The sequence below is a fragment of the Shewanella corallii genome, assembly GCF_023349125.1.
GTDB lineage: Bacteria > Pseudomonadota > Gammaproteobacteria > Enterobacterales > Shewanellaceae > Shewanella > Shewanella corallii.
On sequence record NZ_JAKIKT010000001.1, the window covers coordinates 922,744 to 1,038,086 of the forward strand.

100 protein-coding genes, 1 pseudogene and 1 riboswitch (2 of these 102 only partly in view) are annotated in these 115,343 nt (G+C 50.2%); of the genes and pseudogenes, 65 read left to right on the forward strand and 36 right to left on the reverse strand.

The window, feature by feature from the left end:
• Nucleotides 1–1,047 carry the 3' portion of a hypothetical protein gene (locus L2725_RS04025; protein WP_249247750.1) on the forward strand. It extends 792 nt beyond the left edge of the window, so only the last 1,047 of its 1,839 coding nucleotides appear in the window; its start codon lies beyond the left edge, outside the window; its stop codon occupies nucleotides 1,045–1,047.
• A gap of 61 nt (nucleotides 1,048–1,108) precedes the next feature.
• Here L2725_RS04025 and L2725_RS04030 read toward each other — a convergent pair whose 3' ends face one another.
• Nucleotides 1,109–2,293: a hypothetical protein gene (locus L2725_RS04030; protein ID WP_249247752.1), complete on the reverse strand. Its 1,185-nt coding sequence runs from the start codon at nucleotides 2,291–2,293 to the stop codon at nucleotides 1,109–1,111.
• Nucleotides 2,294–2,585: 292 nt separating this feature from the next.
• Between L2725_RS04030 and L2725_RS04035 the strand changes: the two genes are divergently transcribed.
• Nucleotides 2,586–3,416 carry a pirin family protein gene (locus L2725_RS04035; protein WP_249247753.1) on the forward strand — a complete coding sequence of 277 codons (831 nt, stop codon included), beginning with the start codon at nucleotides 2,586–2,588 and terminating at the stop codon, nucleotides 3,414–3,416.
• Nucleotides 3,417–3,474: 58 nt separating this feature from the next.
• Here the strand turns inward: L2725_RS04035 and L2725_RS04040 are convergent, their stop codons facing one another.
• Both L2725_RS04040 and L2725_RS04045 read right to left on the reverse strand, forming a co-directional pair.
• Complete coding sequence (locus L2725_RS04040) at nucleotides 3,475–4,248, reverse strand: Zn-ribbon-containing protein (RefSeq protein WP_249247754.1); 774 nt, start codon at nucleotides 4,246–4,248, stop codon at nucleotides 3,475–3,477.
• Nucleotides 4,248–4,565 (reverse strand): hypothetical protein, encoded by a 318-nt coding sequence (locus L2725_RS04045; RefSeq protein WP_249247755.1) that lies wholly within the window; start codon nucleotides 4,563–4,565, stop codon nucleotides 4,248–4,250. The genes L2725_RS04040 and L2725_RS04045 overlap by 1 nt, the downstream gene beginning before the upstream one ends.
• 129 nt (nucleotides 4,566–4,694) lie before the next feature.
• Here L2725_RS04045 and L2725_RS04050 point away from each other — a divergent pair, with 129 nt between their 5' ends.
• Both L2725_RS04050 and L2725_RS04055 read left to right on the forward strand, forming a co-directional pair.
• Complete coding sequence (locus tag L2725_RS04050) at nucleotides 4,695–5,069, forward strand: DUF3192 domain-containing protein (RefSeq protein WP_249247756.1); 375 nt, start codon at nucleotides 4,695–4,697, stop codon at nucleotides 5,067–5,069.
• A gap of 17 nt (nucleotides 5,070–5,086) precedes the next feature.
• Entirely contained in the window at nucleotides 5,087–5,473 is a 387-nt protein-coding gene (locus L2725_RS04055; protein WP_249247757.1) for a DUF3192 domain-containing protein, read from the forward strand.
• Between the two features lie 55 nt (nucleotides 5,474–5,528).
• Here the strand turns inward: L2725_RS04055 and L2725_RS04060 are convergent, their stop codons facing one another.
• The gene (locus tag L2725_RS04060; protein ID WP_249247758.1) at nucleotides 5,529–5,762 is read right to left on the reverse strand and encodes a DUF2789 family protein; all 234 of its coding nucleotides are present in this window, start codon (nucleotides 5,760–5,762) and stop codon (nucleotides 5,529–5,531) included.
• A gap of 127 nt (nucleotides 5,763–5,889) precedes the next feature.
• Between L2725_RS04060 and L2725_RS04065 the strand changes: the two genes are divergently transcribed.
• Both L2725_RS04065 and L2725_RS04070 read left to right on the forward strand, forming a co-directional pair.
• Nucleotides 5,890–6,528 (forward strand): GNAT family N-acetyltransferase, encoded by a 639-nt coding sequence (locus L2725_RS04065; protein WP_115135187.1) that lies wholly within the window; start codon nucleotides 5,890–5,892, stop codon nucleotides 6,526–6,528.
• Entirely contained in the window at nucleotides 6,521–6,841 is a 321-nt protein-coding gene (locus L2725_RS04070; RefSeq protein WP_249247759.1) for an Mpo1-like protein, read from the forward strand. The genes L2725_RS04065 and L2725_RS04070 overlap by 8 nt, the downstream gene beginning before the upstream one ends.
• 1,553 nt (nucleotides 6,842–8,394) lie before the next feature.
• On the opposite strand, the gene L2725_RS04075 is transcribed toward L2725_RS04070, so the two are convergent.
• Nucleotides 8,395–8,784 carry a DUF3301 domain-containing protein gene (locus L2725_RS04075; protein ID WP_249247760.1) on the reverse strand — a complete coding sequence of 130 codons (390 nt, stop codon included), beginning with the start codon at nucleotides 8,782–8,784 and terminating at the stop codon, nucleotides 8,395–8,397.
• The gene (locus L2725_RS04080) at nucleotides 8,781–9,791 is read right to left on the reverse strand and encodes a DUF3549 family protein (RefSeq protein ID WP_249247761.1); all 1,011 of its coding nucleotides are present in this window, start codon (nucleotides 9,789–9,791) and stop codon (nucleotides 8,781–8,783) included. The genes L2725_RS04075 and L2725_RS04080 overlap by 4 nt, the downstream gene beginning before the upstream one ends.
• 178 nt (nucleotides 9,792–9,969) lie before the next feature.
• On the opposite strand from L2725_RS04080, the gene L2725_RS04085 reads away from it, so the two are divergent.
• The 4 genes from L2725_RS04085 (at nucleotide 9,970) to L2725_RS04100 (ending at nucleotide 13,633) form a co-directional block, all read left to right on the forward strand.
• A complete protein-coding gene (locus L2725_RS04085) occupies nucleotides 9,970–10,290 on the forward strand; it encodes a YqcC family protein (RefSeq protein ID WP_248934551.1) in 321 nt (106 codons plus the stop codon).
• Nucleotides 10,277–11,071 carry a tRNA pseudouridine(65) synthase TruC gene (truC, locus tag L2725_RS04090; RefSeq protein WP_249247762.1) on the forward strand — a complete coding sequence of 265 codons (795 nt, stop codon included), beginning with the start codon at nucleotides 10,277–10,279 and terminating at the stop codon, nucleotides 11,069–11,071. Before L2725_RS04085 ends, truC begins: the two co-directional genes overlap by 14 nt.
• Before the next feature lie 248 nt (nucleotides 11,072–11,319).
• Nucleotides 11,320–11,769: a flavodoxin gene (locus tag L2725_RS04095; RefSeq protein ID WP_249247764.1), complete on the forward strand. Its 450-nt coding sequence runs from the start codon at nucleotides 11,320–11,322 to the stop codon at nucleotides 11,767–11,769.
• A 100-nt stretch (nucleotides 11,770–11,869) separates the two neighbouring features.
• The gene (locus L2725_RS04100; protein ID WP_249247765.1) at nucleotides 11,870–13,633 is read left to right on the forward strand and encodes an HD domain-containing phosphohydrolase; all 1,764 of its coding nucleotides are present in this window, start codon (nucleotides 11,870–11,872) and stop codon (nucleotides 13,631–13,633) included.
• Between the two features lie 54 nt (nucleotides 13,634–13,687).
• Here the strand turns inward: L2725_RS04100 and dapD are convergent, their stop codons facing one another.
• From dapD to map, 3 genes and pseudogenes are all read right to left on the reverse strand, one after another.
• Nucleotides 13,688–14,512, reverse strand: coding sequence for a 2,3,4,5-tetrahydropyridine-2,6-dicarboxylate N-succinyltransferase (gene dapD / locus L2725_RS04105; RefSeq protein ID WP_248934555.1), 825 nt, complete (start codon nucleotides 14,510–14,512; stop codon nucleotides 13,688–13,690).
• Between the two features lie 77 nt (nucleotides 14,513–14,589).
• A pseudogene (gene glnD / locus L2725_RS04110) lies at nucleotides 14,590–17,160 on the reverse strand (bifunctional uridylyltransferase/uridylyl-removing protein GlnD); the annotation flags it as partial.
• A gap of 54 nt (nucleotides 17,161–17,214) precedes the next feature.
• On the reverse strand, nucleotides 17,215–18,012 hold the full coding sequence (gene map / locus L2725_RS04115) for a type I methionyl aminopeptidase (protein WP_248934557.1): 798 nt from the start codon (nucleotides 18,010–18,012) through the stop codon (nucleotides 17,215–17,217).
• Between the two features lie 320 nt (nucleotides 18,013–18,332).
• Between map and rpsB the strand changes: the two genes are divergently transcribed.
• From rpsB to tilS, 17 genes are all read left to right on the forward strand, one after another.
• A complete protein-coding gene (rpsB, locus tag L2725_RS04120; RefSeq protein WP_115135167.1) occupies nucleotides 18,333–19,061 on the forward strand; it encodes a 30S ribosomal protein S2 in 729 nt (242 codons plus the stop codon).
• 134 nt (nucleotides 19,062–19,195) lie between these two features.
• Nucleotides 19,196–20,068 (forward strand): translation elongation factor Ts, encoded by an 873-nt coding sequence (gene tsf / locus L2725_RS04125; protein ID WP_249247767.1) that lies wholly within the window; start codon nucleotides 19,196–19,198, stop codon nucleotides 20,066–20,068.
• A 194-nt stretch (nucleotides 20,069–20,262) separates the two neighbouring features.
• Nucleotides 20,263–20,991, forward strand: a complete 729-nt coding sequence (gene pyrH, locus L2725_RS04130; RefSeq protein WP_115135162.1) for a UMP kinase — start codon at nucleotides 20,263–20,265, stop codon at nucleotides 20,989–20,991.
• A 74-nt stretch (nucleotides 20,992–21,065) separates the two neighbouring features.
• Nucleotides 21,066–21,587 (forward strand): ribosome recycling factor, encoded by a 522-nt coding sequence (gene frr / locus L2725_RS04135; RefSeq protein WP_283106357.1) that lies wholly within the window; start codon nucleotides 21,066–21,068, stop codon nucleotides 21,585–21,587.
• A gap of 83 nt (nucleotides 21,588–21,670) precedes the next feature.
• On the forward strand, nucleotides 21,671–22,498 hold the full coding sequence (gene uppS, locus L2725_RS04140; protein ID WP_248934561.1) for a polyprenyl diphosphate synthase: 828 nt from the start codon (nucleotides 21,671–21,673) through the stop codon (nucleotides 22,496–22,498).
• Between the two features lie 22 nt (nucleotides 22,499–22,520).
• Entirely contained in the window at nucleotides 22,521–23,381 is an 861-nt protein-coding gene (locus L2725_RS04145) for a phosphatidate cytidylyltransferase (RefSeq protein ID WP_248934562.1), read from the forward strand.
• Nucleotides 23,382–23,386: 5 nt separating this feature from the next.
• Nucleotides 23,387–24,577, forward strand: a complete 1,191-nt coding sequence (ispC, locus tag L2725_RS04150; protein WP_249247769.1) for a 1-deoxy-D-xylulose-5-phosphate reductoisomerase — start codon at nucleotides 23,387–23,389, stop codon at nucleotides 24,575–24,577.
• A 14-nt stretch (nucleotides 24,578–24,591) separates the two neighbouring features.
• Nucleotides 24,592–25,962: a sigma E protease regulator RseP gene (gene rseP, locus L2725_RS04155; RefSeq protein ID WP_249247770.1), complete on the forward strand. Its 1,371-nt coding sequence runs from the start codon at nucleotides 24,592–24,594 to the stop codon at nucleotides 25,960–25,962.
• A gap of 31 nt (nucleotides 25,963–25,993) precedes the next feature.
• A complete protein-coding gene (gene bamA, locus L2725_RS04160) occupies nucleotides 25,994–28,471 on the forward strand; it encodes an outer membrane protein assembly factor BamA (RefSeq protein ID WP_248934565.1) in 2,478 nt (825 codons plus the stop codon).
• A 55-nt stretch (nucleotides 28,472–28,526) separates the two neighbouring features.
• Nucleotides 28,527–29,033, forward strand: coding sequence for an OmpH/Skp family outer membrane protein (locus L2725_RS04165; protein ID WP_240316969.1), 507 nt, complete (start codon nucleotides 28,527–28,529; stop codon nucleotides 29,031–29,033).
• A 4-nt stretch (nucleotides 29,034–29,037) separates the two neighbouring features.
• Nucleotides 29,038–30,063, forward strand: coding sequence for a UDP-3-O-(3-hydroxymyristoyl)glucosamine N-acyltransferase (gene lpxD / locus L2725_RS04170; RefSeq protein WP_249247771.1), 1,026 nt, complete (start codon nucleotides 29,038–29,040; stop codon nucleotides 30,061–30,063).
• Between the two features lie 30 nt (nucleotides 30,064–30,093).
• Complete coding sequence (gene fabZ / locus L2725_RS04175) at nucleotides 30,094–30,555, forward strand: 3-hydroxyacyl-ACP dehydratase FabZ (RefSeq protein ID WP_115135143.1); 462 nt, start codon at nucleotides 30,094–30,096, stop codon at nucleotides 30,553–30,555.
• Nucleotides 30,552–31,322: an acyl-ACP--UDP-N-acetylglucosamine O-acyltransferase gene (gene lpxA / locus L2725_RS04180; RefSeq protein ID WP_115135141.1), complete on the forward strand. Its 771-nt coding sequence runs from the start codon at nucleotides 30,552–30,554 to the stop codon at nucleotides 31,320–31,322. The genes fabZ and lpxA overlap by 4 nt, the downstream gene beginning before the upstream one ends.
• 1 nt (nucleotide 31,323) lies before the next feature.
• Nucleotides 31,324–32,472 (forward strand): lipid-A-disaccharide synthase, encoded by a 1,149-nt coding sequence (gene lpxB / locus L2725_RS04185; RefSeq protein ID WP_249247772.1) that lies wholly within the window; start codon nucleotides 31,324–31,326, stop codon nucleotides 32,470–32,472.
• 18 nt (nucleotides 32,473–32,490) lie between these two features.
• A complete protein-coding gene (gene rnhB / locus L2725_RS04190; protein ID WP_249247773.1) occupies nucleotides 32,491–33,117 on the forward strand; it encodes a ribonuclease HII in 627 nt (208 codons plus the stop codon).
• Nucleotides 33,118–33,292: 175 nt separating this feature from the next.
• Nucleotides 33,293–36,766 carry a DNA polymerase III subunit alpha gene (gene dnaE / locus L2725_RS04195; RefSeq protein WP_249247774.1) on the forward strand — a complete coding sequence of 1,158 codons (3,474 nt, stop codon included), beginning with the start codon at nucleotides 33,293–33,295 and terminating at the stop codon, nucleotides 36,764–36,766.
• The gene (tilS, locus tag L2725_RS04200) at nucleotides 36,766–38,109 is read left to right on the forward strand and encodes a tRNA lysidine(34) synthetase TilS (RefSeq protein ID WP_249247775.1); all 1,344 of its coding nucleotides are present in this window, start codon (nucleotides 36,766–36,768) and stop codon (nucleotides 38,107–38,109) included. The genes dnaE and tilS overlap by 1 nt, the downstream gene beginning before the upstream one ends.
• Nucleotides 38,110–38,111: 2 nt before the next feature.
• On the opposite strand, the gene L2725_RS04205 is transcribed toward tilS, so the two are convergent.
• Nucleotides 38,112–39,002, reverse strand: a complete 891-nt coding sequence (locus L2725_RS04205; RefSeq protein WP_249247776.1) for a GGDEF domain-containing protein — start codon at nucleotides 39,000–39,002, stop codon at nucleotides 38,112–38,114.
• A 176-nt stretch (nucleotides 39,003–39,178) separates the two neighbouring features.
• Here L2725_RS04205 and L2725_RS04210 point away from each other — a divergent pair, with 176 nt between their 5' ends.
• Nucleotides 39,179–41,125 carry a monovalent cation:proton antiporter family protein gene (locus L2725_RS04210; protein WP_249247777.1) on the forward strand — a complete coding sequence of 649 codons (1,947 nt, stop codon included), beginning with the start codon at nucleotides 39,179–39,181 and terminating at the stop codon, nucleotides 41,123–41,125.
• 4 nt (nucleotides 41,126–41,129) lie between these two features.
• Here the strand turns inward: L2725_RS04210 and L2725_RS04215 are convergent, their stop codons facing one another.
• Nucleotides 41,130–41,735, reverse strand: a complete 606-nt coding sequence (locus tag L2725_RS04215) for a TetR/AcrR family transcriptional regulator (RefSeq protein ID WP_249247778.1) — start codon at nucleotides 41,733–41,735, stop codon at nucleotides 41,130–41,132.
• Between the two features lie 124 nt (nucleotides 41,736–41,859).
• Here L2725_RS04215 and L2725_RS04220 point away from each other — a divergent pair, with 124 nt between their 5' ends.
• Genes L2725_RS04220 through L2725_RS04230 form a run of 3 tightly spaced genes read left to right on the forward strand, consistent with a single transcriptional unit; the run spans nucleotide 41,860 to nucleotide 44,944 of the window.
• Nucleotides 41,860–42,723: a virulence protein gene (locus L2725_RS04220; protein WP_249247779.1), complete on the forward strand. Its 864-nt coding sequence runs from the start codon at nucleotides 41,860–41,862 to the stop codon at nucleotides 42,721–42,723.
• The gene (locus L2725_RS04225; protein WP_249247780.1) at nucleotides 42,723–43,883 is read left to right on the forward strand and encodes a BamA/TamA family outer membrane protein; all 1,161 of its coding nucleotides are present in this window, start codon (nucleotides 42,723–42,725) and stop codon (nucleotides 43,881–43,883) included. The genes L2725_RS04220 and L2725_RS04225 overlap by 1 nt, the downstream gene beginning before the upstream one ends.
• Nucleotides 43,883–44,944, forward strand: a complete 1,062-nt coding sequence (locus L2725_RS04230; RefSeq protein ID WP_249247781.1) for a DUF4056 domain-containing protein — start codon at nucleotides 43,883–43,885, stop codon at nucleotides 44,942–44,944. Before L2725_RS04225 ends, L2725_RS04230 begins: the two co-directional genes overlap by 1 nt.
• Before the next feature lie 4 nt (nucleotides 44,945–44,948).
• Here the strand turns inward: L2725_RS04230 and L2725_RS04235 are convergent, their stop codons facing one another.
• The gene (locus L2725_RS04235) at nucleotides 44,949–45,359 is read right to left on the reverse strand and encodes a winged helix-turn-helix transcriptional regulator (protein ID WP_249247782.1); all 411 of its coding nucleotides are present in this window, start codon (nucleotides 45,357–45,359) and stop codon (nucleotides 44,949–44,951) included.
• 119 nt (nucleotides 45,360–45,478) lie between these two features.
• Here L2725_RS04235 and L2725_RS04240 point away from each other — a divergent pair, with 119 nt between their 5' ends.
• Together L2725_RS04240 and L2725_RS04245 are read left to right on the forward strand one after the other, a co-directional pair.
• The gene (locus tag L2725_RS04240; RefSeq protein ID WP_249247783.1) at nucleotides 45,479–46,069 is read left to right on the forward strand and encodes an NAD(P)H-dependent oxidoreductase; all 591 of its coding nucleotides are present in this window, start codon (nucleotides 45,479–45,481) and stop codon (nucleotides 46,067–46,069) included.
• Between the two features lies 1 nt (nucleotide 46,070).
• On the forward strand, nucleotides 46,071–46,613 hold the full coding sequence (locus tag L2725_RS04245; RefSeq protein ID WP_248934578.1) for a redoxin domain-containing protein: 543 nt from the start codon (nucleotides 46,071–46,073) through the stop codon (nucleotides 46,611–46,613).
• 18 nt (nucleotides 46,614–46,631) lie between these two features.
• Here L2725_RS04245 and L2725_RS04250 read toward each other — a convergent pair whose 3' ends face one another.
• The 12 genes from L2725_RS04250 to L2725_RS04305 form a co-directional block, all read right to left on the reverse strand.
• Nucleotides 46,632–47,801: a patatin-like phospholipase family protein gene (locus L2725_RS04250; RefSeq protein WP_249247784.1), complete on the reverse strand. Its 1,170-nt coding sequence runs from the start codon at nucleotides 47,799–47,801 to the stop codon at nucleotides 46,632–46,634.
• 159 nt (nucleotides 47,802–47,960) lie between these two features.
• Entirely contained in the window at nucleotides 47,961–48,413 is a 453-nt protein-coding gene (azu, locus tag L2725_RS04255) for an azurin (RefSeq protein WP_249247785.1), read from the reverse strand.
• Between the two features lie 195 nt (nucleotides 48,414–48,608).
• Nucleotides 48,609–49,358, reverse strand: coding sequence for a DUF2076 domain-containing protein (locus tag L2725_RS04260; RefSeq protein WP_249247786.1), 750 nt, complete (start codon nucleotides 49,356–49,358; stop codon nucleotides 48,609–48,611).
• Nucleotides 49,359–49,603: 245 nt separating this feature from the next.
• Nucleotides 49,604–50,065: an FKBP-type peptidyl-prolyl cis-trans isomerase gene (locus L2725_RS04265; RefSeq protein WP_115135108.1), complete on the reverse strand. Its 462-nt coding sequence runs from the start codon at nucleotides 50,063–50,065 to the stop codon at nucleotides 49,604–49,606.
• A 233-nt stretch (nucleotides 50,066–50,298) separates the two neighbouring features.
• Nucleotides 50,299–52,008, reverse strand: coding sequence for a proline--tRNA ligase (locus L2725_RS04270; RefSeq protein WP_249247787.1), 1,710 nt, complete (start codon nucleotides 52,006–52,008; stop codon nucleotides 50,299–50,301).
• A 124-nt stretch (nucleotides 52,009–52,132) separates the two neighbouring features.
• The gene (locus tag L2725_RS04275; RefSeq protein ID WP_249247788.1) at nucleotides 52,133–52,774 is read right to left on the reverse strand and encodes an acyltransferase; all 642 of its coding nucleotides are present in this window, start codon (nucleotides 52,772–52,774) and stop codon (nucleotides 52,133–52,135) included.
• 96 nt (nucleotides 52,775–52,870) lie between these two features.
• A complete protein-coding gene (locus tag L2725_RS04280) occupies nucleotides 52,871–53,137 on the reverse strand; it encodes a DksA/TraR family C4-type zinc finger protein (protein WP_248934583.1) in 267 nt (88 codons plus the stop codon).
• A 125-nt stretch (nucleotides 53,138–53,262) separates the two neighbouring features.
• A complete protein-coding gene (tsaA, locus tag L2725_RS04285; RefSeq protein ID WP_249247789.1) occupies nucleotides 53,263–53,988 on the reverse strand; it encodes a tRNA (N6-threonylcarbamoyladenosine(37)-N6)-methyltransferase TrmO in 726 nt (241 codons plus the stop codon).
• A 41-nt stretch (nucleotides 53,989–54,029) separates the two neighbouring features.
• A complete protein-coding gene (rcsF, locus tag L2725_RS04290) occupies nucleotides 54,030–54,416 on the reverse strand; it encodes an Rcs stress response system protein RcsF (protein ID WP_115135100.1) in 387 nt (128 codons plus the stop codon).
• 66 nt (nucleotides 54,417–54,482) lie between these two features.
• On the reverse strand, nucleotides 54,483–55,748 hold the full coding sequence (locus tag L2725_RS04295) for an amidohydrolase family protein (protein WP_249247790.1): 1,266 nt from the start codon (nucleotides 55,746–55,748) through the stop codon (nucleotides 54,483–54,485).
• Nucleotides 55,749–55,766: 18 nt separating this feature from the next.
• Nucleotides 55,767–58,856 (reverse strand): amidohydrolase family protein, encoded by a 3,090-nt coding sequence (locus L2725_RS04300; RefSeq protein ID WP_249247791.1) that lies wholly within the window; start codon nucleotides 58,854–58,856, stop codon nucleotides 55,767–55,769.
• A gap of 155 nt (nucleotides 58,857–59,011) precedes the next feature.
• Nucleotides 59,012–59,407 carry an H-NS histone family protein gene (locus tag L2725_RS04305; protein WP_115135092.1) on the reverse strand — a complete coding sequence of 132 codons (396 nt, stop codon included), beginning with the start codon at nucleotides 59,405–59,407 and terminating at the stop codon, nucleotides 59,012–59,014.
• Between the two features lie 618 nt (nucleotides 59,408–60,025).
• Between L2725_RS04305 and L2725_RS04310 the strand changes: the two genes are divergently transcribed.
• The 5 genes from L2725_RS04310 (at nucleotide 60,026) to L2725_RS04330 (ending at nucleotide 65,882) form a co-directional block, all read left to right on the forward strand.
• Complete coding sequence (locus L2725_RS04310; protein ID WP_115135090.1) at nucleotides 60,026–60,775, forward strand: electron transfer flavoprotein subunit beta/FixA family protein; 750 nt, start codon at nucleotides 60,026–60,028, stop codon at nucleotides 60,773–60,775.
• A complete protein-coding gene (locus tag L2725_RS04315) occupies nucleotides 60,776–61,699 on the forward strand; it encodes an electron transfer flavoprotein subunit alpha/FixB family protein (protein ID WP_248934587.1) in 924 nt (307 codons plus the stop codon).
• Nucleotides 61,700–61,788: 89 nt separating this feature from the next.
• Nucleotides 61,789–61,985: riboswitch (Lysine riboswitch) on the forward strand.
• 107 nt (nucleotides 61,986–62,092) lie between these two features.
• A complete protein-coding gene (locus tag L2725_RS04320) occupies nucleotides 62,093–63,652 on the forward strand; it encodes a Na+/H+ antiporter NhaC family protein (protein WP_249247792.1) in 1,560 nt (519 codons plus the stop codon).
• A 113-nt stretch (nucleotides 63,653–63,765) separates the two neighbouring features.
• Nucleotides 63,766–64,344, forward strand: a complete 579-nt coding sequence (locus L2725_RS04325; protein ID WP_248934589.1) for a thymidine kinase — start codon at nucleotides 63,766–63,768, stop codon at nucleotides 64,342–64,344.
• Nucleotides 64,345–64,925: 581 nt separating this feature from the next.
• Nucleotides 64,926–65,882: a helix-turn-helix transcriptional regulator gene (locus tag L2725_RS04330; RefSeq protein WP_249247793.1), complete on the forward strand. Its 957-nt coding sequence runs from the start codon at nucleotides 64,926–64,928 to the stop codon at nucleotides 65,880–65,882.
• 45 nt (nucleotides 65,883–65,927) lie between these two features.
• Here the strand turns inward: L2725_RS04330 and L2725_RS04335 are convergent, their stop codons facing one another.
• Together L2725_RS04335 and xseA are read right to left on the reverse strand one after the other, a co-directional pair.
• The gene (locus L2725_RS04335; RefSeq protein ID WP_249247794.1) at nucleotides 65,928–68,849 is read right to left on the reverse strand and encodes a neutral/alkaline non-lysosomal ceramidase N-terminal domain-containing protein; all 2,922 of its coding nucleotides are present in this window, start codon (nucleotides 68,847–68,849) and stop codon (nucleotides 65,928–65,930) included.
• Nucleotides 68,850–69,019: 170 nt separating this feature from the next.
• Entirely contained in the window at nucleotides 69,020–70,357 is a 1,338-nt protein-coding gene (xseA, locus tag L2725_RS04340) for an exodeoxyribonuclease VII large subunit (RefSeq protein ID WP_249247795.1), read from the reverse strand.
• Nucleotides 70,358–70,478: 121 nt separating this feature from the next.
• Between xseA and guaB the strand changes: the two genes are divergently transcribed.
• The 3 genes from guaB (at nucleotide 70,479) to L2725_RS04355 (ending at nucleotide 75,100) form a co-directional block, all read left to right on the forward strand.
• A complete protein-coding gene (guaB, locus tag L2725_RS04345) occupies nucleotides 70,479–71,945 on the forward strand; it encodes an IMP dehydrogenase (RefSeq protein WP_248934591.1) in 1,467 nt (488 codons plus the stop codon).
• An 82-nt stretch (nucleotides 71,946–72,027) separates the two neighbouring features.
• Nucleotides 72,028–73,605: a glutamine-hydrolyzing GMP synthase gene (gene guaA, locus L2725_RS04350; RefSeq protein WP_249247796.1), complete on the forward strand. Its 1,578-nt coding sequence runs from the start codon at nucleotides 72,028–72,030 to the stop codon at nucleotides 73,603–73,605.
• A 307-nt stretch (nucleotides 73,606–73,912) separates the two neighbouring features.
• Nucleotides 73,913–75,100, forward strand: a complete 1,188-nt coding sequence (locus tag L2725_RS04355; protein WP_249247797.1) for a tyrosine-type recombinase/integrase — start codon at nucleotides 73,913–73,915, stop codon at nucleotides 75,098–75,100.
• A gap of 83 nt (nucleotides 75,101–75,183) precedes the next feature.
• Here L2725_RS04355 and dgt read toward each other — a convergent pair whose 3' ends face one another.
• Nucleotides 75,184–77,712 (reverse strand): dGTP triphosphohydrolase, encoded by a 2,529-nt coding sequence (gene dgt, locus L2725_RS04360; protein ID WP_249247799.1) that lies wholly within the window; start codon nucleotides 77,710–77,712, stop codon nucleotides 75,184–75,186.
• Between the two features lie 234 nt (nucleotides 77,713–77,946).
• Entirely contained in the window at nucleotides 77,947–78,975 is a 1,029-nt protein-coding gene (locus L2725_RS04365; RefSeq protein WP_249247800.1) for a transcriptional regulator, read from the reverse strand.
• A gap of 90 nt (nucleotides 78,976–79,065) precedes the next feature.
• Here L2725_RS04365 and L2725_RS04370 point away from each other — a divergent pair, with 90 nt between their 5' ends.
• From L2725_RS04370 to L2725_RS04425, 12 genes are all read left to right on the forward strand, one after another.
• Entirely contained in the window at nucleotides 79,066–79,293 is a 228-nt protein-coding gene (locus tag L2725_RS04370; protein WP_249247801.1) for a helix-turn-helix transcriptional regulator, read from the forward strand.
• 118 nt (nucleotides 79,294–79,411) lie between these two features.
• A complete protein-coding gene (locus L2725_RS04375) occupies nucleotides 79,412–80,314 on the forward strand; it encodes a replication protein RepA (protein WP_249247802.1) in 903 nt (300 codons plus the stop codon).
• A 597-nt stretch (nucleotides 80,315–80,911) separates the two neighbouring features.
• Nucleotides 80,912–81,304: a conjugal transfer transcriptional regulator TraJ gene (traJ, locus tag L2725_RS04380; protein WP_249247803.1), complete on the forward strand. Its 393-nt coding sequence runs from the start codon at nucleotides 80,912–80,914 to the stop codon at nucleotides 81,302–81,304.
• 6 nt (nucleotides 81,305–81,310) lie between these two features.
• Nucleotides 81,311–82,087: a P-type conjugative transfer protein TrbJ gene (gene trbJ, locus L2725_RS04385; RefSeq protein WP_249247804.1), complete on the forward strand. Its 777-nt coding sequence runs from the start codon at nucleotides 81,311–81,313 to the stop codon at nucleotides 82,085–82,087.
• Between the two features lie 205 nt (nucleotides 82,088–82,292).
• Nucleotides 82,293–83,828 carry a P-type conjugative transfer protein TrbL gene (trbL, locus tag L2725_RS04390; RefSeq protein WP_249247805.1) on the forward strand — a complete coding sequence of 512 codons (1,536 nt, stop codon included), beginning with the start codon at nucleotides 82,293–82,295 and terminating at the stop codon, nucleotides 83,826–83,828.
• Between the two features lie 340 nt (nucleotides 83,829–84,168).
• Nucleotides 84,169–84,396 carry a type I toxin-antitoxin system ptaRNA1 family toxin gene (locus tag L2725_RS04395; protein WP_249247806.1) on the forward strand — a complete coding sequence of 76 codons (228 nt, stop codon included), beginning with the start codon at nucleotides 84,169–84,171 and terminating at the stop codon, nucleotides 84,394–84,396.
• A 222-nt stretch (nucleotides 84,397–84,618) separates the two neighbouring features.
• Complete coding sequence (locus L2725_RS04400) at nucleotides 84,619–85,050, forward strand: Panacea domain-containing protein (RefSeq protein ID WP_249247807.1); 432 nt, start codon at nucleotides 84,619–84,621, stop codon at nucleotides 85,048–85,050.
• 5 nt (nucleotides 85,051–85,055) lie between these two features.
• Nucleotides 85,056–85,652, forward strand: coding sequence for a hypothetical protein (locus L2725_RS04405; protein ID WP_249247809.1), 597 nt, complete (start codon nucleotides 85,056–85,058; stop codon nucleotides 85,650–85,652).
• Between the two features lie 456 nt (nucleotides 85,653–86,108).
• Nucleotides 86,109–86,567: a J domain-containing protein gene (locus L2725_RS04410; RefSeq protein WP_249247810.1), complete on the forward strand. Its 459-nt coding sequence runs from the start codon at nucleotides 86,109–86,111 to the stop codon at nucleotides 86,565–86,567.
• A gap of 11 nt (nucleotides 86,568–86,578) precedes the next feature.
• Nucleotides 86,579–87,073 (forward strand): hypothetical protein, encoded by a 495-nt coding sequence (locus L2725_RS04415; protein WP_249247812.1) that lies wholly within the window; start codon nucleotides 86,579–86,581, stop codon nucleotides 87,071–87,073.
• On the forward strand, nucleotides 87,070–87,675 hold the full coding sequence (locus L2725_RS04420) for an HNH endonuclease signature motif containing protein (protein ID WP_249247814.1): 606 nt from the start codon (nucleotides 87,070–87,072) through the stop codon (nucleotides 87,673–87,675). Before L2725_RS04415 ends, L2725_RS04420 begins: the two co-directional genes overlap by 4 nt.
• A 649-nt stretch (nucleotides 87,676–88,324) precedes the next feature.
• Nucleotides 88,325–89,254, forward strand: coding sequence for a hypothetical protein (locus tag L2725_RS04425; RefSeq protein ID WP_249247816.1), 930 nt, complete (start codon nucleotides 88,325–88,327; stop codon nucleotides 89,252–89,254).
• 409 nt (nucleotides 89,255–89,663) lie between these two features.
• Here the strand turns inward: L2725_RS04425 and L2725_RS04430 are convergent, their stop codons facing one another.
• Nucleotides 89,664–90,626 (reverse strand): GGDEF domain-containing protein, encoded by a 963-nt coding sequence (locus L2725_RS04430; protein ID WP_249247818.1) that lies wholly within the window; start codon nucleotides 90,624–90,626, stop codon nucleotides 89,664–89,666.
• A gap of 95 nt (nucleotides 90,627–90,721) precedes the next feature.
• On the opposite strand from L2725_RS04430, the gene tadA reads away from it, so the two are divergent.
• The gene (tadA, locus tag L2725_RS04435; protein WP_248934594.1) at nucleotides 90,722–91,228 is read left to right on the forward strand and encodes a tRNA adenosine(34) deaminase TadA; all 507 of its coding nucleotides are present in this window, start codon (nucleotides 90,722–90,724) and stop codon (nucleotides 91,226–91,228) included.
• 18 nt (nucleotides 91,229–91,246) lie between these two features.
• Here tadA and L2725_RS23180 read toward each other — a convergent pair whose 3' ends face one another.
• On the reverse strand, nucleotides 91,247–91,369 hold the full coding sequence (locus L2725_RS23180; RefSeq protein ID WP_283106315.1) for a hypothetical protein: 123 nt from the start codon (nucleotides 91,367–91,369) through the stop codon (nucleotides 91,247–91,249).
• Between the two features lie 166 nt (nucleotides 91,370–91,535).
• Nucleotides 91,536–92,957 (reverse strand): membrane-bound lytic murein transglycosylase MltF, encoded by a 1,422-nt coding sequence (mltF, locus tag L2725_RS04440; RefSeq protein ID WP_249247819.1) that lies wholly within the window; start codon nucleotides 92,955–92,957, stop codon nucleotides 91,536–91,538.
• 241 nt (nucleotides 92,958–93,198) lie between these two features.
• Here mltF and purL point away from each other — a divergent pair, with 241 nt between their 5' ends.
• The 8 genes from purL (at nucleotide 93,199) to L2725_RS04480 (ending at nucleotide 104,797) form a co-directional block, all read left to right on the forward strand.
• Entirely contained in the window at nucleotides 93,199–97,077 is a 3,879-nt protein-coding gene (gene purL, locus L2725_RS04445; RefSeq protein ID WP_249247992.1) for a phosphoribosylformylglycinamidine synthase, read from the forward strand.
• 1,253 nt (nucleotides 97,078–98,330) lie between these two features.
• Nucleotides 98,331–99,887: a cytochrome ubiquinol oxidase subunit I gene (locus L2725_RS04450; protein ID WP_115135064.1), complete on the forward strand. Its 1,557-nt coding sequence runs from the start codon at nucleotides 98,331–98,333 to the stop codon at nucleotides 99,885–99,887.
• Between the two features lie 12 nt (nucleotides 99,888–99,899).
• Nucleotides 99,900–101,036, forward strand: coding sequence for a cytochrome d ubiquinol oxidase subunit II (gene cydB, locus L2725_RS04455; protein ID WP_249247820.1), 1,137 nt, complete (start codon nucleotides 99,900–99,902; stop codon nucleotides 101,034–101,036).
• A 17-nt stretch (nucleotides 101,037–101,053) separates the two neighbouring features.
• Entirely contained in the window at nucleotides 101,054–101,170 is a 117-nt protein-coding gene (cydX, locus tag L2725_RS04460) for a cytochrome bd-I oxidase subunit CydX (RefSeq protein ID WP_115135060.1), read from the forward strand.
• Nucleotides 101,171–101,494: 324 nt separating this feature from the next.
• Nucleotides 101,495–103,051: a cytochrome ubiquinol oxidase subunit I gene (locus tag L2725_RS04465; protein ID WP_249247821.1), complete on the forward strand. Its 1,557-nt coding sequence runs from the start codon at nucleotides 101,495–101,497 to the stop codon at nucleotides 103,049–103,051.
• Between the two features lie 12 nt (nucleotides 103,052–103,063).
• Nucleotides 103,064–104,200, forward strand: a complete 1,137-nt coding sequence (gene cydB, locus L2725_RS04470; protein WP_249247822.1) for a cytochrome d ubiquinol oxidase subunit II — start codon at nucleotides 103,064–103,066, stop codon at nucleotides 104,198–104,200.
• Between the two features lie 17 nt (nucleotides 104,201–104,217).
• Nucleotides 104,218–104,334 (forward strand): cytochrome bd-I oxidase subunit CydX, encoded by a 117-nt coding sequence (gene cydX, locus L2725_RS04475; protein ID WP_248934600.1) that lies wholly within the window; start codon nucleotides 104,218–104,220, stop codon nucleotides 104,332–104,334.
• Between the two features lie 217 nt (nucleotides 104,335–104,551).
• Nucleotides 104,552–104,797: an HP1242/YdcH family protein gene (locus L2725_RS04480; protein ID WP_249247823.1), complete on the forward strand. Its 246-nt coding sequence runs from the start codon at nucleotides 104,552–104,554 to the stop codon at nucleotides 104,795–104,797.
• Here L2725_RS04480 and L2725_RS04485 read toward each other — a convergent pair.
• Entirely contained in the window at nucleotides 104,794–107,859 is a 3,066-nt protein-coding gene (locus L2725_RS04485; RefSeq protein WP_249247824.1) for an efflux RND transporter permease subunit, read from the reverse strand. The two genes, L2725_RS04480 and L2725_RS04485, sit on opposite strands and share 4 nt — an antisense overlap.
• Before the next feature lie 2 nt (nucleotides 107,860–107,861).
• The gene (locus L2725_RS04490) at nucleotides 107,862–108,923 is read right to left on the reverse strand and encodes an efflux RND transporter periplasmic adaptor subunit (RefSeq protein ID WP_428985269.1); all 1,062 of its coding nucleotides are present in this window, start codon (nucleotides 108,921–108,923) and stop codon (nucleotides 107,862–107,864) included.
• Nucleotides 108,924–109,158: 235 nt separating this feature from the next.
• Between L2725_RS04490 and L2725_RS04495 the strand changes: the two genes are divergently transcribed.
• A complete protein-coding gene (locus L2725_RS04495; RefSeq protein WP_249247827.1) occupies nucleotides 109,159–109,770 on the forward strand; it encodes a TetR/AcrR family transcriptional regulator in 612 nt (203 codons plus the stop codon).
• A gap of 62 nt (nucleotides 109,771–109,832) precedes the next feature.
• Complete coding sequence (locus L2725_RS04500; RefSeq protein ID WP_249247829.1) at nucleotides 109,833–110,696, forward strand: autotransporter outer membrane beta-barrel domain-containing protein; 864 nt, start codon at nucleotides 109,833–109,835, stop codon at nucleotides 110,694–110,696.
• Between the two features lie 18 nt (nucleotides 110,697–110,714).
• Here the strand turns inward: L2725_RS04500 and L2725_RS04505 are convergent, their stop codons facing one another.
• From L2725_RS04505 to L2725_RS04515, 3 genes are all read right to left on the reverse strand, one after another.
• Entirely contained in the window at nucleotides 110,715–111,275 is a 561-nt protein-coding gene (locus tag L2725_RS04505) for a chalcone isomerase family protein (RefSeq protein WP_248934606.1), read from the reverse strand.
• A 105-nt stretch (nucleotides 111,276–111,380) separates the two neighbouring features.
• Nucleotides 111,381–111,860, reverse strand: a complete 480-nt coding sequence (locus L2725_RS04510) for a DUF2947 domain-containing protein (protein ID WP_249247831.1) — start codon at nucleotides 111,858–111,860, stop codon at nucleotides 111,381–111,383.
• Nucleotides 111,861–111,966: 106 nt separating this feature from the next.
• On the reverse strand, nucleotides 111,967–114,417 hold the full coding sequence (locus L2725_RS04515) for a motility associated factor glycosyltransferase family protein (protein ID WP_249247833.1): 2,451 nt from the start codon (nucleotides 114,415–114,417) through the stop codon (nucleotides 111,967–111,969).
• A gap of 292 nt (nucleotides 114,418–114,709) precedes the next feature.
• Between L2725_RS04515 and pseB the strand changes: the two genes are divergently transcribed.
• Nucleotides 114,710–115,343: the 5' portion of a UDP-N-acetylglucosamine 4,6-dehydratase (inverting) gene (pseB, locus tag L2725_RS04520; protein WP_115135037.1), read on the forward strand. Its footprint extends 362 nt past the window's final position; 634 of the gene's 996 nt are visible here — the first part of the coding sequence; it begins with the start codon at nucleotides 114,710–114,712; its stop codon lies off the right edge, out of view.

A 115,343-nucleotide genomic window follows, 5' to 3' on the forward strand; every position in this document is an offset into this window, starting at 1 on the left:
GCCTTGCATCATGACGCCCATTGGTTTGGTGTTGGTCGTGATGAGATGTTCGACGCTCAGCGAGAGATTATCGGTAGTGAGACCAGCAAGCTGGACAGATTTAAGGATTACCATCTGTCGGCAGCCGATATTGAGAAGGGGGAGTTCCTTCTGTCATACACTGAGCATTACGAGTCCAATGAATTTGCCACCGCCGGCCGACGTCATGCGTGGTTTAAAACCGACGTAAATGGAGACCTAAAGTTCCTGGGAGACCAGTCTCCTTCGCAAATAACCTCAGCCAATGCATTCTTGAAATATGCCAAGAACCATAAGGATTTCAATATGGGAATTCCTGAGGCACCTGCAGGCCAGTGGCGTCTGGAATTAGACATGTTTCTGTCCGGTGCGGACTGTGATGCAATCCCGGTAATTGGCCCATGGCAGTTCCCTGCTTACGATAACCCGAATGACACCAGCTTCGTGACGCAGTTGCCAAAGATTGCGGACCACTTGAGTTTCTCCCATGTTGTCGTTGAAGGCCCAGGATTGGGATACAGTGCCTTTATCGATCGTATTTACCATGAGCCGGATACTCGCGAGTGCTATTTGACTACCTCTGTTGTGCCTCAGAACGTGATGACCGAGGGGGCATATCTGACTGAACCGGCAGCAGTAACCCATGGTAGCCAGTTCACCTTTAAATTTGTGGGGTTCAACAAAGAGATTCTGGCGGAAAAAACCATAACCCTGGGTCAGGGCGTGCAATCAGATCTGGAGATGGAGACCTACAATGCTCAGCCGAAGAAACTCCATGGCGCAAAGGATGAGTTCCAATACAGCTGGAGCCGCAGTGATCTGGCTATGGTGGTTGAAGGCGATGTATGGGCCAAAGAACGGAACAAAGCGATTTCAACCCGGGTATCTATTCCTTATGGCGAAACTCAGGTTCAATCTGCTGATCTGGACGCAGTAGAAGCTTTGTTTCACACTGCGGTAGACCCATTTGGCCGAATGCTGTCCAACGATTACCTGGCCTGGGGAAGCTATCTGGGTAAAACAGAGTAAGCCAAATACTATGAAAAAAGCGCACCCTGGGTGCGCTTTTTTATTTGTTGGCTGTAAGGGATTAATCAATTTTCCAGGCACTGTTATCCGGCCAGTCCGGCAGTGCGGATTTAGCTGCTTTGAGTGAGAGCGTTTGCCATCTGGCTGAATGGTCTGCATCAGGTGTAACCACCCCGAGACTGTTTAGATAGGCAAGGCTAAGACGTTGCTGCTCAGATAAAGGCAGGTTCAAATCGGAAACCGAAATGAAATAGATATCTTCTGCCGGATTGATTGATTTGCCTGGATGTTCGGTAAGTGCTCTTAGCTCCTCTGCGGAAACATTATAGTGCTTAAGGTAATAGCCCTGCGCGAGTAGCGGGTAAACCTGGAACAGATCCTCTTTTGTAGTCATAAATGGCGAGTTTATGGTGTCCAGCAACTCTTGGATGTGCTCATCAGTGGCGGGCTTTAACACATTCACTATAAGGCTTGGAGTCTCCGAAGGTGGCAAAGCATCGCCACTGTCGCTGGGTTGGGCTGGCGGATAATAGTGTCCCAACAATAATTGTTGTTCTGAATCATTCCACTGAAGCAATAGCTTGTAACCTATATCTGAGTCTTGCCGGAGAAAAGCCCGGGTCTCGTCCACTGGATCACCCAGCAGGGGACCAACAATGTGCTGGTTACCGTAAAAGGAGGTCAGGGCGGGCAAGAGTGTGGCACTCAAGGTTTTGTCACTATTGGTGAGTATTGCAAACCCATTAGCTGATGCTGCCACTGAATCCAGCTTGCTTTGCAGCTCGCCCAGCAGGCTGCTGTTGTCGCGGGCAGTTTGTTGCTCCTGATACTGCTGGCTTATTAGGCCTTCGTTGAATTGCTCCATATCCTGTTGCCATTGATGTTGCCTCCAGATGGGCACCAGGATTGTAGTCAGGACCAACAATAGAAAAATAGTCAGTAGCCATTTTTGTCGGCGTTTTCTTTTTTCCACATACTCGATGACATCTGCTTCAGATAGCTCTTGGATGTCAAACTCATACTCTCCGTCAGGGGGAAGCAGGAACACACCGGGAGCGATAAAAGGTGCGTAGATTTCGGGCTTGCCCGGAAAACGAACTATCACATAAGCAAGTTCCAGCTGAACATGAGTGCCCCCTTCTGTCGCCAGTAATGTGTGTTCCCATTCTCCATGAATATCCGGGTTATACAGGCGGGCATCTCCCGGCATTAAACTGGTGATCAGCGGGATAAGGTGCTCATGCATAGGTGTTTGGTTCCTTGTTTTAATCATGTCTGATTGCGTCATCCATGGAGTAAAACTCCAACAAAGCTTAAACAGTCAGCCTTTTGTTTTGGGTTTGTTAACAAGCGGAGGTTACGGAAATACTCTGACAGGGGTCAAGTCACAATATGGACGTTTTAGCTGAATAGACTGTTTTTGGCGCTTGGCTCAATTTATATTCGATTTAACCGAATGCATGCGACTGATAATGCCAATAGCAACCTCTTGCCTGAGTTTTTACACTGATATCAATTACAGATTTTGGAGTTTTAGGATGAAAGTAATCAGTGAACTACTTAGTCATGCAACAAGGGATGGTGACGGAGTAAACATCTCCAGAGTCGCTGACTTCAGGGGTCGTATGTTCGATCCGTTTCTGATGATTGATGAGCTTAAGTCGGACGAGGAGTCCGATTTTATCGGTGGATTTCCGCCTCATCCCCATCGCGGAATTGAGACTTTTACCTATATCATCAAAGGTGGGTTTGAACACAAAGACCAGATGGGAAATCGTAAAGTCATCAGCGGCGGAGATGTTCAGTGGATGAGCACAGGTTTTGGTGTTATCCACTCTGAGATGCCGGTGGCTGATAACGAAGGCATGCATGGTTTTCAGATCTGGGTGAATATGGCTGCCGCGGATAAATTGAGGCCCGCAAGGTATCAGGATTCTGTGGCGACAGGTTTACCTGTGCTGGAGAATACCAGTGGCGCCAGTTTGAAGGTACTGGCTGGTAACTGGGTGCTGGCCGACCAATCCGCAGCGTCCCCTGTCGGGCCATTGGCATCCGATGCCGCTGTGGCGGATATCAGACTGAGCGCCGGAGGCACTGCTCGGATTGAGCGTACACAATATGAGAAGCTGTTTGTCTATATCCACACTGGAAGCATCAATGGTTATTCAGCCGGACAAGCTTTACTGCTGGATCCCCAACAAGCTATAGAGATGCACACCGATGTAGATAGTGGTGCCCTGATTTTCTCTGGGACACCATTGAGGGAGCCAGTGGCGCACATGGGGCCCTTTGTGATGAATACTCAGGAAGAGCTGCATCAGGCGGTGAGGGACTATCAAGCCGGGAGGTTTGGTGCGATAGACCTGTAGCTCCCAGTGAAGTTATTTTTTTGATTGGAATAAATAACCGGGCGTGAGCCCGGTTATTTCACTGATGATCCCAGGATAGGTTGGAAACGATGCGGCAGGGCTCACAGCGGAAATGAAACATATCCAGCAGAGGCTCTTCCAGTTTCCAGTCATGGCTGCCACATCTGGGGCAGGGACGATTGATTTCTGCTTCTTTATTCTCGCCACCGACACGGTACAGATAATAATAAGTAGGGATCTTGGTTAGATATTCGATACGGCCACGCAGATCCCATCCCCGTCGAAACAGGTCGCTGGATGGCGTGCTTATCTCTTCCAGTGCGGCAAATTCCGCTTTGGTGGCTGCGGCCATCTGCAATTCATCACAGGCTTGCCATTCAGTTTGCCAGCGAATGACCCGTTTGTGGTCGCCATTAAAGGTTGCTGGAATACGATATAGCGGGATAGGCAGCAGGTTATCACCACTGCGCAGAGGAGAGCACATATGCACATAGCTGGTGTAGAGCACCTGCCAGTCGCCAAATTCAGTGGCGCTGACTTCAGAGTTGATATCCTGACCGATAAGCTTTTCTCTGGGAGCCAAGATCTTGGCCTCTGTCAGCTCTTTCAGGGCGACTTTGACCCAGGGACTATTGAAGCTGTAATGCAGGCTCTCTTTTTCCGGGAGCATTAAACGTACCCTGAACTCACCTTCATTAAAGGCAACTGCAAATTCCCGTCCCAGTACCTGACCATTGGCCCGGTAGGCTTCCAGCAGATTGTTGATCGCCTTTTCTGCTGCGGTAATTGTGGTATCGGCAAAACACTCGAAACGCAGTTCAGTCACAAACATCAGTGATTACGCTCCAGCTCGGCCACTCTTTGAGCCAGCTCATTGTAGGCTGACTCCAGCTTTTTCACCTGCTCACGCAGCTGAGTCAGCTCCGATTGTTCTTCATTCTGCTCCACAGCTGCGTTTGGCTGTACAGGGACCTGAGGAATAAGTGCGGCCAACTCTTCTGCTGAAAGTGATTTAAATCTCTGTAAACCTTGAATTAACACTGGCATAGGGACTGATTTAAGTTTGGCTTTCAACAAAGCAATGCTGGGCTGCTTACCTGCAAGTTGCAAACTGCGGGCAAGGGCCAAGACTTGGTCTATTTGGCTCATGAGTGGTGATATTTCCCAAGCTGGATTGTGCTTTTTGGTAAATGTCCAATAAAAACAGTGGTTTAATTGTTGGCTCGGTTTGTGCTTATGCCTTCACTGATAATTAAACAACAGATAGAGGACGTTTAAATGAAAGCCAAGTTTATTCCATTGTTGCTTGCTGGGGTAGTGAGTCTTGGACTTAGCGGTTGTGTCATCAATGTCGGAGAAGATGGACATGATAACGATTGGGGCGGCAGCAGCTGGAAAAGTGAACAAAACCGCAACCGGGAACTGATCTCAAATCTGACTCCGGGCGTGGCCATTGAAGAGATCAAAAAACGCATGGGGACGGCCGATTTTTCAGAGGCATACAGCAAGGATAATGGACTGGTTGAAGTGTTGTTTTATCGTACCCAGCGTGTCCACGGCGATGGCAAAACCAGCAAAGATGAATGTACGGCTCTGGTATTTAAACAGGGCAAGCTGGTGGGATGGGGCGACAGGGCTTACAACAGCATCTAACAGATAGGGAAACGCATATGAGGACAAAGTTAATACTGCCTTTGGCCATGGCATCGCTGCTCACTGTAGGGCTCAGTGGTTGTATGGTTGTTGTCGATAAAGATGGAACAGATTTTTCAGTCGGTAACAGCTGGAACAGTGACTGGGAAAAAGCTGAGAAACGTAATCGCGCGCACATTGCACAGTTGCAGCCTGGTGACAGCCTGAAGCAGGTTCAATCCCGCATGGGGGTAGCGGACTTCAGTGAGGGATTCAGTCGTGATGGTGTGGAGATGGTAGTTTTGTATTACCGCACTCAACGAACTGCTGAAGATGGCAAAACCAGCCGCGACGAGTGTACGCCCCTGCTGTTTAAGCAAGGGCAACTGATCGGTTGGGGGGAGCAGTCACTTCAACAGATCTGATTGCTCTTTCAAAAGCCCTGAGTGATTCAGGGCTTTCTTGTTTACGCAGCTAGGTTCACTCTCTATGGAGTCTGGCATCCAGCTGGTCCAATAATTCGGTCCAGTTGTTATCAAGTGACATCGCTTCTTTGATAAATGCCCGCTGACTATCATTCCAAAATTTCGCATCGCTGATACAGGTATTGGGTTCAATACTGTGGGCACCAATAAATGACTCTATGGCTTCGTCGCTGTCAGCCAGCCCAAGCTGGGCAAACAGGTGGCTGAGATCTGATGGGGTTGTGTCCATACCTGACTCCCTTAGGTGATTTCTATTGCTTAAGCATCCGCCATACTCAAAAAAATGCAATGGTGCTTAACACTGATGAATTTCCCTGATAGGTTAATTTTTTGTGATCTTGAAGGGGGAATCATTAATGGAAACGCCAGCTTGTGACAACTATCGCGCTGTTTATCTGACGGCAGAAGATTTGCGAATTGCCGCATCGATTATCTACAACGCTTACCATGATGATCCCTTTTTTAAAGATGCACTGTTTAAAGGTGATATGCACCAGTATGAACAAAAACTGCGCGCTGCCATACGTGAGGAGCTGAATGATCTGTGGCAACAGGAACAAACTCTGGTCGGCCTGTTTGAAGATGACAGATTAGTTGGGGTTGTGTGCGTGTTTTCTCAGCAGGCTGGGGTTGGGGAGGGGCGTTATTGGAACTGGCGTCTTAAGATGATGTTGAGCACAGGTTGGCAATCTACTCAGGCATTAATGAATAAAGAGAGCAGCATTCTTGAACATTTGCCCGGTAAGAATTGTGCCGTCATCCAGTTTGTGTGCGTCGCCCCCTTTGAGCAGAAAAAAGGTTTAGGAGCAAAATTGCTGGATGCAGTCACCAGTTGGTGTGATGAACAGCCCGAATTGGATGGAATAGGTGTGTTTGTGTCACAGGAGTCTCACGCGCACCTGTTCAACCGTCACGGTTTTATCCCTTTAGCCAGTCTGAATATCGGCAATGTTTCCGGTGAACTGATGTTTTACGAGAGTCAAAGAGATGAATAAGCCGGTATTTGACTCCTTTTGGGACTTCTACCCCTACTATCTTAAAGAGCACAGTCACAGAGTTTGCCGCAGGCTGCACTTTGTTGGAAGTGCTCTGGTCCTGATTGAATTAGCCTGGATTGTTTTAACCGCAAACTGGGGCTGGTTGTGGCTTTTACCTCTGACAGGTTATGGTTTTGCCTGGGTTGGACACTTCTTTTTTGAAAAGAATAAACCCGCTACTTTTCAATACCCTTTATATTCTTTGATGGGCGACTGGGTGATGTTTTGGCAAATGTTGACCGGGCGCACAAATAAATTTCGTGGGGAGTGAGGTAATTTGCTTTTGGGTTTGTGAGATATCTCTTACAAGGATGTAGGAAAAGGGATTGAAAAAGCTCAAGTTACAGCTGTCTTGTAATTAAAAAGTCTTAATAAACAGCTTGATAGGTTTTGCTTCAAATATCCCCCAGTCTAACTGCTGAATTAATCGCCATCAGCAATTTGCCGGTCTGTATACACTTAAGTGGTAGCCAACAAGACAGGATGTCGCGGTCAGGGAAGGACATGGAGTCGTGTTACAGTCACAGGACAGACTGAAACATACCCAAAATCAGCAATAATTGGCCTACACACCCGCACGGATGATATGGAAAGGCACAGGATGGTGCAATCCCTTGGGATAAGGGCAAAGGATTAAAGGATAACGGGTCTGAACGGATTTTGACTCGAACGGCAGGAAGCTGAGTCGTTTCAGGAAGAAGCGATGTTACCAGGATAGGTAAGCGAATGGATTCAGTACGTAAGTACATGGACATCATGGATGCAGGGAAGATGCTAAGGACGCATTTGCAGACGCAAGGATGGTGCAGGGAGCACGAGAAATAGCTGGACGGCTTACGAGAAAGATGAGGGGGCGCGTTTTTTAACGCGCCCCTTTCTCATTTCTAGCTTCCTGATAAAGGGGCGATAGCATATTGCCTGGCCTGGCCTGGTACGGTATTGCCTGAACCCTGCGTGACCCAGCATTTTTGCCGCTCTTACGAACTTCCCAATGCCTTGTCAAAAATTTAATGGATAGTAGGGTAACTTGGGTAATCCTTACTGACTTCCAGGTTTCACACTAATCATGCCTGTTTCCGTTTCCTGCGTTGAAATACCTTACTGATTTTGTTGCCATCACAGATTTCGCGTTAAATCTCATTAACCTATGGCCGCAATTATTGTTAACCAAGGGGCTCTGCCCGGCCTTATATTTTCAATATCTCTCGCTGATTTGTAAGACATTTCCCACAAAGATGTAGGAAGTTTGGTTTAATTCTTGTTAGGTATGGCTGTCGACTGGAGGCTAATTCATTTAAAAACAAGTAGTTAATTTTTTTATTTGGTGTGGGTGCTCAGAACTTTACCGGGTATCAGGCGATGGCGGACGGCAAATCTTTTGGCGTTTACGTAAACTTAAGTCATCACAGGATGTGAGCTGCAACAGGAAGTTGTCTGGCAGGAAGCCAATAACTCACGGAGTGAGACTGAGCAGGAAGCTCAGGTAGCCAACGGACAGGCGAATCCAGGATGGATAATCACTTGCATCGGATGGCAGCAAAGGAATGTGAAGAGAGATTCCCTTCAGGATGAAGGTTGTCTTGGCAAGGATGACAGTGGACACGCTCAGGGAAGCAGCAAGCCTGGAACATGGAGTGACAGGGCCTCAGGGACGAACAGTACGAAAGTACATGGAACATCAGGGAAAGACAGGGACGACGCAAGGAGCATTGTCAGTCGCAAGGATGGAGCAGGGAGCACAAACTTAGCAGGATGGCTAACAAAAAGACATAGGGCGCAGCCTTTCGGGTTGCGCCCTTTTCTTATTCAGCAACTGATCTGTGGTTATCTACAGCGGCCAGAATTGCAATTGCCGCGACTGCCACAGCCACCACCAATACTACCTCGTGTTTGGGGCGCCTGGTGCCACTCAGGCTCAGGGAATATCGGCCATTCAATCCTGGTCACCCGATTACCATGCATATTGATATGAGCACGGTACTGATTCAGACCATCGGTACTGAATTCCAGCATGAATCTGGCCTTCCAGCATAGGCCTGTGTGGCCGCCCAAGCTGGGACGAGCCGATTCCATCGCCACGGACAGCAATTGGACTCGCTGCTTTTGGCATTCAATTTCAGCGAAACGTCGGCTTTGTTCAGCCATTTGGCGAAGTTGCCAGAAGAAGGCTGCTACTACCAGCAACCCCAGTATTATCAACAGATCTGTCATCATGTCCTTGTTGCTCTGAACAAACCGCCTATGGCGGCAGAAAGCTGAGGGCTGCGGTCAGGATTTCGGATGGTACCCAACATCTCAGTACGCAGCGCCGGAATAGAGACGATATCAGCAAATATCTGATTGAAAAAGTGCTGCTCCTGCAATGCCAGCGCTTCAAAGTAAATTGTGCGAGCCTGCTCCTGTTTCAATGCCAGCCAATTTCGGGCGGCAATCGTCAGCAGCGCATCGGCATCCAGCATACCTTGCTGCTCCAGCCAGATGATAGCCTGTGCAGATTCCTCGGGGCGGGAAGCTAATGCCCGCAGTAACATCAGCCGCAGCTCAGGTGATGATTTAAGCTTTTGCAGCACTTCTGTCGCCAGAGTGTCGGGTAAATAGACATGCTCCAGGCACTGACACATTGCCACGACAGCTTCATCAGCACCCTGTTGCAGACCCTGGCTGATAGCCTGAAGGTGGTCGAGGTCTGTGAGCCTGATACAAATATCGGCCAGACCCTGAAATCCCAGCTGTTGCCACTGCTGGGCAGGTACCTGGCCTGTGAGGTACTGCATGGCAAACTCATATTGAGAAGATGCCTGTTGTCCCAACTGTTTACGAACAAGTGCATTAAAGACCGCCAGTTTTTCCTGGCCGGGCTTAAACGCAAATGGGTGATTACCCATCTGCTGCTGTTGATCTTCGGACAAGGCCTGGGTGAGATCCTGTCCCAGCGCTTCCAATACCATTTTAATAAATTGAGTTCTGGCGGCAGGGTTTAGCAGCCCTTGTTCATCCAAAGGCAGTTTCAAGAACCACACAAACTCCTGCTTGTGCTGATTCCAGAACACAACGGCAAACTGTGCATGTCCCTGAATCGGATAGGGGTAGGGAGTCGTCATCGCCTCAATCTGATGGAATGCCATCATATCGATATGCTGAACCCGGCGTCCCAAATCATAAATCTGGAATTGACTGTTGGCGGCGCCGAGCAGATCGCCCAGAGTGTTGAGTTCTGTCATTAACTGACCTTGATTTATTAGTTTTCCAATGGTGCGGGATTATAGCGGTTTCAATGGGGTATGAAAGGGGGGTGGCCAGCTAATGACCTGAAATTGGTCATGGGCAAGAAATGCAATGGGCCAGAGGGTGTTGATGGTATGATTAGCAACATCTGTTGGTATTGGATTTAAGTTACTTATGCTGCATCAAGCTACCCGCGAGTATTTGTTGCAATTGGAGTCGGAACTGAAGCGTCAGTCTCTTTGGGCGAGTGAGGCCCCTTCGCCAGAATCTTTGGCTAGCACAGCCCCCTTTGCGGTTGACACCCTGGCATTCGAACACTGGTTACAGTTTATTTTTATTCCGCGAATGCAAGCGTTGCTGGATACTGAGGCTCAGCTGCCAGCCAATATTGCTGTGGCGCCAATGGCACATCATGTTTGGCAGGACAATGCCGAACGAATTCACCTTATCCGTATATTGAATGATTTGGACACACTGTTGAATGAACCCAGATAGTTTGTTGCCTGAAGAGTTGCCCGCACCTGAAATTACCCTGCTGTATGAAGATGAACATCTGGTGGCGATTCATAAACCAGCAGGACTTTTGGTCCATCGCACTTATCTGGCCCGTAAAGAGAAGTACTTTGCTATGCAGATGACCCGGGACCTGGTGGGTTGTCATGTTTTTCCTGTACATCGTCTGGACCGGCCTACTTCCGGCGTGCTGCTGATGGCAAAAAGCAGCGAGGTGGCCAATTCATTGTGTCAGCAATTTACTGAGCATTCGGTTCGTAAGCGCTATTTGGCCCTGGTGCGCGGTAATATGCATGAGAGTGGCGAGTTGGATTATCCGTTGCGGGAAGAGCTGGATAAGATTGCCGACAAGTTTGCTGATCAGGAGAAAGAGGCGCAGAGTGCAGTGACCTTGTATCAGCCGCTATTGAATGCCGAAATTCCTTTTAGCTCAGGTCGTTACCCCACAAGTCGACTTGCGTTAATGGCGCTTGAACCATTAACCGGCCGTAAACATCAATTACGGCGGCATATGGCGCATTTGCGTCACCCTATTATCGGCGATACCACCCATGGGGATGGTAAACAGAATAAGTTCTTCCGGGAGCACTTTGCATTAAACCGCCTGTGGCTGATCGCCAAGCAGCTTAGCTTTACCCATCCGGTAACCGGCGAGGCAATGCAAATCGAAGCCGAACTTGAGCCTGAATGGCTGACGGTATTTGAAGGTCTTGGCTGGGATGATGACGCGTTATCCCAAACTCCATCACTTCTGGTTGTCTGAAGCCTTTAATTCGGGCTGGAGCTCTTGTGTCGACTGAGTTAACTCCTGAGACATAAACTCCCGGTACCGGAAGTAACAGCTGCGTCTGTTGTGAGCGGACCTGTGCATTTGCTTAAGGTGGCGCATACGGGTAAGACGTTTGGCGTGTCGCATAGCTGTTCTCTGTTTTGGTGTGTCTTCAAGCTATTGACCTGACTGGTAAAGAATCACTACTCTGGGCAGGTCAAATTTTGGGAAGGGAGTATACCATGACACGCATCAATTTGCTCTACGGGACTGTATACGGAAGTGCTCAATCTGTTGCCGAGGAGTTGGCTGACACCCTGTCATCCAAAGGTGGCGATATTAAGCTATGGCAACCAGCCGAGTTGGATGGTTTTGTGCCTGCTCAGGATGAGCTGCTATTGGTGGTGACCTCCACCACAGGTCAGGGCGATCTGCCTGATGATATCGCTCCCTGGTATTTCGCGATAAAGGACAGTGCTCCTTACTTACCTGAGCTGCGCTACGCAGTCGTTGGATTGGGCGACTCAAGCTATGATAATTTTTGTGGTGCCGGCCGGCAGGTGGATGAATTGTTTCAGGAGTTAGGTGCTAAACCGATCGCACCTTTACTGGCAATTGATGCCATGGAAACCATGGAGCCTGAAGCGGACGCAGTTAAGTGGGTCGACAGCTGGTATCCACTAAAAGACTGACCACGGCTATCTGCGTTTTAAATCTGAAGTTAACAGTTGCTCATATCAGTCATGTAAATTAATCTACTGTTATATAAAGATTTATTGGAAATTGTCTTTCATGGATGAAGCATTGAATGCAGCTGGCTTCAGGTTGTATAAACCGGCGATCCCTGTGCCTGCTGCTGAGGGAGAAGTAGGCCCCTGCTGGTCAATAATCAAAGGCAATGCAAGGTTGGCAAGGCTACTGAATACTCCAGAGGCGCAGCTTCATCAGGCATCTTTGCTGACATTTTTCCCCGGTTTGGATCAGCGATTGAAGCAAACTCCCAATGATGCCAACTACTTCACCCTGCAATGGTCGGACAGACACCTTTTTCATTTTTGCCGTCAGGGCGAAAACCTGCATTTCCTGTTGCACAGCCATGGAGAGCCGGGTGAGAAGGAACAGTGCCGACGTTGCCGGGTGTTCACCCCCAAATTACCCGAACCTCATGATATAGAGCAGGAGTGTGTACGTCTCTTGGGGCAACTTATGTCCCGTATGGAAGTGCCGTTCAGCTACTTTCATCTGGTGGAAGAGGCTACGCTCGAATTTATCCCTACCTATTGGCTGGGGAATGGTGACGGTTTTTCCGGTGTCGATAGATGGCGGAAAGGGGAGGCGCTGAGCATAGCGGAATTCCCTTGCCTGCTAATCGATGCCGAGGCACAAAAGCATCCTTGTCCTGCCGGTGGCTGTTGCGACAGTCAGGGCGCATTCTGGTGGTTTGAGCCAGTCCGCTACAATGGTCAAACTGTTGCTGTTATCGGTGGTGCTGCATTTGAATCCATTAAGGGAGACAGGCGGGCACTGCTGCAGCGTTATGCTCTGCTGATTTGGTTAATGCGTCAGGTGCCTCAATTGGAGGCGCAATTAGCCGACAAAAACGCCCGGGTTGAGGCATTGGAAACCGGAAACCACCAGATGTTCCGGCAGCTGATTAATGTAGTGTCAGAGGCCCTTGAGCTTAAGGACGCCTATACAGCCAATCACCAAAGATCTGTCGCCGAGCTGGCCGTGGGAATCGGACGACGGTTGGGATACGATGCTCATCGTCTTGAAGGCGTTCGCCTCGGCGCTCTGGTTCACGATATAGGCAAGCTGGCAATTCCCAATCAGATACTGTCAAAGCCGGGACGTTTGACCGAGCAGGAGTATGCTTTGGTGCAGACCCATCCGGTCAGAGGCGCCAATATTATCGGCGACGTGGCTTTCCCCTGGCCGATAAAACAGATGATTTTGCAGCACCATGAGCGGCTTGATGGCTCTGGTTACCCCTATGGTCTGAAAGGAGAGCAGATCCTTGAGGAGGCTCAAATCCTCGCGGTAGCGGATATTGCCGACTCCATGTTAAGTCACCGGCCTTATCGTCCTGCATTGGGGTTATCGGCCCTGACTAAGGTGCTGATGGAGCAGCGAGGCAGCTGTCTCAGGGCTGATATTGTAGATTTGTGTCTTGATGAGTTATCCCACAGCCAAAGAAGAGTCAGTTATGTCAGCGAATTGCCGTTGCGACCTGTCATCTGCTTTTGCGTTAATGATGAGCTGCCGGTGCTCGAGCTGCTCAATATGCTGAAACAGAATGAAGAACCTTATGTTGCCCTGCACAATGGCCACTGGCTGGGGGTATGGGATGTCAGAATGTTGAGGCGTCATCTTAAACTCACATCTGAGATGGTAGCGCTGGATTACGCTCAGACAGAGCAGTTGACTCTGAGTTCAGACACTCCACTGGATGAAGGGATAAAAATTCTGAGTGAGGAAGATCACCCCATGTTGATTGTCGACAAGGACAATAACGCCATCGGGGTACTCGACTGGAAAGCGATTGCACAGCACTGATAGCTGACAGCAAAAAGGCCCATGAAGGGCCTTTTTAAATCCAGTTCGCAGGGCTTATTCAGCCATACGCAGCAGTTCGTTAATACCTACTTTACTGCGGGTCTTCTCGTCTACTTTCTTCACAATGATGGCGGCGTACAGATTGTACTGACCACACTTGGAAGGCAGAGTGCCGGATACCACAACAGAACCTGCAGGTACTCGGCCGTAATGGATTTCGCCGGTTTCGCGGTCATAAATACGGGTGCTCTGGCCGATATAAACGCCCATGGAGATCACTGAGCCTTCTTCAACCACAACGCCTTCAACCACTTCAGAGCGGGCACCGATAAAGCAGTTGTCTTCGATAATGGTTGGGCCGGCTTGCAGCGGCTCCAGTACGCCACCAATACCTACGCCACCGGACAGGTGAACGTTCTTACCAATCTGGGCACATGAGCCTACAGTTGCCCAGGTGTCTACCATGGTGCCTTCACCCACATAAGCGCCCAGGTTAACGTAAGAAGGCATAAGTACTGTGTTCTTGGCAATGAAAGAGCCTTTGCGCACTGCCGCAGGAGGTACAACGCGGATCTGCTCCTCTTTGAAGCGTGCTTCGTCGTAGTCGGCAAACTTCATAGGGACTTTATCGAAGTACTTGGTTTCAGCACCTTCAATCACTTGGTTGTCGAAAATACGGAAAGACAGCAATACCGCTTTCTTCAGCCACTGGTGCACGTGCCACTGACCGTCAATTTTCTCGGCAACGCGGGCGTGGCCTTTATCCAGCATGTCAATCACGGTTTCTACGTCAGCACGTACGCCTGGCTCAACAGTAGAAGGGGTAATAGAGTTGCGAGCTTCAAAAGCCGCCTCGATGCGTTGGCGTAAAGCCTCCATTGATATCTCCCGATAAACATTGGGGGGACTTGTGATTACGGCTCTATCAGAGCCGCTCATCAATTAAAGTCCCTTGATTAATGTGGTTGTGAAAGCGCCTGGATCAGGGCTTCACGTAAATCCTGCTGCTGCACCTCACTGAGGGCTTCGCCTTCGCGGGTCTGCAACATGAAAAAATCTTCTGCACGCTCACCTATGGTGGTGATTTTGGCGGCGACCAATACTACGCCGCAGCGATAAAAAATATCGCCAACCTTAGCCAGCAGTCCGGGTGAGTCCAATGCGATCAGTTCCATCTTACTTGTATCATGGCGGGAACCCGGCAGGAAACTCACCTGGGTGGCAACTTTAAAAGGTTTCATCTTACGTGGCAGCTTACGGAACTTTGGCAGTTTTACCGTATCAGTGGCCAACGCCTTAACCAGCGCTTTACGGATACTCTGGATCCGCGACAGCTGGGAAACCGCTTCGCCGTTCTGCTCCAGGATAATAAAGCTGTCCAGCGCATAGTTATCCTTGGAACTCATCACCATGGCATCATGCACATCGATGTTTTTGTTGTCCAGTACCGCCATGACTGTCGCGAACAGTTTGGGTTTGTCCGGACAGTAGATAAACAGTTCTGTGCCGCCCCGGGACGTTTGTTTGGACAGCAGCACCAAAGCATCATCACCACGATGCTTGAGAATGGCTTCACTGTGCCAGGCAATCTGGTTGGGCATATGGCGCAGGAAGTAGTTGGCTTTGAACCGACCCCACAGCAGGTCAATATCTTTCTCTTTGATGCCCCGTCGCAGCAGGTCCTTTCTGGCTTTGGCCTGATGCTCCCGCACCCGAGCCCGAATATCCACCGGTTTCTCTTTACCTCTGGCAAGCACCCTTTGAGTGGAGAAATAGAGATCCCGTAACAGTGTACCTTTCCAGCTGTTCCACAGGCGGTCGTTGGTAGCGCAGATATCAGCTACGGTCAGGCAGTAAAGGTAACTCAGGTGCACCGCGTCCCGCACTACATCGGCAAATTCAGCCACCACATCCGGGTCGGAAATATCCCGGCGCTGGGCGGTCACCGACATCAGCAAGTGGTGTTCTACCAGCCAGGCAACCAAACGGCCGTCATGGTCGTTCATTCCATGCTGCTTGCAGAAACTAAGCGCATCTTCCGCCCCCAGAGTGGAGTGGTCACCACCCCGGCCTTTGGCGATGTCGTGGAAAATAGCGGCCAGTACCAGCAGGCCTTTTTTGGGTAACTGATTAATCAATACCGAGCCCAGAGGGAACTCCTCTTTTTGCTCCGGTTGAGCAAAACGCTCGATATTCAGCAGTAGTCTGTGGGTGTGCTCATCGACGGTATAGGCATGGAACAGGTCAAATTGCATTTGGCCTTCAATGGCCCGCCATGCCGGAAGGTAGGCAGACAAGACTCCATGTTTGTGCATCAACGACAATGCCGGAATACCTCTGGGGTGACGCAGTATCTCAACAAATATCTCGCGGCAGGCCTCATGACTGCACAGAGGCTGCAGTTGGGCGCGGCGAGCGCACCTTAAACTGCGTAGCGTCGGCGCGAATATTCCCTGGATATTGGAGTTGCGGGCAACCAGCAGGAACAGGCGGATAATCTGTTCAGGACTGTCGAACAGCTTGTCATCCAGAGCTTCGATAAAGCGGCCACGACGCTGGAAGTCACTGTCGATTGGACTGATGGTGAGTACTTCCTCATCGGTCAGGGTGGCGCGCTTGAACAGTTGCAACAGCATCTCGTTCAGCTCCATCACCCGACGTACTGTGCGGTAGTAGCGCTTCATCATCTCTTCTACTGCCAGTACGGTACCATCCTGGTAACCCATCACTTCTGCAACCTGGGGTTGCAGATCAAACAGCAGTCGATTCTCGTCCCGGTTGGCAACTATATGCAGCGCGAATCTCAGTTCCCAGAGGAAGTGTTGAGACTCCAGCAGCTCTTCCAGTTCGTGCTGATCCAGAAAACCATGGCCCACCAGTTCTTCCAGGCAGGCTGCATTGAAGTGGCGCATCGCCACCCAGGCTACGGTTTGAATATCCCTCAGTCCACCTGGGCAGGTCTTAAGATTGGGCTCTAGGTCAAATGCGCTGGCTTTGGCGTGGCGGTTAATCTGCTCTTCGCGCTTAGCAAGAAAGAAAGCATTGGATGGCCAGAAGTCACCTTCGCGGATGGCATCATAAAGAGCATCAAACAGGGCGGGCTGTCCCGCCAGCAGTCTTGCTTCCAACAGGTTAGTGGCAATGGTGATATCGCCACGACCCTGTGACAGGGTTTCAGCCAGTGTGCGGACACTGTGACCTATTTCAAGGCCGGCATCCCACAGATAGGCAATAAACTCACTCAGCGCTTTTTCGCCTGCCGGACTCAGCTCGTCGCCGAGCAGGAACAGGATATCAACATCCGAGTGGGGGTGGAGTTCGCTGCGGCCATAACCGCCAACGGCAATAAGGGCGATGGGATATTTTGCCAGGCCCAGATCCTGCCAGGCCTGGCACAGCAAAGCATCGACAAACCGGCACCTCTGTAACACCAATTCCGTAATAGCCGTTCCGGCCTGAAATTTACTGAGCAGATCCCGGTTTTGATCTGTCAGTGCGCACTTGGCGACCTGTGCTGTGTCCATGGTGTCCTCAAAGCAGTCTTGCCTGCCTTCTTATTATGCTTTGCTGTATTGCGGTTGTTAGTGATTGATAAAGCGTGGGAAGTCTTCCTCGTCACGCAGAGTCAGCACTTCCACACCGGTTTCTGTCACCAGCAAAGTGTGTTCCCACTGAGCTGAGTTTTTACCGTCAGTCGTGGTCACTGTCCAGCCATCATCTTTGTCCAGCTTGGTTTTAAAATTTCCGGCATTGATCATCGGCTCGATGGTGAAACACATGCCCGGACGCAGTACTGCGTTGTCGTTGTTCTTGTAGTGAACTACCTGAGGCTCTTCATGGAAAGTCGCACCAATGCCGTGACCACAGTAGTCCTTAACAATGCTGTACTTGTCCAGACCGCTTTTGCTGTTCTTGATGAACTTCTCGATGGTGGTACCGATTTCACCCAGTTTCATTCCCGGACGCACTTTACGGATAGCCACATACAGGCTTTCCTGAGCGATACGGCACAGGCGACGATCTTTAGGCGAAACGTCACCAATCAGAAACATTTTTGAGGTATCACCATGGTAGCCGTCTTTGATAACGGTAATGTCGATATTCAGAATGTCGCCATCTTTCAGGGCGTAGTCACCGGGAATACCGTGGCAGATAACATCGTTGACCGAAGTACAGATGGACTTGGGAAAACCGTGGTAGTTCAGAGGCGCTGAAATAGCGCCTTGCTCTTCGGTGTACTTGGCGCAAATTGCGTCCAGTTCGTTGGTGGTGATACCCGCCTTAACATGGGGGGCGATCATTGCCAGTACTTCTGCAGCCAGCTTACCGGCTGCGCGCATTTTTTCGATTTCTTCTGCTGTCTTGATGACTATACTCATTGGGCTTTCTCTAAGGATTGGCGGAACAATTTGGCGTACTGCCGTCCGGTAAAAAAATTGTGCTCACAACGGGATTATGGTATAAAGCGCGCCGTCATGTTTGACTCTGAATTTCCGGTTTTGAGTGGCGTGTCGGTGAAAACCGATTGGCCTTGCCGGTCAGGTCACGTAAAATGTGGCGGCCATTATACATGGCAATTAACGTAAATACTAAATCACACACGTATCGACACATACTTCGGGGTGCCCCTGGAAACTCGGGTCGAAGGCATGGGATGCGTGGAGGTTTAACCCCACTTTAAATGTAAGGTAGATTTAAAATGACTACAGTTTCTATGCGCGACATGCTGCAGGCCGGTGTACACTTCGGTCACCAAACCCGTTACTGGAACCCAAAGATGAAGCCATTCATCTTCGGTGCTCGCAACGGTGTACACATCATCAACCTGGAGCACACTGTTCCAATGTTCAACGAAGCTCTGGCGTTCATCAGCAACGTAGCTTCCAAGAAGGGTAAAATCCTGTTCGTTGGTACCAAGCGTGCAGCAAGCGAAGCGATCAAAGAATCCGCTATCTCTTGTGACCAGTACTATGTAGACAACCGTTGGTTGGGCGGTATGCTGACCAACTGGAAAACCGTTCGTCAGTCAATCAAGCGTCTGAAAGAACTGGAAACTCAGTCTGTAGATGGCACTTTTGACAAGCTGACCAAGAAAGAAGCTCTGATGCGTACTCGCGAGCTGGAAAAGCTGGAAAAGTCTCTGGGCGGTATCAAGAACATGGGCGGCCTGCCTGACGTTCTGTTCGTAATCGGTGCTGACCACGAACACATCGCTATCAAAGAAGCCAACAACCTGGGTATCCCAGTTGTAGCAGTAGTTGATACCAACTCTGCTCCAGATGGTGTTAACTACATCATCCCTGGCAACGATGACGCTATGCGTGCTATCAAGCTGTACACCTCTTCTGCTGCTGCCGCTGCTAACTCTGGCCGTGGTCAGGATCTGGCTGTTCAAGCTGAGCAAGACGGTTTCGTAGAGGCCGAATAATAAGGCGTGATGCACTGCATCTCCCTTATTAACCAAGCTATTTGATTGGTTAACAGGGGCCTCTTTGGGCCCCTGTTTTATATCTACACAGATCATCGAATTTATTTCGAACCTAATTTATAGAGGACTTAACAATGGCAATTACTGCTGCCCTGGTTAAAGAACTGCGCGATCGTACTGGCGCTGGCATGATGGATTGTAAAAAAGCTCTGACCGAAACCAACGGTGACATCGAGCTGGCGATCGAAAACATGCGTAAGAGCGGTGCTGCTAAAGCTGCTAAGAAAGCGGGTAACATCGCTGCTGAAGGTACCATCCTGATCAAGGAAGGCGAAGGTTTCGCTGCTCTGATCGAAGTTAACTGTCAGACTGACTTCGTAGCTAAAGACTCTAACTTCCTGGCTTTTGCTAACGAAGTTCTGGCTGTAGCTGCTGCTTCTAAAGTAACCATCGATGACCTGAAAGCTCAGTTCGAAGAAGCTCGTGTTGCTCTGGTTGCCAAGATCGGTGAAAACATCAACGTTCGTCGCGTTGAGTACATCGACGGTTCTAACCTGGCTACTTACCGTCACGGCGACCGTATCGGTGTAGTTGTAACTGGTGAAGCTGACGAAGAGACTCTGAAGCACCTGGCTATGCACGTAGCTGCTTCTAAGCCAGAGTTCGTAACTCCAGACGACGTTCCAGCTGAAGTTGTTGCCAAAGAGCGTGAAGTTCAGGTTGAAATCGCCATGAACGAAGGCAAGCCAAAAGAAATCGCTGAGAAGATGGTTGAAGGCCGTATGAAGAAGTTCACCGGTGAAGTATCTCTGACCGGTCAGGCTTACATCATGGAGCCTAAGAAGACTGTTGGCGAATTCCTGAAAGAAAAAGGCGCCACTGTTTCTAACTTCATCCGCCTGGAAGTGGGTGAAGGTATCGAGAAGAAAGTTGAGAACTTCGCTGATGAAGTGAAGGCTCAGCAAGAAGCCGCTGCCGCTGCTGCCGCTGCTGCTAAAGGCGAATAATCGCCTTCTCGTAAGTTATCAAGACCGCGGCTTTGCTGCGGTCTTGTTATACCTGAGCTACCCCAATATCAGCTTGGCGTAAGTCGCGGTATACTTGCGAAATTGACTTTGATGCCAGGGCATCAAAGGCCGGCAATCCGGCAACAACACATGAATAGTAAACAGAGTTGGTTTGATACCAGGACTAGAAAAATATGAGCACCAATCCTAAACCTGCATTTCGACGCATTCTTTTGAAGTTAAGTGGTGAAGCTCTGATGGGCGAGGAAGGCTTCGGTATTGATCCGAAAGTACTCGACCGTATGGCTCAGGAAGTCAAAGAGTTGGTTGAACTGGGTATTCAGGTAGGCGTGGTTATCGGTGGTGGTAACCTGTTCCGTGGTGAGGGTTTGGCCAAAGCTGGTATGAATCGCGTAGTGGGTGACCACATGGGTATGTTGGCCACCGTGATGAATGGTCTGGCCATGCGTGATGCGCTGCACCGTGCATATGTGAATGCTCGCCTGATGTCTGCTATTCCTCTTAACGGTGTGTGTGACCGTTACAACTGGGCTGAAGCCATCAGCCTGCTGAAATCCGGTCGTGTGGTAATTTTTGCTGCCGGTACCGGTAACCCATTCTGTACTACTGACTCTGCCGCCTGTCTGCGTGGTATTGAGATTGAGTCAGAAGTGGTACTTAAAGGTACTAAGGTTGACGGTGTATACTCCGCTGACCCGATGAAAGACCCTGAAGCCGTCAAATATGATGTGCTGGGCTACAACGAAGTACTGGAAAAAGAATTAAAAGTCATGGATCTCGCTGCATTTACTATGGCGCGTGATCATGATATGCCTATCCTGGTTTTCAATATGAACAAGCCAGGCGCACTGCGCCGTGCCATTATGGGCGAACAGGAAGGCACACTGATTAAAGCTATCTAAACCCGTATGGGGTAATGACCTAAAAAAGGACATTTAACGTGATTGAAGATATCCAAAAAGACGCTAAAGAGCGCATGGGCAAATGTGTTGAAGCAATGAAAGGCCAGATGAGCAAGGTACGTACCGGTCGCGCTCACCCAAGCTTGCTGAACTCAATCCATGTTTCTTACTATGGCACCATGACTCCCCTGAACCAGGTGGGTAACGTTGTAGTAGAAGACTCCCGTACTCTGGCAGTAAACGTGTTTGACCGCAGCATGATCCAGGCAGTAGAGAAGGCTATCATGAGCTCTGATCTGGGCCTTAACCCGATGTCTGCAGGTGCCACTATCCGTATTCCTCTGCCTCCACTGACTGAAGAGCGTCGTCGTGACCTGGTTAAAGTGGTTCGCGCTGAAGCTGAAAACGGTCGTATCGCAGTTCGTAACGTTCGTCGTGATGCCAACTCTGACGTGAAAGGTCTGGAAAAAGCGAAAGAGTGTACCGAAGACGATGTACGTCGCAGTGAAGATGAAGTGCAGAAGCTGACTGATGCACACATCAAACAAATCGACGAAATTCTGGCTGCTAAAGAAGCAGAGTTGATGGAAGTTTAATTCCCAAGCTCAAGTAACTAGAGTTGAAGCGCCGTGTAGCGGTATACTACACGGCGTTTGTTTATTTTTAAGGGTTGTTGTACATGTCATCCAAGATGGAACTTGATTCCGGTTTGACTTCCCCGGGGGAGTCCTGCGCATCTGCAAACGAGTTGCCGTTGGCATTACCGGAGTTACTGCAGCAGTCTGTTCCCAATCATGTCGCGATTATTATGGATGGCAACGGTCGCTGGGCACAGGCCAAGGGTAAGGCCAGAGTATTAGGCCACAGAGCCGGTGTAAAAGCCGTTCGTCGCGCCGTGAGTACTGCCCGCAATCTGGGCGTAAAGTCCCTTACACTGTTTGCCTTCTCATCTGAAAACTGGCGTCGTCCCGACACAGAAGTCACCCTCCTGATGGAACTCTTTTTCACTGTACTGCAGCGTGAAATCAAGCTGTTGGACAAAAATGGGGTTCGACTTAACATTATCGGTGACACCAGTCGTTTCTCTGAGCGTCTGCAAAAGCAGATCCGCACCGCCGAAGCTCAGACGGCAAATAATGACAAGCTAATTCTTAATGTGGCTGCCAATTACGGCGGGCGCTGGGATATTATGCAGGCCGCCCGCAAACTGGCCGATAAGGTCGAATCGGGCGAAATGAAGGCAGAAGCCTTCACGGAAGAAGCTCTGAACCAGCATCTGTGTATGCAGGATCAGGGAGAAGTGGATCTGATGATCCGCACAGGTGGCGATTATCGCATCAGCAATTTTATTCTTTGGCAGGCTGCTTATGCAGAGTTGGTGTTTACCGACATCCTGTGGCCGGACTTTGATGAACAGGCGTTTCATCAAGCCGTTGCCGTGTTTGCCAGCCGTCAGCGCCGTTTTGGCCTGACCGGTTCCCAGATTGACGCGCTGCGCACTCTTTAAAATCCACTCGCGAGGAAGTCTTTTGCTAAAGCAACGAATAATAACAGCAATCTTGTTGATCCCTTTTGTGCTGGGCGGTGTCTTCTATCTGCCGGCTGACTATTTTGCCTGGGCATTGGTACCGATCTTCTTAATTGCCGCGAAAGAGTGGGGCAAATTTATAGAGCCTGAGTGCACTGTGACCCAGTGGAGCTTCACCTTCACCATGGGGATTTTGCTGATAGCCCTTAACTTCCTGGTGCCGGCTGAGGCTGTCTGGGCAGGTGGTATGGGGCTCAACCCTGTTTATCAGGGGATTATAGGTCTGGGTGCTATCTGGTGGATAGTTTCTGCCTTTTTGGTGGTGGGGTTCCCCAACAGCAGCCAGTTCTGGCAAAAAAGCCCCATGCTCAAGTCTATGTTTGGCCAGCTGACACTGGCTCCCTGCTTTGCTGCGCTTATTGCCCTCAAGAGTTTGAGCAGTATGGCTCATCCCTATTACGGCGGCTTCCTGGTATTTCTGGTGTTCTTGGTGGTGTGGGCTGCAGACACAGGTGCCTACTTCTTTGGCCGCAGCATGGGTAAACGCAAGCTGATGCCCAATGTTAGTCCTGCCAAGACCCTTGAAGGCCTGCTGGGTGGCCTGTTGACCACTATGGTGGTGGTGGCACTGGTGATGTATCTGTCTCCTGAGCAGGAGTTACCTCTGGTGATTGCCGTGACTCTGATTACCGCCGTTGCCTCGGCGCTGGGCGACCTGTCTGAAAGTATGTTCAAGCGCAGTGCAAATATTAAAGACTCAGGTAATATTTTGCCCGGACATGGAGGCGTGCTGGACCGTATTGACAGTCTGACGGCAGCACTGCCCGTATTTACCCTGATTTATGTTGCATTCTGGATGTAATTGATATGCAAAATATGGTGATTTTGGGTGCGACTGGCTCTATCGGCGCCAGCACACTCGGTGTGATTTCCCAAAACCCGGATGCCTACCGCGCCTATGCATTGGTGGCTCACTCCAACGTCGATAAAATGTTATCCCTCTGCCACCAACATAAACCTCAGTTTGTGCACATGGTGGATGAGGCCGCCGCCAAAGCGCTGAATGAAGCCTTGAGCCCGGAACTGGGTATCGAGGTGACCACAGGTGAACAGGCGCTGCTTGAGCTGGTTACTGCTGGTGACGTAGATACCGTTATGGCGGCTATTGTTGGTGCTGCTGGACTGGTACCGACATTGGCTGCAGTGAAGGCTGGCAAACGCATTTTGCTGGCAAACAAAGAGTCACTGGTGATGTCCGGCCAGCTGTTTATGGATGCCGCAAAAGCATCCGGCGCGCAGATCCTGCCGGTAGACAGCGAGCACAACGCGATTTTCCAGTGTCTGCCTGAATCGATTCAGCAAAACCTCGGCTATTGTGATCTGGGCGCAGACGGTATCTCCTATATTCTGCTCACCGGCTCAGGTGGTCCTTTCCTGAATACTCCTATCGAGCAACTTAAGTTGATGACACCGGCTCAGGCCTGTAAGCATCCAAATTGGTCGATGGGGCCAAAGATCTCTGTAGACTCGGCGTCCATGATGAACAAGGGCCTGGAGTTTATCGAGGCGCGCTGGCTGTTCAATACCAAGCAGGAACAGCTGAAAGTGGTTATTCACCCACAGAGCGTTATCCACTCCATGGTGCAGTATCGTGATGGCAGTGTGCTGGCCCAGCTGGGCAACCCTGACATGCGTACTCCAATTGCTCATTGTATGTCCTATCCCGAGAGAATTCAGTCAGGTGTGGAACCTTTGGACTTTTTCAAAGTCGGACAATTAAGCTTTTGTGAGCCGGACTACCGTCGTTACCCTTGCCTTGAGCTGGCTATTGAAGCCTGCCATCAGGGGCAGGAAGCGACCACAGTGCTCAACGCGGCCAACGAAATCGCTGTGGCGGCATTTCTGGCCGGCGGTATCGGTTTTACCGATATCGCTAAAGTCAATGCCCATGGCTTGTCTGCATTGCAAACTCAAACGCTGACCAGCATTGAAGATATTTTGGCCCTGGATACCGAGGCCCGCGCCAAGGCCAGGGAGTTTATTCGTCAGCTGACTTGATAGACAGGATTTGAATGTTCGATTTTGTTTGGAATTTAGGCTCATTTATTGTCGCGCTCGGGATCTTGATTACCGCCCATGAGTACGGCCACTTTTGGGTGGCCAGAAAATGCGGAGTTAAAGTCGAGCGCTTCTCTATCGGCTTTGGCAAGGCTATATGGCGTAAAGTCGGTAAGGATGGCACCGAGTATGTGGTCGCCATGATCCCCCTTGGCGGCTACGTCAAAATGTTGGATGAAAGGGTAGAGGATGTTCCGGAACATCTGAAAGACCAGGCATTCAACCGCAAGTCTGTTTGGCAGCGCATCGCCATTGTTGCTGCCGGCCCTGTCGCTAACTTCATTTTTGCCATCTTCGCGCTGTACATCATGTACCTGATTGGCGTCCCTTCTATTAAGCCTGTTATCGACAGCGTTAAAGCTGATACGCCTGCTGCTGTGGTGCAATTGAATGACAAGCCGGAAGAGATTCTGGCGGTTGATGGTCAGAAGGTCAGAAACTGGGAAGAGGTCAACCTGGCGTTAATGGCAGAAATTGGCTCTCCATCCATTGAGCTGACGCTGGCCCCGCTGGACAGAGTGCAGGATGCTGGCAACAGCCGCAGCTTTACACTGGACACCCGCGACTGGAAATTTGACCCGGACAAACAACTGCCTTCAACCAGTCTCGGTCTGAACGCCTATCGTCCCGCTATCACTCCTGTTATCGCTGTTGTGAGTGACGGCAGCGCCGCGGCCAAGGCCGGTATGGAGAAAGGCGATCTGATAGTGGCCGTGGACGGCAAGCCTTACCCCGGTTGGAATGCGTTTGCCAAGTCGATTCGTGGCAGTGCCGACAAAGCGATGAATATCACAGTTCGTCGGGACGGCGAACAACTGCAGCTGACAGTAACACCGGAAGCGGCTGAAGGCGCAGATGGAAAGACTGTTGGCGTTATGGGGATCGCCCCAACTGCGGAAAATTGGCCGGAAAACATGCGTCTGCAGATGCAGTATGGCATAGTAGACGCCTTTGGTGCTGCACTGGACAAAACCTGGAAGCTGATGGATGTCAGCGTTCGCATGTTTGGTAAGCTCCTGACCGGCGATGTGTCGGTGAAAAACCTGAGCGGCCCTATCTCCATTGCGCAGGGGGCCGGAAACAGTGCAGAATTCGGTCTGGTTTATTTTCTGGGCTTTCTCGCGTTGATTAGTGTCAACCTTGGCATTGTCAACCTGCTGCCGTTGCCTGTATTGGATGGTGGCCACTTGATGTATTACCTGGTGGAAGTGGTAACAGGTAAACCCGTGCCTGAAAAAATTCAGGAAATTGGATTCAGATTTGGGGCAGCGCTGCTGCTGATGTTGATGAGCGTTGCGCTGTTCAACGACTTTGCCCGACTCTGAGCAAGGACAGACAAATAATTAGAAGTGCTCTATGAGATTGAATAAACTTTTTGCCTCGATGTTATTGGTCGGCGCGACTGTATCAGGGAATGCCCACGCGGGTTTTGAGCCATTTACAGTCACTGATATTCAGGTGGATGGATTGCAACGGGTTGCCCTGGGTGCCGCCCTGCTGAGTCTGCCTATCAAGGTCGGTGACACGGTTGACCAAACAAAATTGCAGCAGGCCATCAAGAGCCTGTACGCCTCAACCAACTTTGAAGACGTCAAAGTCTCCCGGGATGGCGGTGTACTGATTGTTGAAGTGAAAGAGCGTCCGACAATCAGCACTATCACCTTTGAAGGCAATAAAGATATTAAAGACGAGCAGCTGCAGGAAAGTCTCGACGGCAGTGGTGTGAAGATAGGCGAAGCCCTGGACCGCACCATGATCTCCGGTATCGAGAAAGGTTTGCAGGATTTCTACTACGGCGTGGGTAAATATGGCGCCAAGGTGGAAGCTCAGGTGATTAATCTGCCACGTAACCGGGTTGAGTTGAAGTTCAACTTTACTGAAGGTCTGGCGGCGGAAATCAAGCAGATCAACTTTGTCGGCAATACCGTATTCAGCGACGCTGAACTACGCGGCATGATTGAGCTTAAAGACTATGTGGCCTGGTGGGATCTGTTTGGTGAGCGCCGCTATCAGAAGCAGAAGCTACAGGCTGACCTTGAAACCATCAAAAACGCATACCAGAACGATGGTTATATCCGCTTCAATGTGACCTCTACTCAGGTTGCCATGACGCCGGATCGCAAGGGCCTTTACATCACAGTTAACGTGGATGAGGGCGACCAGTACAAGGTGAAAGAGGTTAATCTGACCGGTGACCTGATGGGACGTGAAGAGCTGATGAAGGCGATTTTGCCTATTGAAGCTGGTACCACCTATGACGGCGGTGACGTTACCTTTACCGAAGAGATGTACTCCAAGTACCTGGGCCGTTTTGGCTACGCCTACCCGGAAGTAAAGACTTACCCTGAAATTGATGATGAGACCAAAGAGGTTACTCTGAATATCAATATTAAGCCGGGTAAACGGGTATATGTCCGTAACATCAACGTGACCGGTAACGAAGTCACCAAAGATGAAGTACTGCGCCGTGAAATGCGTCAGATGGAAGGTTCCTGGCTGAACTCAGCCCTGGTGGAAACCTCCAAGGCGCGTCTGAACCGTTTGGGCTTCTTTGAGACTGTCGATACCGAAACTGTGCAGGTGCCGGGCAGTGACGATTTGGTGGATGTCAACTTCACCGTGAAAGAGCAGCCATCCGGCTCCTTTAACGCGGGTGTGGGTTATGGTACCGAATCCGGTCTGAGCCTGCAGTTTGGTGTACAGCAGAGCAACTTCCTGGGGACAGGTAATCAGGCGGGTATCAACCTGTCTACCAACAAGTACTCCAAGAACGTTAACCTGTCTTACACCGACCCATACTTCACCAAAGATGGTGTAAGCCTGGGCGGCAGCATCTACTGGAACGAGTTCGACGCCAACGAGGCCAACCTTGAGCGCTATAAGAACAAGTCCTATGGTGTGGCGCTGAACACAGGTTTCCCAATTAACGAATACAACCGTATCAACGCGGGTATTGGCTATCGTCACAACACAATTTCTGAAATCTCAGCCTATGAACAGGCACTGCGTTTCTACGATATTTACCGCGAGAGTGACGACCCCAACAGTGAGCTGAGCTTCGATAACTTCGAGCTGAGTCTGGGTTGGTATCGCTCCACCCTGAACCGTGGAACCTTCCCAACCGATGGTTCGTCACAGCGTCTGTCCGGTAAGATGACAGTACCTGGTTCAGATTTGCAGTACTTTAAGACTGAGTTTGATACCAGCTTCTACTTCCCGCTGACCCGTAGTCACAGCTTCGTGCTGTTGACCCGTGCCAAAGCCGGCTACGGCAACGGTTATGGTGAGTTTAACGGTAATGACCAGATCCTGCCGTTCTGGGAAAACTACTACCTGGGTGGCACCTCACTGCGTGGCTTTAAGTCCAACACAGTTGGTCCTCGCTCCTTCTACGTGATCCGTGATAATGAGCCATGTCCGCCGGATCCAAGTGGTGGTGGCTGTAGTCTGCCAGGCGATCCAAATCGCATTGAGGTAAGTCAGGGACGCAGTATTGGTGGTAACGCCATGGCGGTTGCCAGTATGGAGCTGATTGTTCCTACGCCGTTCCTGGATGAAGCCTATAGCAATTCGGTTCGTACCAGCTTCTTCGTTGATGCCGGTAACGTGTGGGATACCGAATTTGACTATGACTCTTATCGTTCACTGCCTGCAGATGAGTTTGCCAAACTGCAGGATTTCAGTGACCCGGCCCGTATCCGTGCCTCCTGGGGTATGAGTGTACAATGGCTGTCTCCTATGGGCCCGATGGTGTTCAGCCTGGCATGGCCTATCAAGGAGTACGAGGATGATGACACTGAGATCTTCTCCTTCAATATTGGCAAAACATTCTAAAACAAATACACTCGGCACGTTTCCAATGCCAAAAGCAAGGATAAAGGAGCTTATTTTGAAAAAGACGGTAAACCGCGCACTGATGACTCTGGTAATGCTGGGTGCACCAATGATGGCCCACGCAGAGAAGATTGCGGTAGTTGATATGGCTGCAGTATTTGAGCAGCTGCCCCAGCGTGAGCAGATTGGTAAGCAACTGGAAAGCGAATTTGGCGATCGTATGGCTGCAGTTAAAAAACTGCAGGAAGACCTGCGCTCCATGGCTGAGAAAAACCAGCGTGACGCTGCATTGATGAGCGAAACCCAAAAAACTGAAGCCCTGCGTAAAATGGAGTCCATGCAGGCTGATCTTCAGTTGAAAGGAAAAGCTCTGGATGAAGACCTGCGCCGCCGTCAGGGTGAAGAGCAGAACAAACTGCTGGGTCAGGTACAGAAAGTGATCACCTCTGTTGCTGAAAAAGGCAAGTACGACATCGTTCTGCAGCGTGGCGCTGTAATCTATGTCAAGCCAGACGCAGACATCAGCAATCAGGTAGTTGAGGCCTTAAGCAAAGGCAACTAATTGAATGAAAAGTGTGACCTTGAAACAACTGGGCGAGCTTTTGAGCGCCCAGGTAAAGGGTGATGAAAACATTGAAATTTTCAGTGTTTCCACCCTGGAGCTGGCCCAACGTGGCCAGCTGACTTTTTTAGCCAACAGTAAATACCGCAACCAGCTTGAACAAACTCAGGCCAGTGCGGTGTTGTTGTCTGAAAAGGATGCAGAATCTTATCAAGGCAATGCCCTGGTGTTGAGAGACCCTTATGTGGGCTTCGCCCGGGTAGCTCAATTGCTGGATACCACCCCACGTGAAGCTGACGGTATTCATCCTTCTGCACATATTGACCCATCCGCTCAGTTGGGCGAGGGCGTTGCTATTGCGGCTAATGTGGTTATCGGTGCCAATGTGATTCTGGGTGAGAACGTCCAGATTGGTGCAGGTACCGTGATTGGTCAGGACACTATTATCGGCAGCGGTACCCGTTTGTGGGCCAATGTCACCGTTTATCACGATGTGCATATGGGACAAGACTGTCTTGTTCACTCAGGCACTGTGATTGGCTCTGATGGCTTTGGGTATGCCAACGAACGTGGTCAGTGGGTCAAAATTCCACAGACAGGTGGCGTACGAATTGGTGACCGTGTTGAGATTGGCGCAGGTGCCACAATCGACCGAGGTGCGCTGGCCCATACAGAAATTCACGATGGTGTGATTCTGGACAATCAGGTTCAGATTGCTCACAACGATATAATCGGTGCCAACACCTGTATAGCAGGTTGTACCGTGGTGGCCGGCAGCGTCACTATCGGCAAGCACTGTATTATCGGTGGTAATTGCGCCATCTCCGGCCACTTGAGCATTTGTGATGGGGTCCACATCAGTGGCAGTACCAACATCACCAACAATGTAAAAGAGCCGGGTCTGCTCTCTTCTGCGACTGTAGCCATGGACAATCGTACCTGGCGTAAGAATACAGTGCGCTTCCGCCAGCTGGATGAGTTGTTCCAGCGGGTGAAGAAGATTGAAAAAACAATGAAAACTGAAGATTGACAGTCCTGCACTGTTAGAGGAAACGAGCTCGTGTCTAATGAAATGAACACAATGGACATCAAGGAAATACTTGAGTATTTGCCACACAGATATCCATTCCTGTTGATCGACCGCGTACTGGATTTCACCCCGGGTGAAACCCTGCACGCCATTAAGAACGTTACCATCAATGAACCTTTCTTCCAGGGACACTTTCCGGTGCAGCCTGTGATGCCGGGCGTATTGATTCTGGAAGCTATGGCTCAGGCCACCGGCTTGCTGGCGTTCAAAACCATGAGCAACAAACCGTCTCCTGATGTGCTGTACTATTTTGCCGGTATCGACAATGCTCGCTTCAAGCGTGTTGTCGAGCCAGGTGATCAGCTGCACTTTAATGTGAAAATGATCAAGGAACGTCGCGGGATTGGCGTGTTCCAGGGTGAAGCCAGAGTTGATGGCGAGCTGGTTTGCTCGGCTGAAATCATGTGTGCTCGCAGAGAGATTGGCAAGTGATTGATAAATTAGCGTTTGTACATCCAGATGCGAAAATTGGCAATAACGTCACCATCGGCCCCTGGTGCTACATAGGCGAAGGCGTTGAGATAGGTGACGACTGCTGGTTGAGCTCTCATGTGGTGGTCAAAGGGCCTACCGTTATCGGTAAGGGCAACCGGATTTTCCAATTCGCGTCAGTGGGTGAAGAGTGTCAGGACAAGAAGTACGCCGGTGAGCCTACTCGTCTGATTATCGGTGATAACAATATCATCCGTGAATCAGTGACTATTCACCGCGGTACCATTCAGGACAACAGCGAAACCCGTATCGGTTCCAATAACCTGTTTATGGCTTATGTTCACATTGCTCACGACTGCGTGGTGGGCAACAACGTGATTATGGCCAACAACGCATCTATCGCAGGTCATTGCCATGTGGATGACTTCGCAATTCTTGGCGGTATGACAGGGGTTCACCAGTTCGTGCATATTGGCGCTCATGCCTTTACTGCCGGTGCGTCTTTGGTATTGCAGGATGTACCTCCGTTCGTGATGGCATCCGGTCAGGCGGCAACGCCACGGGGCCTGAACTTTGAAGGTATGAAGCGTCGTGGTTTCTCCAAGGAAACCCAGCAAGCGATGCGCCGCGCTTATAAAACCATGTACCGTTCCAGCCTGACAGTGGCAGAAGCGGTAGAAGCCATGAAGGAAGATGCTGAGCAATTCCCTGAAGTGGCGGACTTTATCGAATTCTGCACCAGTTCCAACCGGGGTATTATTCGCTGATATGACAAGCAAAGCTAAACCGCTTGTTTTTGCTATGGTCGCCGGAGAAGTCTCCGGCGATATTTTAGGTGCAGGTTTAGTCAAAGCACTTAAGCAAAGACACCCAGACGCCAGGTTTGTAGGTATTGGCGGCTCTCGTATGGAAGCCCTTGGGTTCGAATCTTTTTACGCCATGGAAGAGTTGGCTGTGATGGGGATTGTTGAAGTCCTGTCCCGGTTACCTCGTCTGCTGAGCGTCCGCAAAGGCCTGGTTAAACAAATTCTGGATATCCAACCCGACTGCTTTATCGGTATCGATGCGCCCGACTTCAACCTGGGTGTTGAGCTTAAGCTGAAGCAGGCCGGTATCAAGACAGTTCACTATGTCAGCCCATCAGTCTGGGCCTGGCGTCCAAAGCGTATTTTCAAAATCGAAAAAGCCACCAATATGGTGTTGTCTTTGTTGCCCTTTGAAAAAGCGTTTTACGATAAATATCAGGTGCCCTGTACCTTTGTTGGCCATACTCTGGCGGATGATATCCCTATGGAGAGCGACAAGGCAGAAGCCCGCGAGCAGCTGGGGCTGGATCCTCAGGCTGAGTACCTTGCGATTCTACCCGGTTCCCGTGGCGGCGAGCTGAAGATGCTGGCGGAGCCTTTTGTGAAGGCGGCGAGCCTTCTCAAGCAGGAGTTTCCCGATGTCCGCTTTATCACCCCTTTGGTGAACGAATCCCGCAGGCAGCAGTTCCTTGAAGCCCTTAAAGCCCATGCGCCGGATCTGGAAATCCATCTGGTGGAAGGCCAATCCCGTGAGGTGATGACAGCCTGTGATGCTATTTTGCTGGCTTCAGGTACTGCTACATTGGAAGCCATGCTGGTGAAGCGTCCTATGGTAGTGGCCTACCGGGTGGCGCCTATGACTTACCGGATTGCCAAGCGTCTGATGCAAATAAACAGGTATTCTCTGCCAAACTTGTTGGCCGGCCGTGATCTGGTTCCAGAGCTTATTCAGGCTGACTGTACGCCTGAAAAAATCGCCGCCTCTGTTGGCAATATGCTCAACAGCGACAACAGAGAATTGCTCGATTCCTTTACCGAGCTTCATCAACAGATCCGCTGCAATGCCAGTGAGCGTGCCGCCGATGCTGTGATGGCTTTGATTGAATCCTGATTTGGATCTGGTTTATCTATGGCTGTATTAAAAAATCTGACACCTGAGCAGGCTGCAATACTCTCATCTGGTCTGGTCGCAGGTGTTGACGAAGTGGGCCGTGGTCCACTGATTGGTGATGTGGTGACTGCTGCGGTAATTCTTGACCCGGCTAATCCCATCGCTGGTCTCAATGACTCCAAAAAGCTGAGCGAGAAGAAGCGTGATGCGCTTTATGGCGAGATTATGGAGAAGGCGCTGGCCGTTAGCGTAGGGCGTTGCAGCCCGGCGGAAATTGATGAGCTGAATATTCTGCACGCTACCATGACGGCTATGCAGCGTGCAGTGGCCGGTTTGTCTATCAGGCCGGAAAAGGTATTGGTGGACGGCAATCGTACGCCTGATTTTGGCCTTCCTGCTGACGCAGTGGTGAAGGGTGACGGTCTTGTCGCTGCTATCAGTGCTGCATCCATTATCGCCAAAGTAGTGCGTGATAAAGAGATGGAAGCGCTGGATGCCAAATACCCTCAATATGGTCTGGCCAAGCACAAGGGCTATCCGACCAAGGCGCATTTTGAAGCGCTGGCCGAACATGGCGTATTGCCTGAGCACAGGCGCAGCTTCCGCCCGGTGCGGGAGTGGCTAGAGCAGAACGGCGGAGTTTGAAAACTTTAGCTGATGAAAGTAAAGGTGCCCTCAGGGTCACCTTTTTTGTTTCCCGTCAAACACTGACTCCGATGTAATTATCTATTCGGCAGGGTAGGTTTTCCGCTTTGGGACCATGCCGCTTCATGTTATCTTTCTCTTTTGAAATTCAGATACTCAAGTCGATTTTTTCGCCATGTCCCAGCCTCGTTTTGTTCACCTCCGCTGTCACTCAGATTTCTCCATGTCCGATGGTGTGGCTAAAGTCAAACCTATCCTGGGCAAGATTGAAGAGCTGGAAATGCCGGCTTTTGCCCTGACAGATCAGAATAACCTCTGCGGTCTGGTGAAGTTCTACAGTGGCTGTCATGACAAGGGTATCAAGCCCATTATCGGTGCCGACTTCAAAATGATAGTCCCCGGCATTGAAAAGGAGTTCTGCTCCCTGACAGTGCTGGCGATGGATAACACAGGCTATCAAAACCTGACCGACCTGATCAGTCGTGCCTACTTGCGTGGTCATATCGACGACACTGTAGTGATCGATCAGGAGTGGTTGATTGAGTATGGGGAAGGCCTGTTACTGCTCAGCGGCGGTAAAGACGGTGATATCGGCAAGGCGTTGTTGAAGGGCAACAAAGGTCAGGCCGTCGCACTGGCGCAGTTTTATCAAACTCACTTCGCGGACAGATTCTATCTTGAGCTGCTGCGCACCGGCCGGGCCGATGAAGAACGTTATTTGCACGCTGCGGTAGAGCTCGCCGGTGATGTGGGCTTGCCGGTTGTCGCCACCAACCAGGTGGTGTTTTTGACCCCGGAAGATTTTGAGGCCCACGAAATCCGGGTAGCTATTCACGATGGCTATACCCTGGCCGATCCCCGTCGTCCAAAGAAATACAGTGATCAGCAGTACCTCAAAACTGAGGAAGAGATGTGTGAGCTGTTTGCCGACATCCCTGAAGCGCTGCAAAATACGGTAGAGATTGCCAAGCGTTGTAACGTTACTGTGCGTCTGGGCGAATACTTCCTGCCAAACTTCCCAACCGGTGAGATGTCCATTGAAGACTATCTGGTTCACGTCTCGGAAGTGGGTCTGGAGGAGCGTCTGGAGTTTCTGTTCCCTGACCCGGAAGTCCGGGCCGAAAAGCGCGGTGAGTATGACGAGCGTCTGGATGTGGAGCTTAAGGTTATTAACCAGATGGGCTTCCCCGGATACTTCCTTATCGTTATGGAATTTATTCAGTGGGGTAAGGACAACGGCATTCCAGTAGGCCCCGGACGGGGCTCGGGAGCAGGGTCATTGGTGGCTTATGCGCTCAAGATTACCGATCTGGATCCGCTGGAGTTCGATTTGCTGTTCGAACGATTCCTGAACCCTGAACGTGTATCCATGCCCGACTTCGACGTTGACTTCTGTATGGATCGCCGGGATGAGGTGATTGATCACGTGGCCGAGCTGTATGGCCGGGAAGCGGTATCTCAGATTATTACTTTCGGTACCATGGCGGCCAAGGCGGTAATCCGCGACGTGGGCCGCGTACTGGGCCATCCCTATGGCTTTGTAGACCGCATCTCCAAGATGGTGCCTGCCGAGCCGGGCATGACCCTTGCCAAAGCCTTTGAGGCCGAACCTGGCCTGCCTGAGGCCTATGATGCAGATGAGGAAGTTCGCGACCTGATTGATATGTGTCGCAAGCTGGAAGGCGTAACTCGAAACGCGGGTAAACACGCTGGGGGCGTGGTAATTGCGCCGACCAAGATCACCGACTTTGCCCCCTTGTACTGCGACAGTGAGGGTAAGTTCCCGGTTACCCAGTTCGACAAGAACGACGTGGAAACCGCGGGTCTGGTTAAGTTTGACTTCCTGGGTCTGCGGACCCTGACCATCATTGACTGGGCGCTGGGGATGATTAACCCGCGTCTGGAGAAGGCCGGCAAACAGCCGGTCGATATTGCCGCGATTCCCTTGGATGACAAGACGTCGTTCAAAATGCTGCAGCGCTACGAAACGACAGCGGTATTCCAGCTCGAATCCCGGGGTATGAAAGACCTGATTAAGCGTCTTCAGCCCGACTGCTTTGAAGATATGATCGCATTGGTGGCACTGTTCCGCCCAGGCCCTTTGCAGTCAGGCATGGTAGATAACTTTATTGAACGTAAGCACGGTCGTGAGGAGATCTCCTACCCGGATGCTACCTGGCAACACGAGAGCTTGAAGCCAATTCTGGATCCCACCTACGGCATTATTCTGTATCAGGAGCAGGTGATGCAGATCGCCCAGACCCTGGCAGGTTATACCCTGGGTGGTGCAGACATGCTCCGCCGGGCAATGGGTAAGAAAAAGCCGGAGGAGATGGCCAAACAGCGGGGTACCTTTGAAGCGGGCTCTGTGAAGAACGGCGTCGACGGCGAGCTGTCGATGAAGATCTTCGATTTGGTGGAAAAATTCGCAGGTTACGGTTTTAACAAATCCCACTCGGCAGCCTATGCATTGGTGTCTTATCAGACGCTTTGGCTCAAGGCACACTTCCCGGCAGAGTTTATGGCGGCAGTGATGTCCGCCGATATGGATAACACAGACAAGATTGTGACCCTGGTGGATGAGTGTGAGCGCATGGGCTTGCCGCTGCTGCCACCTGATGTGAACAAGGGCTTGTTTAAGTTCACCGTAGATGACGAACAGAATATCGTTTACGGCATTGGCGCCATTAAAGGTGTGGGTGAGGGCCCGGTAGAGTCCATTCTTCATGCCCGGGAAGATGGCCCGTTTAAAGATCTGTTCGACTTCTGTGCCCGGGTTGACCTGAAAAAACTCAACCGTCGGGTGATTGAGCGTCTTATCCGTGCTGGCGCACTGGATACTCTTGGCCCCCACAGGGCATCTATGATGGAAACCCTGCAGGAAGCGATGCGCGCAGCAGAGCAGCATGCCAAGGCAAGCGCCATCGGTCAGAGTGATATGTTTGGTTTGCTCAACAGCGAGCCGGAAGATACCAAACAGCAGTTTGTAGAGTGCGTACCCTGGCCGGACAAGGTGTGGCTTGAAGGTGAGCGTGAGACCCTGGGTCTGTACCTCACGGGCCACCCCATTAATCAATATCTGAAGGAGCTGCGTCAGTACACTTCTGGCCGTCTTAAAGATATTCACCCAACAGAGCGGGGCAAAACCGTGAAAGCCGCCGGTCTGGTGATTGCTTCCAGGGTTATGTTGACCAAGCGCGGTTCCAAAATGGGACTGGTGACTCTGGACGACAAGAGTGCCCGTCTGGAGTGCATGCTGTTTACTGAGGCGTTTGAGAAATTTGGTCATTTGCTGGAGAAGGACAGGATCCTGATCTGCGAAGGTGAGGTCAGTTATGACGACTTCTCCGGCGGTAATCGTATGACTATCCGCAATATGATCGATATCAGTGAAGCCCGCAGTCACTTTGCGCTGGCGCTGGAAGTGGATATGGATGGTACAAGGGTGTCACCTGACTGGTTGCAGCGTTTTGGTGGGGTGCTGGATCCCTGGCGCAACGGGGCGGTTCCTGTGGTGATCAACTATACCAGGAAGCAGGCTTCAGGCCAGTTCCGGCTGGGAGATGAATGGCGGGTAAATCCGAGCGATGAATTGGTGCTGGAGCTGCAGCAGATGATAGGTCCGGACAAGGTCAGGATCCTGTTCTGATGCCGGTACTGATTGCTGACAGCCTGGAAGCTTTGGCTCCCAAGCCAGGTACCCGGGTTTTGCTTGGATACAGTGGCGGCGTGGATTCAGAGGTGCTTGCCTGTTTATTGGGGCAATACGCAGCTGCTCATCCCGAAATAAACTGTACTCTGGTGCACGTACATCATGGACTCAGTCACAATGCCGAGAGCTGGGTGCAACACTGTGAAGCCCGGGCTGCCCATTATGGTCTTGAGTTCAGGCTTTGCCGGGTCACTGTTGATCAGGGGCCCAGAACCAGCCTGGAAGCTGAGGCGCGTAAAGCCAGGTATCAGGCAATCAGTCAGTTGATGAAGCCTGATGATATTTTATTGACCGGTCATCACCAGGATGACCAGTTGGAAACCCTGCTGCTGGCACTGAAGCGGGGCCAGGGACCTAGAGGGCTGGCGGCGATGGGTAAATGCCAGCCTTTCGATAAAGGCTGGCAGGTGAGGCCGTTATTGGGCTGCAGCCGCCAGCAGATCGAAGCATTTGCTGCCGCCAACCAGCTGACCCATATTCAGGATGAGAGTAACTTTGACACCCGTTTTGACCGCAATTTTCTGCGTCAGGATATTATCCCTCTGTTGAAATCCCGTTGGCCCCAGATAGCCCATACCGCCGCTCGCTCCGCTTCCCTTTGTGCCGAGCAACAATTGGCACTGGATGAGGTGGTCAGCGACAGGCTCACTGGAATGGTGCGTGATACCCCCTGGGGCAAGACGTTGGTCCTGGATGGGCTTGCCAGGCAGGCACCTCACTGGCAAAAACTGCTGCTAAGAGCCTTTATCGAACAAAGCGGTTTGGAATTGCCCTCTCAGGTGCAGCTGGAGCAGGCGCTGCAGCAACTGCTTGAGGCCAGGGAGGATGCGGGGGTTGAGCTCAAATTTGCAGGGGCAGTAATACGACGATATGCCGGTGGTATTTACGTAACCTCTAACCAGGCTCTGATGACTCCTGGCCAGCTCACGCTTGAAAAGGGATTGAAGCAGGTGAGTTACGGCGCCTTTTTGTTGACGCTGAACTCAGCCAATGAAGGGCCCAGAGTCAGGTGTGGTAAATCCGAAGAAGAGTGGCAGTTGGCCACTATGGCCGGGTTTGGGATAACCGGAGCCACGCGCTGTCACCCTCACTTCCGTGATAAAGGGCGAGAGCTGAAAAAATGCTGGCAGGAGGCGGGGGTTCCGCCCTGGGTCCGTCAGCATCTGCCGCTGCTCTTTATTGATGGGCAGTTGGCTGCTGTGCCAGGTATCTGGGTTGAGAAATCGTTTCTGGCCAAAGCGGGTGAAGCCGGGGTAAGTCTGGCGCTGAGCGTTAAATAAACTCAGCCTGCCAACCTGTAACCGTTACGCCCCGCTTTTTTCGCCTTATAGAGTGCCTTGTCAGCACTGCGATACATACTGCTTAAATCGTCATTGATCTTGTATTGAGTGCCACCGAGGCTGGCGCTGACCTGATAACCAGACAGGACTCTGTGACTTTGCAGCCTGGCCATAATGCGCTTACAGAGTAATGCACAGCCCTGTCGGTCGCCTTCCACAAGAATCACAAATTCATCCCCACCCAGCCTGAAAGCCTGATCACTGCTGCGAATTGTGGTTTGCAGCAGTTTTCCAAACTCTGTGAGTACCAGATCGCCGGTTTCATGACCATAGTTGTCATTGAGCTGCTTAAAGTTGTCCAGATCCAGAATCAGCAATGACATGGGGCTTTCAGAGCGGGCAGCCCGACAAATTGCCTGATTGACCGTACGCTCGAAATCTCTTCGATTGCCAAGGCCTGTGAGGCTGTCTACTGTGGCCTGCCTGCTAATCTCGGCGAATACCAGCGCATTGGACATAGGCTGCTGTAACAGAAACTCCAGTTGTGTCATAAATCGCATCTGCGAAGCACTGACAGGCTGATACAGGTAATACTTGAGAACGCCGGTTTGTGCTCCCCATACGAATGGACGGGGCAACACCACTGAGCCCTGCTCACCCCATTCAAGCAGGGTGTCATTAAAGCTGAGTTGCAAGCCCGAAAGCGGCAATTGTTTGCCGGCCAGAGCGGCAAAGGTATCAAATACATCTTTGGGCTCCAGGCTGGCATGCAAGTACTGCAGAGAGCTGAGCAGTTCTGCCTGTGGAGGCATGATGCCGCTGTGCATCTGGTAGATGCGCCCTTTTTTTGCTTGATTGTCAGCGTAAACTTCTGTTGTATTGCCATATGCCATTGTGAAATCCTCACTCTTTCCGGATTCTCCCGGGATATTGCCTGGATTTAAAGCAATGTCTGTGCCGATACGCTTGTTGATTAAATTTGTCTTTGTTTGTCATTAGGTTAATCTGGAAGTAATCACACCATAAATTCATTTGGTTTACTGGTGTCAGCTTTTTGACCGGAGAAATGATGGAGCACGGATACCTCACCCCACTATTATTGATGCTGCTGATCGCCATTGGCTCCATCGCCCTGTTCAGGCGCCTGGGGTTACCGGCGATATTGGCGTATTTATTGACCGGGGTGGTCAGCGGTCCCAGTGGTTTCAATTGGTTTTCTCAGGCACAAATGCACTCGGTTGCCGAGCTGGGTGTCGTGCTGCTGATGTTCAGTCTGGGGCTGGAGTTTTCCTTGCCGAGGCTATGGGCCATGCGCCGCACTGTGTTTGGTCTCGGCAGCGCTCAGGTGTTGGTAACCTCGGCAATCAGTGCCTGTATCGCTCTTTACTACGATCAGAGCGCAGCCTCCGCTATCGTTATCGGTGCTGCTATTGCCCTCTCTTCCACCGCTATTGTGCTTAAGCTGCTTAATGAACAGGACTGGCTCAGACGTCGCCATGGTGAGTTGTCGGTCAGTGTGCTGCTGTTTCAGGATATCGCTGTTGTCCCCTTGCTGATTTTGCTGCCACTGTTGGCCACCGACGGTGAAGCGCTGGCACTGCAGGATATCTTTTACGGTCTGCTTAAGGGCACTGTCGCCTTTGTGGGATTAATGGCGGCGGGCAAGTGGCTGTTGCCGAAATTGTTTGATGAAATTGCCAGGGCCAGATCCAGTGAGCTGTTTGTTCTCGCTACTCTGGTGGTTGCTCTCAGCACAGGTGCCTTTACTCAGTGGATGGGCATGTCTATGGCGCTGGGCGCCTTTATGGCGGGTATGTTGCTCGGTGAAAGCCAGTATCGTCGTCAGTTGGAAGCCGATATCCGGCCATTCAGGGATCTGCTGATGGGGCTCTTCTTTATCTCCATTGGTATGTTACTGGATTTCCAGTTGGTGATGGCTTACTGGTGGCAGATCCTGCTTTTGCTGTTTGCCGTGATTGTCGGTAAAGGCATGGTGGTCTATCTGCTGTTGCGTTTTTCCGGTGAGCCAATTCGTAACGCCGCCACGTCAGCCATGACTTTGGCTCAGGTGGGTGAGTTCTCCTTTGTGATTCTGGCATTGGCCGTTAACTATGAGTTGCTGGACAAACAGGTCAGTACCCAGTTGGTGATGGTGGCTGTGGTATCTATGGCGATTGCGCCCTGGCTGGTCAGGCACAGCGCTGAAATTGGTAAGCGTATGCAGGCCAGAGTGGACAATAATCTCGATGATGAACCTGAGTTTCCGGTTGAGGTTTCCAAGGACCTGGTGATTATTCTGGGTTACGGTCGGGTAGGGCAGACTATCGCCCGTTTTCTTAAGATTGAAGCCATTCCCTATCTGGTGCTGGATATGGACCCGGCGCGGGTGACGGAAGCAAGGAATGGCGGTGAGCCTGTTTATTATGGTGATGCCTGTAAGGCCAGTATTCTCAAGCAGCTTGGGATCCGCGATGCCGGTATGTTGGTGGTCACCTTTTGCGATTCCCGGGCGTTGGAAGAAGTTGTCCATATGTGCCGGGAGATGGCTCCTGAGCTGAATATTCTGGTGCGTACCAGGGATGATAAGTCCCTTGACCAGCTGGAGCATGCAGGCGCGACTCAGGTGATCCCTGAGTCTCTGGAAGGCAGTTTGATGCTGGTTTCTCAGGTGCTCTACAAATGTGGTATTCCCCTGTCACGTATTCTTAAGCGGCTGGAGTCTGAGAGGCGCAACCACTATCGTTATCTTCATGGCTTTTTCAGTGGTGTGGAATCCGATTTCACACTGGAGCAGCTGCATGCGGTATCACTGCCTGAAGGTGCCAGTGTGGTAGGTAAACGTATTGGTGAGCTGCCCTGGGAGAAACTCAGAGTCGAGCTCAGGGCTGTTCGTCGTGACGGCGCTGAAGTTGAACAGCCCAGCAAGGAGTGGTTGCTAAAGACGGGTGATATATTGCTGCTGCAGGGCAAGCCAAGAAGAGTAGAGAGGGCAGAGCAATATCTGCTGCAGGGATAACCATTTATCCCTGGGTGGCGCCATAGGCCCGGCAAAAGACGTTGGCTATCTCTTGCAGCAGTTGATTGGTTTCCTCCCCAGAACTGAGGGCGTCGCCTGTCAGTAATCCGGGCCAGATAACCAGACCGCTGAACATGCCTTTCAGTACCCTGGCCATCTGTGGGTAGTCGTGATTATTGAGTGCGCCTGCCTGCCCGGCCTGCTGTAACCAGAGCAAAAAGCTGTTGTCGCCTGCATAAATCTCAGTCAGTAATTGTCGCGCCATCTCAGGTTGTCTGAGCAGTTCCACGACTATCATCCGCAGCACAGGCAGGCTGTAGGTGTCGCTGTGGAGCTTGAGCTCATCATTCAGCAGTGCCAGCAATTGGTCATAAAGTGGCTGATTTTTATCATACCCCTTAAACCCCTGAGTATGATTTCTTTGATGAAGACGACTCAGTACAGCGCTGAACAGCGCCTCTTTACTTTCGAAATGTCGGTACAGTGTGCGTTTGGATACGCTGGCTCTGGCACTGATTGCATCCATACTGGTGCCATCAAACCCCAACTCCAGGAACTCTTTTTCAGCGGCGTCCAGAATGTCGAGGTGTTTGATTTCAGATAGTTTCATTGCGGGCGCCCAGGTAAGAAGTGGCGAGAATATCAACACATCTCACAAATGTACACTCTGAGGTTTACTTTTGTGCGCCAATACATAAAATTCTGCCATTCCATCAGTTTCAGAGTGAAAAACCATGACCGGCGTACGATATCTGGCATGTGCTGCAATGATTTTTGGCAGCAGCAGTGCCACAGCTTTTGAATTACCCCTGTTCGCCGAAGAGGCCAGGGCTCAGGGATACACCTTACCCGAACCTTTTGGTCTGAGTGTCGGTGCCATGCATGTTGAACAGGGCGTGATGATTGACAGCATAGGTTTTTCCGGCCTGAGTTTTCTTGGTATGCCGCTGGATCCGGATACCATAGAGATCAGCGCCGCCCCTGGTATGCAGAAAAGTGAAGTTTACACCCTGCGTGCGGATGTCTGGCTGCTGCCCTTCCTCAATGTCTACGCCATCGGCGGCAAGATGACGGGTGAGTCAACGACTCTGGTGACGCTGGAGAAAGTAGGACCCTTTAAACCCAATAGCTCCTTTGACTTCTCCCTGGACCTGGATGGTGATCTGTATGGTGCCGGTGTGGTTATTGCCGGCGGTGTTGGAAACTGGTTTACCCTGATTGATGCCAGTCTGACCAAAACCAAACTGACGGTAATCGATGGTGAAATTGACGCCTTTGTACTGTCTCCCCGCGTAGGTTATGACTTTGCCGACAAAGGCCTGCCATTGCGCATCTGGGTCGGTGGCATGTACCAGGATGTTGAGCAAAGTCTGGCGGGCTATATCCATAACCTGAGCTTTGGCAATGGCCTGGATGAGCTGATTGGTATTGTCGATCCCAAGGGGGAGGGGCGTTTCCATGTCGAGCAACACCTGCAGACACCATGGAATACTCTGGTGGGTTTCCAATTTCAGTTCGCCAGAGACTGGTCTTTGATTGGCGAAGCAGGATTGGGTGAGCGTAAGAGCGCTATGTTGTCCATGGAATATCGCTTCTGATGCAATCCGGTTTTTACATCAAGCAGCTGGCCACAGGCATGCTGCTTTCCATCGTTTTGTTGCCCAGTGGCAACCTGTTTGCTGCTGAACATACCGATACCCCGGAAAATAAAGGCTGGCTGGATACTCTGCTCGAAGAGCTGGGGGCCAGCGAGCAGTTGGAGCTGGATAAAGGGATAGACTGGGGCGTGTTACCTGGGCCTTTTGTTAATCCACTGCAGGGCTTTGGTATTGGTGTGGCCGCCATAGGCTTGTACTCACCAAAAGGTCGGCAAGAGAGCACTCAGATTTCGACGCTGGGGATTAAATCTTATGTATCCACTTCAGGTTCTTATGGGCTTGGAGTCGAGAATCGTACCTATCTTGGGGATGACAGCTGGCGTCTTGAGCTGGATGGCTGGATCAGTGAGTCTCCCAGAGATTATTGGGGAATTGGTATGCAGGCTGCTCAGCAGCCTGTAAACAAAACTGCGGTCGAGGCCAGTGTCCTGGAGCTGTCTCCCCGGGTGGCTTATCGTTTGCTGCCTAACACCTATGCCACCCTTGGCTGGGAGTTGCAGTCCTACCGGGATATGAGCGCTGACGGCCCGGCGTTGTCTCCTGCCGAATTACAGGATACCGATATTTCCGGTATCAGCCTGGGGCTGGCCTATGACAGTCGTGATTTTGCCCCCAATGCCTGGGAAGGCGTTCTGGTGAGTGCCAAATATGATGACTATACCGCCGCCATGGGGGCTGACCGTAACTTCCGGCGCCTGACCCTCAACTATCGTCAATATCAAAGGCTGGCACCATCACTGGTGTTGGCCTGGGAACTGTTCGGTCAGGGAGTGGAAGGGGATGTGCCCTGGTTTGCACTGTCTGAAATGGGACGTGATGGACGTATGCGCGGTTATTATCAGGGGCAGTACCGAGACAGATACCAATTCAATGGTCAGGTGGAACTGCGACAGCAACTGACAGAGCGCCATGGCCTGGTGTATTGGGCCGGGGCTGGCACTCTGGGGCAGCAGCGCAGTGAACTCTTCCATGGAGAGTGGTTGCCGACTTTCGGGGTAGGTTACCGCCTGGCCTTTAAGCCCAGAGTGAATGTCAGGTTTGACCTGGGGCTGGGCAAAGACTCCAGCGGTTTTTATTTTCAGATTAACGAGGCATTTTGATGTTAGGACACAGGCTGCTGATTGGCTTGACGCTGTTGTTAATGCTTCCCAACTTTGCCAAAGCGCTCGAAGCGCCTGCTGGAGTGCGTCCCTGCTGTGCATTTGGTACAGATTTAAAGGCGCAGGTTGGCGGCGTGCCGGTTCCCTTTTTCTCCCTGGAAAACCTGGTGGATGCAGGGGAGTTTGGCAGCCATATCTATAACGATGGCAGTCAGGGCGTAGCAGGCAGTTTGTTGGGAATCGCTGATGAGCTCAACGGTTTGATCTATACCCGCCGTGGCGGCTTTATCGATATCGCCCATGTGCGTGATACCGCTGACTATACCTACTACCTGTACCATGAGCTTTGGCCTTACATCGGCAGTGAGCATACCCTGACATTACCCGCTGAGCTCCGGCAGCGTCGGGTGGTGATGCGTGCCGATGATGTTGTGCATGACAATGACAGCAAACGTCAGCAAGGTATAAAGCTGGCGGGTATGTTGGCTTTCCAACTGGCGCAATGGCATGAAATTGCCCAGTGGTTTGGACTCAAGTCTGTCAGTGGCTGGTCTGAGCTGGCGTCAGCATTTTCACCGGAAGACCTTTACTCCAATATGCTCGGGGCCAGGTTGGCTATTCAGGTGCTGGAGCAAACTCCCACCGCCAGTGTGAAGGAGTTCAGTAGTGCATTTGAAGTGGCGCTGGATGAGGCTTTGCAAAAACTGGGGGAAGTCGAGAAAGCTGAAACCCAAAGACGCATCAGGGCGCTGGATGGCGACTGGTGGGACAGCGACAAGCGCCTGCCGGAGAAGTGGGTGCTGAGAAAGCGGGACTATCATCTTGGTCTTGACTTGATGCCCCATGCAGCTGAGGCACCGACGCCGTTAAAGCTGGAAATCAGTCAGTATGGCGAGTTGCAACTTTTGCCTGGTGGCAGTGAATCATCCTTCAAGACCCTGCCAGCATCATTGCGTAAAATGCCTGTGTGGCGCGGCAGTGATTTTCAATCTCTGGCTGACTTCGCCAGAGGGCAGGACTTGAATATCCGGCGCGATGCGGATATTCGCCTTGGACAATAACGGGCTATTTACCGTCATCCATTACCCAGTCTTTGAGTTGATTCAGAATTGACAATAGCGACTGCCCCCTTGGGGTGATCCTGTACGCGACTGCAATGGGCTTATCACTCAACACATGGCGGCTGATCATGCCATCAGCCTCCAGTTCTTTCAGTCTGGCATCCACTATCTTTTTACTGGCTCCGGGGACCTGCCTGCACACCTCATTAAACCTGAGTCCCTCTCCCTGCAAGTGCCACAGAATCGACGCCTTCCACTTACCACCAATCAATCGCATTCCCTGCTCTATAGGGCAGGGGGCGTCACAACCGGTTATTTCAACTCTGGGTTTGGGAACTGGCGTTGTCAGCGTTTTAAAGCTTTCAGAACGGGATTTTTGCAGCGCGATTGTGGTGGCAAGGTTGGCTTGGGGCATGAAGAGTCCTTGAGCTTATCAATGAAATCCGTAGAGCAGGTAACCAAAAGTATACTGCTTGAGTTTACCCTTTGAGCGGCACATTATTCCAACATCAATCCAGATGAAGGAACGGCTGTATGAAGATATTGATTATTAATGCCCACCAGTATTATCCCTTTTCCGAGGGAAAGTTGAACCAATCCCTGGCAGAGTTGGCTGGTGTTGTTGCGTCCGGTGCAGGCCATGAGGTGAAGTTTACTACCCTGGCTGATGAATGGGATGTGGCGGAGGAGATCGCCAAACATCAGTGGGCAGATGTCATTATTCTGCAGTCGCCGGTTAATTGGATGGGTGTATCCTGGATGTTCAAGAAATATATGGATGAGGTGTATACCGCAGGTATGGGCGGTGAGTTGTGTGATGGTGACGGTCGCCATCGGCGCGATCCCAGTCTGCAATACGGCACCGGCGGTACGCTCAAGGGCAAGCGGTATATGCTTTCGCTGACTTTTAACGCGCCGGCTAATGCGTTTGACGATCCTGCTCAGTTCTTGTTTGAGGGGCGCAGTGTCGATGATCTGTTTATGCCTACCCATATGAATTTTCGCTTTTTCGGCATGACAGCATTGCCAACATTTGCCTGCTTTGATGTGATGAAAAACCCACAGATAGAGCAGGATTTAAAACAATATCGTGAGCATCTGCTTAACGTACTCGAGGAGAACTGATATGGATTGGCAAAATAAACTGCCTGCTGGCGCCAAATACCCACAACATACTCTGCGAACCCTGTCCGGAGAAGCGTTAACCCTGGGCGCGCCAAGGGGAGATGCCGATTGGCAATTAGTGGTGATCTATCGTGGCAGACACTGCCCTTTGTGTACCCGCTACCTGAATGAGTTGGAAGGCTTTCTGCCCCGGCTGCATGCCCTGGGCATTGATGTGGTTGCCGCCAGCGGCGATAGCCAGTCCCAATTGGAGGAGCATATGAGTCGTCTGCAGGTGAGTTTTCCGCTGGCATATGGGCTGAGTGTGGCGCAGATGCGGGAGCTTGGTGTGTACATTTCAATTCCCCGCAGTGAGCAGGAAACCGACCATGAGTTTGCTGAACCCGGCCTGTTTGTGGTCAATGAACACGGCACAGTGCAGGTGGTAGATATCTCCAACAACCCTTTCGTGCGGCCTCAACTGGAAGCTCTGGTCAGTGGTCTGGAGTGGATACGCAATCCTGACAATCACTATCCAATTCGCGGAACATTCGAAGGAAACTAATTACCATCCAGCAGCGGGTCAGCCCGCTGCCCGGGCGGGTAGCGGCGTGACTTTATCCGAGCGCCTGTCAATTTCAAAAAACTGCCTGAGCTCATCCATCTGACACATTGCGTCCTGATAACCCAGCTCAATCAGGGCGCGGGTGTAACTCTTCTCAAACAGCAGGTAGGAGACGATACTGGAGTCTGATTCCTGATTGATCCCAATCAGCTTCAGCATATTTCGCACGCCGACAGGCATATGCCGGTAGTGTCTGGCCGCTATTACGCTGAGATCCTCGCTGGGTTTAATCACCAGAGTTTCTATCGGCTTGAGAGGTAACTTATCCCGGCTGCTTTCAGGGATATGAGCCAGGGTTGAGTTGATGCGCTCCAAACGTTCCAGATCGCTGTTAAGGGTATCCGAGAAGATGGTGTCCAGCAGGTGCCCTGCCAGGGTTGCCGCTTTGGGATGGTGGGGCAGCTCTTTACCCTGATGCTTGTGAGGGCTGTCCAGATTGATCACCATCACCTTTCTTGCCCCTAAGTGAATAGGGCTGGACAGTGGTGCCAGCTGGTGGACCGAGCCATCGCCAAAATAGTGTTGTCCCAGCCTGATGGAGGGAAAAACCAGTGGGATTGCCGCACTGGCCAGCAGGTGTTCCGTATTCAGTTGGGTACGCTGACCTTCACGTCGCGCTCTCTGCCAATTGGCAATTTCCTCATTGCCCTGGAAGAAACTGATAGAGCTGGAAGTGTTATAACTGGAAGTATCGACGCTGATGGCCCGCAGCGCTCCCCTTGCAATATTGCGATCAATGCGGCCAAAGTCGATCAACTCATTCAGCAGTTTTCGCAAAGGGTCATTGTTAAACAGGCTGGGCGCCTCGGTATTAACCTGATCATCCTGAAACACCCTAAGTCCCATGCCAAGCAGGTGGCTCAGCAGATGTTTGACGGATGTATCATAGATATTTCTTGTCACCATATGGCGCCAGACCCAGTCGAGCTTACGTACACCAAGGTGAAAACAGGATGCGTGGGTTGCGATAGAGGTTGCGTTGATGGCTCCGGCAGAGGTGCCGCAGACAATATTAAAGGGAATACCATGATTACGTGGATAGCATTGTACCAGGGCCTTAAGCACACCCACCTGATAAGCTGCCCTTGCACCACCGCCGCCTAATACCAACGCTATATTGGCTGCCATTCAGTCCCCTTAACCCCATCACTAACACAATCCCTATACCTTTAATTAAGGCGTTGAGTTGGATAAAAATCAAGAGTTAACAGTATCTGTATGGCAGGCAATAACGGTAGAAGGATAATCCAACATGCCGATATCCTTCAGGCATGTCCGGCGTTGTCCTCAGGTTAACTGCAACTTGCCCTGCATAATAGCCCAGTGGCCGGGGAAAGAGCAGAAGAAACTATAGTCTTCACCTTTTTTCAGTGCGCTGGTATCGAATGTGACACTGGTACTGGCGCCACCGCCGATAACATCAGTTGCGGCTATGACTCTGGCATCATCTGGCTTGATAAAGGCGTTGTCTGCCCCGGCGCTGATGCCGTCGGTGGCAACTGCTGACATATCGGCCGTTTTGGTCAGTACCCAGTTATGGCCCATAACACCCGCGGGCAACTGACCTGTGTGCTTGAGGGTCAGTGTAACCTGCTGGCAGCTGGCAGGAACACTCAGCTCCTTGGTATCAAATTGCATGGCATCATTGGCAGAAATGCTGATATCACATTCATCGGCCAATGCAGGCAATGCCCAGAATACTGATGTAACGGCCAGTACTAAGCGGGTAACGGGTGTCATAGGTGTCCTCCATCCTGTTTCGTTAAATTGATACCAAACCACCCTAACACAAATGATAATCGTTATCATTAGTTAATTTGAGGATGAGCTTATATATGGAGCTCAGGCAATAAAAAACCGGCCCTGAGGCCGGTTTTTACTCATTCTGTAACATGAAGAGGTCAGCAGAATGATAGAGATATAGGCTTGGCCCGCTTAGAAATCGTCGTCGCCGCCGAAATCATCACCGCCAAAGTCGTCGCCACCACCGAAGAAACCTGAGTTGGTATCGTCGTTATTGGCAAACATATCATCGCCGCCGAAACCTGTGTCTGAACCAAAGCCGGTGTCATCAGCACCGAAGCCTGTGTCAGAACCAAATCCGGAATCTGTGTACTCTGAAGCAAATCCGCTGTCGCCACCCAGGAAGCTGCTGTCAGCACCTGTGTCGGCAGCCGCTGTATCTACAGGTGCGGTGTCAGCACTGGTATCAGCTGCGGCATCTGCTGCACTGTCAGTAGCTGCATCGGCAGCAGCATCTGCCGTGGCCGTCTCAACCTGAGCTTCGTCACCAAACAGCATATCGCTGATCAGGTGACCGGCCACCATACCGGCTGCCACGCCTGCCGCAGTTTGCATAAAGCTGCCAAACGCACTTGGCTGGTTAACCGGTTGAGGTGGAACCGGAGCAGGACGTGAGCCACCGAACATCTTGCTCATGGCACCACGCTGGGACTCATTGCGGTAGTACTCTGCGTTCTGCTCCAGATAGTCATTCTTTTGTTTCAGCTCTTTCAGAGCCATTTCCTGTACCAACACTGCCTGAGTCAGTTTGTAAACTGCATCCTGCTGGCTGGCAATTTCAGAGGCGATCAGTTGCTCAGCGTCGGCGTCCTTTGGTTTATCAGGACTGCTTTGTAATTTGCGGGCGACATTCTGGATCAGATCTTTCTCTTGTGGGGTCATTGTTTGGTTACCTTTTTCATCTATTTGGTGTTGTGAGTCACGATCGTTTTTGATCTTTGTTCCCCCGGACTCACATATTTCCGGATTATATCGGTTTTAAGGTAACTGCAAAGGCTCAGAACGGGAGTATGAATGAGAATTAATATGTTTGTAACTTATTGTTTTGTTGGTATTTACCTATTTCTATTTAAATAAACAAAAAGCCGGCATATTTGCCGGCTTCAAGTCACTGTGCCATTGGCAAATTAATGCACGTGGCCGTGTTCAATCTCTTCTTCAGTGGCGTCACGGACTTCACGAACCACACCTTTAAAGGTGAGGGTTTTACCTGCCAGTGGATGGTTGGCATCAACAGTAACGATATTGTCGTCGCTGATATTGGTCACTGTAACCTGGAAGTTACCGTTGGCACCCTGAGCGGTAAAGGACATGCCGACTTCGACCTTCTCTACGCCCTGAAAAGCATCCATAGGGACTTCCTGAACATTGTCCGGGTTGTGCTCACCGTAGGCCTCAGCTGGTGACACTGTTACTTCGAACTCATCGCCAGCCTGCTTGCCGTTCAGAGCCTGTTCCAGACCGGGAATGATGTTACCTGTGCCGTGCAGATATTTCAGGGGTTCACGGCCCTCAGAGGTGTCAATAAGTTGGTTGGCTTCGTCTGTCACACTGTAGTCAATGGCGACAACTTTGTTGTTTTCAATCATGGGGCCGTCCTTTGGTTCGGCATGAATTTGTGCAGCCTTATCAGATAAATGCACCAGCAAATATCGCTGCCCGGACGCGGCGAATTTTTCGACACGTGGTGACATGCTAACATGTTGAAACTTGGTGATGAAAGGGTAACCGGGGAATAACTTACACAGACGGGGTTGCACTGTTGCCGTAAAACAAAAAAGCACGCATTGAGCGTGCTTTTAGGTAAGTGGAGTAATCCGGATTAGATATTGCCTTTGATAAAGTCAACAATCTGATCGAATGGGATCTCCTGCTTCTCGCCGGTGCGGCGGTTTTTGTACTCGAATACACCTGCGTCGATGTTGCGATCACCAATCACGATAGTGTGTGGAATACCAACCAGCTCCATATCGGCGAACATCACGCCTGGACGCTCTTTACGGTCATCAAACAGTACATCGATACCGGCAGCGGCCAGGTCGGCATATAGCTTCTCTGCTACTTCAGTCACACGGTGAGACTTGTGCATGTTCATTGGCAGAATGCCCACCTGGAAAGGTGCGATGGCAGCTGGCCAGATGATACCGCGGTCGTCATGGTTCTGCTCGATAGCGGCGGCAACGATACGGCTCACGCCCACACCGTAGCAACCCATGATCAAGGTCTGAGCCTTGCCGTTTTCATCCAGCACAGTCGCATTCATGGCAGCAGAGTAGTTGGTGCCCAGCTGGAAGATGTGACCCACTTCGATACCACGGGCAAAGGCATAGGTGCCCTGACCGTCAGGTGTGGTTTCACCCTCAACGACGTTACGGATATCAGCAGCCTGTGCCAGTGGCAGGTCACGTTCCCAGTTTACGCCGAAGAAGTGCTTGTCATCTTCGTTGGCACCCACGACAAAGTCGCTCATCACAGCTACCGCGTGGTCGATGTAGACAGGGATGTTCAGGCCAACAGGACCCAGAGAGCCACAGCCAGCACCCAGTGCGTCACGGATTTCACCTTCGGTGGCGAATTCCAGTGGTGCAGCAACCAGTTCCAGCTTGTCAGCTTTCACTTCGTTCAGTTCATGGTCACCACGAACCACAACTGCCACCAGAGGAGCTTCGTCGGTGCAGCCGCGAACAATCAGAGTCTTGGCAGTTTTCTTGATATCCAGACCAAATTGCTCAACCAACTCTTCGATGGTTTTGGCATCAGGAGTATCAACCTTACGCATCTCTTCGGTTGCTGCCTGGCGGGTTTCAGTCGGCATTGGCGACTCGGCCTTCTCGATGTTGGCGGCGTAGTCGCTGCCGGTAGAGTAGGCGATCAGGTCTTCACCACTGTTAGCCAGTACGTGGAACTCGTGAGACACGCTACCACCGATAGAACCGGTATCAGCCAGTACAGGACGGAACTCCAGACCCATGCGGGTGAAGATGTTGCTGTATGCCTGATACATGGCGTTGTAGGTGTCGTCCAGGGTTTGCTGATCCAGATGGAAAGAGTAAGCATCTTTCATCAGGAACTCACGAGAGCGCATCACACCAAAACGTGGACGAACTTCGTCACGGAATTTGGTCTGGATCTGGTACAGGTTCAGAGGCAGCTGTTTGTATGAGCTGACTTCTTTACGCACCAGATCAGTGATCACTTCTTCGTGGGTAGGGCCCAGTACGAAGTCACGGTTGTTACGGTCGGTAAAGCGCAGCAGTTCAGGACCAAACTTGTCCCAACGGCCTGTCTCAACCCAGAGATCACCCGGCTGAACCATAGGCATCAGGATTTCACAGGCGCCGGCCTTGTCCATCTCTTCACGAACAATAGCTTCAACTTTGCGCAGTACGCGCAGACCTGTGGGCAGGTAGCTGTATAGACCTGAAGCGTTGCGACGGATCATACCGGCGCGCAGCATTAGCTGATGGCTGATTACTTCTGCGTTTGCAGGGGTTTCTTTCTGTGTAGATAGCAGGTATTTGCTGACTCGCATTACCAAATAGTCCCAATGTGATTTGAATGGGCGACATTTTATCACTTGGCAGGCACTTGTCACCTGCAGAATCTAGATAGGACCTGCATTTCAGCAATTCTCAATGGGTAAAAGTTAATCTGCTTCAGTTGCCTTGCTGATGGAACAACGCCAGCTCAGGTTTATCCCGCCTGTCTCCGACGATTCGCATGGGGTTTCCCACAACAATTGCCCAATCCGGAACATCTTTACTGACGACACAACCCATACCGATAACGGCGTGGTCCCCTATGTTGACGCCATCAACAATACCGGCCTGGGCGCCAATCCACACATCCTTACCGATATTCACCCCAATGGAATGGGATTTTTGCTTATAAATCGCATGATTGGGGGCCATGCCATGATTGAATGCGTAGATGGTGACATTGTTGGCGATACGGGTCTGATCGCCTATGGTGATCCCTTTGCTACCGCCGTCGAAGGAGCAGCCGTGATTGATGGCCACTTCATTACCCAGCGTCAGCGGACCATGTAAAAAGCAGCCCGCAGCTATCATGCACTGATGGCCTGTGGTGATATCCCGTCCGGGCTCGGCAAACAGCTCTGCTTCCGGTGCCACAAAGCAGTTGTCACCAAAACGGACAGTTTCCACCGCGCTGAAATGTGCCTGTACCTCCTGCTGCCAGGGTTGTGCCCAGGCAAGATGTTTCTCTTTCAATGAGAAATATAGCCAGGGCATCCAGGAAAGACGTTTCTTGTGTTGGGCGCGGTAGTCGGGAGTCATTAGTGGGAAGTCAAATTGGGTTGCAGAGCTGAGAGCTACATTTTATCTGTGCCTCCCAGTTCAGGTAAAGAACAGCGATAACGAGTGAGGTTGGCGCTATCGCAACTGACTGTCTTTACTGCCTCTGCGGTTAAAACTGACAGCTCTTTGCTGCAACTTATCCTGTTCCTGTTGGCACTGGATACACAAACGAACTCCCGGAACAGCAAGCTGTCTTGCCACTGGGATGGGCTCGTCGCACAGCTCGCAATAAGCCATGCTGTCGCCCTGATGTAATTGCAGCCTTGCCCGGGTCACGGCATCGAGAATATCTGAGTCGATTTGATCCTGAACCGCGCCTTCTTTTGCCCAGCCTGAAGCCATAATCTCCTCCTTGCTCATATAGGTCTGAATCAGGAGAAGATTATATTCCTGTTGGAAATAGAGATAATCCCGGGTAAAAGCAATTAACTTTTACCCGCGAGTAATAATCTTGAAGGAAGGAGCGGTTACTGACTCTGGATTTTTCCCGGTACCAGTTCCAGCACCTGTGCTTTGCCATCCTGCATCTTCCAGAAGATATCCAAATCATACAGGGCAACCTGATACAACTTGGGGTCTTCCTTGGCCTTTTTGTATGCAGGACGGGGATCCTGAGCCAGTACTGCGCGGATAAGTGGCTCAAGGTCAGGGCTGTGTTCACGCATGCTGTATTTGGCGGTTTGCGTCAGCGCCTGCTGGCTGAATTCCACCTCAATCAGTTCAGGAGCTTCCTGAGCTATCCCCCCCACTGCGCCGTCGATGGCATCGGAGAAAGGGATGTAGGGTTTGATATCGACAATGGGTGTGCCATCCAGCAGATCCATGCCTGAGATCTCCAGACATACTTTGCCCTTGTGCTTAACGATACCGTGCAGCTTTACCACGCTTTGGCCGATACCATTGGGGCGGAAGGTGGAACGAGTCGCGAACACGCCCATCTTTTCATTGCCGCCAAGGCGGGGAGGGCGGACAGTGGTTTTCCAGCCCTGGGCGAGATTCTCATGGAAGCAAAACAGCAACCACAGGTGGCTGTATTGCTCCAGACCACGAACCGCATCGATATGATTAAACTCACGGGCCAACTCGACATAACCTCTGGCTTCCACCAGACCGGGTTGGCGCGGGATCCCGAACTTCTGTTTATAAGGCGTGCGGCAATAGGCTACCGCCTGGATCTGGGAGGTAAAACTCATGGATTAAATGATTCTCAATAATAGGGTCGGCAATGCCGACGTTACTCATCTTCCATGACGATGGCCCGGCCGATACAGATCACCCGGGAAAGGCACCCACCTTCGGGGTCCTTGTATTCTACGCAGTTGTTCAGCATCACACCGTTGCCTCCGGCATCGGCTGCTGCCAGACGCATCTTGGTGCGGGCATCCACCGCGGATGCTGGAGGTTCGTCAGCAAAGATCTGACAGGATTCCCCATCAACCATGGCCAGCGGATTAAATGGTCTGGGCGGCGCTACGTTCTTTTCAATCAGTGCGACGTCACCCGCTTTGAAATACTCATTTACCGCCTTGCCGCTGAGATTGGAATTAAAGGTATAGTCTCCGGCACAACCTGCAAGCAGCCCTGCTGCCAGCATGCAAGAGGGTATTGAAAGTAGTTTCATAGTATCCCTGCCACAATAAAAAACAGCGGACTCATTGTCCGCTGTTGAATGATTCCCGAGGAAATTCTATCGCTTCAGGTACTTTTGATAAAGCTGCCTGTGACGATTATTGAGATCCACCTGACGGCCATCGATATACATGGCTTCGATATTGGCTTCCATGGGATTGAATATATCGCCGCTGCTGATAATCAGGCTGGCTTTATATCCCGGCGCAATCGACCCCATTTTGTTTGCTCCCATAATCCTGGCAGCATCCAGGGTGACAGCCTTCAGTGCATCCTGCTTGTTCAGGCCGTAGCTGATGCTCTGTCCTGCCGCAAAAGGCAGGTTACGGGCATCCCAGTCAGCTCTGAAACCAAAGGCAAAGGGAATATCGGCCTGTTCCAGCATGGCTGGAATGCGGAATGGCAGGTCAATCGGTTCGTCACTGCGACGGGGGAAGCTGAACACATGGGGATAAATGACAGATGCCCCGGCTTCACTGAGCATTTCCGGCATGCGCCAGGCATCATATCCGCCAACAATCACAGGCTTGATATTGTAGCGGCGGGCGATATCCAGTATCTGTTCGATATCACCCTGGTTATCGGCATGGGCAAAGAGTTTGGCTTCACCACTGAACAGCGGCAGCATGGCTTGCCAACGGATATCTGAACTGGTGACCTTGTCGGCCTTTGCTGCCAGGTGATAGCGGTAAGCATCTTCAAATGCACTGTGGATAGTCTGGATATCTGCATCCAGTTGTTCCTGTTGCTTTTTACGTCTCTTTTCATCGCTGGACCAGCGCCAAACCGTTGGCCAGTGAAGATGGATGGCTGCCGGGGTATCCACTTCACCATCGACTATGGTCCAGCTGTCCAGATTGACCAGAGTGGATTGACCGGTAAGACCACGTCCCTGAGGAACCACCTGAACATGGGTGATGCCGTTGCTGCGTACAGTGGGGATAAGCTCTGAGTCCGGGTTAAAGGCCACAGAGGCTTTGACTTCCGGATTGAGTTTGCCCACTTCTGCAGTATCCACGGTGGCGCGCACCATGGAAATTTCTGTCAGCCCCAGAAAGGTATTAAGCGCAATCAGGCCCGGATAAACCTGTTTACCTGTCAGGTCGATTACCTGAGCTCCATCGGCTTGCAGGTCTGAGCCTACGGCGGTGATAAGGCCGTTTTCAATCAAAATATCCGTATCTTCCAGGCTGCCAACGGAAACCGTATGCACCAGGGCATTTTGCAACAATATTGGTTGTGACTGGGGAGCGCCCGGCACCATATCATGTGCCAGCGCCGGGGAGGCCATCAACAGGCCAGTCATCATAGCTAAAACTCGCATCTTTATACTTTCCCGTTGTTAGTGATGGTTATGGCTAGAGTGGTTATGGCCAGAGTGGATATGGCTGTTCTCGCCCCAGGCATTGTAGTGAGTATCACAGTGCCATTCCGGCTCCAGCTTGTCGGCTGGCAGCTCTCCCTGTTTACGACTGGCCGGGCTGGCGAGTAGTTTCTGGATCAGTGCCGCACGCTCTTCACCCAGAAGGCGGGTCTCCTGCTGATTACGGGTACGGTCAAAGTAGCGCTTGCCGTCTACCCAGACAGCCTGAGTTTTGGCGTACACAGACAGGGGATGGGTATCCCAAAGCACCAGATCCGCTTGTTTACCTTCTTTAATCGAACCGACCTTGTCACCGACCCCCAGCTGTTTTGCAGGGTTGATGGTGATCATATTGAGGGCATCGGTTTCACTCATGCCGCAGTACATCACAGACTTGGCCGCTTCCTGATTCAAACGGCGCTGCATTTCATAATCATCTGAGTTGATGCTGGTCAGCACCCCTTTGTCATTCATCAGACAGGCGTTTTGCGGAATCGCGTCATATACCTCAAATTTATAGGCCCACCAGTCAGAGAAGGTGGATGCCCCGGCTCCCTGAGCAGCCAGCTCGTCAGCCAGCTTGTAACCCTCAAGCACATGGGTAAAGGCCGCAATATCAAAGTTATATTCCTCAGCCAGCTGCAGGAACATCAGGATCTCTGATTGCACATAGGAGTGAATATGGATATCCCTCTGGTCCTTCAAAATTTCGGCTACCGCCTGCAGACGTAAATCCGGCTTGGGTTCCAGAGTTTTCCGCTGGCTTGAACGGCGTAACTTGTCATAGTCAGTTCTCGCCTTGTCATGCTCCATTGCCGCGTCGAAGGCATCACGGAACAGCGACTCAACCCCCATACGGGTTTGCGGGAAGCGCGTAGTAAATTGGTCACCCCAGTTGCTTTGTTTAACGTTTTCACCCAGGGCGAACTTAATGGCAGAAGGCGCACCTTTAAACTTCAGTGACGAAGCGTCCTCGCCCCAACGCAGTTTAATCAGTTGTGCCTGACCGCCAATCGGGTTGGCACTGCCATGGAGCAGTTGGGCTGTTGTCACGCCTCCAGACAAAGAGCGATAGATGGCAATGGCATCAGGATCCAGAATGTCGCCGATACGAACTTCAGAGGTGATGGCATCTGAGCCTTCGTTGGTGCCGCCATTGATGGCGATATGGCTGTGCTCATCCACAATCCCGGCGGTCAGGTGCTTACCCTCTGCATCCAGCACTTTATAACCCGATGGTGTTCTCAGAGACTGACCGACTTCCTGGATCTCTCCATCCTTTATCAGCACATCTGCGTTCTCCAGCACACCTTCAGCTTCAGAGGTCCACACAGTCGCATTCTTAATATGCAGTTTTTCTGCCGATGGCAGGCTGCTTAAACCATAGGCGACATTGGGCGAAGTCAGACGACCAACCAACTCAGTGGGCAGTGGTTTACTGTCTTTATCTTCGTCTTCGGCAGTGGAGGACGTGTTGCGGGTTCCGGCGACCGGGGTGATAGCGCCCTTGGCATCGGTCAGCTGGCCATGCAGGCTACTACCCTTATTATCATCAAACCAGATGACGAAACGGCCAACACCTTCAACACCCGCTTCGGTGAGGTCAGCACTGAATGACAGACGCTGCCCTTTGAGCACCGGCTTGCTGAGTTTGATCTCCTGCTCACCACCGGACAGCACGCCAGACAGTTTCTTGCCTTGCTCAAGCACGAGGTCAAGCTCCAGGCCATTGAAACTGATCTGATATTCACCAATCAGTGCCTGCTCAGCTCTGGGCTTGAGAATCGTTTCGTCCCCCTGCATCCAGACACTGTAGATTTCGCCATCTTCAAACAGGTCACCTTTGGCGACCACGATATCGGCGATATAACCTTTTTCCAGCTTACCGGCCAGCTCGCTGACGCCGGCAATCTGTGCTGCTTCCGTTGTCAGGGCTGCCAGTGCATCCTCTTTACTCAGTCCCATATCTACCGCTAACCGCAGACGTTTCCAGAAGGCTTTGGCATCTGTGTCATGCAGGGTTAATGCAAACGGGATGGCTTCAGAGGCCAACAGTGCAGGATTAAATGGTGCCCGCTCCCAGTGACGGAGCTGTTCAAGGGTGACCTGACGCTCGGCATCACGATCGCTGACATCAGGCGCTTTAGGGAAATTAAGCGGCAGAATAACCGGCGCATTAATCCCTTTTAACTCATTAAGGCGAGCATACTCTTTACCGTTACCCAGCAAAGTAGCTGACAGGGAATGCTCCTGCATTAAGTGACCGGCGCGCAGCTGGCTATTGAGGTTATCTGTGGCAAAAATAAACTGTTGTTGCTCCAGCGGAACCAGATTGCCCCAGGCTGAATTCATAACAAAAGCCGGAGATGAGGCATTAAAGTCATCTTTATCTTTATTGTTTTGATACCAGAGAGTATCGGCAAACGTCTGACGGATTAACGCCATACTACCCATTAGGGAGTTTGGATAATCCATAATAGAAGAGCCCTTGTGAAAGGACATAAAGTGTTTACCCTGGCTTTGGTAAATCACTTCATTGGCTGGTTTTTCCGACAATGACAGGGTGACGCCACGCCCTTGAAATATACCGTCCAGCTTGGCACTTTGCACTGAGGTAAAGCCATTATTTACCCATTTGGCGGCAGCTGCTTTATTTGGGCTAATGTAGTCGACCCAATCTTTTTCGGCATGAATTGCAGTGTTTCCGGACTTGGCTCCCAACTGCTTCACTTCATATACAGGTGGTTTATTGTCAGGTTTTGGGTATTTGAACTCGATACCATAATCAGCGTAGGGATCAATAAATCCCGGATACAAGGTGTAGCCAGCTAAATCCAGCACCAAAGCGTGCTTGGGAATATCATCGTTATCGACAACGCCATATATTTTCTTACCCTTGACAAGCAGAGTAGCGTTTTCTACTTGTTCTTCGGGGGAAATATGAATGGTTGCACCGGTAAGTGCGGTGAGGGCTTCGTTACCTTGGGTCAAAGGAGTTTTGGCTAAAGCAGTCTGGGAAAACAACAACAGTCCCAAAGCCGAATAGCGGGTGACCGGGTTATTTATCATTTTTGTTTTGTCATCCAATAAATAGGGCGGAGGTAGCATGAGCCTATCTAATTGGAATGTAAAAACCAAGTTGGAATTGTAAGTGTTTTTAACTTTTTAAGGGCACAAAAAAGCCCACCATTTTGGCGGGCTTTTTGTATCCGGGATAATCCTGATTAGATCAGGAAGTCATCCATAGATGCGCCTTTGTCCAGCTCTGCCTTGAATACTTTAGGCATGCGGCCCTGGCCAGTCCAGGTGATGGTTTCACCAGCAACTTCAATTTTGTACTTGGCTGGGCGAGGAGCACGCTTCTTTGGCGCCGCTTTGGTACCGGCAGCGCCACCCAGGTCGTCCAGAGACAGACCAACTTCAGCCATTTGCTTACGGATTTCTTCAATCTTGGCAATACGATCTGCCATTGCTGCTTGTTCCTCTTCAGCAGCGGCTTCACGCTCTTCAATGATTTTGTTCAGCTTAGCGGCCAGATCCTGCAGCTCTTCCAAAGACAGCTCTTTAACAGCAGCTTTAAAACGGCGGGCATGGGTCAATACTTCAAGGAATTCGCTCATAACTTTATGTTCCGAGTTAATTAAACTAAGTTAAAATTTTATGTCTGCAGGAATAATAGAAACTAATAGCTCGTGAATCAAATAAAAATTGATTTTTTAAAAGCTATTTTTGCATACATTAATAAGAATTCAGTATTAGCAGGCTAATTTTAACGCTAATTGCCTGGGTTTAATCCTCAAATAAGCCTAACAAAGGTGGTGCCCGCCTATCAAAAATGAAGACAAAAGGGATAGATGTGGTACCTAAGTGCTTTATTGGCGGTTAGGGGGAGTGGCGTGTTCAGCTTATATAAAAGCCTTTCTATATAATGTGTAGTTGAAGAATTATCCCGCAGCTTGAGTTTACCTTACTGTCTTGTTTCCACTTTCCGCCCTCGATTTATAAGCGGCAAATCCAGTGGGGCTTACCTCTGTTTATTGCATGTTTATCCTGCTACTCCCGTGTCTGACGAAGGGGAGCAATCGCGACTATAATAAGTCAAACGCGTCTAGTTGACGTAAACGTAAACAATAAGTAAAGTGGCGTAACATCTGTGCTGGTGCGCCAGTGCAACCGTAAAAGCAAGCGTTCGTATGTTTGCTTTTTACAGTGAAATAAGAGGCCTAGGAAGGAAACCCATGAAAGTATTGGTGCCGGTAAAACGTGTCGTAGATGCCAATGTCAAAGTTCGGGTTAAGTCTGATCAATCCGATGTTGAGACAGCTAACCTGAAAATGGCGTTGAACCCATTTTGTGAAATTGCAGTAGAAGAAGCGGTCCGACTGAAAGAAGCCGGTATCGCCACTGAAGTTGTAGTAGTGACTGTGGGCAACAAGTCTGCTCAGGAGCAACTGCGTACCTCTATGGCACTGGGTGCCGACCGCGGTATTCAGGTTGAAACCGATGCAGCGCTGGAGCCACTGTCTATTGCCAAACTGCTGAAAGCCGTTCAGGACAAAGAGCAGGCGGGTTTGATTATCCTGGGCAAGCAGTCCATCGATGGAGATAACAACCAGACGGGCCAGATGTTGGCAGCTTTGATGGATGCTCCTCAGGCGACCTTCGCCTCTGAAGTGAAAGTGGAAGGCGACAAGCTGACCGTTACCCGTGAAGTGGATGGTGGTCTGCAAACTCTGTCCATGCCTTTGCCAGCTGTCGTAACTGCGGATCTGCGCTTGAACGAACCTCGTTATGCCAAACTGCCGGATATTATGAAGGCTAAGCGTAAGCCGCTGGATGTGCTGACCGTGGAAGAGCTGGGTGTGACCCTCAAGTCCCACCAGAAAGTGCTTAAGGTGACCCCTCCTGCAGCCCGTGAAGCCGGTGTGATGCTGGACTCGGTGGAAGCTCTGGTTGAGAAGTTGAAGAACGAAGCGAAGGTGATCTAAATGACGATTCTAGTAATTGCAGAGCATGATAATGCCAGCCTTAAGCCTGAAACTGCCAAAGTCATTAACGCTGCGTCACAAATCGGTGGCGATATTCATCTGCTGGTTGCCGGCAGTGATTGTGCTGCGGTAGCCGAGGAAGCCAAGACCCTGAGCGGTGTGGCTAAAGTCCTGCTGGCTGACAACGCGGTATACAGTGCCCATCTGGCGCAAAACCTGTCCAAGCTGGTGGTCGAGGTCGCCGGTGATTACAGCCATATTCTGGCCCCTGCAAGCAGCCAGGGCAAAGACCTGTTGCCACGTGTAGCGGCTCTGTTGGATGTTGCTCAGCTGTCTGATGTTGTTGAAGTGGTTGATGCCGACACCTTTGTGCGTCCTGTTTACGCGGGTAACGCTATGGCTACTGTTCAGAGCCTGGATGACAAGAAAGTGATGACAGTTCGTCCGAGCGCATTTGATGCCGCAGGCAACGACGGCGCTGCTGAGCTTGTTGCTGTTGGCAGTGTTCATGAGGCTTCCACTGAGTTTGTGTCTCAAGCCCTGACTGAATCAGAGCGTCCTGAACTGGGCAGTGCCGGTGTGATTATTTCCGGTGGCCGGGGTATGGGCAGTGGCGAGAATTTTGAACTGCTGGAAGCTCTGGCAGATAAGATGGGGGCAGCTGTTGGTGCTTCCCGTGCCGCTGTTGACGCAGGCTTTGTACCGAATGACCTGCAGGTTGGTCAGACAGGTAAGATTGTTGCGCCTGAGCTGTATATCGCCGTGGGGATTTCCGGCGCAATCCAACACCTGGCAGGTATGAAGGATTCCAAGGTGATCGTGGCGATCAACAAGGACCCTGATGCGCCTATCTTCCAGGTGGCAGATTACGGCCTGACAGCTGACCTGTTTGAGGCTGTGCCTGCACTGACCAAGTTGATTTAATCTGTGAACTCGGTCACGATAAGCGGCTTTGGGATTACAATATCCCGGCCGCTTATGGTTTTATCTCATTCACGCCTGAAATCCAGGTGTTCTTAAGTAGAGGAGCGTTAACTATCAGTACCGATTGCTAGGGTGATGCCTGTAATCTTTCGGGAAAGGAGTTAACGCCGAAGTGATTGAGCATATCGCGGCCAGTCGCTGGGGCTGTTTCCGAAAGGAGCAGCACTGCCATAGTATTTCCCACCGGGATGATGGGAAGAAGTTACTATGGAGCGCTACTGACAGGACAGGTGCTCTTCATTCCGCGTACTTTCTGTACGTGGCCGTGACTTATCCCATTCCTTCAGTGTTCTCCATTCGTCGTATTCAACAACGAAAGAAAATATAACAATTATGACAGTCATCAGTTATGCCGATTCGGCGTTATCTTTGTTGCCGCCTGTGGTAGCTATCGTACTGGCGATATTAACGCGCCGGGTATTGTTGTCTCTTGGAGTGGGTATTTTATTGGGCAGCCTGTTGCTGACTGATTTTAATGTCGCTAACACTGCATCCTATTTAGGCGACCGTGCCGTAAAACTGTTTTGGGCCGATGGCGCACTGAACAGCTGGAACGTCTATATTCTCGGATTCCTTGTACTGCTGGGCATGATCACCGCGCTGATCACCGTCAGTGGTGCCGCCCGCGCGTTTGCTGAGTGGGCTCGTCAGCGTATTCGCTGTAAACGTGATGCCAAGCTGCTGACTATTTTCCTGGGTTGTGTTGTCTTTATTGATGACTATTTCAACTCTCTGGTTGTGGGCAGTGTAAGCCGTCCTTTGACCGACAGATACTATATCTCCCGTGCCAAGTTGGCCTATTTGCTGGATTCCACCGCAGCGCCTGTATGCGTGATCTCACCGGTATCAAGCTGGGGTGCATACATCATTGCCTTGATTGGTGGCATTCTGGCGACCCATGGCATGAGTGAAATGGGTCACCTGAATGTGTTCATCGAAATGATTCCGATGAACTTCTATGCCATTTTCGCACTCTTGCTGCTGATCTGTGTGGCGCTGTTTGGACTGGATGTGGGGCCAATGCGTACCCATGAGCAGAACGCTCAGAAGGGTGAGTTGTGGGACCCTGCCAAAACGCCTCCGGGGGCTGATGCAGATTTGCCGGAAGCTGACACAGGTAAGATTGCCGGGCTCTTCCTGCCAATCGGTACTCTGGTCGTTGCCACTGTGTACTTTATGGTGTCAAGCGGTGCGGCTGTGTTGGAAGAGAAAGGCCTGGCTTTTGACCTGATTAAAGCGTTTGAAAATACCAACGTCAGTGAGTCACTGTTCTTTGGTGCCCTGGTGGGCCTGGCCATGACCCTGGCTATGGTGCTCAAGCAGGGTGTTGAGAAAAAACTGATCCTGCAGGGCATTACCGCCGGCGCCAAATCCATGCTGCCTGCTATCTGGATCCTGCTGTTTGCCTGGACCATAGCCGCAGTGATTGGCCAATTGGAAACCGGTAAGTTTATGGCCAGTCTGGCCACCGGCAATATCCCATTCGCACTCCTTCCTGCGGTTATGTTTATTCTGGCTGGTCTGACTGCGTTTGCGACCGGAACCAGTTGGGGTACCTTCGGCATTATGTTGCCTATTGCTGCAGATATGGCCATGGGTAGTCACTCCGCCATGATGCTGCCAATGTTGGCTTCTGTTCTGGCCGGTGCAGTATTTGGTGACCACTGCTCACCTATTTCAGATACCACGATTCTGTCCTCTACCGGTGCCAGCTGCCCACATATCGACCATGTGGTCACCCAGCTGCCATACGCTGTGATTGTTGCTCTGCTGAGTTTGGCCGGTTATGTCGTGATGGGCTTTACCGAGTCGGTATTGGCGGGTCTGGCAACCTGTAGCGTGCTGTTTGTCTTGAGTGTTATTTACCTCAAGATAAAAGCGGGCAGTCGTTGATAGCAACGCAAAACTGACTTTACAGCGCGGCCGGAGTGCCGCGCTTTTTTATAGGTGTACGCGGCAGGCTGGAATGGTAATATTCGCCGGTACATTTAATTGGGGACCTGATTTTGGCGCAGCTTTATTTCTACTACTCGGCGATGAATGCCGGTAAGTCGACTTCTTTATTGCAGTCATCCTATAACTACCGTGAACGCGGTATGAATACGCTGGTGATGACAGCTTCTATCGATGACAGATATGGCGTAGGCAAAGTCGCATCCCGGATCGGTATCGAATCTGATGCTCAGGTTTTTGGTGCAAGTGACAATCTGGTCGACATGATAGCCAGCTCCCATGCCGCACAAACTTTGCATTGTGTACTGGTGGACGAATGTCAGTTCCTCAGCAAAGAGCAGGTTAAGCAACTGGCCTATGTGGTGGATAAGATGGACATTCCGGTGCTTTGCTATGGTTTGCGCACTGATTTCCAGGGCGAGCTCTTCCTGGGCAGCCAATATCTGCTGGCCTGGGCTGATAAGTTGGTTGAATTGAAAACCATCTGTCACTGTGGCCGTAAAGCCAATATGGTGCTGCGTCTGGATGGCAACGGTAATGCCATGAAAGAGGGCGAGCAGGTCGCTATCGGTGGCAATGAAAGCTATGAATCAGTGTGCCGCAATCACTTTCGTGAAGCGCTCTGGGATTAATACCGATCCGCCGATTTAACAAAAGGAGACCTGAGGTCTCCTTTTTGTTTACTGACAATTAGGTGAAGCCTTGCATCTACTATTGATGGGGAGACGGCGGATGTGCGCGGGCCCGCAGATATCCCGTTATCAATGAACAGTCGAGAGATTAACCCAACACATCTAGCTGGGCATATTTGAACTGAAAGACACTGCTCAGGTGTCAGCGAATCGACTGGATATTTCGGTACATTCCACATATCCCTATCTTCAGGAGTTGAAAGCCTGCCTGTATCATTGGGTTCAAAAAGTTTCATTTAAACTGCATGTTAGCGTTGAACGCTGCAAAAGCTTGCCTCTATTCTGAGCAAGGTTTTTCTCTAACCGCTTGAATTAATCTCTTATTTGAACAGGAGGCTGGAGTCTGTCCCTGCGCAGAGTCGGCTACCTGCTCTCTGAAGATGACAACTGCTTGGGATTCAAACGGTTGACCTTGCCAGTCTGAGTGATTAGCTTGTTTGCCTTTGTTTAGCGTTTTATTTCAGTATATGACGGCTGCTTGGTGATAACTGCTGGAGGCAAGGTGTCATTGGAGGGGAGTTATGGAACTGACGGCGTCAGAACATTTCATTAAAGAACTCTATTGCCGTGCCGGAGAGTCTGAGCCAACAGCTTTTCGTGACTGGGCCCTGGCGGAATTTGCCCGGGTCTGTGATGCTGACGCCGGATTGTGGGGAACCGGTAGCTATGAAACCTATGAGTTCCATTGTTGCCATGTTTTTGGGCTGGATGAAGACTATGGTGCCAAGCTCAGAAACAGCCTGATATACAACCCGATGGCGAAAATGGTGATGAAGAAACTGAACACCAGTATCGTCATGAGTGAGCTACTGTCTGATGATGAGTTCTTTGCTTCTGAGCTCTATCAGTTGTTGTTTAAGCCCTATAACATCAGCCGCATTATTGCGACGGCTTATAAAGAAAAAGCCAGCGAGTTGTATTCACTGGTCAGTTTATACCGCTTTGATCCAGAGCGGGATTTCACAGAAGCTGAAAGGCAACTGATTAACAGGTTGATTCAACATCTGGTGTTCGCCGGTGATCATAATTATAAATTGAGCTTACCGTCTCAGGGAGACGCAGGGGCCTTTGCGATCTGTGATTATTATGGTTTTTATCGTCACGTCTCTGACGGGTTTCGACGGTTTCTGGATGCTCTTGGGACTGAGCTCAGTATTACTGACGAGAACTACTTTCCTTTTCAGATCCGCGGTGATGAGGACATTAAGTCAGACTCAGTGGTATTCAGGGTTAGTCAGGTTGATCGACTGTACAAGATTGAAGCCCGCGTCCCGGGACCTCTGGATAAGCTGACCGCCAGAGAGCTGGAAATTGCCTCCTGGTTGGAGAAGGGGATGACCTTTAAACAAGCTGCCAAAGCGCTGCAACTGTCTCCATCCACTGTCTCCAATCATCTGTATCGTATTTATCAGAAACTGGGGATCTCCAGCCGCAGTGAGCTAATTGCCTTACTGAACGCCAATGACAGTAAATCCTGAATGATGACTGGGAAGGCAGGGACACCTGATGGTGCCCCTGAGTGCTCAGTGGATAATAATGTTGAAGGTCTCCCAGGCCTGCATATGATGGCTGCCAGCGCTCACCTTTTTCGGGCCATTAGCGTCGGCCATCATATATTTCCCATGGGTACTTTGTAGCGAGATACTGTCACCATACTGTAGGCAGCCGCTGCGAGTGTGGTTGTGCAGGGTGAACTTTTCCCACTCAGCCAGTCGTTTTCCATCGGCCAGCAGATCCCCCTGACTGCGGGCGCTGAAGAAATGCCCTTTGTCAGTGCGCAAACTGATGCGGTCACCGCTGCGAACACAGTTTGACAGGTTGTCCGGCTCCAGAGTTCGCAACTGGAATCGCTCCCACTTCAACATATGCCCCTGGTTGGCAAACACAGGGCCCCCGCCGGCCTGATCTGCCGAGACATAGGTGCCATGGCTGCTGAGCAGGGAGATCTGAGAGTGTTTCAGTTTTTCTTCTATCAGCGTCAGCCCAAAGGTTTCCCAGGCGTTGATCGCGCCCCACTTGGCAACCGCCTGACCCGTGGGTTCAGCTGCGACAAATTTCTGGCTGGAGGGATGATACAGGGCGATGGCGTCTGTGCTCTGCCAGCAACCGGCGGGGTTTGACAGGTTAACCAGCCTGAACTGCTCCCAGGCTCTGAAGTGTGGCCGATTAGCATCTAGATCGCCGTTGCCTGGGGCGCTGATATAGTGGCCGTTGCCGGTTCTCAGACCGATCAAATCACCGTGGCGGATACATTGGTTTGCCTGCGTGACAGAGAATGCTTCCTCGAATCTGACCACGCCAAAGATCTCCCAGCTGTCAATGGCCTGGCCATTAGCGTCCAGCCCCTGACCGCCATTATTGACCGCCGACAAATACTGACCGTGGCTACTGCTGAGGGCAACCTGATTCCTCACGTTGGCGACGAAGAAATCTTTTGAGTAGCCTTCATAATAGTGTTGCATCACCGCGTCCCGCCAATGACCTTTATGGACAATCCGATACATGCCTGTGGGAGTTTGATTGTCCGGCGTCCACTTCACCTCGGCGAAGGAACACTGGACGCACAGAGGATTGGGATCCTTGTACCAGACAAAGGTTGTGTCTATATCATTATCTGTGCGGTAGGTTTGCCACTCCCCGTTATGCCAGCGTTGTACCTCCAGAAAGGAGTTTTGGGTCATATAGTGATTGTTGGGGGTACCGGCACGGAATTTGACCCAGACTTCATCATTGACCAGATAGCCATCATTGGCATCCTGATGAACCTGGCCGAAGTGCTCGAAGGGCGGCAGCAGATCCACCAAAGGCGGTGTGACCAGCAGGCGTTGATGCAGGGACAAATCCGGTGGCGTCGGTCCGGCATTGACTCGTCTGCCACTGACCAGCGCATCGGCAAGTTCGCTGTATATCTGCATGTAGGCAGAGGCCGTATTGGGGCCAAAAATAGTATGGGCACCTTCGTATCTCTGCGCCTGATACTCCTCTGGCGTAGTGATGTAACCATGGTAGGCATTAGCCAGCCCGGCGATGACGACATGCTCAACCCCTATGCTGCTGAGTTGGTCCAGCAACTGACTCTCCAGCCGCCTGCCTGCCATGGTACTCATTTCACCGGCGACCGACACAATGGCCAGCTCACCAAGGGTGAACAGCTGGAACGGAATATAAGAGGTATAGAGATCTCCAAGGTGGGTGTTGTTGGCGACAAACCCAGGTTTGGGATACTGACAAATTTTCCGGCTGATCTGACGAAAGCTGATGGGGGCAAACCAGTGTAGTCCCGGTAGTGCAAATCCGACCGAGGTCGCCAGACTCATGCCTTCCCAGGTGCCGAGTGTTGCCGCATAGCCGTCATGCCATGAGCCCGCCAGAAAGGACAGGCCAAACTCTCCTTCACAGATGCGTGCCGCCTGCTGTTCGTAACCAAACTCCTCGGTGACTGAGTATTCGGGCAGATAGACATACTGGTGCCGAATCTGCAATTCATTACTGAGTGTGACGTTGGCATCCCGGTAGAGCTGTTGGGCTTTTTCAAACTGTTTGGTTGCCGACAACAGGGCGCTTTCGGCTTCGGTATAGCGACAACCATTGCGTTGTCCGCAGTAATTGGGGGAGATATCCCCCAGAGTACTATTGGCAAAGGCAGCCACAAAGGTCGAATCTTGCTGGTAGTTGCTGCCTTTACTCTTTTCAAAGAGTTGGCTGGCAATACCTTTATTGTCACCACTTATCTGCTGCTGGTGTTTGCCAAAAGAGGTGTTATGTACGCCAAACCAGTTGATACTTCCTATCTCTTCACCACCGTCGCTGACCAGTTTCAGCAAGGTCATGTTCTCATTCACCCGACTGTTGCCATATTGCCCCCTGTCCGGATTCAGGTCATAAGCACCGGGATTACGGTTGACTGCGGTATCAGCCAACTCGCCTTTGTTAAAATAGATTTCTCCCGGCTCACGGGTTTCGATGGCGCGTTTAATCGACTGGAAAATGCCTTCCACAATGGCATCATAATGCGGCTTGTCATATCCCAATGTGCCCGCATTGAGCAGAATATAGTGGTCGAATCCGCCTGGGCCGGTATGGGTGTGGGTAGCGGTGAGCATCACGTTGGCATCATTGAATCGCTCACCATAGGTACGATTGAGCTTTTTCATCACTCCCTGCTTCACGCCCTGAGGCATATTATGCAGATCGGCCGAAACGAAGATCACCATTTCACCGTTGGCGGATGACTCTATAGCGTAGGCCCTAGACCAGAGCCGGGTGTGAATACCCCTGACTTTTTGGGACAGCTCGCCATAGCCCAGCATGGTGGTATCACCCGCCGGGCCGGTAATGTCGTATATGCCGCTGCCCAACTGCCAGTTACCGGCATAGCCGCTGAGGCTGGCGGACATCAGGCCTGCCGTCAGCAGGGTACGGGTGAGTCTCTTTAGGTCCTTCATAATTTTTCTCCCTGGAAGCCCATGGTTCATTGAAGTAATGGGTATAGCAGGCTAACTGGCGAGGGAGATATGGTAAAAATGGCCTACTGATCTTAGTGGGCTGATATTAATAGCATTTATATTGACTACAGAAATCAGGGGGCACGGGGAAAGGCCCCCAAGAGTGAGCTTCAGAGCACTTTAGTCACGGTGGATTGCAGCTCTCCCTGCTTCAACCGGGTGCGCACTGTATCGCCAACTTTGACGCTGGCGGTATGGTCCAGCACCTGTCCTTCGGCATCTGAGGTGATACTGTAACCCCGGCTCAGGGTGGCCAGCGGGCTGACACTCTCCAGCAGGTGAGCACCATTACTCACTCTGCGTTCGGCCTCTTTGAGCCTTTCAGCCATGGCTTGCTGCAGATCATTACTGAGATAACTCAGCCTGTTGCTTTCCAGTTGCAGCCTGTGACTGGGTGACTGATTAGCCAATCTGCCGGCCAGAGACTGCTGTTTCATTGCCATGCCATTGAGTTTGGTTTGCATAGCGGATTGCAGTCTGAGCTGCATCTCATCGAAGCGTTGTGCCAGTTGCTGCAGGGTGCGCACCGGATCTTGCTGTGCCAGTCTGTGCTCCACCAGGCTCTGGCGTCGTTGCGCTTTTAACAGATAGTGGTTCCAGCCGCTCTCCAGCCGGCTGTATGCCACCGCCAGTTTTTGCAGCTTGTTGCCCTTGTCTTTGGACAACAGCTCAGCCCCGGCAGAAGGCGTCGGGGCTCGCACGTCTGCCACATAATCGGCAATGGTGGTATCCACCTCGTGACCTACAGCGCTGACTACAGGCAGGGCAGAGTTATAGATGGCGTGAGCCAGATTATCTGAGTTAAAGCACCAGAGATCTTCCAGAGAACCACCGCCACGGGTTAGCAGCAGCACATCCACTTCCAGTCTGCGGTTGGCCATATCCAGGGCGTTAATAATCGTTTGGGTTGCCGCTTCCCCCTGCACCTGAGCCGGATAAATCACCACTTCAATGGATGGATCACGACGCTCAAGTACATGCAGCACATCACGAATGGCTGCGCCAGTGGGGGAGGTGATCACCCCAATACGCTGAATATTCTCCGGTAGTGGCCGCTTGGTGTCCTGGGTAAACAGCCCCTGAGCAGCCAACTGCATTTTCAGCGCTTCATATTGCTGAGCCAGCATGCCGTCACCGGCGGGCAGCATGGACTCGATGATCAGCTGATAGTCGCCTCTGGGTTCATACACACTGATGGCAGCACGCACCAATACCTGCTGGCCATTGGCAGGGCGAAATGTGACGCTCTGGTTACGCCCCTTGAACATGGCGCAACGAATTTGTGAATGGCTGTCTTTCAGTGTCAGGTACCAGTGACCTGAACCCGGCGCAGCAAAGTTGGAAATTTCACCACTGAGCCAGATCTTACCCAGCTCACCTTCCAACAGTTTTCTCACCTCACCGTTAAGACGGGAGACAGTATAAATATTATTTTTAGGGACTTGCATGGCCTTTCCCGCTAAAACATCCGATTTTTACAATTTTCCATTTACCAAGTGAAAGACGCAAGGTATAATGCCGCCGCAATATTTCACCTTCGTAAATCCATGTAAATGGGGAGATGTTGCCATGCTACGATTAAAAAAAGAAGCTCTTACCTTTGACGATGTTCTACTCGTCCCTGCTCACTCGACCGTTCTCCCTAATACCGCCAATCTCAAAACCCGTCTGACCAAAACCATCGAACTGAACATGCCCCTGGTGTCTGCTGCCATGGACACAGTAACCGAAGCTCGTCTGGCCATTGCAATGGCTCAGGAAGGCGGCGTTGGTTTTATTCACAAGAACATGAGTATTGAGAAACAGGCTGAAGAAGTTCGCCTGGTGAAAATCTACGAAGCCGGTGTGGTGGCGCAGCCAGTAACTGTGACCCCTGAAACCAGTCTGGCTGAGCTGCGTGAACTGACCGCCAAGAACGGCTTTGCCGGTTATCCTGTCGTCAACGCTGCCAACGAGCTGGTGGGTATCATCACTGGTCGTGACGTGCGCTTTAACACTGACTGGACCAAGACAGTGTCCGAGATGATGACTCCAAAAGAGCGTCTGGTGACTGTTAAGGAAGGCACTGCCCGTGAAGAAGTTCAGCGCCTGATGCACGCCAACCGTATCGAGAAGATTCTGGTGGTTGATGACAGCTTCAAGCTGACCGGTCTGATTACTGTAAAAGACTTCGAAAAGGCAGAACGCAAGCCAAACGCCTGTAAAGATGAGTTTGGTCGTCTGCGCGTTGGTGCTGCTGTTGGTGCAGGTGCCGGTAACGAAGAGCGTGTAGATGCGCTGGTTAAAGCCGGTGTCGACGTACTGCTGATCGACTCCTCCCACGGTCACTCAGAAGGTGTGCTGCAACGTATCCGTGAAACCCGTGCCAAGTACCCAGACCTGCAAATTATTGGCGGTAACGTAGCAACTGCCGAAGGTGCCCTGGCGCTGGTTGATGCCGGTGTAAACGCCGTTAAAGTGGGTATTGGTCCTGGTTCTATCTGTACTACCCGTATCGTAACCGGTGTGGGTGTTCCTCAAATCACTGCAGTATCTGATGCGGTTGAAGCCCTGGCAGGTACCGGTGTGCCTGTTATCGCCGATGGCGGTATCCGTTATTCAGGTGACCTGGCTAAAGCGCTGGCAGCAGGTGCTTCCTGTATTATGGCCGGTTCTATGTTTGCCGGTACCGATGAGGCTCCGGGTGAAGTTGAGCTGTATCAGGGTCGTGCTTACAAATCATACCGCGGCATGGGCTCTTTGGGAGCTATGTCACAAGGTTCGTCAGACAGGTACTTCCAAACCGATAATGCAGCAGACAAATTGGTTCCAGAAGGTATCGAAGGTCGCGTACCATATAAGGGCAAGCTGAAAGAGATCATTCACCAGCACATGGGCGGCCTGCGTTCATGTATGGGTCTGACTGGCTGTGCCACTATCGAAGAATTGAACACCAAGGCTGAGTTCGTAAAAGTGACTGCTGCGGGTATGGGCGAATCTCACGTTCACGACGTGACCATCACCAAAGAAGCACCTAACTACCGCAGCCGCGGTTAAGCGATTCGAGGGCGTCCAAATGGACGCCCTTAATAAAAAAGCCTTGTAAAAGGTAACTGATAATATTTGATGAAGGTTTTCCATGAACAACATTCATGAGCACAAGATACTCATCCTTGACTTCGGCTCTCAGTACACCCAACTGATCGCCCGTCGTATCCGCGAAATTGGTGTTTACTGCGAACTGTGGGCGTGGGATGTCACTGAAGAGCAGATCCGTGAGTTTGCCCCTAACGGTATCATTCTGGCCGGCGGCCCTGAGAGTGTGACCGCTGAAGGTTCTCCACGCGCACCTGAGTATGTGTTTACCGCCGGTGTTCCTGTACTGGGCATCTGCTACGGCATGCAGACCATGTCTGAGCAGCTGGGCGGTAAAGTGATTCAGGGCGTGGGCGAAGGCGAATTCGGCTACGCTCAGGTAGAAGTTCTGGCAGAATCTGCACTGTTCAGTCTCATTGAAGACGGCATCAGTGAATCAGGTAACCCACTGTTGGATGTATGGATGAGCCACGGCGACAAAGTTGCCGAAATCCCGGAAGGATTTGTACAGGTTGCCAAGACAGAAACCTGCCCATTCGCAGCCATGGCCAATGAAGAGAAGCGCTTCTATGGCGTGCAGTTCCACCCTGAAGTGACTCACACCCGTCAGGGCCTGCGTATGCTGGAGCACTTCGCGCTGAGCATCTGTGAGTGTGAAGCCAAGTGGCAGCCTGCTTCTATTATTGAAGACGCAGTAGAGCGCATCAAACAGCAGGTAGGCGATCAGGAAGTTATCCTGGGTCTGTCCGGTGGTGTAGATTCCTCTGTAACTGCCATGCTGCTGCACCGCGCCATTGGCGACAAGCTGACCTGTGTATTCGTAGACAATGGTCTGCTGCGCCTGAACGAAGCACAGCAGGTAATGGACATGTTCGGCAACCACTTCGGTTTGAACATCATCCATGTTGACGCTGAAGACCGCTTCCTGGAAGCCCTGAAAGGCGAAAACGATCCAGAAGCCAAGCGTAAGATTATCGGCCGCGTGTTCGTGGAAATCTTCGACGAAGAAGCTTCCAAGCGTGTTAACGCCAAGTGGCTGGCGCAGGGCACCATCTACCCAGATGTGATTGAATCTGCTGGCTCTGCTACCGGTAAAGCCCATGTGATCAAGTCTCACCACAACGTAGGTGGTCTGCCTGAAGATATGGAGCTGGGTCTGGTTGAGCCGCTGCGTGAACTGTTTAAAGATGAAGTTCGCAAAATCGGTCTGGAACTGGGTCTGCCATACGACATGCTGTTCCGTCACCCGTTCCCGGGTCCTGGTCTGGGCGTGCGCGTGCTGGGCGAAATCAAGAAAGAGTACTGTGACCTGCTGCGTCGCGCTGATGCTATCTTCATTGAAGAACTGCACAGGGCTGACCTGTACAACAAGGTTTCTCAGGCATTCACCGTGTTCCTGCCGGTCCGCTCTGTAGGCGTAATGGGCGATGGCCGCAAGTACGACTGGGTTGTGTCCCTGCGTGCCGTTGAAACCATCGACTTTATGACTGCTCACTGGGCGCACCTGCCATATGACTTCCTTGGCCGCGTATCCAACCGCATCATCAACGAAGTTAACGGTATCTCCCGTGTGGTTTACGATATTTCAGGTAAGCCACCTGCGACCATCGAGTGGGAATAATCTTCCATTAGGAAGTGTCTGGTACTAACCGGCAATAAACCACACCTAAGTCCGCGTAATTGCGGACTTTTTTTGTTTTTGGATTGGTGTTTTTTGGCAATGTCTGGCAACGTCAAGCACGGTTTGACCGTGGTATTTTGGTGGGTATGATTCATCGGTAATACCATGGTTCACACCTGATACCATGCTGAGTATTTTTAGTGTTGCATGGTATTAATTTCTCATATCTACCTGTTTATTAATGATTAATTTCTAGTTTTTGATGGGTTTTTCAGCATGGTATCAAAGAACAACTAGAGGCCGATTCATGCTCACCGATACCAAGCTCCGCAATCTCAAACCTAAAGATAAACTTTACAAAGTCAATGACCGTGACGGCCTCTACGTAGCCGTTACAGCAGCAGGCTCTGTCTCTTTTCGATACAACTATTCAATCAATGGAAGACAAGAAACCATTACGTTTGGCAGATATGGCGTTGGAGGAATTACCTTAGCAGAAGCGCGTGAACGTCTTCATGAAGCGAAGAGAATGGTCGTAGATGGGAAATCTCCTGCCAAAGAGAAGGCTCGTGCGAAAGCCAGAACGAAAGGGGCCGAGACGTTTGGTGCATGGGCACAAAAATGGCTACGGGGCTACCAGATGGCCGACTCCACACGAGATATGCGTCGGTCTGTCTATGCACGAGAGCTGGATGGAAAATTTGGTAATCAGAAACTCACAGAGATCACTCATGAAGACCTTAGAGCTCTGACTGACTCGATTGTGGATCGAGGCGCACCAGCCACAGCTGTGCATACGCGTGAGATTGTACTCCAGGTGTATCGCTGGGCGATTGAGCGTGGCCAAAAAGTTGAGAATCCTGCTGACTTGGTCAGGCCTGCAAGCATTGCCCGATTTGAACCAAGAGATCGCACGCTAACACCTGGCGAGATTGGGCTTATGTACCGCTATATGGAAAAGGTCGGTACAACTCCATCGATTCGTGCGGCGGTAAAGTTGCTTTTGCTGACGATGGTGCGCAAAAGCGAACTAACAAATGCAACCTGGAACGAAATTAACTTTAGTGAAGCGCTGTGGACGATCCCCAAAGAACGTATGAAACGTCGCAATCCGCATTTGGTATTTTTGTCACGCCAAGCAATGGACATTCTGATTGCCCTGAAGACATTTGCAGGTGGTTCTGATTACATTCTTCCTTCTCGATATGACTCGGATGCCCCAATGAGCAGTGCGACGATGAATCGCGTACTGGCGTTGACCTATAAGGCGGCACAGAGAGAAGGTCAATCACTAAACAAGTTTGGGCCACATGACCTCCGAAGAACCGCAAGCACTCTGCTCCATGAAGCTGGATACAACACGGATTGGATAGAAAAATGCCTGGCGCACGAACAGAAAGGGGTGAGGGCAGTTTACAACAAAGCTGAATATCGAGATCAACGCGCATCAATGTTGCAGGACTGGGCTGACATGATTGATGAATGGATAGTTTAATAAAAAGTTAGATAGAAAATGAGTGCTAATTAATTTGAGCTAGAAGTTAATCTAGCTCAAATTTAAATTTATAGCTGAATAAGTTAGCCTAGTAATTGATAGTAGATTTTATTTAATTTTTTGTCTGTTAGGCTTGCAACATAATCTTTTGCGAGAACTAAATGGTATACATCTATATCTTTAGTACTATTTATTTTGAATCCGATCATCATATCTAAAGGTAAGAATTTCAAAAACTCAGGAGGGATCGTTATTGTCTTATGTTGATCTCTATAGTATTTCATGTATTCAGTAGTATTTAGTCTTTCATGTTCTATTTTGAATTGTTCATTGATGTGCTCAGGGAAGAGTGTAAGCATCAGCAAAAGCTCGCTCACCATTTTCGAAGCTTTCATGTTTGCAGATAGCACTCTAGGATCTAAGTGTAACTTAGCTACTTGAATTTTATTCCAAACTTCACCCATGTCATTATCTATTTGCCCACTATGAAATATGCAATAATCATCACTCTTGAAAACATCATATTTAGACTTTAGCTTGCTAATTCTCTTAGTGGACTCTAATATAATATCTTCCATTAAGAGCTTGATTATCGAACCCCTTTGTTCTAAAAACTTGCTATATAAGTTATCACCATTTCTCATTCTAAAATCTATTGGTGAGCGATGAAATAATCGACAACCTAATAAATCATGAAGTTGTATAGCACCAAGCTTGATTCCATCTTCTATATCCGACAATAGATAAGATATTTTGTCTGCAGCCCTAACTGCTTGCCCCTCTAAGTGGCTATATCCTCCACATTTTAGATAATTTCTATGCTTGGTATACTTCCATATGTTTTCCTGACTAGGACCTTCTCCTTTGTGACAATATGTGTGTTTTAAAATACAATCACATACTTCTGGAGTTAAATTAAGACCATTATGTGACTCAACAACGCTAAATTGATATGAGCCTTCTAGAAACCTTACTACATCCACACCGTGTTCGTAGTGGTTGAATCCCCCTTTAAACCCTAACATCTTAAACATACGATCTATCGCATGTTCTCCTGCGTGTCCAAAGGGAGTGTGTCCGATATCATGTGCTAAAGATCCAGCTTCAATCAAATCTTTATCTAGACCGAATGCAGCACCTATTGTGGATGCTAATTGCATTACTTCAATACTATGTGCGAGTCTTTGTCTTAGGTGCTCGTCTTCTTCGAGTGGGAAAAGCTGAGTTTTATCAGCAAGTTTTCTAAACCCATTAGACCAAATAATTCTATCTCGGTCTCGTTGGAATTCAATTCGGAAGCCGTCGCTTTTACTCCCGTGCTCTCTATCAGAAGATTCAGAAGCCCACTCACTAGATAATGCATCGTTTTTTAATTTTATTTCTTCTGATGTTCGTCGAATTTCTGATTCCGAACTTAGATCCCAAATTTCAGTTAACTCTTCGAGCTTTGTAACAATTCTTTTTATTTCTTCTTCTGTTTTTATGAAATTGTTTTCTTTTCTAATAATATCAATTGTTTCATCTATATTTTTACCTTCACTCCAGAGTTTAAGGATGTTATTAAAAAGATTAGTATCGCCAACTTGAAAACCTTTCTTATCGGAAGTCCATAGGTTTACTTTGACTGTACAGTCTCTTTGACTGATTGAGCTGGAGAATTTGTCTATTTCGTATATCATAAAATCTGATTTAATATCAGACATTTCCAAAAATATTCTAAATACGCTATTATTGTTTTTTCTAGAGTAAGACCTTATCTCTTTGGGTTTTCTGTTTTCAAAATTTAGAGTTTTGGAGTTTCTAACATTAATTACAAGTAAGTCAGATGATCTCCAAGGTTGATTGCTTGCATTAACACCACTGTTTTTTAGAGCCTCTTCCTCAAAGTATGGGACTATATATTTCATTACGTTTGGCTCGATATATGAAATTTTATGTCCACAATCTTGTAATGATGATATTAGCTCCTCTCTTTCTTCCTCTATTCCTGGTCTTGTTAAACTTTGGGGTATAGAGCAATAAATTAGTGCGCCATCTTTAGCCAATTCTATAGCTCTAGAAATGAATTTCTTAAATTCAGATGGATACCAAGGAGGATCGATCGCAATACAGTCAAATTTCTTTTTCTCATAATTGCTAATTTCTTCATTTACATCATGAACTTGTGCTTTAGAACCATTATTGAATACACTATTAAATAGTGACACGATATCCTTATCTATGTCGAAGAGAGTTACATTCTTACTATATGCAGCAATAGTGGCTGCTAATGTTGGGGTGCCTAAACAAGCAATTTCATGAGTCTGGTGAATATCTAAAATTCTGCAGGCCATGGTTTCTTGAGATTCAAGTGTATACCACCATTGGAAAAAAAGAGGGTTTGCTGCAGGTAATTTGAAAAAAAATTTTGTTTTATATTCGGGAGATATTGGGGAAATACTTACGTCATTTTTTATTAAATTATTGAATGTTTTATAAACATCTTTAGGTTGAGCTCCATCACATAATGGCAGAACCTCTTCAAAGGTATCAATTCCCCGTTGCAGTAAGCTAATAATTTTGTTTTCTAATTTTTTTTCCCATTTTTCTACTTCAGCAGTCTGTATGGTCATATATCTTCCAGATATTAACGTGGTAAACTATAAGGTGCTGATTATAAATAGGTTATAGTGAAAGGTAAATCATGATTAGTTAGTTCGATGTTTGTATGGTTTCCTGAATAGAAGAAGTTGCGTTTCCTTCATGGTGAATAATCATGAAAGGCCTCGCTAAGCTGGATTATTACTTTTTCAAATTTTTCTTTTTCAAGAAAATGTCTTGAAACGTTACTGATTTCTGGTGATATGTTATAGGGTGAATTTTTCACGTATTGTTCCTAGAGCCTTAGAAACGGCCTGGTTTGACAGCTGTTTTCCGGTGATTACCCCCATTCTCAAACCAACTTGATGATTAGACATTCCTTGTTTTTTAAGGGCCAAAATTCGCTTTTTGGTATCTGTTAGTCGAGAGTCGACCATTTTTCGTGCCAATTCACGCAATTCAGCAACATTGGTCGGATCCAACAACGAATCAACCATGAAATGATAAAAGTACTCATCAATCAGCGTATCTCCAGAGTTCGCATTCGGGCGATCTGGGTGAGCAACTTGCCGACGCAGCCTTAATACTTCTTGCTCAAACTGCGCATACGAGCGCTTTGCTTTCTTGTAAGCAGGGTTCCAAGACCCATGATGAAGTTTGGGGCGGTGATTCAGACAGTATGTATGGCTTAGGTCGGGGCTTATTTTTCCAATGTTGTTGCTTGATTCTTGCTCATCACTGTCTATAACTCCATACCTTTCCCAATGACTTATGAACGCTGAAAACTCCGTTGGGGCTCCGCAGAACTTACACAGCCGCGTTTTTCTTTCAGTATTAAAGTAAACATCGGGTTCAAGTCTGGATCTCCTTGGCCTTTTCTCATCACAGCTCAAAAATAACGACTTGAGCATATCTTGGGTTGCTATGAACGTCACATCTTGTTCTTTGAATGCGTCACTATCTAAGAATTCGCGCAGAGAGGAATGTATCTGCCCAGCAGCATATCGAAAGCCTTTCGACTGAACTAAGTCACTGTAGTTGCTGAGTCCTTTGGGTAAGGGGAAATAGGCGAGATGCTCTGCTGGAAGGTGGGTCCGATATTCCGATATAGCTGGGTCAATCAACTCTCTGACCAAGTTTAGAATGTTGTGCTGCTTTGACTCTTTTGAGTAGGGTTGCCATTTTTCGCGGAACATACGGATAGCGTCGGCAACAGTCTCGTCTGAATGCTCCCAAACTGGAATATATAGCGGCCCTAATCTCTTCATCGCTTCTTCTTCGGACTCGAAGTTCATTGCATCCAACCTTTTTGTCCAATGCTTGTTTCAAACCTACAAGAACCTCTTGGCATCATCAACTAAAGAATGAATGAAGAGGAGAGGGTCATGAACCCATCTTTGTCGAACAAAACTCTGATCAATCGAAAGACGTTGCTAAAGATGATTCCTTTATCAGATCGAACCATCTATAACCTCGAACAGCGTGGAGAGTTCCCTCGGCGGATTGTTCTGACAACCCGCAGTGTTGCTTGGGATTTAGCTGAGGTTGAAAACTGGATAGAGGAAAAACGCAGGTCTGCTTTGAAGGCCGTAAGACCTGGTTTTATTTGGTAACCCCTCAGTCACTTTGTCGATGAGAGATGTTATTAACACTCATTCGCGGGTACCAGCCAGTCGCAAGGTTTCCTCGGGTGGGAATTGTAAGGTTCCTATTGAGACGACCGACAGATATGTGGCTATCCAAGAGTCCAGCGCTAAGGATGCAAATGAACTTGGGTTTGTTGCTCGACTTTTAATACAGGCAACCATCCCCCACAGTAAACCAAAATCGAATGAATGGAGCCGTAAGAATGGAAATCTCACGGTGCACATGATGGCACCGTCGTCTGTCGGCTTACCTTATGGTTGTTATGCTCGTTTGCTGTTGGTCTGGTTGACTACGCAGGCAATAAGAAACAAATCCAGGATGGATAAGGGAGTCATTACACAGCAAGAAGCATACAGGATCGAACTGGGGCACTCCCAGAGAGGTTTTATGGCAGAGCTTGGGTTGATAGGAACTGGCGGTAAAGAGGGGTCTATCGGACGTTTGCGTGAACAGATGAACCGGCTTTTTAAAACCACAATCAGCGCCATTATTACCGAATATAGCGAGGAAGGTGGATATGTTACTCAGAATGACGCTGGAGCTAGGGTCACAGATTTTTGCCATATTTGGTGGAGCACAAACCAGCCTGAGCAAAATTCTTTGTGGGGAGCTTGGGTTGAGCTGTCTCCTAAGTTTTTTCAATTAATAACCGACAAGCCAGTGCCATTGGATATGCGAGTGTTGCGTTTAATTAAACGTTCTCCCATAGCCTTGGATATCTATTGTTGGGCGACATATCGGGTCAGCTATTTGAAGAAGGCCACTGTCATCCCTTGGGGGTCTCTGATGGAGCAAATAGGTACTGGTTATCCTAATACTCGACAAGGTTCCAGAGACTTCAGAAAAAGGTTCCTTGATGGGCTGCAGAAGGTTCAATTTGCTTGGCCGGAGTTAAATGCATCACCCAGCGAAAGAGGGTTGCTTTTAAAGCCCTGTTCTCCTCAGGTGCCTAGATTGATGAAGCGAAAGGTTGAATATGAAATTTAATCGATGGTCGCTATCGGGGTCAGGTGTTTTCGATGTTAGTAAGGCTGGGAATTTGGAAAGTTATCCACGCATGTTCTGTCCCGCTTTTGAGGTGATTTGTGCGCATGTTCTGTCCCGGAGTACGCATGTTTTGTCCCGGAAGTGCGCATGTTCTGTCCCGCGGAGTGCTTATAAATTATTTAATAACATGAGGTTACAGAACCCTCCTGTAGTTCTTCCTGTAGTTATACCTATATAAAAATAAATTACCTGTAGTTGAGCGAGTGAAAATGTGGATAACGGGCATTTTCTCTTGGCGTTTAGAGGCTCATTAATGCTTGGGACCGCGAATGGTGAAAGCTTCCAATAGCTCGTTAAAGGTCAGGTTTACACAGCATTAAACAGCTAAATGCGCAGAGATACCGACAAATACTTGAAGAAGCACAAAGGAGTACACAGCTTTCCTAGATAAATCCGTCGTTGAAATACCGGGCAGGATAGGTGAAGTAGGCCCACCAACAAGTTGATGACTCCTACTTCACTGTCACCCTATTCGCACTTCTTGCTCAACGGAATCTTGCTCTGCGAGGCAATCGGCTACCGCCGAAAGGAGAAAGCATGACAGACAAAGTTACTCGAAAATCGAGCCCCCCTATCAAGGTCTATTGCCTGCCTTCGGAGAAGAGAAGTATCGAGCTACAGGCGAAGAAGGCGGGATTAAGTGCAGCTAAATACTTACGAGATGTAGGGCAGGGATATCTGATTACCAGCGTGGTGGACTTTCGTGCAGTGAGAGAGCTCGCACGCATTAATGGAGATTTGGGGCGACTTGGCGGACTGCTGAAGTTGTGGCTTTCAAATGATGCCCGTACTGCGCATTTTGACCACGCAACATTGCGAGCCGTACTGAATATGGTTGAGGAGAATCAGTTAGAGCTGTCATTAGCGATAGCGAATCTTGTTTCACCTCACGGAACTTTAGCGGCTAAATTTTCGAAGGCTAGAAGGTGACTCACTATGAAAAAGGTATTCATTTTAGCGGCTAAAAAAATCGTACTATCGACATCTCTAATTCTTGCACCTATTTCGTCATCTTTTGGAGGCATCCCGGTAATTGATGGCACTAACCTCAGTCAAAACATTCTTAGCACGATTGAAGCTGTCGCTCAGACAGCAAAACAGATCCAGCAGTATCAAACCCAACTACAGCAATACGAAAACATGCTGCAAAATACGTTAGCCCCAGCTGCATTTATCTGGGATCGTGCCAGTTACACCATGAACCAAATGGTGGAAGCGACGAATACGCTGAGGTATTACCAAAACCGACTTGGTAGCTTGGATGCCTACCTGAGTAAGTTTCACAACGTTTCTTATTACAGAAGTTCTCCCTGTTTTAATGGCTCGGGTGGTTGCACACCAACAGAAAAAGCCCTCATTGAAGAAACTCTCCTTCTATCTTCTCGTAGCCAACATGAAGCCAACCAAGCCGTGATTACAGGCGTTAGCTTACAGTTTGACTCGCTTGCAAGGGATGCCGAAAACCTTGAAAGCCTTCAACTCCAAGCTCAAGGTGCGGACGGACAATTGGCTGCTATTCAGTATGCGAATCAATTCGCCAGTAACCAGGCCAATCAGCTTCTGCAAATTCGGAGCTTGATGGCCGCCCAATACAATGCTGTGGCAACAAAGATGCAAGCTGACGCTGATAGGGATGCCAGGCAAGAGGCCGCCCGTGCAAAGCTGTTTGATTTTGGTTCGCCAACTGATCGCTCTCAAAATCGAGGTTTCTAGCCATGAAACGTTACCCGATACTTGTATCTAAGATTGGTTGTGTGTTCGCTGTGCTGATGAGCTTGGCTGGTTGTGAAGAACAGCCACAATCAGCGGATGTCGATTGCAACAATCAAGACAAAACCCAAGAGCAGAGCGAGACTAGAAGCTGTTTATGGGACATGGGTGAACCTACCGATAGAAGCAAAAACAGGGGGTTCTAACTATGTGCAGCAAACAATTGAGATTCTTGCTTCTTCTGGCACTGTCTTTCGTTCCAGGGGGCGCACTCGCTGATATTTCTACCAACGGTGTGCTTGATGAGGTCGCCCATAGATTTTTGACCGAAAGTGCCTCTTGGGCAGAAGTCATCACGGATTATGCCACTTGGCTTTTTTGGACGCTTGGAACCATTTCCCTGGTCTGGACTGGCGGAACATTGGTATTAAAACAAGCAGATATAAGGGAATTCTTCGCGGAATTTGTACGGTTCATCATCACGTTTGGTTTTTTCTTGTGGCTACTGCGCAATGGCCCTGCAATGGCGAACTCTGTCATTGATTCGCTAAGGATGATTGGTGCTGAAGCCGGAGGGTTGCCAAGAGAACTAACACCCTCAGAACCCATCAGCATTGCGTTCGACATCATTATTAAAGCCGCTGAAGCGTACAGCTTTGCAAGCCCTATCGATAACCTTTCTATTTTCCTCATCACTTTAGCCATTTTTGCTTGCATGGCAGTGGTGGCTGCGAACGTCTTACTGGCTTTGATTTCGGCCTGGATTCTCATTTACGCAGGTGTTTTTGTTCTTGGTTTTGGCGGTTCTAATTGGACATCAGACATTGCTATTAACTACTTCAAAACCGTTCTCGCGGTTGCCTTGAAGTTGATGACAATGACGCTGTTGATAGGTATTGCCACATCAATAATGGATGGTTTTTATGCCGAACTATCCAATGACGCCCCCATGGACGAGCTGCTGGTCATTTTTGTTGTCTCCTTGGTGTTATTGCTCCTCATTCACTCAATTCCAAATGTTGTAGCTGGGCTTATTCCCCATGGTGGTTCTGCGGTAAATGCAGGGAGTGTTAGTGTCGGCTCATTTATTAGTGGAGCGTTGGCTGGCGGCTCTATGGTAACGGGTGTTGCAGCGGGAGCAGCTATGAGTGCAATGGGCGGTGCTTCGGCGATTCATGCTGCATTTAAAAGTGCGCAGTCAGCGGCTTCTCAAGGCATTACGGCGAGTTTCGATGCTGGAAACTCATCCGATGGAATGGAACAGTCGGAGTCTTCCGGTTCGGCATTCGCCGAGGCGTCAGGAAGCTCTGAGGCCGGAGGGTTATCACGAGCAGGACAAATCGCTTTAGGTACGGCAGGAAATCTAGTTAAAGGCATGGGATCTATGGCCAAGAGTAGCGTGTCCGGGACGACGGGGGGCCGACTAGCAGATGCAATCAGAAGTAACTCAGCTAAGAGCAATGGTGGTGATGCTGCCGGCTCTTTAAATGACATTCAGGCTGGTGACGAATTCGAAGGAAACAGCATCGGTGAAGCGAGTTGGGTCGACCAGTCGGGTGGTTTTGATTCCCTTTCACCTCAGCAACAAGAGGATGCAAGAGAAGCCCACGGTCAGTGGCAGGCCAGCAACCCCACTCAACAAACATCAGACCTACGAAGCTTTGTTTCGCGTTCCCAGGAGCGGCAAAGAGAACGTAACGAAGAGATTGCCAGCTTTGTTAATCAAGCGCACGTAACCGAGTGATAAGGAGCAGATGATTATGTTCCTGAACTTCCCTCCTCAAAACATCTTCGATTTCATTATTTTTTTCATTTTGATGTTCTTTGTAATGCTCGCTTTTTATCTGTTGGGGCAATGGCTCCACTCAGTATTTGATAAAAGCAAGCTAGAAGGACTAGCTAATAAGCTCACTAGCTGTGGAGACGCCATTGCGGACAAGTCATACAAGGACATGAAACAACTAATCAAGATGGCCAGAAAAGTCAGTTATCGGCCATTTGACAAAGACAAGTAAGCGAAAGTGCAGGCCGATGTTGCAGCATCGGCCTGCGATACCACGTAACACCTAATCAGGAGGTGAAACATGACAACGGCGACTATTACAGAAATCCGTACTGCGATCCATCACGCAGCGACCCAGCTTGCAGGCCTTCCTTACGTTGACCAAGAATCAGCAATAGAACTTGGTGAGGTAACAGAATCTATCGTCAACATGTGCACTTTACTGCGCTATCAGGCCGAGTCAGGGACGTTGAACCCAACAGACTTTAAGCTGGCGACAAGCATCATTGACAGGGCTTTAAGGGGGTGACCTGCTCCTACCCGTCAGTGTTAAATCCAAGTGGTATCTGCGCTGGCGGGTCATCTTAGAACATCTCAGCCCTTAGACTCAGGAAGTGGGTATTGCATATGGTGAGCAAGTCTTTATAGGAATCTAATACATTGTAATGTTTCGTATAAAGTTTGTTCATTTCTGTACAGGTGAGCAGTGAAGGATTAAAATACGGGTCATAAAGATGTTTGAGATAAAGTTATGAACGAATTTGATGTGGCGAAATACATCCTTGATAGAGAGGGTGAAATGTCGGCTATGAAGCTGCAGAAGCTGCTTTATTATTGTCAGGCTTGGTCTATGGTTTGGGATGAGCGAGAGCTGTTCTCCGCAGACTTTGAAGCTTGGGCCAATGGACCTGTATTGTCATCAATTTATGATGTCCACAGAGGTATGTTCAAAGTTAGTGCTGACTTGTTTGACTCTGCTGACTCTTCTAAATTGGATGACGACGCTAAAGATACTATTGAGCAAGTGCTTAAAGTCTACGGAGAGAAAACTGCTCAGTGGTTGAGTAACCTCACTCATGAAGAAGCCCCATGGCTAAATGCTAGAGGGGAGTTGTCTCCGCTGGAGCGTTCCAATACTGTAATTTCAAAAGGCAGCATGCACGAATACTACTCTGGGTTGTAAATATAGTGGTAAGCGACAAAGCTTTACGACGAGAAGAGCGTAAAAAAGCGAAGTTGGAGAAAGCTCAAAAGCTGGTGAGCAAAATTACTTTGACTGAGCCAAGTAAAGAAGTATCTGAGTTGCCTCAGTTGGTCTGTCCTAAAGTCCCTCTCACTCCAAAAGACCGTGAAGCTAGACTAAAAAAAGTCCCAGTTTACGATGAAAAACCAGCCATTTATGGTTCTCAAATGACTTGGTGCACAAAACTTTCGGATCTCGAAGGCGATTGGGAGTGGGGGGAACCAAGACAATGGTCTGAGGATGAGTGGGAGGATGAGATTCTACGAGAGCTTGGTGCACTATCTAAGCTTACTTGGTCGGAAATTGCGAAGATGGAGACCGGCGAAGGGAAAAGAAAAAAGAGAAGAAAGAGGCATCATCCGCAACCGATAAGTTCAATCATTCCTGAGGCTCAAGAGCGTTGGAAAGAGCTAGACCTTGAGCAATTTGATACGTCTTATCGCTTTCGTCTCGGAGGTGCTAAGAGAGCTTGGGGGTTTCAATGCGGCGCCCATTTCTATTTGGTTTGGTATGAACGAAACCATCAAATTTACCCCGTCTAGCACAAAAAGGTTGCTCTCAAGGTTTTAACAGGTCAGCCCATGAGAGCATCTTGCTATATTTGAAACATCTTTATAATGAAGACTTAAATAGGGTGCTTCATTTTAGTGTTAATGCCTGAAAACTGCAGAGCACTTTCTCTCAAGTAGGCGATACCCCCGCCCCAGCGAAACTTTGACGCTTTGATTCATAAGCCGCCTTTCTGCCTCTCACTAGTTAACGCAATTGTAATGCGATTTTGTAGTTACTACTTCTAATGACATGAGTGCTGCACGTCCTAATCAAAAAATGGTGAGCTAAATACCCTATTTTAGAGTCTCAACTTGCATGTAAGTGGATACAAGCTTTGGAAAATCAACTTGATAAGGGAAAAGCGATAGACGAGTCATATGCAGTCTAGTAATGTTCTGAATTCAACTAGACCCACTACAGCACCTGCGCATGAATAAAAGGAATCGATGACGATGATCGAAATGCTCTTTGCTCTTTCTCTGCTGGTCAATGCAGGACTAATTGCTTATTCCTACTCTATCCGCAAACAAAACGCGTCGCCTGACGAAGTGAGAGAGAATAGGAAAGAGTCTGAACAAGAAAAGACACAGGAATGTGAACTTGAGGCGGAGCAGTTGGGAACAGATCAAATATTGACGATTAAATCTCCAACATCTAGCTCGATGGAAATCCCATATTTTAAGAGTGAAAAAGACAAACTCTTTTTTCTGCTTAATGAGGTAGATGGAAAGCGTCGCAATCAATTGCTAGGAATCACCTCAGAGATGTATAGCGATGAGCAACTATCAAAACAGTGGTTTAGGAACATATCGAACAAAGTTCATCCGGACAAAAATCAGCAAGATCCTATAGCAACTGAGGCGTTTGATAATCTTAAGAAACTGTACAGTATGATGACGTTGTAAGCGAGGCAGTTATGTCGAACAAACAGCTGCCTATAGTGCGCATCGCTCTGTCTGAACTGCTGACGCCCCAAAAAAGTAATGTATCTATTGATGTCGACTTTAGCATCGATGAAGCCAACCAACAGCTTTTGAAAAAATCGTATAGCGAAGTCAATCCAGATAACAAAACGCACACACCGTACTACCACACAGGGGCTTTAGCGCAAGCTTTGAGCACAGATTTACGAGCGTTTCGAGAAGCGATTGCTGAAGCTGACCGTGATGAGATTCGTCAACAAAACGGTCATATATTTCTTTCGCAAGGCTTGGCGTTGGAAATCATTGATGAACGCTACGAGCAGCCTAGAGATACGAAACAGCAAGTCAAGCACGCGGCAACCAGTCAACTCATTGCAGATGTGGCCGTCATTCCTTATCAGACTGTAGCTGCGATCAGCAGCTTGCAGGCGACAGAGAACAGAGAGCAGCAAACCGAAGAACAGACAAAAGATAAGGATGATGTATGAGTGACACGCCATTACTACCTGATACATTGTTACCTGTCGGCGAAGTTGCTGATGTGACTGTTGTTGAGGTGGGTACTGATACAAATGTCACTAACACGCGTCATTACATGCTGTTAAAGGACGTCCCCGTCGCAACTGGGCTTGACCCTGCTGATGTAGCGCAAAAAGCCTCCGAGACTAGCAGTGACAAAGTAACCACAATCAATGGTAAGCGCTATGTGCGTTTATCTACTGCAAGAAGATGGAACTTACCTAATATGCAAAGTGCCAATGCTGAGCTGCAAGCACAAGCACAGAAGTTCCATCAAGACACTCAGCTTTTACTGTCTCGACCTGAGTCCATTCAACGGCGGTCAATTGCAGCTTCTACGGTTGAGTCTAAGTCCAACATCGCTAAACAAGAATATCGACGCAAACTTGACCAAGAAGGAAAAGGCGACAAGTGTGAGCGCTCAGGAGTTAGTACAGCGAATGAAAAAGCTGAGGTTCACCATAAAAAGCGGGTAGCAGATCGTCCCGAGTTGGCTGCGGAAACCTCTAATATGGAGCTGTTATTGCGCCCAGTTCACAAGGAGGAACACCGTGGCGACAAGAAAGGCTGATAATTAAAGGCGTAAATAGAGCAGTAAAAAATGTGTGAGCTAACAGGTTAGCTTATCGCGTCATATGTGTGACGCTTTTAAGTGATTTTTACTTTTGACAGTGATGATTGCGGCAATATCAACAAAGTTCTTTGGATGCATAGAGTGTGGCCTATGCCTCTTGATACTCGTACTAAGTCTGAGCTAATCTTAGTTTGTATATCATGACAATGACAAAGCCCGCGAGGTGTTGGCGCACCGTTTGAGCGGGCTTAGTTATTTGTTAAATCTGACTCCGATATTTGGCGATGTGGCATAGCTCTTTAGTAGTGCTTCAGAGGGGAAGAATGCGTATAGCCGCTTATGAGCTAAAGCTGATCCGTTTGGATATCGCCTAATGTTCTGCTTTGGGAGAGGAATAAAGTTTCATACGGTTGATCTTGTCTGAACTTGGACATCTGAACACATCACTTTTTGTCTTGCCAAAATTAGGTAATCTGATATTTTGAGTATCGGAGCTGATTGCCAAGGCTGTAAGTGACCTAAAAGACAGCAAATCTAACTACCTGCCCATAGCAGTTGATCTTTATTAACCATGCTGGCAAGAGTAGTGATTTAAACACTTACCACTACCTTTAAAGTCCGGCATCGTTAAGAAAGGATTACTCCCATGAGTATTGACCTCTCAAAACTGTGCGCAGATTTCATGCGTCAAAATCATGCTTCCCAATCTACGACAAAACTGAAAGCTTCACATGCCAGAGAGCTTGTTGCTGCTTTTTTTGGGTATAAGAGTCATGCGGCTCTTATGGCCGAGAAGACTTATCCACTGGTTCAGCTAGAAGAAGCATATATATTCATTCCTGACATACCTTTGATGAATGAGAGACGATCGAGGCTCAATGGCTTGCCAAATGACCTTGGACGCTCAATTGACCTCGCCAAGCTTCTATCAGACATGCTTGCTGATGAAGGGTTAGGTGGTGAATATACTTGGCTCTATGACTCACTAGAAAACTACATTGTCGAAGTCCTACTACCCGATTGCCAATATCTTATAGATAATCAGCTTTCGGGGGCTATGGCTGAAACTAATGCGGAATTTTTCGATAGTCCTTATTACGATGATGTACAAATTGAAGATCGTGGTGATGAACTGGTAGCTATTGCTAAATCCCAGTACAAAGGCAAACCAATGGACGATAAACCATTTTGTGGAGACACTCTTGATATGGTTGTACAGGTGATATTGCCTCGCATAGCTGGCAAGCGTGGTTTTTACGAATACGAGCTTGAAGCTGGAGGCTGCGTCAATGATGATTGGGTAGATCCGGAACTGCGGTATGGTAAACGCTATCAGAGCAGGTTAGCAGAAGAGCTTGGCATAACAGAAGAAGAGCTTGAGTGTTTGGAATGGGATACGCTGGAAAACAGCAGTGATGATGGTTTGATTTATGGCTTTGTTTTAACCTTTGACGAAAGTTGCCCTCCAGAGATATTGGATAAGATCAGAGGTTTATCTGATTCTCTGACTGTCCGCGTTTCAGCCAACGCTTTTGATAGTCCTTATCCGGACGAACCAGAAGAAAATTTGCATTAGGGGGGGAAGTTCATCCCAACCAATATGGCACCCCACAGGGTGCCTTTTGATGCTTTTTTCAGGGGTTTCAAGCCCAAGGCGACGCACGACGGGTAGGGGTTATCTATCGGTTTAAAACCATATTAACTTCTACATTTAATCAATATTATTGGTCTATCGGAGCAAACTTATTCCTCTCCTACAGCTGCTTGGGCAAAAGCTGAGCTAAAAGGTCAACTTGCAGCAAAAAAGCAAAAAAAAATCTGAGCATGGTATAGATGATGGTACCGCAAACCAGTTCAAATCTAACTTGCTGTAATAAAAGGTGGCTTTCCTCTTATTGATGTTAGAGTGGGAATAATCCCGACTTGAACCGCAACTGAAAAAGCGACCTCCGGGTCGCTTTTTTACTGTGTGAAGGTCTGTTTTATTAATGGGGTTTGCCGCTGGAGCGACTTTCAGGGTCATTGGCAGCATCCGGCAATTCTGTTTGCTCTGTGTCCTGCATCCTGGGTTCAGGCTCAAATACCATCACCTTATTACCGCCGAGAGCGGCGCATTGTTGCATCACCTCTTTGGCAGACAATATTGCCAATTTACGGTTGGCCAGCAGGCCATCATACTCCGCAATACCTATGCTGACCGTCAGTCGCAACGACAAGCCTGCAAAGCCAAAAGCGTGTTCGGCAATCATCATACGTAAATGTTCAGCTTTGACTCTGGCGGTATTCATGTCTGCGCCCCCCAACTCAAGCACAAACTCTTCGCCTCCCCAGCGCACAACCCTGTCATGTTTGCGGATTGAGCCCCCGATCAACTCTGCCAGTTTCACCAATTGATAGTCGCAACAGGCCTGACCCTGTTGTTGGCAGAGTTGCTGAAAATCGTCGACAGAGATCATCAGCAGAGCGGCTCTGCGCTCCCGGGTGACATTGGGTGTGTGTTGATAGAAGTTACGGCTGTTGGCCAGACTTGCCAGAGGCGTGCCGGTTGCCAGGTGACTCATCAGCTGGTTCTGATCATTCAGTTGGTGTATACAGCGGATAAGGCCTATGGTCAGAAACAGGCTGCCCAGGGCATCGGGTACCCGCTCCAGCCAACCAGAGGTGATCACCTGGGTGAGGTGGCCACTTAGCTGGATTAGCGCACCGAGATAAAGCATGCTGAAACCGGCTCCAAGCCAGAAACTGACAGCGCCCAGATTGGGCCGGTTGATCAACAGGGTCATGCCCAGCCAGGCGATAACAGGAATGGCGTCGAGCGTGAGCTGAGTGCCCGAATGCGGCAGCACCAATGTATGATTAGCGAGCAGTATCAGCAGCCAGGCAAAGGTTATCCCGATAAGGGCCAGAGGCCAGTTGATGAACCAAAGAGAGGAAGATTTGGGTATCATTTTCCAAGTTTAGTTCAGGCCGGGGAAGTTACCAGTGTGACCGACATTGGCAACTTGATATACTCCGTGTCTGAATATTGAATGGGGCGCAATTGATGCAGGCAGAACAGGATAATCATTGGATGGGTTTGGCGCTGGAAATGGCAGCCAAGGCCGAGGCTCGCGGGGAAGTGCCCGTCGGTGCCGTTTTGGTTAAAGACAATCAATTGCTGGCTGCCGGTTTCAATTTCAGTATTGGGCAACATGACCCCAGTGCTCACGCTGAGATGCAGTGTTTGCGGCAGGCGGGCCAGGTGATACAAAACTATCGTATGCTGGATGCCACCTTGTATGTCACCCTGGAACCTTGCTCCATGTGCGCGGGAGCCATGGTTCACAGTCGTATTAAGCGTGTGGTGTTTGGCGCCCGGGATGCCAAAACCGGTGCAGCGGGTTCAGTGGTGGACTTGTTGAATAACTCAGCCTTCAACCATCAGGTGTCAGTCACTTCCGGCGTGAGAGAGCAGGAATGCGCAGCAATGCTGAGTGATTTTTTCAAGCGTCGCCGCGCGGAAAAGAAAGCGTTGAAGCAGGCAGCCAAAAATCAGCAGGCCAACGGCTGATATTAATGTCAGCAGATCCTAGCTGTTGCGCAGTTGGATAAAGGTGAAAAATTGTTTTTGGCGGTGCAGCATACGCTGATGACGGGCCTTTTGAAGAGTACGGCGACGGGCCGCTGCGTTATTCATCATTTTTCGTTTCATACTTCTTCCTCACAGTTCTCCATTGCTGAATCACTGTTTGCGGCGGGCAGGTCGCCCGCTGATCTCCATGTATTTCGACAGTATCACAATCTCTGATGAAAGAAATATGAATATGGTGAGAAATATTACCAATTTTTCATAGGCTTGCCCGGCGCAGGGAGAGAAATTACTGTGGTGCTGTGACAGCCTCCTCTCCCGGCATCTCTTTGGCTTTCTCCTCTTTGGCTATCGCCTTGGCCGCTTCTGTCTGAGCCTGATGGTCCAGCCATACCAGAGTGTCGTAATAGCGGCGGATATTGTCTACATAGTGGGCGGCTTCACTGCCTCTGGCATAGCCGTAGCGGGTTTTGCTGTAATATTTGCGCTTCTGCAGCAAAGGTAACACCTGCTTGACGTCGCCCCAGCTGCTGGGGTTATAGCCCATTGATTGCGCCAGTTTACGGGCGTCCTCAACGTGTCCCATTCCTATGTTGTAGGAGGCGAGTGCAAACCACATACGTTGATCTTCAGGTATGGAAGCGGGCAGACGGGTCAATATATTGCTCAGGTACTTGGCCCCACCACGAATACTCTGCTCAGGGTCGAGGCGATTGCTGATGCCCATCTGTTTGGCGGTAGGCAAGGTCAGCATCATCAAACCCCGAACCCCGGTTGGAGAGCGGGCATGGGGATTCCAGTGGGATTCCTGATAGGCGGTTGCTGCCAGTTTGCGCCAGTCCAGCTCACCTGAGTATTGTTCAAACCAGGGGCGGTATCTTGGTAGCTTGCTGTCCACGGCACGAATAAAGGCCCGGGTATCTACGTAGTCAAAGCGCTGCACATGACCAAAGTACTTTTCATTCAATTCATCCAGGGTGCCGTTTCTGCGCTCTGAATCCCAGAAAGCCAGTAACTCACTCATCATCCGGTCTGAATTTTGTGCTGACAGCAGCCAAACCACGTTTTGCTCTTCCTGCAAGACCTGAGCGATGCGCAGTTCAGGCAAAAATCTGCGATTGATCTGCAGCGCTGAGGAATCTGCAACTGTATAAGCAATCTCGCCGCTAGCAACCATCTCCAGCAGCTCTTCACTGTCTTTGTCGGCTACCTGCTGCCAGTTGAGCTCAGGGTTGTCCTGTCTCAATGCCATCATGGTATCGACAAAGGCTGAGTCTGCAAGAATGGTCAGGCCTGGACCCAACTCATTAAGGTTCTTACCTGGCTTATTGCCCTCTTTGTAGACCAGTACCTGGTCCACCTGATACAGGGGCGGTCCCATACGAAACTGCTCCCGGCGGGCGAGGGTATCTGTCATCCCTGCAGCGATGATGTCGATATCTTCTTTTTCCAGCGCCCGATAAAGCTCCCCGATAGTGTTGTAGGGAATCATCTTGAGAGGCTTATTCAGGTACTGGGAGAATTTGTCAGCCATCTCATAGTCGAAGCCGCTGAGTCCCTGACCTGTGCTGACATATATCTGCGGGCCATAGAGAGTCCCCACCCGCAGCACGCTGCGCTCGGTCGGAGCAGGAGATTCTACCGGCTCTGGTTCGCAGCCTGAGAATAAAGGCAGAAACAACAGAACCGCCAACAGGCGTTTGAATGTCATAGTGAACAATAATGCGACAGCGGTTGAAAAATGCAATAAGCCGAACGGTGAGTCCCGGGATCACTGACCCGGTATTCCATCGTTTGATTACAGGGAAAATGTTTTCGGCGATGAGGCGCGTTTATAGCACAAATCAGGGCGGTTTCACCAAGCCAATTTGATGATTTGTGAGCCACTTTTTCCTATAATACCGCCTCCTCTTACCCTGTTATCCAATAATATAAAAAGGTGAATAGACGTGATGGAGATCATCCGCGGAGCCCCTGCACTATCGTCGTTCCGGGTGCAGAAACTGCTGGCAGCGTTTAGCAGTGAGTCCCTTCCGGTCAGTGAGATTTATGCCGAGTACATACATCTTGCTGAGTTAAGTGAGCCACTGGATGAAAACGAATCTCAGCAGCTTGCCAAAATCCTCACCTATGGTCCAGCCATGGAATCCCACGCCCCCAGCGGCACCCTGTTCTTCGTCACCCCTCGCCCCGGCACCATCTCCCCCTGGTCCTCCAAAGCAACTGATATTGCCCATAACTGCGGCCTGAACAAAGTTCAGCGTCTGGAGCGGGGTATTGCCTATTATGTTGAGGGTGAGCTGACCCAGGACCAATTGGCTGGAGTTAAGGCGCTTATCCATGACCGTATGATGGAAGTGGTATTGGGTGAATTTGAGCAGGCCTCCATGCTGTTTGCTCACACTGAGCCTGGCACACTTCGCAGCGTGAATGTGCTGGGTGAAGGTCGTCGCGCGCTGGTAACTGCCAATACCGAAATGGGGCTGGCGCTGGCAGAAGATGAAATCGACTATCTGGTAGAGAACTTTGTCCGTCTGGGCCGTAACCCCAACGACATCGAGCTGATGATGTTTGCCCAGGCCAACTCAGAGCATTGTCGCCACAAGATCTTCAACGCCGACTGGACCATAGATGGCGAAGTGCAGCCCAAGTCGCTGTTCAAGATGATCAAAAACACCTTTGAAACCACTCCGGAGCATGTGCTGTCGGCATACAAGGATAACGCCGCGGTAATGGAAGGCTCAGTGGCAGGTCGTTTCTTCCCTGACTCCGACGGAGTTTACCGTTATCACTCAGAGCCTATGCATGTGCTGATGAAGGTGGAAACCCATAACCACCCAACGGCTATCAGCCCATACCCAGGCGCAGCGACCGGCAGTGGCGGTGAGATCCGTGATGAGGGCGCAACCGGACGTGGTTCCAAGCCCAAAGCAGGTCTGACAGGCTTCTCAGTATCCAACCTTAAGATCCCTGGCTTTGTGCAGCCATGGGAAGGGGATTATGGCAAGCCGGAACGTATTGTATCCGCGCTGGATATCATGCTGGATGGCCCACTGGGCGGTGCAGCTTTTAACAATGAATTTGGTCGTCCTGCGCTACTGGGTTACTTCCGCACCTATGAGCAGCAGGTAGCCAGCCACAATGGCGTTGAGGTTCGTGGTTACCATAAGCCTATTATGTTGGCCGGTGGTCTGGGTAATATCCGTGAAGACCACGTACAGAAAGGTGAAATCACCATAGGTGCCAAGCTGATTGTACTGGGTGGCCCAGCCATGAACATTGGTCTGGGCGGCGGCGCGGCCTCCTCTATGGCATCCGGCCAGTCCAGTGAAGATTTGGACTTCGCCTCAGTACAGCGTGAAAACCCTGAGATGGAACGTCGTTGTCAGGAAGTGATCGACCGCTGTTGGCAGATGGGCGATGACAACCCGATCCAGTTTATCCACGATGTGGGTGCCGGTGGCCTGTCCAATGCCTTGCCTGAGCTGGTGAGTGATGGTGGCCGTGGCGGTAAGTTTGAATTGCGTAAGGTGCTGTCTGACGAGCCGGGCATGAGCCCTCTGGAGATTTGGTGTAACGAATCTCAGGAACGCTATGTGTTGTCTGTAGCGGCTGAAAACCTGGATACCTTTGCCGCCATCTGTGAGCGTGAGCGTGCACCATTCGCGGTAGTGGGTGAAGCCACTGAGCAGGAGCACCTGCTGCTGAACGATGAGCACTTCGACAATCAACCCATAGATCTGCCATTGGAAGTGCTGCTGGGCAAAGCGCCCAAGATGAGCCGTGAAGCCGAGACTCTGAAGGCTGAAGGCAAGGCGCTGGATACTGCTGCCATTAGCGTGAAAGAAGCGGTATCCCGGGTACTGAGCTTGCCGACTGTGGCCGACAAAACCTTCCTGATCACCATCGGTGACCGTACGGTAACCGGTCTGGTTAACCGTGACCAGATGGTGGGGCCATGGCAGGTACCTGTAGCCGACTGTGCTGTGACTGCGGCCAGTTTTGACTCCTACGCCGGTGAAGCCATGTCTATGGGTGAGCGTACGCCACTGGCGCTGCTCGATTTCGGCGCCTCTGCCCGTATGGCTGTGGCCGAGTCCATTATGAATATTGCTGGCGCTGATATCGGCGATATGAAGCGTATCAAGCTGTCTGCCAACTGGATGGCGGCAGCCGGTCATCCGGGTGAAGATGCCGGTCTGTACGAAGCAGTTAAAGCTGTGGGTGAGGAGCTGTGTCCTGAACTTGGCCTGACCATTCCTGTGGGTAAGGACTCCATGTCCATGAAAACCGCCTGGCAGGATAACGGTGAGGACAAGAGCGTCACTGCGCCTCTTTCTTTGGTGATCTCAGCCTTTGGTGTGGTGCGTGATATCCGTAACACAGTGACCCCAGAGCTGCGCTCAGATAAAGGCGCGACAGCGCTGCTGCTGGTGGATCTGGCTGATGGCAAGCAACGTCTGGGTGGCTCCTGTCTGGCTCAGGTGTTCGGTGAGTTGGGTGATGCTGCACCGGATCTGGACAAGCCTGCCAACCTTAAAGGTTTCTTCGATGTGACCCAGCAGCTGGTGGCCGATAAGCAAGTGATTGCTTACCACGACCGCAGTGATGGTGGTTTGTTGGCGACTCTGGCCGAGATGGCGTTTGCCGGTAACACTGGTTTGCATATTAATCTGGGTGGCATAGAAGGGGATGATATCTCCCGTCTGTTCAACGAAGAGTTGGGCGGCGTGCTGCAGATCCCTGCCTCTGATGCGCAGGACATTATCAGCCGCTTTGAAGATGTGGGCGTAAGCTGCCACCTGATAGGTAACCTGGCAGATGACATGCAGCTATCTGTATACGACGGCGAACGTGAAGTGCTGAGCGAGTCTTTGATTGACCTGCGTAAGCTGTGGTCTGAGACCACTTACCGTATGCAGGCGATGCGTGATAACCCAGAGTGCGCCAAAGAGGAATTCGCGCTTAAGTTGGATATCAATAACCCCGGCCTGACAGTCGATCTCAGCTATGACGTGGCTGAAGACGTGGCCGCTCCTTATATCCTTAAGGGCGCTGCGCCGAAGATGGCGATTTTGCGCGAGCAGGGTGTGAACTCTCACCTGGAGATGGCGGCGGCATTTGACCGCGCCGGCTTTGAATCCCGTGACGTGCATATGTCGGATATTCTGTCCGGTCGTGTCAGTCTGGAAGGTTTCCAGGGGCTGGTGGCCTGTGGTGGCTTCTCTTACGGTGACGTACTGGGCGCAGGTGAAGGTTGGGCCAAGTCGATTCTGTTTAATGAACTGGCTCGTCAGGAGTTCAGTCGTTTCTTCGAGCGCGGCGACAGCTTTGCTCTGGGTGTATGTAACGGCTGTCAGATGCTGTCCAACCTCAAGTCCATTATTCCCGGCACTGAGCACTGGCCACATTTCGTTCGCAACCGTTCTGAGCGCTTCGAAGCCCGCTTCTCTCTGGTAGAGGTACAGCAGAGCCCATCTCTGTTCTTCGAAGGTATGGCTGGCTCCCGCATGCCAATCGCGGTATCCCATGGTGAGGGCAGGGCGGAGTTTGCGTCTCCCGAGGCGCTGGCTGCAGCAGAAGCTTCCGGCACTGTGTCGCTGCGTTATGTGGATGGTAACGGTAAAGTGGCTGAGCAGTACCCACTGAACCCCAATGGTTCGCCAAACGGTATTACCGGTATCACTACCCTGGATGGCCGCGTCACTCTGATGATGCCGCACCCTGAGCGTGTGTTCCGTACTGTGGCCAATTCCTGGCATCCGGATGAGTGGGGTGAAGACAGCCCCTGGATGCGTATGTTCCGCAATGCCAGAGTGAAGCTGGGCTAAAAACCGGTTGTCACTGCATAGATGAAAGCAGCCTCAGGGCTGCTTTTTTACTGCCCAAAAACCTCAGCAACAGCGTATCAATAGTTTAGAAACACCTGATTCTGGTCGCTTTCAGGGCTTTTAGAGACTTGCATGGGTAAGGGATAATTTGACCGGCAGTGAATTATCAATAGCCAGAGGCCAGAGTCGGTGGGGGCTGGCTCTATCAGTCATGGCGAAAGTAAAGTAAATGTTGCCAAACAATAGGTGTTAGAGTGAATCTCTACAAATTGCGGGTTTTGGCGGTTAAATTTCTTATCCGAAACAGAAAGAAAAAAGCCCGGTTTCAGAAACTGAAACCGGGCCCGTTTTGCGCTAACAAAACTCAAGAAACAGCAAATTGTCTTTACCTGAATTAGAACTCACGCGATTTGAAAAGTTCAGTAAATACAGGCTTGTAAGAGTTAACCAGACGTTCAAAAAACTTTTTCATAGCAAATATCTCCACACAAATTCGATGATTGGTGCGCGGAGCAAATACACCACTTGGTTACTGCGGGTGTATTCAAGCGTCTCCTTAACACGAGGCATATAGTAGCCATAGTGTGAAAAACGATCAAACTAGAAAAAATGTATTTTCACATTAGAAAAAATTATCAATTAATATTTGGTTGCCGTTGGTTGTTGATGGGTAACTTGATGATTTTTATTATTTTAATGTTTTTACTGAGTCGTCTTTAAGTGGTTTTGAGTTAGATTATATAGTCGATAAAATGTTAAAAAATGTGGTTATTCAGGTTTTTTGCTCAATTGACATATTAATGTCATTAACTGGCTGTTTTGCAGGTTTTCGACGGCTTCCCTATCATGATTCCTGGTTATCGACAACCGTGGTAGCGGTTGAAGTGTGCACTTACCCGCAAAAACCATTCAAGCTACTGAGTTTGATTGATTTGCATCAAATGCAGGTGGTATAAAATTGAGGTAAATCAACAAACTTGTGCATTTCTAACTAATTGAAATATATGTGTTTGTTGGTATTTGGGTGATTTCTTGGTGTGTTCCTGGTCGCCGATTTGCAACAATTTGTGACCTGCGTCGCAAAAAGGCCGGGAATTGACCAAATTTCGGGGATCTTCCCCCTCAGTCTGGCAAACTGGGAAAATAAAGGGACGTTTGCCTTGGTCTAGGTAAACGAAATGAAAAATTTAACCATCTTACAAAGGTTCGCACCGGCTACATACCGGTGTTAAGTACCAAGTAAGGAGAGACTGATGATTGTTGAAGAGGTTGTCGAGCTATCGCGCTTTCAATTCGCGCTGACAGCTATGTATCACTTCCTGTTTGTACCTCTCACTCTGGGCATGGCCTTCCTGCTTGCAATTATGGAGTCACTGTATGTGATGACCAACAAGCAGATCTACAAGGACATGACCAAATTCTGGGGCAAGCTGTTTGGTATTAACTTTGCCCTGGGTGTGACTACAGGTCTGGCCATGGAATTCCAGTTTGGTACCAACTGGTCTTACTATTCTCACTATGTGGGTGATATCTTCGGAGCTCCTCTGGCCATTGAAGGTCTGATGGCGTTCTTCCTTGAATCCACCATGGTGGGTATGTTCTTCTTCGGTTGGGATCGCTTCAGCAAGCGTCAGCACCTGGCGGTAACCTGGTTGGTTGCTCTGGGTACCAACCTGTCAGCACTGTGGATTCTGGTTGCAAACGGTTGGATGCAAAACCCTGTGGGCAGCGTATTCAACTACGAAACCATGCGAATGGAGATGACCAGCTTCGCTGAAGTCCTGTTCAACCCGGTTGCTCAGGTTAAGTTTGTACACACTGTTGCTTCAGGTTATGTGACCGGCGCTATGTTCGTACTGGCCATCAGCTCTTACTACATTCTGAAGAAGCGTGACCTGCCATTTGCCCGTCGCTCTTTCGCTATTGCGGCAAGCTTTGGTATGGCCTCTATCCTGTCTGTAATCGTTCTGGGTGACGAATCCGGTTATGAAACCGGTGAAGTACAGAAAGTGAAGCTGGCTGCGATTGAAGCTGAATGGCACACAGAGCCAGCTCCTGCTGCATTTACTGCCTTTGGTTTCCCGAATGATGAAACCATGGAAACCGACTATGCCATCAAGATCCCTTATGTAATGGGTATCATCGCGACCCGTTCGCTGGATGAGCAGGTAACCGGTATCCGTGATCTGGTTACTGAGCACGAAGCCCGTATCCGTAACGGTATGAAGGCATACGCTATGCTCGAACAGCTGCGTGCCGGCAACGAAACCCCTGAACTGCGTGCAGCTTTCGAAGCGGCCAAGGTTGACCTGGGTTACGGTCTGCTGCTGAAGCCATACACAGATAAAGTGGTTGACGCTACTGAAGAGCAGATTAAAGCGGCTGCCCGTTCTTCTATTCCATCTGTAGCACCTCTGTTCTTCAGCTTCCGTATCATGGTGGCATTGGGCTTTGTCATGCTGTTCGTATTCGCAGCAGCCTTCTGGCAGAGCACTCGTCATAAGATTGAAGAGAAGCCATGGGTTCTGAAAGCAGCGCTGTTCAGCCTGCCACTGCCTTGGATCGCTATTGAGTGTGGTTGGTTCGTCGCCGAATACGGCCGTCAGCCATGGACCATTTCTGAAGTTCTGCCGACCTTTATGTCTGCCTCCAGCCTGTCTGTCAGCGACATCTGGTTCAGTATCATCACTATCACTGCTTTCTACACTGTATTGCTGGTTGTAGAAGTGTACCTGATGCTGAAGTTTGCGCGCCTGGGCCCCAGCAGCCTGAAGACAGGTCGTTACCACTTTGAGAAGCTGGAAGCTTGATAGGGGAATACCATGTTTGATTATGAAATCCTGAGATTTATCTGGTGGGCCCTGGTAGGCGTATTGTTTATCGGCTTTGCGGTTACCGACGGCTTCGATATGGGTGTAGGTGCTTTGCTGCCAATTCTGGGCAAAGATGACACCGAACGCCGCATTATGATTAACACTGTTGCCCCTCACTGGGACGGCAACCAGGTGTGGTTGATCACAGCCGGTGGTGCACTGTTTGCTGCATGGCCAACTGTGTACGCAGTATCTTTCTCTGGCTTCTATGTAGCTATGATGCTGGTACTGTTTGCCTTGTTCCTGCGTCCTGTTGGCTTTGACTATCGCTCCAAGATTGAAGATCCAAGATGGCGCAAGACCTGGGACTGGGCACTGTTCGTAGGTAGCTTCGTACCGCCTCTGATTATTGGTGTGGCCTTTGGTAACCTGCTGCAGGGTGTGCCTTTCCGTTTCGACGAATACCTGCGCGCCTTCTATGAAGGTAACCTGTTTGGTTTGTTGAACCCATACGGTCTGCTGGCCGGTCTGGTATCTGTATCTATGTTTATGATGCAGGGTGCGACCTGGTTGCAGATGAAGACTGAAGGTGATCTGCGTGCCCGCGCTGCCAAGGCGGCTCAGTTTGCTGCAGTTGCACTGGTGGTAATGTTTGGTGCTGCAGGTCTGTGGTTGTCCAACATGGACGGTTACGTCATCACTTCCGCCATTGATACTGCTGCAGCATCCAACCCAGCGGGTAAGACTGTTGAGCTGGTCTCCGGCGCCTGGATGGCCAACTATGACAAGTACCCAGTGACCATGCTGTTCCCTGTATTGGGTCTGGCTATGCCTCTGCTGGTGGCTCTGTTCAGTCGCATGAACCGCTCTGGCTTTGCCTTCCTGTTCAGCTCCCTGACAATTGCCAGTGTGATCCTGACCTGTGGTGCAGCTATGTTCCCATTCGTGATGCCATCTTCTCTGGAGCCGAATGTGAGCCTGACCATGTGGGATGCGACTGCCAGCCAGATGACTTTGACAGTGATGACCTGGGCTGCGATTATCTTCGTACCTATCGTCCTGAGCTACACCATCTGGACTTACATCAAGATGTACGGCCGCCTGAACCGTCAGTACATTGAAGACAACAAGACTTCACTTTACTGATTAAGGAGAAGATTAGTATGTGGTATTTCACCTGGATCCTGGGCGTATTACTGGCCTGCTCATTCGGTATCATCAACGCCCTGTGGCTTGAAACAACCGAAAACATGGACAGAGATTCCGAACTGGAAGACTAACAGGATAACCTGATAAAAAGCCCCGCAATGCGGGGCTTTTTGCTTTTGCTGATTTTGTAATCATTGATGAATCCGATTTAACTCAAGCCTGCCAATTCAAAATTAACAAAGTGATCTGCATCACAAATCGTTAGGTCATCAGGTGTGACAATTTGTATCTGAGGGTGTGTCGGTTCAATAAACAGTTATTCCAGCCTGACTCCGGGGGATCAACCTCTTTGCCTCCCGCATCCTCCCGCGGACTTACCGCTTCTTAATTATCCCCTGTAGTTGGACGAATCCCGTCGTCGCATGGGGATCTCAGAGCTATTTCTGGAGTGAAACATGATCCTGGATCAGGTTGTAGACTTGTCGCGCCTGCAGTTTGCGCTGACTGCCATGTACCATTTCCTGTTCGTGCCGCTGACGATTGGATTGGTGTTCCTGTTGGCCATCATGGAAACCCTGTACGTGATGACCGGCGAGGTAATTTATAAAGATATGACCCGCTTCTGGGGCAAGTTGTTTGGTATTAACTTTGCCCTGGGTGTTACCACAGGTCTGGCAATGGAGTTCCAGTTCGGGACCAACTGGTCATACTATTCCCACTATGTGGGCGACATCTTTGGTGCGCCCCTGGCCATTGAAGCCCTGATGGCCTTCTTCCTTGAATCTACCATGGTGGGGATGTTCTTCTTCGGATGGGACAGATTCAGCAAACGCCAGCACCTGGCCGTAACCTGGTTGGTGGCTGTTGGCACCAACCTGTCTGCAATGTGGATTTTGGTCGCCAATGGCTGGATGCAAAACCCTGTTGGCGCTGTGTTCAATGACCACACCATGCGCATGGAGCTGACCAGCTTCAAGGAAGTGCTGTTTAACCCCATTGCCCAAACCAAATTTGTTCATACGGTGTCGGCTGGCTACGTGGCCGGAGCCATGTTTGTGCTGGCCATCAGCGCCTACTATCTGCTGAAAAAGCGTGATTTTGAGTTTGCCCGCCGTTCTTTCGCCATCGCGGCAGCTTTTGGTGCAGCCGCAATTGTGATGACGCTGATTTTGGGCGATGAATCGGGTTATGAGATTGGTAAAGTGCAACCCACCAAGTTGGCTGCTATGGAAGCGGAATGGCACACTGAGCCGGCACCGGCCGGTTTATTGCTGTTTGGCTTCCCTGATGAGCACACCATGAGTAACAGCATGCCGGTAAAAATCCCTTATGCACTGGGTCTTATCGCCACCCGCAGTCTGGATACTCAGGTTGAAGGTATCAAGCCTTTGATTGTCAAAAATGAGCAGCGTATCCGCAATGGTATGCAGGCCTATGGTTTGCTGGAGAAGATACGTCATGGTGATAAATCATCTGAAGTTCGCCAGCAGTTTGATGCCCTGAAATCGGATCTGGGTTATGGCCTGCTGCTGAAGCGCTATACAGACAAGGTGGTGAACGCCACTGACGCGCAAATCAAGGCTGCCGCCCAGGATACGGTTCCCGATGTGCCACCTCTGTACTGGAGTTTCCGTATCATGATTGGTGCGGGTATGGCGCTGCTGGCGGTGATGCTGCTGGCGCTGGCATCCTGCTTTAAGCCTGCGCTGCAGCAGAAAGCCGGTTTGTTGAAGCTGTTCCTGTTCGCCTTGCCTTTGCCCTGGCTGGCTATTGAGAGTGGCTGGTTCCTGGCCGAATTTGGCCGCCAACCCTGGACCATCTACAACGTGCTGCCAACGTCCATTTCAGCGTCCAGTCTGAGTGTGGCGGACCTTTGGTTCAGTATCGGTGCCATTACCCTGTTCTACGCCATATTCCTGGTGATTGAACTCTTCCTTATGTTCCATGTAGCGCGCAAAGGCCCAAGCAGTTTGAAGACCGGCCGTTACCACTTTGAAAAGCTGGCAGCTTGATAGGGGACAAGTATGTTTGACTATGAAACGTTAAGGCTCATCTGGTGGGCGCTGATCGGTGTACTCTTTATCGGTTTTGCGGTAACAGACGGATTCGATATGGGGGTAGGTGCTTTGCTGCCTGTCCTTGGCCGGGACGACACCGAGCGGCGGGTGATGATCAACACTGTGGCACCTCACTGGGACGGCAACCAGGTGTGGTTGATCACCGCCGGTGGCGCTTTGTTTGCCGCCTGGCCAACTGTCTATGCTGTGTCATTCTCCGGCTTCTATGTGGCTATGATGCTGGTGCTGCTCGCACTATATCTGCGTCCGGTGGGATTTGATTATCGGTCTAAACTGGATAATCCGAAATGGCGTAAAAGCTGGGATTGGGCGCTGTTTTTCGGCAGTTTTATTCCGCCACTGATTATCGGTGTGGCGTTTGGCAATCTGTTGCAGGGCGTACCTTTCCGCTTTGATGAGTATTTGCGTGCTTACTACGAAGGTAATTTGCTGGGCCTCCTCAACGGCTTTGGTATTCTTGCCGGCCTGGTGTCCGTCTCCATGTTTATGATGCAGGGTGCATGCTGGTTGCAGATGAAAACCGAAGGCGATCTGCGTGCCCGTGCCGCCAAAGCCGCCCAGGCTGCTGCGGTAGTGATGGCGATTCTGTTTGCTTTGGCTGGCTTGTGGTTGTCCCATATGAATGGCTATGTCGTGACCTCAGTTATTGATACCGCCGCCGCATCCGACCCCGCAGTCAAAACCGTCGAGATAGTTGCCGGTGCCTGGCTGGCAAACTATGACCTCTATCCCGCGACTATGCTGTTCCCTGTGCTGGGTTTGGTGATGCCCATGTTGGTGATTCTGGCCAGTCTGGTTAAGCGTTCCGGCTTCGCCTTCCTGTTCAGCTCCCTTGCTGTTGCCGGGGTAATACTGACCTGTGGCTCAGCCATGTTCCCATTCGTGATGCCATCATCACTGGAACCCAATGTGAGCCTGACCATGTGGGATGCCACCGCCAGCCAACTCACACTGACAGTGATGACCTGGGCAGCGATTATTTTTGTGCCCATAGTGCTGAGCTACACCATCTGGACCTATTTCAAGATGTATGGCCGCCTGAGCCGTCAGTACATTGAAGACAACAAGACTTCACTCTACTGATTAAGGAGAAGATGTATATGTGGTATTTCACCTGGATTTTAGGCGTATTGCTGGCCTGTTCATTCGGAATCATCAATGCCCTGTGGCTTGAAACTACCGAAAACAGGGATAGAAAAGGCGGTTTGGAAAGCTAGCTTGTGTGTTTTTGTGGCCTGCAGGGAGTGTCATCTGGCGCTCCCTGCTTTCGTTTGAACTGGCGAAGATTATGCCAACTTGTTGAAGAAATTATCAAAACTATGAACCGGGCCGTAACCCTGTATTAAATTGCAAACAGGCACTAGGGCACAGGGATTTTCCCTGATAGCATGAATGTGTGTTTTTTAGTCAACCAAGACGATTAAGGAGCGTGCCATGTTGGGAGAAAATCACTCACTTACCCATGACTTCCCTGAGTTTACCGATCTTATCCATCAACTTACCAAATCCAATGAACACTTCGCCCACAGATCCCGGCGCTATCACGAACTAGATAAAGAAATCCGCACCTTGGAACTGAACGACGTTCCCACATCTGACGAGCGCTTTATTGCGTTGAAGGCAGAGCGGGTGGAGCTCAAAGATGAACTCCACTATATGTTAACCCAACATTCCAGTTAGGCCGTTTGCGCCCGCAATTGACGGGCCGATGGCTTCATCCACAGGCGGTACATTACCGGCACCCAGACAAGTGATAACAGGGTGGTCAGTAAGGTGCCGCCGGCAATAGCAATAGCGAAAGGTGGCCAGAAGCCGCCACCTGCCATAATCAGAGGCAAAAAGCCGCCTACCGTGGTGATGGTAGTGGAACCAATATGACGTCCACAGGTTGCTACAGTGGCTGTAATTAACTCAGGTTGTCCCAGCCTGGCATCCGGGGTGTCTTCCAGCTCCGCCAGAATCACAATAGCGGCGTTGATCGCCAGCCCCATCAAACCCAGCAAACCGATAATCACGGTAAAGCCAAACGGGTAGCCAAACAGATACACCATCAGGAGTCCCAACCCCGCACTTTGCAATGCGCTGAGCAGGATAATGCCGGTCAGGCGGAATGAGTTAAACGATAGAACCAGAGTGGTCAGCAGGGCGGTGACAACCAGCACGATATTGGACATCAGGTTGCCCACGGCTTCATCCCGTTTGGCACTCTCGCCACCCACTTCAATATGGTATCCCGCCGGGATGTCCATCTCAGCAAGACCGGGTTTAATGGCTTCCAGTACCTTGGCGGGCAGCACATCTGCAGTGATATAGGCTTCTATGGTATTGACCCTTTCACCATTACGGCGGGGTATCGCCCCACGACTGACCTGAATATCCACTTCACTCAGGGCCGACAGCGGAATACCTGAACCAGCGTTTGAGATCAGCATGAGTTCACTGAGGCGACTGGCTTCGGTCCTTTGCTCCTCGCCCAGACGCACCCGCACCGGTAAAGACTGGGTCTGTTCGAGTATGCTGCCACCGGTCAGGCCTGTGGTGGACATCTGGATCTGATTGGCAATGTCGGTGAGAGACAGACCACTGGCCAGGCCCGCATCTTCATCAATCTGGAACCACACCTTGGGAGCGCCTGCACTCAGGGTTCCCCGCGTTTGAATCACATCCGGGGTGGCGGCAAGCAGGCCACGAACTTGTTCACCCAGGGCGGTGAGCGTATCCAGGTTGGGGCCATAAACCCGGATTTCGACCGGGGCGTTGAATGGCGGGCCCTGTTCAAGTTTGCGCACCAATATCTGGGCTTCGGGGAAGGCTTGATCCAACTCCATCTGCAATTGAGGGATCAGCTCATTGGCAGTATCAAAATCGCTGACTTTCACCATAGCCTGGGCGTAGTTTGCAGCCCCTTGCTGGCGCTGAGTCATGTTGTAGTAGAAGGAGGGGAAGTTACCCCCTACCACCCAATCGATTCTCTGCACTTCCTGGTGGGCTGCCATCCGCTCCTGCATGGTATGGATAAGGCTGAGGGTATTGTCCAGGCTCGATTGGGGAGCCAGATACACCTCAATCTGGAACATATCTCTGTCAGATGGGGGAAAGAACTGCTCTGTCATTTTGCTGGCAGCCCAGAAGCCGGTCAGGGGCAGAATGCCGATGGCCAGCGCTGCGAAAACAGGTTTACGCAGAGCAAACAGCAAGCTGGCACGGTAGGCACTGGCCAGCCAGGGCAGTTCAATGCCGGATTCATACCAGTGATGGTGGTTGGTGCAACTGGTAAAGCGTCCCGCCAGACCGGCCACCAGGGTATGAGAGATAAGGTAAGAGCCCAACAGGGCAAACATCACTGAGATAGCGATGCCGCCGACAAACTCACCTGCTGCGCCCGGCATAAGAACAATGGGGGCAAATGCCAGCATGGTGGTAATGGTTGAACCCGCCAGTGGCAGCCACAGGTGTTTAAGGGTTGCTGTCACTGCCTCTATGGCTGTTTGTCCTTCACGCCTGCGCTGGGCGATGGCATCGACTATTACAATGGCGTTATCCACCATAATCCCCAGCGCCACTACCAGACCGGTAATAGACATCTGGTGAATTGGCAGACCCACAAACTTCATACATGCCAGGGTGAACAGCGCGGTTAAGGGCAGGGAGATGGCAACCACCAGAGCATTTTTCAGCCCCAGGGTCAGCATGAGTACGGCCAGAATCAGTCCAAAACCAATTAACAGGCTCTGAACCAACTCTGACAAACGGATATTGGTATAGCTTTCCTGCTCGAACAGCCATTCCACCTTGATATTGGTTGGCAGGTTGGCTTCGAAATTGGCTATGGTGTCTCTCACTTTGGCCTGCCAGATATCGACCCGGGTGTTGCTCAGCATACGGGCTGACACCAGAATGCCCTGTTTGCCGTCAATCAGGGCAATGCTGTTGGCCGGGGTTCTGACTTGCCGCTCCACTGTGGCGACATCGCCAAGACGGATAACCTGACCCGAGCTGTCGATTTTCAGTGGCACCTTGCGGATACGGGCAAGGGAATCAAGTTCACCGGATACTTCCACCAAAGCACGGAAGTGCTGGTTCATCATCTCACCGGCACTGACCTTGGTATCTGCGTTGTTGAGCGCGGCAGCCACCGCTGCCGGGGTCAGGCCCAGTTGATTGATCTTGACGCCATCGAGCTCAACCAGCACTTCCTCTACCGGCTCGCCATCCAGCAAGGCAAAGTCGGTGCCCGACAGCAGCCGCAGTCTGTTTTGCAGCTCAATAGCGTAGCGGTTGAGAATATCCGGCTGCACATCACCGGCACCTTGCCAGCTCAGTCCCAGAATCACCGTATTGGCGAAGCCGAACTGGTCATTGAGTATGGTGTTTTGGGCAGGGGCGGGCAGCAGGTGTTGGCTATCACCAACCAGATCTCTGGCCCGGGACCAGACGGGATCGGTATTGATAATCTCATCTTTAAGCTCCAGCTGAATAACTGAAATGCCCGGCCTGGAGGTGGACATAACCAGCTTAACTTCTTCCAGTCGACGCAGCTCCTGCTCCAGCACTTCTGTGACCAGCACTTCAACCCGCTCAGCGGATGCGCCCGGATATTGGGTGATGACAGATGCAAAACGGTTGGTGATGTCCGGGTCTTCCATGCGGGGCAGGGTATTGATAGCCCCAAGCCCTGCCACCAGTAACAGCGCGATAATCAGGCTGGCCAGGCGACCGTTTTCAATCAACGACTTGACCATAGCTACCTCGCCGCAACCGGGCTAACCGGATTGACCTGCTGGCCCGATACCAATTTGTGCAGGCCGTTGGCGACCACACGCTCACCGCCAGACAATGCGCCTTGCAGGTAAGCCCTTTGCTTGTCTGTGTAGAGGATCTCTACGTCCCGGCGCTCCACAAATTTGCCGTCTTGTCGGCTATCTACCACATAGATATTCCAGCGCCCCCGCACGCCATCGGTCAGGGCACTGACAGGTACCCAAAAGCCAGGCGCTGCTATGGTTTTACGATAATCCAGATAGGCGAGTTCACCGTTGAATACTCTGGCATCCAGCGGCAGCGACATCCTCAGCTCAACAGTACGGGTAACCGGGTTAACTTCCGCACTGATCCCTTCTATGGTGGCATTAAATATCTGCTCGCCAACGGTCAGCGGCATGGTATCGCCATTATTCAGCTCCCGGGCGACATCGACCGGTACACCGATATAAGCCTTGGGGTTGCCCTCTTCGACCAGAGTAAATACCGGACTGCCCTGGGGAACGACTTCACCCAGGTTGTATTGGCGTTTGGACAGGGCGGCGCTGAATGGCGCGACAAGCGTGGATTTCTGCAACCTCAGCTCGGTGGCAGACTTTGACGCCAGCAGTCTTTGTCTGGCGGCCTGCAGGCTTTGTTGCTGACCTTTGACTTCATCCAGCTGCTGCGCCGAAACATAGCTTTCCTTGCTGAGTTCTTCGCTGCGGTTCAGGGTCCTTTGTGCCAGCGCCAGATCTGACTCATTCTGGGCCAGTGCGGCGGTAATCTCTTTCAATTCAGCCTGCAACAGAGAGGTGTCCAGCTGAGCCAATACCTGTCCTTTGCGCACCCGATCGCCTGTATCTGCGGTTAACGCATCCAGCTTACCCGCCAGCTCAAATGCCAGACCTGTCGTATTTCCGGCTCTGACAGTCCCGGTGAAGGTCTGCGCGTGCTCGTATGCCGGAACCTGTTTCAGTTCTAGAGTATTGACGCTGGGCAGGGTGATAGCCGCCCGGGCAGGTGTGGCTGCAGTTTGTTCACCGCAACCGGCAAGGCTCATCATAGCCAGTAACAGAGCGGCACCAGCGCTGTTTCTGCGGCAGCGGTTGCTGCTGTATGAGGTGCGAAGAAAGGCTGAAAACTTAATGTCCATGGCCGGAATATCCATAAAGGCTATAGTTACACAAAGGTTAAATTAGACTAAACAGTCTAGTTACATCAAACTGGACTGTCTAGTCTAGTTTGTGCTTAAATGTTTCCCAATTGTTTAAATCCTGAAATATAAGAGAGTTAGCATTATGTCGACAGTGGCTGTCAGCCGCAGCGCGCAGAAACGCCAACAGATACTCAGCAGTGCCATTGAGCTGTTTACCAGTCAGGGTTTGCCTAATACCAGTATGGACGAAGTCGCTAAGCATGCCGGGGTATCAAAGCAAACTGTATACGCTCATTTCGGCAGTAAGGATGAACTTTTTGTTGCGGCGATTGAGTCCAAGTGTGATGTGCATCAGGTGAGTGAAGATATGTTGTCTGATCCCACCCGCCCTGAGCAAACACTGGCCTGCTTTGCCCATCACTTTGGCGAGATGATAGTGTCGCCAGAAAGTATGCATGTCTTTAAAACCTGTGTGTCACAGGCTGATACTCATCCGGAGATCTCCAGACTTTTCTATGATGCGGGACCTGCCAATGTGCTTGGCCTGTTAGCTGGTTATCTGGCCGAGGTGGAAAAGCACGGTAAGTATCGGTTTGGTAACTGTCACCACGGCGCCATTCGCCTGTGTCTTATGCTGTTTGGCGAGATGAAGCTCAAGTTGGAGCTTGGGTTGGATACGTCAGATTTGGAGGCCGATCGGGAAGCCTATGTGATGGATACCGCGGCGATGTTTTTAAAGGCGCACCGCTGCTGAACCGAACCTTGAAGCTGTGCGTATTACCCTAGTTATGGGGTTTTCTATAGGGACTAATTAATATGTTAATCAGAGTGTTGTGTCTTGCTGCAACGGCGACATCCGTCTCTTTCCTGGCCGAAGCCAGACCTGCTCATATCAAACCTTTTTCTGTTACCGTCAGTCATATTCAATCTGGGGACGCTACGCTCCCGGGTGGCAATGAACTCGCTCGTCAGAGTACCAATCTGGAGTTGAGTGCCGGAGCGCGTTTTTCCCAAAACTGGGTAGCTGGTCTATCGGTCGGTGCTGACTGGCTGGATTATTCCACCCGGACGCCGCTGGCCTATTCAATGGGATGGGATGAGATCCAGCGATACCACGCTGGTGTCTTTGTCCGGTATCAGGCCAACGAGCATTGGAGCTTTATGGCAGCGCCCAAACTACAATATGCCTGGGCTGACGGCGCCAATCGCAGTGACGCTATCTCCTACGGTGTGGTGATGTCCGGTATGTATAGATTTGACTCCGGCAATACGCTGGGGCTGGGCGTGGCTTATCTCAATGATATTGAAGAGGTCAGAACCATTCCTTATCTCGCCATCGACTGGAAACTGACTGAGCGTTGGAGTATCGCCAATCCATTCCAGGCTGGATTCAGCGGTCCTGCGGGGCTGGAGCTGAGATATGACCTGTCTGATGAGTGGCAGTTTGGTTTGGGTAACTCACGCCGTACCACCCGGTTTTTGACCACCCTTAAAGGGGAGGAAGCGGCAGAGCTTGAAGAGTGGGTTGGTTTTGGCCGTGCCACCTGGCAGATGAATGATGCCATGACCCTGAGCGCTTTGGCGGGCTTCTATTTTGACTCGGAACTTGAAGTGGGCAGGGTGAAGCAGGAACTCGACAGCCAGGCAGCAGTGGCGCTGGCGGTCAAGTTCGCTTTCTAAGCGGGATAAGAGCGCAGATTACTCGCCCAGCATGGCCTCTTTCAGGCTGTCCTGGGCGGGCTCATCACCCAACCATATTTTCAGCAGAGCGAGACGGAAAGCTTCGCCATCAATGGTGCTCAGCAGCTTGCCATTTTTATAGCTGGTGACACTGCCTTCGCTGGTCAGGAAGCTGAACTGATCACCCTCTTTAATCGGCTCGGCAAACATCGCCATAAAGGTATCTATCTGGGCTTTAATCGGGCTGATATCACCATCTGTTGCCAGGTCGAAACCTTCGTTAATCGCATCCTGCATTTTCTCGGCAGTGATCAAGCCAGAGGTGATATTCAGACGCACCATGGATGAAGGCTGGGCCAGAACCTGCTCAAGTGTGTGGGCAGACTTAGGCAGATACAGGCTGCCAACATACAGGTCCATAAAGAACTTGCTGCGTACGCCTGCGCCATTCAGGGCCAGTTGGGAATCCTGCATCATAACTGAGCCAGGCAGTTGAATACCTGCAACATTGGTGACAGCCAGCGCAGAGCCGGAAAACAGCAGGGCGGAAACTAACGACAGTGAACAGAGGGACTTCATATAACCTCTTGGAATGCTTGAGTTGTTTAAATAGTTATTGGTATGCCAAACACACAAAAACCGAGACTGCAGTAGTCCCGGTTTTTGCTAATGTCTGACGTTGGCTCAGCCGCGAGAGCCCATATTAAATGTTCCATCCTGATGGAACATTACGGCTTGTCTGTCTTTCGGTGAGACCAGCAATGGACCATCATCAAAGAACAGAAAACACTTCCAGTTACGGGCAAACACATCCCAACGGGTTTCAACTACCTGGTACTTTTCATAACAGAAAAACACCTGAGTATCGCCGGCCCATTGAATAAACTCTTCCAACGCCAGTGGCAGCCCGGGTTCATCCGCATCCCATGCGCCTTGCCATTCATCAGTCTTGGTCCAGGCTTTGGGTTTGGTGGCCCAGTCTCCTTTGCTGAATTTATCCGGAGTTGCACACTTATCGCTGATCAGGTTGTTCCAAACCTGCATGGCACTTTTATCGCTCAAAGGTTTAATCAGTGCTTTATCTTCGTCAGTGACGGGCAGATCTTTGTGATTAAAAATCCACTTGCGCTTGTACTGGTCCAGCGGAATATAGGTGTGGCTCAAGCCGTTCTCCGGAATGTGAGTGCAAAAATTTGCCTGCATTATACTGACACATCTGAGATTACTCCATCCTCATGCTATCGCAGGGATGGAGTTAATCTGTGGCATGTCATTGTTGCGCCAGTGCCCGTGATAATTCAGTGACATACTGTTCAGCCAGTCTATTGTCAGGGTCGGCCTGCAGCGCCTGTTGGTACACGGTCAGGGCATCCTGATACTGCTCAAGTTGTAATAGCATCTCCCCTAGGCGACACCATGATGAACTGTCTGAGGGGTGTTTATTGAGATACTCCAGCCAGGTTTCCAGCGACGCAGGATAGTCCTTCTTAATCTTCAGCACTTGAGCCAATTGCGGCAGGTACTCATCAGAGAGAGGCGTCAGTGTGCGCAGTCCCTGCTCGGCCGCATTCAGTTGTCCTGTGTTGAGGGCCATCAGTACCATCTGCTTGTTTTCCAACTCTCCCCGCCAGCTGTCCGGCAGCTCTGCAAGAACATCGAACGCAGATTGGAAATCCCCTTCAAGCTGATGCAAATGGCTTTTTGCTCTGGCACTCAGGACTTTTGATTCTTCTGATGTTTGATAGGTATCCAGTGCATTGATTAGTTGGGTCAGCCCTACACGGTTTTCGGTCTCGACCAGGGCATGAATTTTCTGGGGGACCATCTCCAGTCCCCAACTGGTGAGCTTTTCATTGGTAAATTTGTGTCGCAGCGTTTCCTGTTTACTGGATTCCTCGATTTGCTTCAGCTCAGCGAGCAATTGCTGCTGCTCTTCAGTAAAGCCATCCAGCCAGTCAGGGTTTGCTGCCGTCACCATGTCCAACCTTCGGGGTTGATTGAACCTGATCCAATCTTTCAGCAGCAAGGTGGCATCAGGCTTGGTTCTTTGCTCCTCGACTCTCACTTCAATGTGTTTTATGGCGTCGCCCAGGCTTGCCTGTATGGACTTGGCAACGTTTTTCATTGCCTGATAGTAGTCCTGGTACATGGTGGTGATCTCAGTCTGGTCCCAGTGATCAGCATTACGGGTGGAGAGGAAACGGCTGAAATCGGCGTAGCCATAGAACTTCATGAATTTCATCTGAGCAGGGTATTTGGTTGTCAGTTCCTGCTCGAGGAGATTGAGTTTGTCCTCTGTCGCAGGAAGCTGTTGGGCATAAGACAGTGCTTTTTCGGCCAGCTTTTCTACCTGTCCGTACTTTTTATTGACGCTGCTTATCTGCGTCTTGAGCTGAATTAACTGCTCTTTGTCTGCCCTGTGTTGGAAGCTGCCTCTGATATCTGCCAGTACCGCCTGTTTGTCGACTTCCGGGGTAAGGCTTATCTCTGCCGGTGACTGATAGGAGATGCCGGATATCTGTGCTGCAAACTCAGACAGGTTGATGACTTGAGTGTCTTTGAGTAGCTCAGTTTGTTGTTGAAGCGATTTCATTGCTTCTGCCAACTGGGCGGTGGTCTCTGCTTTATGTCCCGAATTGGTATCGACCCATACACCAATTTTACTGATGTCCGGCCCCATCTTACCTTCTAGGCTTCCCGATGCATGGGACACCCCTTGAGGAGACCAGCACATGTCTACACCAAGTAAGAATATGTTTTTAAATCCGAGGTTTCCGGCAGTCCATATGGCGGCATTACTGACAGTTGGGCCAGCGGTTTCGATATTGTTATCTGACTCCCAGGGAACTCTGGAGCCGGTATAGAACTGGGCGCCACGCCATTGGCCAACGAGGGAAGGAACCGCATGGTCGGCATTGATAAATATGGTGGACGCAGGTAATTCAAGCATCTCTTTGCTGACGGTAAAGCTGACCCCCTGCGGGTCTACACTGACCACAAAATCAACCTGGACTCCTGCTTGTTGCAATTGATGAGCTGCGCGGGATACCGCTATGGTGTAGAGCGACGCCTGATTCTCTCTCAGCCAGTCCAGGTGGGTATCCAAAGAGGGGCCACCGCCAACAACAATACAATTCTGCTTGGTGAATCTGCCCTTCAATTGACTCACAGGGTGCAGATTGTCACAGAGGTTGATCAGTTGCTTGTGGACAAAATTCTTCTGATTCAGGTTTACACTGACATCAAAAACAGCCTTATCGGCGATATTGTTTGAGACGGTTTTCAGTGATTGGTAAGCGTCACAATAGGATTTTTTCGCCCCTTGAGACTCATACAGGCGAAGCTTATTTTTGAGGATGTAAATACTGTTACATTCCTCTTGCAGCAGTGCAGCAAGCTCCTCGTGTTGGATAATCCTTAGCTCAGACTGGCACTCCTGTGGGATTTCTATATTCAGGGTTTGCAGCACCGAGTCCAATTCCACAAAGATGAAACGGCTGTTTTGAAGGTCAGCGTTTTCCAGTACGTAATTCGCCAGCAGCCCGGAGTCGGTACCCACAACTATATTCAGGTAGCCGTCGTTCAGCAGGTCATTGTACTTATCGTTAAAGACCTTTGAGGACTCTCGTGCCTCAAATTGTTGCCGATTGATGGAGGGCAGATAGACTTCTCCAAAGGGGCTGACGGCAAATTCCAGCTGTTGCGTATTGACCACTGACATATCATCTCCATCTATCATGCCCGCTAATGGCGGTGCCTGAATCTGTCAAACTTGCTTATTTACATATCTCATAGCAAAAATCGCACCACAGGGAAGTTAAAGCACTTAAAGAAAAATAACCCATGGGTCGCCTTAATCATTGACGCCAGCTAAAGCATAGCCATAAGTCGATTTTTCATCACTAAAATCATGAGCTAAGCTTACTAGACAATTGATTGGCATAGAGTATGCTTCGTGATTATTGCTGCCACGTTTTTGACAGTGCTGAAAACAACCTAGTGGAAGACTGAATATGTTTGACAACAAGTCGATATTGATCACCGGTGGCACAGGCTCATTCGGACAAAAATATACCAAGACGCTATTGGAGCGTTATAACCCAAAGCGACTGATTATTTTGTCTCGGGATGAGCTTAAGCAGTTTGAAATGCAACAGAAATTTCATGCTCCCTGCATGCGCTATTTCATCGGTGATGTCAGAGATGTCGAACGTCTGAAGCAGGCATTCAGAGGTGTGGATTATGTGATTCATGCGGCGGCACTGAAACAGGTTCCGTCAGCCGAATACAATCCCATGGAATGTATTAAAACCAATATTAATGGTGCCGAAAACGTGATTCAGGCAGCCATTGCCAATAACGTCAAAAAAGTTATCGCACTATCAACCGATAAGGCTGCAAACCCAATTAACCTTTATGGTGCCACCAAGCTGGCATCAGACAAGCTGTTTGTCGCCGCCAATAATATGGTGGGGCAGGGAGAAACCCGTTTTGCGGCAGTGCGCTACGGTAACGTAGTGGGCAGTCGTGGCAGTGTTGTGCCTTTCTTCAAGTCAAAAATTGCCGAGGGCGCAGAGAGTTTGCCCATTACCCACCCGGATATGACCCGGTTCTGGATTACCCTGCAAGACGGGGTGGACTTTGTTC

Bases quoted from the DNA above. Each gene is read 5' to 3' on its own strand.
- L2725_RS04030 (WP_249247752.1), bottom strand. From the start codon at position 2,293: ATGCATGAGCACCTTATCCCGCTGATCACCAGTTTAATGCCGGGAGAT.
- L2725_RS04035 (WP_249247753.1), top strand. From the start codon at position 2,586: ATGAAAGTAATCAGTGAACTACTTAGTCATGCAACAAGGGATGGTGAC.
- L2725_RS04040 (WP_249247754.1), bottom strand. From the start codon at position 4,248: ATGTTTGTGACTGAACTGCGTTTCGAGTGTTTTGCCGATACCACAATT.
- L2725_RS04045 (WP_249247755.1), bottom strand. From the start codon at position 4,565: ATGAGCCAAATAGACCAAGTCTTGGCCCTTGCCCGCAGTTTGCAACTT.
- L2725_RS04050 (WP_249247756.1), top strand. From the start codon at position 4,695: ATGAAAGCCAAGTTTATTCCATTGTTGCTTGCTGGGGTAGTGAGTCTT.
- L2725_RS04055 (WP_249247757.1), top strand. From the start codon at position 5,087: ATGAGGACAAAGTTAATACTGCCTTTGGCCATGGCATCGCTGCTCACT.
- L2725_RS04060 (WP_249247758.1), bottom strand. From the start codon at position 5,762: ATGGACACAACCCCATCAGATCTCAGCCACCTGTTTGCCCAGCTTGGG.
- L2725_RS04065 (WP_115135187.1), top strand. From the start codon at position 5,890: ATGGAAACGCCAGCTTGTGACAACTATCGCGCTGTTTATCTGACGGCA.
- L2725_RS04070 (WP_249247759.1), top strand. From the start codon at position 6,521: ATGAATAAGCCGGTATTTGACTCCTTTTGGGACTTCTACCCCTACTAT.
- L2725_RS04075 (WP_249247760.1), bottom strand. From the start codon at position 8,784: ATGATGACAGATCTGTTGATAATACTGGGGTTGCTGGTAGTAGCAGCC.
- L2725_RS04080 (WP_249247761.1), bottom strand. From the start codon at position 9,791: ATGACAGAACTCAACACTCTGGGCGATCTGCTCGGCGCCGCCAACAGT.
- L2725_RS04085 (WP_248934551.1), top strand. From the start codon at position 9,970: ATGCTGCATCAAGCTACCCGCGAGTATTTGTTGCAATTGGAGTCGGAA.
- truC (WP_249247762.1), top strand. From the start codon at position 10,277: ATGAACCCAGATAGTTTGTTGCCTGAAGAGTTGCCCGCACCTGAAATT.
- L2725_RS04095 (WP_249247764.1), top strand. From the start codon at position 11,320: ATGACACGCATCAATTTGCTCTACGGGACTGTATACGGAAGTGCTCAA.
- L2725_RS04100 (WP_249247765.1), top strand. From the start codon at position 11,870: ATGGATGAAGCATTGAATGCAGCTGGCTTCAGGTTGTATAAACCGGCG.
- dapD (WP_248934555.1), bottom strand. From the start codon at position 14,512: ATGGAGGCTTTACGCCAACGCATCGAGGCGGCTTTTGAAGCTCGCAAC.
- map (WP_248934557.1), bottom strand. From the start codon at position 18,012: ATGAGTATAGTCATCAAGACAGCAGAAGAAATCGAAAAAATGCGCGCA.
- rpsB (WP_115135167.1), top strand. From the start codon at position 18,333: ATGACTACAGTTTCTATGCGCGACATGCTGCAGGCCGGTGTACACTTC.
- tsf (WP_249247767.1), top strand. From the start codon at position 19,196: ATGGCAATTACTGCTGCCCTGGTTAAAGAACTGCGCGATCGTACTGGC.
- pyrH (WP_115135162.1), top strand. From the start codon at position 20,263: ATGAGCACCAATCCTAAACCTGCATTTCGACGCATTCTTTTGAAGTTA.
- frr (WP_283106357.1), top strand. From the start codon at position 21,066: ATGGGCAAATGTGTTGAAGCAATGAAAGGCCAGATGAGCAAGGTACGT.
- uppS (WP_248934561.1), top strand. From the start codon at position 21,671: ATGTCATCCAAGATGGAACTTGATTCCGGTTTGACTTCCCCGGGGGAG.
- ispC (WP_249247769.1), top strand. From the start codon at position 23,387: ATGCAAAATATGGTGATTTTGGGTGCGACTGGCTCTATCGGCGCCAGC.
- rseP (WP_249247770.1), top strand. From the start codon at position 24,592: ATGTTCGATTTTGTTTGGAATTTAGGCTCATTTATTGTCGCGCTCGGG.
- bamA (WP_248934565.1), top strand. From the start codon at position 25,994: ATGAGATTGAATAAACTTTTTGCCTCGATGTTATTGGTCGGCGCGACT.
- lpxD (WP_249247771.1), top strand. From the start codon at position 29,038: ATGAAAAGTGTGACCTTGAAACAACTGGGCGAGCTTTTGAGCGCCCAG.
- lpxB (WP_249247772.1), top strand. From the start codon at position 31,324: ATGACAAGCAAAGCTAAACCGCTTGTTTTTGCTATGGTCGCCGGAGAA.
- rnhB (WP_249247773.1), top strand. From the start codon at position 32,491: ATGGCTGTATTAAAAAATCTGACACCTGAGCAGGCTGCAATACTCTCA.
- dnaE (WP_249247774.1), top strand. From the start codon at position 33,293: ATGTCCCAGCCTCGTTTTGTTCACCTCCGCTGTCACTCAGATTTCTCC.
- tilS (WP_249247775.1), top strand. From the start codon at position 36,766: ATGCCGGTACTGATTGCTGACAGCCTGGAAGCTTTGGCTCCCAAGCCA.
- L2725_RS04205 (WP_249247776.1), bottom strand. From the start codon at position 39,002: ATGGCATATGGCAATACAACAGAAGTTTACGCTGACAATCAAGCAAAA.
- L2725_RS04210 (WP_249247777.1), top strand. From the start codon at position 39,179: ATGGAGCACGGATACCTCACCCCACTATTATTGATGCTGCTGATCGCC.
- L2725_RS04215 (WP_249247778.1), bottom strand. From the start codon at position 41,735: ATGAAACTATCTGAAATCAAACACCTCGACATTCTGGACGCCGCTGAA.
- L2725_RS04220 (WP_249247779.1), top strand. From the start codon at position 41,860: ATGACCGGCGTACGATATCTGGCATGTGCTGCAATGATTTTTGGCAGC.
- L2725_RS04225 (WP_249247780.1), top strand. From the start codon at position 42,723: ATGCAATCCGGTTTTTACATCAAGCAGCTGGCCACAGGCATGCTGCTT.
- L2725_RS04230 (WP_249247781.1), top strand. From the start codon at position 43,883: ATGTTAGGACACAGGCTGCTGATTGGCTTGACGCTGTTGTTAATGCTT.
- L2725_RS04235 (WP_249247782.1), bottom strand. From the start codon at position 45,359: ATGCCCCAAGCCAACCTTGCCACCACAATCGCGCTGCAAAAATCCCGT.
- L2725_RS04240 (WP_249247783.1), top strand. From the start codon at position 45,479: ATGAAGATATTGATTATTAATGCCCACCAGTATTATCCCTTTTCCGAG.
- L2725_RS04245 (WP_248934578.1), top strand. From the start codon at position 46,071: ATGGATTGGCAAAATAAACTGCCTGCTGGCGCCAAATACCCACAACAT.
- L2725_RS04250 (WP_249247784.1), bottom strand. From the start codon at position 47,801: ATGGCAGCCAATATAGCGTTGGTATTAGGCGGCGGTGGTGCAAGGGCA.
- azu (WP_249247785.1), bottom strand. From the start codon at position 48,413: ATGACACCCGTTACCCGCTTAGTACTGGCCGTTACATCAGTATTCTGG.
- L2725_RS04260 (WP_249247786.1), bottom strand. From the start codon at position 49,358: ATGACCCCACAAGAGAAAGATCTGATCCAGAATGTCGCCCGCAAATTA.
- L2725_RS04265 (WP_115135108.1), bottom strand. From the start codon at position 50,065: ATGATTGAAAACAACAAAGTTGTCGCCATTGACTACAGTGTGACAGAC.
- L2725_RS04270 (WP_249247787.1), bottom strand. From the start codon at position 52,008: ATGCGAGTCAGCAAATACCTGCTATCTACACAGAAAGAAACCCCTGCA.
- L2725_RS04275 (WP_249247788.1), bottom strand. From the start codon at position 52,774: ATGACTCCCGACTACCGCGCCCAACACAAGAAACGTCTTTCCTGGATG.
- L2725_RS04280 (WP_248934583.1), bottom strand. From the start codon at position 53,137: ATGGCTTCAGGCTGGGCAAAAGAAGGCGCGGTTCAGGATCAAATCGAC.
- tsaA (WP_249247789.1), bottom strand. From the start codon at position 53,988: ATGAGTTTTACCTCCCAGATCCAGGCGGTAGCCTATTGCCGCACGCCT.
- rcsF (WP_115135100.1), bottom strand. From the start codon at position 54,416: ATGAAACTACTTTCAATACCCTCTTGCATGCTGGCAGCAGGGCTGCTT.
- L2725_RS04295 (WP_249247790.1), bottom strand. From the start codon at position 55,748: ATGCGAGTTTTAGCTATGATGACTGGCCTGTTGATGGCCTCCCCGGCG.
- L2725_RS04300 (WP_249247791.1), bottom strand. From the start codon at position 58,856: ATGATAAATAACCCGGTCACCCGCTATTCGGCTTTGGGACTGTTGTTG.
- L2725_RS04305 (WP_115135092.1), bottom strand. From the start codon at position 59,407: ATGAGCGAATTCCTTGAAGTATTGACCCATGCCCGCCGTTTTAAAGCT.
- L2725_RS04310 (WP_115135090.1), top strand. From the start codon at position 60,026: ATGAAAGTATTGGTGCCGGTAAAACGTGTCGTAGATGCCAATGTCAAA.
- L2725_RS04315 (WP_248934587.1), top strand. From the start codon at position 60,776: ATGACGATTCTAGTAATTGCAGAGCATGATAATGCCAGCCTTAAGCCT.
- L2725_RS04320 (WP_249247792.1), top strand. From the start codon at position 62,093: ATGACAGTCATCAGTTATGCCGATTCGGCGTTATCTTTGTTGCCGCCT.
- L2725_RS04330 (WP_249247793.1), top strand. From the start codon at position 64,926: ATGGAACTGACGGCGTCAGAACATTTCATTAAAGAACTCTATTGCCGT.
- L2725_RS04335 (WP_249247794.1), bottom strand. From the start codon at position 68,849: ATGAAGGACCTAAAGAGACTCACCCGTACCCTGCTGACGGCAGGCCTG.
- xseA (WP_249247795.1), bottom strand. From the start codon at position 70,357: ATGCAAGTCCCTAAAAATAATATTTATACTGTCTCCCGTCTTAACGGT.
- guaB (WP_248934591.1), top strand. From the start codon at position 70,479: ATGCTACGATTAAAAAAAGAAGCTCTTACCTTTGACGATGTTCTACTC.
- guaA (WP_249247796.1), top strand. From the start codon at position 72,028: ATGAACAACATTCATGAGCACAAGATACTCATCCTTGACTTCGGCTCT.
- L2725_RS04355 (WP_249247797.1), top strand. From the start codon at position 73,913: ATGCTCACCGATACCAAGCTCCGCAATCTCAAACCTAAAGATAAACTT.
- dgt (WP_249247799.1), bottom strand. From the start codon at position 77,712: ATGACCATACAGACTGCTGAAGTAGAAAAATGGGAAAAAAAATTAGAA.
- L2725_RS04365 (WP_249247800.1), bottom strand. From the start codon at position 78,975: ATGAACTTCGAGTCCGAAGAAGAAGCGATGAAGAGATTAGGGCCGCTA.
- L2725_RS04370 (WP_249247801.1), top strand. From the start codon at position 79,066: ATGAACCCATCTTTGTCGAACAAAACTCTGATCAATCGAAAGACGTTG.
- traJ (WP_249247803.1), top strand. From the start codon at position 80,912: ATGACAGACAAAGTTACTCGAAAATCGAGCCCCCCTATCAAGGTCTAT.
- trbJ (WP_249247804.1), top strand. From the start codon at position 81,311: ATGAAAAAGGTATTCATTTTAGCGGCTAAAAAAATCGTACTATCGACA.
- trbL (WP_249247805.1), top strand. From the start codon at position 82,293: ATGTGCAGCAAACAATTGAGATTCTTGCTTCTTCTGGCACTGTCTTTC.
- L2725_RS04395 (WP_249247806.1), top strand. From the start codon at position 84,169: ATGACAACGGCGACTATTACAGAAATCCGTACTGCGATCCATCACGCA.
- L2725_RS04400 (WP_249247807.1), top strand. From the start codon at position 84,619: ATGAACGAATTTGATGTGGCGAAATACATCCTTGATAGAGAGGGTGAA.
- L2725_RS04410 (WP_249247810.1), top strand. From the start codon at position 86,109: ATGACGATGATCGAAATGCTCTTTGCTCTTTCTCTGCTGGTCAATGCA.
- L2725_RS04415 (WP_249247812.1), top strand. From the start codon at position 86,579: ATGTCGAACAAACAGCTGCCTATAGTGCGCATCGCTCTGTCTGAACTG.
- L2725_RS04420 (WP_249247814.1), top strand. From the start codon at position 87,070: ATGAGTGACACGCCATTACTACCTGATACATTGTTACCTGTCGGCGAA.
- L2725_RS04425 (WP_249247816.1), top strand. From the start codon at position 88,325: ATGAGTATTGACCTCTCAAAACTGTGCGCAGATTTCATGCGTCAAAAT.
- L2725_RS04430 (WP_249247818.1), bottom strand. From the start codon at position 90,626: ATGATACCCAAATCTTCCTCTCTTTGGTTCATCAACTGGCCTCTGGCC.
- tadA (WP_248934594.1), top strand. From the start codon at position 90,722: ATGCAGGCAGAACAGGATAATCATTGGATGGGTTTGGCGCTGGAAATG.
- L2725_RS23180 (WP_283106315.1), bottom strand. From the start codon at position 91,369: ATGAAACGAAAAATGATGAATAACGCAGCGGCCCGTCGCCGTACTCTT.
- mltF (WP_249247819.1), bottom strand. From the start codon at position 92,957: ATGACATTCAAACGCCTGTTGGCGGTTCTGTTGTTTCTGCCTTTATTC.
- purL (WP_249247992.1), top strand. From the start codon at position 93,199: ATGGAGATCATCCGCGGAGCCCCTGCACTATCGTCGTTCCGGGTGCAG.
- L2725_RS04450 (WP_115135064.1), top strand. From the start codon at position 98,331: ATGATTGTTGAAGAGGTTGTCGAGCTATCGCGCTTTCAATTCGCGCTG.
- cydB (WP_249247820.1), top strand. From the start codon at position 99,900: ATGTTTGATTATGAAATCCTGAGATTTATCTGGTGGGCCCTGGTAGGC.
- cydX (WP_115135060.1), top strand. From the start codon at position 101,054: ATGTGGTATTTCACCTGGATCCTGGGCGTATTACTGGCCTGCTCATTC.
- L2725_RS04465 (WP_249247821.1), top strand. From the start codon at position 101,495: ATGATCCTGGATCAGGTTGTAGACTTGTCGCGCCTGCAGTTTGCGCTG.
- cydB (WP_249247822.1), top strand. From the start codon at position 103,064: ATGTTTGACTATGAAACGTTAAGGCTCATCTGGTGGGCGCTGATCGGT.
- cydX (WP_248934600.1), top strand. From the start codon at position 104,218: ATGTGGTATTTCACCTGGATTTTAGGCGTATTGCTGGCCTGTTCATTC.
- L2725_RS04480 (WP_249247823.1), top strand. From the start codon at position 104,552: ATGTTGGGAGAAAATCACTCACTTACCCATGACTTCCCTGAGTTTACC.
- L2725_RS04485 (WP_249247824.1), bottom strand. From the start codon at position 107,859: ATGGTCAAGTCGTTGATTGAAAACGGTCGCCTGGCCAGCCTGATTATC.
- L2725_RS04490 (WP_428985269.1), bottom strand. From the start codon at position 108,923: ATGATGAGCCTTGCCGGTTGCGGTGAACAAACTGCAGCCACACCTGCC.
- L2725_RS04495 (WP_249247827.1), top strand. From the start codon at position 109,159: ATGTCGACAGTGGCTGTCAGCCGCAGCGCGCAGAAACGCCAACAGATA.
- L2725_RS04500 (WP_249247829.1), top strand. From the start codon at position 109,833: ATGTTAATCAGAGTGTTGTGTCTTGCTGCAACGGCGACATCCGTCTCT.
- L2725_RS04505 (WP_248934606.1), bottom strand. From the start codon at position 111,275: ATGAAGTCCCTCTGTTCACTGTCGTTAGTTTCCGCCCTGCTGTTTTCC.
- L2725_RS04515 (WP_249247833.1), bottom strand. From the start codon at position 114,417: ATGTCAGTGGTCAATACGCAACAGCTGGAATTTGCCGTCAGCCCCTTT.